Genomic DNA, 100091 nt, shown 5'->3' on the forward strand with positions numbered 1-100091 from the left:
GCCGATGGTACTGCAGGGGGGACCCTGTGGGAGAGTAGGACGCCGCCGAACAATTATTGTGAGAGTGCCCCGTACCGGGATAACCGGTACGGGGCATTTTTGCGTTCAGGGGTCGTTTTATTTGTGTTGCCCCACGGGGTGGTGTCTGGCCAGGATTGGGCCATGGAACACCTCGTACGCCGGGTACGCGCCGATGAAGGGCCGCAGGTCAAGGAGCTTCGGCTGGCCGCGGTCCAGGATCCGGTCGCCGACATCGCCTTCCTGCACTCATACCAGCAGGAGGCCGCCCGTCCCGACTCCTTCTGGCAGGAGCGTGCCGCGGGTGCCGCGGCCGGCAACGACGTCGCGCAGTTCGTCGCCGTGGCGCAGGACGGAAGGTGGGACGGGACCGTCAGCGTGCTCGTGGAGCCAGCCGGCCGCGAGACCCGTTTCGGGGACATGGCCGAGGTCTCCCAGACACATGTGGTCGGGGTTTTCGTACGGGCCGAGGCGCGGGGCGCCGGGCTGGCGGAGGCCCTGTTCCGGACTGCTCTGGAGTGGTCGTGGGAACTTCGGGAACCCGTCGTCCGGCGGGTGCGGCTGTTCGTGCACGAGCGGAACACACGCGCCCAGGGGCTGTACACGAAGGTCGGTTTCGAGCGGACCGGGCTCACCGTGCCGATGGACGGTGCGCGCGCCGACGAGCTGGAGATCGAGATGGCCGTGGGCCGCTGAGCGGTGCTAACGGGCCTCGGGCCAGCGGGAGTTGAACTGCTCCTGGGAACGGAGCAGGGCCAGGGTCGGGAGACCTTGGCCCTGACCGGCCATGAGCAGCTCCGGGAGCTGGGGAAGTGGAGCCACGGCCGCGACATCGTCCAGGACGAGCGTCATTGGTGGGTCGAGCCGACCGTCGGATGACCGTGCGGCCATGCGGCGGCCGTGCTCGACCACGTGCGAGGTGAGGGCGGTGAGCAACGGCATCGCGCCCGGCCCCGAGGGACGGGTGCGGGGGTCTTCGATGGCCTCCCCGACCACATAAAGCGTTCCCCCCTCGTCCGCGAATGATTCCAGGGTGAGCGAATCGGTTCGGTTGGGGGTGCAAGCCTCGCGGATGTGGACCGAGGACAGGGCGGAGAATGCCCGGATCGTCAACTGCTGGGCCTGCTCGCGGCGTTCGGGGTACGCGGTGAGGGCGGACTCCAGGAGGCCGGCCGCGCCGGAGCGGGCCTTGGGGTGCGTACGGAGGATACGGACGGCCTCGTGCGAGCCGGCCCCGGGGGCGGGGCCTGAGCCCTGGGCCCAGCGGACGAGTTGCTTGAAGGGGCGGCCGTCTATGGCGGCGGCGTGCAGCCAGCTGCGGAGAAGGGTCTCGGCGGTCTCCGCGACGGCCGCGTCGATACGGGCCTGGGGGCGGACAGGGGCGAGGAGCGCGGCGGCGCGGGCGGCGGCGGTGGCGTGGTCCTCGCAGCCGGAGGTCGGGGACCAGTGGAGGCGGCTGGGGGTGTCGCAGCGGTGCTCAGGGTCGTACAGGAGGACCGGTCCGAGCTTGGCCCGGGAGTCCTTCGTCTCTTCCCAGAGGGCGGGGTCCGAGGTGAGGACGAGGGCGGGGCCGGGGGCTTCGAGGATGGTCTGGAGGGCGGTGGGGCGGTGGGAGGGGCGGTTGTAGAGGGGGGTGGTGGGTGGTGGGGTGCTGAGTAGGGGGGTGGGGGCGGTTGGGGCGGGCCGATTGATTGCCGCGGTTGGCACGGGCGGAGTGGTCGGAGCGGTCGGAGCGGTCGGAGCGGTCGGAGCGGTCGGAGCGGGCGGTCCGGGGGGCTCGGGCGGTCCGGGCGTGGGCGGTCGGGAGGGGGGCGGCTCCGCCGGGGGCCGCCCTGTGCCCACCCGTTCCGCCCCCTGGGCGGCCCAGCTGCCCACAGGGCTGGAGGTGGCGGTGAGGGGTGTCTGGTGGGTGGGCAGGCGGTTTTTGCGGGTGCGTTGGCGGATCAGGCGCCAGCGGGTGAGGACGCCCAGGAGGAAGATGGTCAGGACGATGAGCACCATGAGCTGGCCGATGAGCAGGCCCCAGAAGAGGCCGTAGCCCGAGAGCTGGGCCGGGGGTGTGGCCGGCCAGGCGCCGGGCAGGTCGTGGGGGGCGGTGACCAGGTGCCGTAGTGCGACAGGTGTGTTCGGGAACGTGACGCCGGTGGGCCACGCGCCGTGCGAGAACAGCCCCGCCAGGCCCGTGCCCGTCCAGGTGAGGACGGACAGGCCGAGGATCAGGCCCAGGAGGCCGAGCAGCAGCCCGTCGGGTACCCCGCCGGCCGGGCGGCCCTCGCCGCGGCCGGCGCCGTGGACTGTGCCCCCGTACTCCCTCCCGGGCATGTCAGGCCACCGTCGCGTCGGACGACTCGACCTCGTTCATCTGTTGCTCGATGAGGGCCGCGCGCTGTTCCGCCTCCCAGTCCGCGGCTCGGGCCTCCTCGTTGAGGAAGGTCTCCTCGGCGGAGGCGGGGGCCGCGGAGGACTCGGTCATGGCGCGGTCGGTGAAGACCAGCGGACGTTCGGCCTCGGTGATCAGGTGTTTGACCACCTGGACGTTGCCGTTGACGTCCCAGACGGCAATGCCCGGGGTGAGGGTGGGGATGATCTCGACGGCCCAGCGGGGCAGGCCGAGGACCTTGCCCGTCGCTCTGGCCTCGTCGGCCTTCTGGGCGTAGATGGTGCGGGTGGAGGCCATCTTGAGGATGGCGGCTGCCTCCCGCGCGGCGGCGCCGTCGACGACGTCGGAGAGGTGGTGGACGACGGCGACGAAGGACAGCCCGAGCCGTCGGCCGAACTTCAGCAGGCGCTGGAAGAGCTGGGCGACGAACGGGGAGTTGATGATGTGCCAGGCTTCCTCGACCAGGAAGATGCGCTTGACGCGGTCCGGGCGGATCCAGGTGTGTTCGAGCCAGACACCGACGATCGCCATCAGGATCGGCATGGCGATCGAGTTGCGGTCGATGTGCGAGAGGTCGAAGACGATCAGCGGGGCGTCGAGGTCGATGCCGATCGTGGTCGGGCCGTCGAACATGCCGCGCAGGTCGCCGTCGACCAGCCGGTCGAGGACCAGCGCGACGTCCAGGCCCCAGGCGCGTACGTCGTCTATGTCGACGTTCATCGCCTCCGCCGACTCCGGCTTCGGGTGGCGGAGCTGCTCGACGATGTCCATCAGGACGGGCTGACGGGTGGTGATGGTGGTGTTGACGTAGGCGTGCGCGACCTTGAGGGCGAAGCCGGAGCGCTCGTCCAGGCCGTGTCCCATCGCGACCTCGATGATGGTGCGCAGGAGTGCCAGCTGCCCGGTGCTGGTGATGGCAGGGTCGAGCGGGTTGAGCCGGATGCCGTCGTTGAGGGCGGCCATCGGGTCGAGGCGGATGGGGGTTATGCCCAGCTGCTGGGCGATCAGGTTCCACTCGCCGACGCCGTCCTCGCCCTGTGCGTCCAGGACGACGACCTGGCGGTCCCTGAAGCGCAGCTGGCGCAGCACGTAGGTCTTCTCCAGCGCGGACTTGCCGTTTCCTGACTCGCCGAGGACCAGCCAGTGCGGGGCCGGGAGCTGCTGCCCGTACAGCTGGAAGGGGTCGTAGATGTAGCCCTTGCCGCTGTAGACCTCGCGGCCGATGATCACGCCCGAGTCGCCGAGGCCCGGCGCCGCCGTGGGGAGGTAGACGGCCTGTGCCTGGCCCGTGGAGGTACGGACGGGCAGACGGGTCGTCTCGACCTTGCCGAACAGGAAGCTGGTGAAGGCATCCGTGGCTGCGGACAGCGGGTCTCGCATGGTCTGTCCTTTCCGAGGGAGCGTCAGCGACGGATGCCGGTGGCGAAGGGGAGGGTGTTCACGAAGGCGCGGTGGTGCTCCCGGTCGCACCACTCCAGCTTCAGGTACGACTTGCCGGCGGAGGCGCGGATGGTGCGCTTGTCGCGGGCCAGGGCCTCCGGGCTGCGCGAGGAGACCGTGATGTAGCCGACGATGTTCACCCCGGCGGCCCCGCTGGCCAGGTCCTCGCCGCGCTGGTCGAGGCGGCCGTGGGCGGCGATGTCGCGGGGGTCGACGGTCCGGTTCATCTTCGCGGCGCGTGACGCGTCGGCCTCGTCGTTGGTCTTCTCGGTGAGCATCCGCTCGATGGCGACCTCGGTGGGCTCCAGGTCCATGCAGACCGCGACGGTACGGATCACGTCGGGGGTGTGTACGAGGAGGGGGGCGAGGAAGTTGACGCCGACCGGGGTCATCGGCCACTCCTTCACCCACGCGGTGGCGTGGCACCAGGGTTCGCGGGTCAGCGACTCCCGGGTCTTGGCCTGGAGGTAGGTGGCCTCCATCGCGTCCAGCTCGGCGGGCCAGGCGTTGCGCTTGGTCATCGCCTGGATGTGGTCGATGGGGTGGTCGGGGTCGTACATCGAGTGGACGAGCGAGGACAGCCGGCCCTGGCCGAGCGGCTGGCGGACCCGGATGTCGGCCTCCGCGAGGCGGGCGCAGATGTCGGTCAGCTCGCGGGCCATCACGATGGCGAGACCGGCGTCCTTGTCCAGCTTGCGGGCGCCCTTCGGGCGGGTGGCGCGGGCCATCGCGGCGCCCTCGGAGGCCAGTTCGCGCGTGTAGTGCATACAGGCGACGAGGTAGGCGCGGTGCTGCTCGCTGGAGGTGGACACCATCGACTGGAGCTGGTCGTAGGAGTCCTGGAGCCACTCCGGCGAGGTCCGGTCGCCGCGCTGGGAGACGTCCTTGGCGTGCGCGTCGGGGTCGGCGGGCAGCGTACGGGCCAGCATCTGGAGACGGGTGACGAAGCCGTCGCCGTTCGCGACGTGCTTGAGCAGCGTGCCGAAACGGTCCACCAGGGCTTCCTGGTCCTCGCTGTCCCGCAGTCCGACACCGGGGCCCTCGATCTCGATGGCGGCGGTGACGGTGCGCCGGTCGGCGTGCAGCAGGACGGCGATCTCGTCGGGGCCGAAGGGGGCGGCCAGCCAGTTGATGCGGCCGATGCCGGGCGGCGGGCCGATCTCGACCTCGCGACCGTCCCCCTTGGTACCGGCGTCCATCGCGTGCGAGCGGTACGTGGTGCCCTTGCGGAGGTTCCGCTTGTAACTCCGGTTGATCTCGAACCACTTGTAGAAGGTGCGGTGCTTGTACGGCACGTACACCACCATCAGGGCGAGCAGCGGGAAGCCGACGAGCAGCATGATGCGCAGGGAGAGGGTGGGGACGAGGAGCCCGCACATCATGCCGAGGAAGCCACCGGCGATGATGAGGCCGATCTCGCCGGTCTCGCGGTTCTTGCCGACGATCGCGTTCGGCCTGGCCCGGCCGATGAGATACGTGCGACGGGGCGCGAGCGGCTGGGACTGGGTGGTCAACGCCCTCCCCCTCCTGTGTTCTTGCGGTGGCTGTGCGGGCTGCCGGAGGCTCCGGTGCTGCCGTTGCCGCGGTTGCTGTGGGTGCTGTTGCTACGGGCGGAGGGCGCGGCGGACGGGACTGCGCCGCCTCCGCCCCCGCCACCTCCGCCTCCGGATCCGGTTCCGCTTGCGGAGTCGCCGGGGCGGGAGCTGTGGGCGGCGATGCCTCCGCTGGCGTTGGCGGCCTGGCGGGGGGCCGGTGCACTGCCCCCGCCTCCGCCGCCGCCACCCCGGCTGCTGTGGGTCTTGATGCCCTGGGAGACCAGGTTGGCCGGGGAGGAGAGGATCGCGGAGGCGCGGGCGCCGTCGGTGACCTGCTTGCGGCTGGCGCTGGCGGCGGAGATGTCGTCGCCGAAGCCGGGCACGAAGCGGTAGATCATCGCCGAGGCGAAGATGGCGAGCAGGATGATCGCGAGGCCGGAGACGACGGCGGAGAAGGCGTTGGGCCCGTCACCGGTGGAGAGGGCCCCGGCGAGGCCGAGGACGATCACGATGACCGGTTTGACGAGGATGACCGCGATCATGATGCCCGCCCAGCGACGGACGTGGCCCCACAGGTTCTTGTCGACGAGGCCCGCGTAGACGACGGTGCCGAGCAGGGCGCCGACGTAGAGCAGGGCGGCCCTGATGACGAGCTCCAGCCAGAGGACGCCGGCGGCGCAGATCGTCACGAGGGCGACGACGATCAGCATGATCGGCCCGCCCCCGATGGAGTCGCGTTTCTTGAGCGCCTCGGCGAACGAGCCGAAGAACACGTCGGTCTGCCCGCCGGATGCCGCGGAGATGACCTGGGTGACGCCGTCGGTGGCCGAGACGATCGTGTAGAGGATCAGCGGCGTGAAGGCGGAGGCGAGCACCGTCAGCCACAGGAACCCGATGGCCTCGGAGATGGCGGTCGGCAACGGCACCCCGCGCATGGCCCGCTTGGCGACAGCGAGGAGCCACAGGACGAGGGTCAGGATGGTGGAGGCGGCGAAGACGACCGCGTACTGCTGGAGGAATTTGGGGTTGGTGAAGTCCACGTTGGCGGTCGACTTCACCGCCTCACTGAGCTTCCCGACGATCCACGCGGCGGCGTCGGCACAGCCTTTGGCGAGGGAGGTGAGGGGGTCGAGGGAGGAGTCGGCGGGGGTGGGGGCGAGGGTGGAGGGGGCGGAGCCGGGGGAGGCGTTGCCTTTTTCGCAGTACTCCTTGGCCAGCCCGACGATGAGGTCGCAGGGGTTGTCGCTCTTGCTGGGGGCAGGGGTCGGTGGCGGAGTAGGCGCGGCGACTGCGCGCGACGCCAGCAGGATCGCAGTGACCTGGACGCCGGCCAGGAGCGCAGCGACCGAGCGTGCACGGGGGAACTGGTCAGCGGGCATATACGAAGCCTCCGTATCCCTCAACGGCTCCAGCGATCTCGTCAGATGTCGAGGCGCGGTTGTCCCCGTTGACCGGTGTCGGGCCTTCCTTCTGGCTCGACGTTTCGACCTTCCAGTCGTCGTTGGTCCACCTCAACTTCTGGGTGATGGTGAACCAGGTCTCGGTGACCGGCTTGGTGGAGTCCTTGCCCGCGAGGCCGACGAGTCCGGTGCACCAGACCTCGACAGTCGCCGCGTTGGCGTCCTGCTGGACGACCTTGGTGCCGACAGGCACCGTGCGAGAGACGAAGGTCTGCCCGGCCGGCGGCTGGCCGTTGCCGTCCAGGCCGACGTTCTTGAAGAAGTCGGGGGAGTACGCCTTGTCCAGCGAGCTCAGGAGGTTGTCGACGGCCTCGGGCACGTGGATGGACCGTACGATCTCGCTCCGGGCCGCGGTGGTGAACATGCCCTCGGACCCCAAGGTCACCGCGTAGTTGGCCGCCGCGCTCTGCGCCCCCTGCCCCGTCCGGGCGAAGCCCGAAGGGATTCCCGTCGCGCCCTTGCCCCCCACCGGCCTCTCCCCCGTAGGCGCCGTCGAGTTGGCCGCCGGTGGGGCGCCCTGCCGGCCGTCCTGGGACGGGCCGCTGCCCGGTCCGCGGTTGGCGAAGGCGATGGCCGCGACGAGCAGCACCACCACGCCCACCACCGTGACCATCGACCGCGAGGTCCGCATCCGTGGGGCCCGTGGGCGCCCGGCGCCCGGGTCGTCCGGCATCCGGGTACGGGTCTGGCGGGTGCCGCCCATCGTCGTGTAGGGGTCGTCCGTGCCCCTCCGGCCGTCGTCGTCTCCGAGACTCATGCCGCGTACGCCCCTTCAGCCTCTCGCGGTCCCGCGTGGTGGTCGCCGTATCCGTACTCGCATTCGTATGCGTCCTGCTTAGACGGTAGCGGTGCGGCTTCCCGCGTGGGCGCGGTGTGGTGACTCGTCACATGAGTCGGCATCAGAGAACGCAACCTCGGGGGGAGTTCCGGGCACGCCCGGTGAGGGTGGGAGGAGGGGGTCAGACGGCCATTCCGTACACGATGGTGAACAGCGTCCCGAGGGAACCGATGATGAAGACACCGGTCAGTCCCGCGACGATGAGGCCCTTGCCCTGTTCCGCGCTGAACGTGTCCCGGAGCGCCGTCGCACCGATCCGCTGCTTTGCCGCACCCCAGATGGCGATGCCGAGGCAGAGCAGGATGGCCACCGCCATCACGACCTCGATCATGATTTTGGCTTCGGTGCCGAGGTTTCCGAACGGGCCCCAGTTCGGCGCGATACCGCCGATGATGGTGGTGATGTCGCCCTTGTCGGCTGCCAGGATCATTAAGTCACCGCCCCTGTCGGTTAGTTCGTACTCCTGCCGGACGGCAGGGAGCATCGCCCTATCTTCCCTGATGAAACCGCCCCGGTATGTCGACTTGGCGGCCTTCTTTGCCCGGCGCCCGCACCGGAGGCCGCCCCGACCGCTCTGACCTGCGATGCGGAGCGATGCGGACCGGTTGTCTGCGAGAAGCCGTATGGTCACTCTGTGTATCACGGAGGGTGACTCCGGGCAATGACTGGCGTTGTACACCCTTGCTCTGTTGCGTCCGGTCGAGGCGTGCGACCCCGTGCGCGGGCGGGTGCGTCGGCACGCGCGGGCTCGGCCTCCGTGCCAGGGTACGGATCGGCGGCCGGGTGTCGCCGTGCAGCGGCCTGGACCTCCACGGCCCCTCCACCCGTACCGCCTCCGCCCCAACTGCCCCTGTCAGCAAGGGAGTACGCCTGGGTAAGGTCAGTGGGTGGAATCACTCAGGCCTCGGCAGGACCCCGCGACCATCGGTGCGTACGTTCTCCTGGCGCGGCTGGGGGCCGGAGGGATGGGGCAGGTTTATCTGGGGCGGTCGCCGGGGGGCCGGCTGGTCGCGATCAAGGTGATCCGGGACGAGATCACCGAGCATCCCGAGGCGCTGGCCCGGTTCCGGCGCGAGGCGAACACCGTGCGGGCCGTGCGCAGCGCGTACACCGCGAACCTGATCGATGCCGCACTGGACGCCCCGCCGTACTGGCTCGCCACCGAGTACGTGCGCGGACCGACCCTCGCGCACGCGGTACGGGAGCGGGGGGCCTTCCCCGCGCACACCGGGCGCGGGCTGTTCGCCGCGCTGGCGGAGGGGCTCGCGAGCGTTCACGCGTACGACGTGACGCACCGCGACCTCAAGCCGATGAACGTGATCCTGGGCGGGCAGGGGCCCCAGCTGATCGACTTCGGCATTGCGAAGGGGGCCGGGGACACCGCGCTGACGATGACCGGGATGACGCCGGGAACGCCGGGCTTCACCGCCCCCGAGGTGCTGATACGCAATCAGGTGGGGCCGGAGGCCGACGTATTCGCGCTGGGCGCGACGGTGGCCTACGCGGTGACGGGCCGGCCGCCGTTCGGCAGCGGGCCGACGGACGCGGTGTCGTACCGGGCAGTGCACGAGCCGATCGACCTGGTGGGCCTGGCCGACGCGGGACTCGCAGGCCTGTTACGGGCCTGCGTGGAGAAGGACCCCGTCGACCGGCCCACCCCCGAGGAGGTCATCCGGCGGTGCGAGGTGCGTGGCGCGCTCGTGGACGACCCGTTCTACGGGGGTGTGGTGCGGGGGCTTGAGGAGAACGTCCCCGAGGCGCCGGACGTGCTGCAACTGCACGAGAGGGCTACGGAGGGGCCGGGGGCGCCGGGAGCCGGGTACGTACCGACGCTGGGGCCCGTGGGCGGCACCACCGCCACGACGGGCGGGCGCCGCAGGGCGCGGCCCTGGGTCGTCGCGGGCGCGGTGGCGGCCGTGGTCGGGGTGTCGGTGGCCACGACGCTGTGGTTGCAGCGGGATCCGGGGGGCGGGGACGGCGGTACGGGCGGCAGCGCGGGTGGGGGTGGCGGGAAGCAGACCGTCGGCGCGCCGACGCCCGGTGCGGGGAACAAGCAGACACAGGGTGCGGGCGAGCAGCCGAAGGGGGAGGCGCCGGCGGGGCCGCCGCAGCACATCGAGCAGACCGCGCCGGCGGTCAACTGGTGGAACGCCGTGACCGGTGAGTGCGAGCTGCCGACGCCGGAGGAGGGGCCCACCCAGTTCCAGCACTCGGTCACGATCCACGAGGACGACAGCTACCCGCCGGTCCCCGAGGGGAAGGCGCGGATCGCCTACCGCCTCAAGTACGCGGTGGAAGGCGCGGAGCCCTACTACGTCGCCGTGACGGTCAAGCCGGTCAAGGTGTCAGGGACGACGAACACCGACATCGGGGCCGTCAGCAAGGTCCTGGACCTGCACGCCGGGGGTGCCGAGACGTTCAAGGAGTTCGTCTACCCCGACGACTTCACCCGACGGGCGGACGGCAAGGAGCTTGCGGCCCCGCCGCTCTCCTCCTACAGGGGCGAGTGGACGGTCGAGTTCCAGCACGTGCGGGCGGCGAAGAGCTTCAAGAGCTTCGTCTGTGCCGGCTTCCTCTCCCTGTAGGGCGGGCAACATGGCCGGGACGACGCGGACGGCGCCGCCGGACGCGAAAGGGCCGTGAACCCGGCTTCGATGGGGGAGGGTTGAGGGGTGCGAAAAGTCTGGGTGGTGGGCGGGGCCGGGGCCGGGTTGTTCCTGGCCTTCGTCGCGCTGCTCGTCGTCGGTACGTTCTCGGCCGCCGCGGGCCTCGGTGGACAGGGTGGCGCCGGGGGGCGGGCCGTGGGTCTGGCCAAGGGCGCCGTACCGGCGATGTACCAGCCGCTCGTGCAGAAGTGGGGCAATCTCTGTCCGGCCATCAACCCGGCGCTGCTGGCCGCCCAGCTGTACCAGGAGAGCGGCTGGAACCCGACGGCCAAGAGCCCGGCCGACGCGCGCGGGATCGCCCAGTTCATCCCCGGCACGTGGGCCTCGCACGGGGTGGACGGGGACAGGGACGGGGACAAGGACATCTGGGACCCCGCCGATGCCATCCCCTCTGCGGCCTCGTACGACTGCGAGCTGGCCGGTTATGTGAAGAAGGCGCCAGGGGACCCGACCGACAACATGCTCGCCGCGTACAACGCGGGCGCGTACGCGGTCATCAAGTACGGGGGCGTGCCGCCGTATCCGGAGACCAAGAACTACGTCAAGATCATCCGCTCCCTGGAGCAGAGCTTCGCCCGGCCCGTCGGGCGGGTCGCGCCGTCGCAGCAGGCGGCGGCTGCCATTTACTACGCGCAGAAGAAGCTCGGGACGCCGTACCTGTGGGGCGGCAACGGGACCGCCGACCAGCAGGGGCGGTTCGACTGTTCGGGGCTGACGCAGGCCGCGTACCGGACCGTGAAGATCGAGCTGCCGCGGGTGGCCAACGACCAGTACAACGCCGGCCCGCACCCGGCCCGCGAGGAGCTGCTCCCCGGCGACCTGGTCTTCTTCTCGGACGACCTCACCAACTCGCGCACGATCCGGCACGTGGGGATCTACGTTGGCGGCGGGTACATGATCAACGCGCCCTTCACCGGAGCCGTCATCCGGTTCGACAAGATCGACACCCCTGACTACTTCGGCGCGACGCGAGTGACGGAGGATGGCGCAAAAGCGTTGCCGACGGCCGGGCCGGCGGTGTGAGGGGGGCCTGGTGACGGCCCGGCCGGGCGCGTACGGAAGCTGACGCGGAGTCGGATACGGCCGGAACTCTCCGTGACGATCCCGCCCTGAGCTGGGACGATGAGTCACTCTTCGATAACGTCATGGTGATCGTTCGGTAGAGAGTGGAACCCAGACCGGCTGCAGGGCGTTCCCTGGACGGGGACAGCGGCACTGACCACGCACTGACCACTCCACCAGGGACCTCACGGGGGTGATGGACCCGCCCGCGCACACCGGCGTGCGCACGGCGGGTGAAGTGCGACTGCGACTGCGACACAGCAAGGCAAGGGGCCGTGCAGATGGCTGGACTCTCAACGGACGGGTCGAACCCCGATGTCAGCCTGCTCTACGACATCAACGGGATCGCCGCCGACGCACCGGGCTGGGTCGACCGGATCATGGAGTACGTCGGCGAGTACGGCATCATGCTCGGGCTTGTCCTGGTGGCGCTGTGGTGCTGGTGGCGCGGGCGCAGTCGTGGGACGGCGGACGACTCGGTGGCCTCCGCCGCCGCGATCGTCTGGGCGCCGCTGGCGGCCGGGATCGCCCTGCTGGTCAACATCCCGATCCGGGGTTTCGTGGAACGGCCGCGTCCGTTCCTGGAGCACAAGGGACTTGAGGTCCTGGTGGCCGGGAAGACCGACTTCTCGTTCGTGAGTGACCACTCGACCATCGCCATGGCGATCGCGGTCGGTGTCTTCATGGCCCATCGCAGGTGGGGTCTGGCCGCGATCGGCCTGGCCTTCGCGGAGGGCTTCTGCCGGGTGTACATGGGCGTCCACTACCCGACCGACGTGGTGGGCGGTTTCGCGCTCGGCACCGCGGTGACACTGCTGCTCGCGCCGCTCGCGATGATGGTCCTCACCCCTGCCGCCACGGCCGTCTCCCGTCTGCGGGCGACGAGTTCGCTCGTACGGGCGCGGGCCGCGCGGGACACCGACACCGAGCGGCGGGCCACCGCGTCGGCCGAGCAGGCACGGGCGGCGGCGGCCTCGCGGCGGCGGGACGGGAGCGACGGGGATCCTACGGCGAGGGACCTGGCCGCCTAGCGTTCCGGCCGGGCCGGGGGTTCACAGGGCCGGGGGTTCACAGGGCCTGGGGTTCACAGGGCCTGGGGGAAGTCGAAGAGGCGGGTCGGGTCGTAGCGGGCCTTGAGTTCGGTGAGGCGGCGTGCGGCCGTCCCGTAGTAGGCGCGGCGCCAGTCGGGGAGCGTCGCGTCCGGGTAGTTCTGGTAGGCCGAACCCGACGCGTGGCGGCGCATGGAGCCATGGACGGCCGTGAGCCACTCCTGCTGGGCCGTGCCCTCGGTGCCGGCGCGCCAGGAGGTCGTGTACTGGGCGAGGACGCGCATGTTCCGGTGGACGAAGGACGTGGCCTCCGGTGCGACCCGGTTGATCGCGCCGCCGAGCGCGGTCAGTGCGACCGTGCCCGCGCCGCCGCCCTCGGCTGCCGTGACCCGGGTGAAGTTCTCGACCCCCGTGAGCAGGGAGCGGACCCCCGCGGGGCTCAGCCGCCGGGCGAAGAAGTCCGAACGGGCCGCGTACGTCGATCGATTGAGCCTCCCGCCCGGGGTGCGCCCCGGGGTACGGCCCGGCAGGTGGCACTGGTCGGCCGAGAGGTCCGCGCACCCCGCGAACAGCAGCATCGAGTCCTGGTAGCCGCGCGGGCGGAGCGTGGCGGCGCGAGGAGCGCCCGCCTTGGCGGTCAGCCGGTCCACGGCGTTCGCCAGCTCCGACCTGGTGCCGAGTGAGAAGGCCGAGAGGCTGACGCCGGGATCGCCGCCGGCCGCTCCCGCGGAGAGGTGCAGGGTGGACCAGATCTCGTCCGGCTGGTCCGGGCCCCAGTCCTGCCAGGCGGTGAGCACGGCGGCGGCCTTGGACCAGGGCCAGCTGAGGTCGCCGGTGACCGCCTGCGGGGCCGGGTGGGTACGGAAGCGCAGTTCCGTGACGACGCCGAACTGTCCGTTGCCCGCGCCGCGCAGGGCCCAGAAGAGGTCGGGGTTGGTGGCCGCGTCGCAACGGAGCGTCTTGCCGTCGGCGGTCACGAGGGTGGCGGCGGTGAGGTTGTCGCAGGTCAGCCCGTACGCACGGGAGACGACGCCGTGGCCGCCGCCCAGGGTGAGGCCGGAGATCCCCACGGTGGGGCAGGAACCGGCGGGGATCGTACGGCCCCGGGTGGCGGCGAGCGTGCGGTACACGCCCAGCAGCTTGGCGCCCGCGCCGATGGTGGCGGTCTCCGCCGAGGGGGTGCGGACGGTGTCGAGCTTCGACACGTCGACGACCAGGTGCCCGGTACCGCTGGACCAGCCGGTGTACGAGTGACCGCCGTTGCGGATCGAGACGGGGGTGCGGGTCGCGCGGGCGTACGCGAGGGCCTCCCGGATGTCCGCCTCGTGCGCGACGTAGGCGACGGCGGCGGGCTTCTGGTGGTCGAAACGGGGGCTGTAGAGCTGGCGGGCGGTCGGGTAGTCGGCCTCCCCGGGGCGGACGAGGGGGCCCGCGAGGGACCGGGCGAGGGCGGGCCAGTCGTGGGACTTGGTCCTGGGCGGCGGGGGAGTCGGGGTGCGGGCCGGGGTCGGTGCACGGGTGGGGGGCGGGGCGGGCTTGCCGTCGGTGGACGGGGGTGGGGTGCTGCTCTCACCCTGACAGCCGGAGGCCAGGGCCGCGGTCGCCGCGGTCGCCGCGGTCGCGGCGGTCGCGGTGAGGAGGGTGCGGCGGGGCAGCGGGAGTTGAGGGGGGAGGGGGGAGGGTGGGGGTGTGGGTGAGGGGGGTTGTGTCATGGGGGCCTCCCGGGGAGAGGGCGGACGTGGGTGGGGGGCCGCTGCGTGGGGCTGCTGCGCGGGGGCTGTTGCCCCTCCCCGCCCCTTCCCGACCGCGGGCGGGTCCTGGCTGACACGCGTACCCGGTGGGTGGGGCGCGTAATAGCTGTGGGTCTACGTGGGGGCGTGGGCTGTCGCGTCCTGGCGGGCCCTGTCCCGGCTGCGGCGGGCCGGGCCGCGCCAGCCGCAGACGCACTCGGCGAAGCAGAAAGAGCCCTGTTCGGATGTGGTGGTGCGGTGGGGGGACGGTGCGGTGGGCGGACGGTTCTCAGGCACGGGTCCACGGTACGGCGTGACGAAGTTGCGAGAGGGCTCGTTGAACCGGGCGAGCAGGAGGCTCGTACTCCGGAGGCGGACGGATGGACAGGGTTAGCGGTGGGGCGGTCGCGCTGGTCGCGGTCGTGGGGCTGGTGGGGACGACGGCCGGGTGCGGTGGCGGCGGCGCGGTCGCCGAGGACCGGCGGGGCGGTGATCCAGTCGGTGCCGTGCGCAGAGCCGCCGACGTGGTGGTGCGGGCCGGTAGTTCGGGTGACGTGCGTACGGCGATGGAGATGGCGGCCGGCGGCACCCGGGTCACCATCCACGGGACGGGGGGTTACGACTTCCGTGGCAAGACCGGGAAGTTGAAGGTCATGCTGCCGACCGGGCCGCCCGGTCAGCAGGAACACCGGCCCATGGTCGAGGTGTTCGTACCGGGAGCGCTGTTCATGAAGAACCGTGGCGCGGGCGTGCCCGCCGACAAGTGGGTGCGGATCGAGACCGGTTCACTCGCGGACGGGAACCTGGTGACGGGCGGCGCCACCGATCCGATGGCCGCGGTGGAGCTGCTGCGCGGCGCGCGGGACGTCTCGTACGTCGGGGAAGAGGGCGGGGAGCTGCTGCACTACCGCGGGGTCACCGACCTCGCGACTGCCGTACGGGCCGCGAGCGCGGAGTTGCGCGGTCCTCTTCGAGCAGCGGAGAAAGGGTTCTCCCGGAAGAGCGTGGCTTTCGACGCGTACCTGGACGACCTCGGGCGGATGCGGAAGGTGCGCTACCAGTTCAACTTCCAGAACGCGGGCAAGGCGGTCGCCGTGACGTCCACCACGGCGCTGGGCGGGTTCGGACGACCGGTACGCGTCGTGCTGCCGCCGGCCAAGGACATCTACGCGGGGAAGATCGGCCAGTAGGCGGGCGGGCGTCGGGTGGGGCGGGGTGTGACGCGGTCGGCCCCCGCCGGCGGGTCCGGGAGGGACCGGAAGCGCACTTTCGGGGACCCGGTGGCGCAGTGGGTGGTCACCCCGGCGTGCCCCGGCGCATGGCGAGGGCGGGTGGCGGCGAAATGGTCCGTCCGTGCCATGCGCGGCATGTGCAGTGCTCCCTACGCTAGGAAGGTCGGCCCACGGCGGAAGAGGTCGGGAAGAGGTGATGCAGGTGGCTCCGATGCGTGGTGCGGCCGTACAGGACCGCGTTGCCCTCGCCGAGATCGAGCTGTGCGGTGAGCTGATGATCGCGGCGTCCTCGGCGGACGGTGACCGGCTCAGTCCGGACCGGATCGACGAGGTGCTGATGCTGGCGGCGAAGGAGTTCGAGTAGCCGAGGGCATGAGGTGAGTGGAAGGGGGAGGCGGCCACGGCCGCTTCCCCCTTCTCACGTCGCGGCCGTGCTTCTCGCGTCGCAGGCGTGCTTCTCGTCGCAGCCGTGCTTCTCGCGTCGCAGGCGTGCGGAGCTCCCGACCGACACGCGCGAGGCGCTCCCGTACCGCCGCTCGCAGTTCCGTACCGCCGGCGCCCAGCCCCCCCTTCCCCCCACTCAGGTCCGCAGCAGTCTCGCGATCGCCTTCGTGGCTTCCTCGACCTTCTCGTCGATCTCCGTGCCGCCCTTGACCGCGGCGTCCGCCACGCAGTGGCGCAGGTGTTCCTCCAGCAGCTGGAGGGCGAAGGACTGGAGGGCCTTGGTGGACGCCGAGACCTGGGTGAGTATGTCGATGCAGTAGACGTCCTCGTCGACGAGCCGCTGGAGGCCGCGGATCTGGCCCTCGATGCGGCGCAGGCGCTTGAGGTGTTCGTCCTTCTGCTTGTGGTAGCCGTGGGTCGTGGCGGGGGCCGGCGATGCCGCGTCCGCCGTGGCCGTGCCGGCCGTCTCTTCGGTGGTCGTCATCGCGTCCTCCTGGGGAAGATCAGCGGGGTGCAATACCCCTCGTGGGTATATTCTACGGGCCTTCTGTGCGGGCCGCGGGGGCCCCTGCCCGCCACTCTGCCCGATGGGCGACACTGAGGAACGCCGGTTAGCCGTGGCCGGATGATGCGCCTAGCATCAGCCTGACCGAATCCAATGCACCCCGAGGACCCCACGTGCGCTTTCGTCTGACCCCCCGGGAGACGAGCTTCTACGACATGTTCTCCGCATCAGCGGACAACATCGTCACGGGCTCCAAGCTCCTCATGGAACTGCTCGGTGCGGATTCCGCCGCACGGGCCGAGATCGCGGAGCGGATGCGGGCGGCCGAGCACGCGGGTGACGACGCCACGCACGCGATCTTCCACCAGTTGAACTCCTCCTTCATCACGCCGTTCGACCGCGAGGACATCTACAACCTCGCGTCGCAGCTCGACGACATCATGGACTTCATGGAGGAGGCCGTCGACCTGGTCGTCCTCTACCAGGTGGAAGACCTGCCCAAGGGCGTGGAGCAGCAGATCGAGGTGCTGGCGCGGGCCGCGGAACTGACCGCGGAGGCCATGCCGGGGCTGCGCACGATGAGCAACCTCACCGAGTACTGGATCGAGGTCAACCGGCTGGAGAACCAGGCCGACCAGATCCACCGCAAGCTGCTCGCCCACCTCTTCAACGGCAAGTACGACGCCATGGAGGTGCTGAAGCTCAAGCAGATCGTGGACGTGCTGGAAGAAGCCGCTGACGCCTTCGAGCACGTGGCGAACACGGTGGAGACCATCGCGGTCAAGGAGTCCTGAGCTTCGTGGACACCTTTGCGCTGATCGTGACGGTTGCCGTCGCGCTCGGCTTCACGTACACCAACGGCTTCCACGACTCGGCGAACGCGATCGCCACGTCGGTCTCCACCCGTGCGCTGACACCACGTGCCGCGCTCGCCATGGCCGCGGTCATGAACCTCGCCGGTGCATTCCTCGGCCAGGGCGTCGCCAAGACGGTGAGTGAGGGGCTGATCGCCACTCCGCACGGGCAGAAGGGGATGGGAATCCTCTTCGCCGCGCTCGTGGGCGCGATCGTGTGGAACCTTGTGACCTGGTACTTCGGGTTGCCCTCGTCGTCCTCGCACGCGCTGTTCGGCGGGATGGTGGGTGCCGCGCTGGCCGGCGGCACCGAGGTGATCTGGGGCGGCGTGCTGTCCAAGGTCGTCATCCCGATGTTCCTCTCGCCCTTCATCGGCCTGATCATCGGCTACCTGGTGATGGTCGCGATCATGTGGATGTTCCGCAGGTCGAACCCGCACAAGGCGAAGCGGGGATTCCGGATCGCCCAGACCGTGTCGGCCGCCGGCATGGCGCTGGGACACGGTCTCCAGGACGCGCAGAAGACCATGGGCATCGTGGTCATGGCGCTGGTGATCGCCGACGTCGAGGACCAGAGCGACGCGATTCCGGTCTGGGTCAAGATCGCCTGTGCGCTGACGCTCTCGCTCGGTACGTACGCGGGCGGCTGGCGGATCATGCGGACCCTCGGCCGCCGGATCATCGAGCTGGACCCGCCGCAGGGGTTCGCGGCGGAGACCACGGCGGCCTCGGTGATGTACACGGCCTCGTTCATGTTCCACGCGCCGATCTCGACGACGCACGTCATCACCTCGGCGATCATGGGCGTCGGCTCGACCAAGGGCCCGCGGGCCGTGCGGTGGGGCGTCGCCAAGAACATCGTGATGGGCTGGTTCATCACGATGCCGGCCGCGGCGATCGTGGCCGCGGTCAGCTTCTGGGGCGTACAGCTCGCCTTCGGATAGCCAGGGTCCGCGAGCTGCGGATCACATGACGGAGAAGGGCCCGCCCCCGGTGTACGCACCGGGGGCGGGCCCTTTGCCTTGCGGTGGCACCGCCATGCAGCACCGCAAGTGTGTGGGGGGGCCGGCCCGCGGCCCCGGGGTCCGGCTAGCCGAAGCGGCCCGAGATGTAGTCCTCGGTGGCCTGGACGGACGGGTTGGAGAAGATGCGCTCGGTCTCGTCCAGCTCGATCAGCTTGCCGGGCTGGCCGACAGCCGCCAGGTTGAAGAAGGCCGTGCGGTCGGAGACGCGGGCGGCCTGCTGCATGTTGTGCGTCACGATGACGATCGTGAAGCGCTCCTTCAGCTCGCCGATCAGGTCCTCGATGGCGAGGGTGGAGATCGGGTCCAGGGCCGAGCAGGGCTCGTCCATGAGCAGGACCTGCGGTTCGACCGCGATGGCGCGGGCGATGCACAGCCGCTGCTGCTGACCGCCGGAGAGGCCGGAGCCCGGCTTGTTCAGGCGGTCCTTGACCTCGTTCCAGAGGTTGGCGCCCTTGAGGGACTTCTCGACGACGTCGGCCAGTTCGTTCTTCTTGTACGAGCCGTTGAGGCGCAGGCCCGCCGCCACGTTGTCGAATATCGACATGGTGGGGAAGGGGTTGGGGCGCTGGAAGACCATGCCGACGGTGCGCCGTACGGAGACCGGGTCGACGGTGGACGCGTAGAGGTTCTCGTCGTCCAGCAGGACCTTGCCCTCGACCCGGCCGCCTGGGGTGACCTCGTGCATGCGGTTGAGGGTGCGCAGGAAGGTGGACTTGCCGCAGCCGGACGGGCCGATGAAGGCCGTCACCGAGCGGGGCTCGACGGTCATCGAGATGTCGTCGATGGCCTTGTGGGTGCCGTAGAAGGCGGACAGTCCGGAGACGTCGATTCGCTTTGCCATGATTCGGTCACTTCGCTTTCAGGTTGTCGCGTCAGCGACCGGTCTTGGGGGCCTTCCAGCGGGCGATGCCGCGTGCCACCAGGTTGAGGATCATGACGAAGGCGATCAGGACCAGGGCCGCTGCCCATGCGCGGTCGTACGACGCCTCGCTGCCCACCCGGTACTGCTCCCAGATGTAGAACGGGAGCGAGGACTGGGCGCCGTCGAAGGGGTTCGGGTTGATCAGCTGGCTGCCGAAGACGAGGAGCATGATCGGGGCGGTCTCACCGGCGATGCGGGCGATGGCCAGCATGACTCCGGTGGTGATGCCGCCGACGGCGGTCGGCAGGACCACCTTGAGGATCGTGCGCCACTTCGGTACGCCGAGGGCGAGGGAGGCCTCGCGCAGTTCGTTGGGTACCAGCTTCAGCATTTCCTCGGTGGACCGTACGACCACCGGGACCATCAGGATCGCGAGCGCCAGGGCGCCCATCAGGCCGGACGGCTGGAGCTCGAACATCAGCATGATCGAGAGCAGGAAGAGGCCCGCGACGATGGACGGGATGCCGGTCATGACGTCCACGAAGAACGTCACCGCCTTGGCGAGCGCGCCCTTGCCGTACTCGACCAGGTAGACGGCGGTCAGCAGGCCGAGGGGGGCGGCGATCAGGGTGGCGATGCCGACCTGCTCCACCGTGCCGATCAGCGCGTGGTAGACGCCGCCGCCCGCCTCGAAGCCGGGCACACCGGCCATCGAGTGGGTCAGGAAGTACCCGTCGAGTGCCTTGATGCCGCGGCTGACCGTCACCCACAGGAGGGAGGCGAGCGGGATGATCGCGAGCAGGAAGCAGACCCAGACGACGCTGGTGGCGACGCGGTCCTTGGCCTGGCGCTTGCCCTCGACGAGTGCGCTCGCCGTGAAGGTCAGCGCGACGAAGAAGAGGGCGGCGAGCAGGCCCCACTGGACCTTGCTCTGCCAGCCGGCGAGCGTGCCGAGCCCGATCGCCAGCACGAGTGCGGCGGCGCCGAATCCGACCGGGGACCAGCGCGGGAGGCTCTTGCCGGAGAGGGAGTTCGTACGGGGCGCGGGGGCGGGGGCCGTGTCCTGGGTCATCGTTGCCTGGCTCATGCGTTGGCCCCCGAGTACTCCTTGCGGCGGGCGATGATCAGCCGCGCGGCACCGTTGACGAGGAGGGTGAGGACGAACAGGACGAGACCCGAGGCGATGAGCGCGTCGCGCCCGTACTCGTTGGCCTCGTCGAACTTCGCCGCGATGTTCTGTGCGAAGGTGCCGCCGCCCGCGTCGAGCAGGTGGCCGGAGAACAGGAAGCTGGGGGAGAGGACGGTGGCCACGGCCATCGTCTCGCCGAGCGCACGGCCCAGGCCCAGCATCGAGGCGCTGATCACGCCGGAGCGGCCGAAGGGCAGCACCGAGAGGCGGATGACCTCCCAGCGGGTGGCGCCGAGGGCGAGGGCCGCCTCCTCGTTCATCTTCGGGACCTGGAGGAAGACCTCGCGGCTCACGCTGGTCACGATCGGCAGGATCATGATCGCCAGCAGGATGCCGACGGTGAACAGGTTGCGCGCGGGGCCGATCTCGGTCTTCTCGAAGATGAGCGTCCAGCCGAGGTAGCTGTCCAGCCAGGAGTTCAGCCCGCCGAGGTACGGGACGAGGAAGAGGGCGCCCCAGATGCCGTAGATGATCGACGGCACGGCGGCCAGCAGGTCGACCACGTAGGCGAGGGGCGCGGCCAGCTTGCGCGGCGCGTAGTGCGAGATGAAGAGCGCGATGCCGACGGCGATCGGGACGGCGATCACCATCGCGATGATCGAGCTGACCACGGTGCCGTAGAGGAGTACGGCAATACCGAAGACCGGCGGGTCACCGGCGGGGTTCCAGTCGAACGTGGTGAGGAAGTTGCCCTCGTTGCCGGAGATGGCCACTACCGAGCGGGCCGTCAGGAAGGTGGCGATGGACGCCATGACGACGAGCAGGAGGATGCCGGAGCCGCGGGAGAGGCCGCGGAAGATCTTGTCGCCGGGGCGGGTCGTGCCCTGCGCCTTGGCGGCGGGCGGTGGGGGTGAGGGTGGAGATTCGGGGGGTATGACGGTGGAGGTCATGGCGGGTCTTTCCGGTCTGGGAAGGGAGGGCCCCGGGTGGGGGGGCGGCTCCCGGGCGGCGGTGCACCGGATGGTGGGGCGGGGGAGCGGTCGTCGGGTGGGGCGGTCGTCGGGTGGGGCGGGGGGTGAGGGTGAGCGGTCGGGGGTCGGGCGGTCGCGGCCTGGACGCTCCGCGTGGGGGCCGCCCCCTTGCCCACCCGTTCCGCCCCCGGGGGGCGGCCCCGCTGCCCAAGGGGGCTGGGGAGGGCGGGAGCAGGCATTTAGGGGCGCGGGGAACTGCGCGATCAGCCACGACGTGCTCGCACGTTCCCCGCCGCCCCAGGCGGACTACTTCAGGCCTGCGACCGTTTCGCGGACCTTGGTGTTGATCTCGGTCGGGATCGGGGCGTAGCCGTTCTCGGAGAGGATCTTCTGGCCCTCGTCGGACGCGGTGTAGCCGAGGAAGGACTTCACGTTGCCCAGCGACTCCGCCTTGTTGCCCGAGTCGCAGACGATCTCGTACGTCACCAGGACCAGCGGGTAGGCGCCCTCGGCCTTGGTCGTGTAGTCCAGGTCGAGCGCCAGGTCCTTGCCGGTGCCCTTGATCTTGGCGGCGGCGATGGCCTTGGAGGCGTTCTCCGAGTTGGCGGCGACCGGGGCCGCGGCGCCCGTGTTGACCTTGACGGTCGGGATGGACTGCGAGGTCGCGTAGCTCAGCTCGAAGTAGCCGATGGAGCCCTCCACCTGCTTCACCTGGGCCGCGACGCCGGCCGAGCCGTTCGCGCCCTGGCCGCCGGGGGCCGGCCACTTCTTCTCGGCCTCGTACTTCCAGTCGGCGGGGGCGGCCTTGCCCAGGTACTTGCCGAGGTTCTGGGTGGTGCCCGAGTCGCCGGAGCGGTGGACCGACTGGATCGCCGAGTCGGGAAGCTTGGCGCCCGGGTTCAGCTTGGCGATCGCCGGGTCGTTCCACTTCTTGATCTGGCTGTTGAAGATCTTGGCGGTGGCGGAGGCGTCCAGCACCAGGTTGTCGACGCCCGGCAGGTTGTAGCCGATCGCGATCGGGCCGCCGACCATCGGCAGGTTGATGCCCTGGCCGGACTTGCAGATCTTCTTCGACTCCTCGACCTCCTCGGGCTTGAGCGCCGAGTCGGAACCGGCGAAGCCGACGGTGCCGGTGGTGAAGTTGGAGATGCCGTCGCCCGAGGACGAGGACTTGTAGTTGATCTCCACGCCCGTGCAGGCGGCCATGTAGTTCTTGACCCAGAGGTCCATGGCGTTCTTCTGCGCCGAGGAACCGGAGGCGAGCAGCTTGCCCTTGGCGCCGTCGCACTTGACGTTCTTGGCGGCGGTGCTGTTGGCGTTGCCCCCGGTGCTGCCACCGGTGTTGTTGTCCGAGCCGCACGCCGTGAGGAGCAGGGCGCCGGAGACGGCGAGGGCGCCGACTGCGGTGGCGCGGAGCCGGTTCTTGCGCTGGAGCTTCATCACTCTCTGGTTTCCTTCCGGGTGCCGCCTGTCCCTTGGGCGGGCGGCGTGCGTGGAGTCGTGAGATGTACGGGAGGTTCTCGGCCGCCGGGCCGGTCACCCTGTACGTACGAAATTAGGCAGATCAGGTGAAGCGGCCTACGGGGGAGGGTGAACGAGAGGTGAACCGTGGCGGGCGACGGGGTGCCGGGCCCGCCGACGGGACCTCGGGCCCGGTCGGCGGCGGGTCGTACGGCCCTGGTGAGGCGGTGTCCGGGCGCCGGCGATGCGCTGTCCGGGCGCCGGCAGGCGTCAGCCGGCGCGCAGGACGTCCAGCAGTGCGGTTATCAGTTCGCGGTCGCGCGTCTCGGTGAGGCGGTTTCCGGCCGCGACGGGGGGCAGCCAGAGCACCCGGTCCACCTCGTCGTTCGGGACGAAGGTGCCGCCGGCGGACTCGGCCGCCCAGTAGTCGACCTTCTTGGGCCGGCCGGCCGCGACGTAGCGCACGGTGGGCAGCCGGGCGCCGGGCAGGCAGCGGTGTCCGGTCTCCTCCAGCACCTCGCGCAGCGCCCCTGCCAGCGGGTCCTCGCCGCGCTTGAGCTTGCCCTTGGGGTGGGACCAGTCGTCGTAGCGGGGCCGGTGGACCAGGCAGACCTCGATCCCGCCGTCGTAGGGGGCGCGACGCCACAGGACGCAGCCGGCCGCGAGGACAGTCCCCGGGGCCGTCGTCTCGTTCATCGCACCGCCTCCGTCGCACGCCGCCACTGCCGCTGGAAGGCGAAGCGGGCCGCCTCGACCTGGTGGCGCTGCTCGGAGTGCAGCACCCCGAGTGCGTACGCCGTGGCGGGAGCGATGCGGGCGGTACGGGCGGCAGCAGCCGCTGCCGCCGCTGCCTCCGCCGCGTCACGGTGGCGGTCCAGGGTGCGGCTCGCCTCGGCGAGGGTGCCGAGGCCGGCCGGGTCGCCGCCGGTGACCTCCTGGGCGTACCGGTGCAGCCGCAGCAGCAGGCGGACCTGGTGCCAGGGGGTGTCCTGCCCCTCGTGGACTGCTTCCGAGTTGTACGGGCGGGCCGCGCGGCCCAGCGGAAGGGCAGCCACCGCCTCGCCCAGCCGGCGTTCGGCGAGGGCGGCGTGCGGGACGGGGTCGCCCGGTGCGACCGGTGCGTCGGAGGCGAGCAGCGCGACCGCGTCGGCGACCGCGTGGAACCGGGAGGAGCCGAGGGCCTGGAGGGCTGCGGAGTGGGCGCGGGTACGGGCGAGGGTGAGCTGGCGCTCCAGCAGGGCCCCGGCGCGGGCGATGCCGAGGGCGCTCTCGCGCGGCGGGGCGGTGGCGGGGGCGTCGGGGCCGGCCGGGGCCCGGCCGGAAGGCCCGTCCCCCCGGGCGGCGGGCAGCGCCGTCGACGAGCCCATTCGCTGGAGTGCTTCCAGCAGCCGTTCCAGCCGGTCCGCGTAGGCGTGCTCGCGGGCCAGCATCCCGGAGAGCCAGGCGAGTTCGGTGCGCAGCGGGTCCGCCCAGGCGTGGTCGGTCAGGGGGCGGAAGGTGTGCAGCGCCCCGCCGATCCGGCGCGCCGCGCACCGCATGTCCAGTGCGGAGCGCACCGACCGGTCCTGGTCGGTGGCGTCCGAGCTCTCCCGGTGGCGGCGCAGGGCGCGCAGGAAGTCGGCGGACCGGCAGTGCAGGTAGGTGGCGAGGAGCTCACCCTCCCCGCTCACGAGGGGCCTGTCCGTCGCGGACGTGCCCGCCCCGGGCCTGTCCGTCGAGGTCTCGCCCGCCCCGGGCCTGCCTGTCGCGGACGTGTCCGCGCGGGCCGTGCCGGGGCGGGGTGCGTCCGGGCGGGGCGCGTGCGTGAGCGGCGTAAGGGAGTCGTGGGGGGAGGTGAGTGGCTCATGGCGTGGCACGTCGGCGCCTCCGGGCGTCGATCAGCATTTCCTGTACGTGGCGCAAGGGGTGTCCGTCCGCGTCCGTGGAGTGTCGGGTCCAGTTGCCGTCCGGGCCGAGGTGCCAGGAGGCCGTGTTGTCCGACATCCCGGTTTCGAGGAGGCGGCTCAGCGCCGCCCGGTGGGCCGGGTCGGTGACCCGTACCAGTGCCTCTATGCGGCGGTCGAGGTTGCGGTGCATCATGTCCGCGCTGCCGAACCAGACCTCGGGCTCGCCGCCGTTGCCGAAGGAGAAGACCCGGGAGTGTTCAAGGAAGCGGCCGAGTACGGAGCGGACCCGGATGTTCTCGGAGAGCCCGGTGACGCCAGGCCGTACGGCACAGATCCCGCGCACCCACACGTCCACCGGCACCCCCGCCTGGGACGCCCGGTACAGCGCGTCGACGACCGCCTCGTCGACCATCGAGTTGACCTTGATGCGGACATAGGCGGGGCGGCCCGCCTGATGGTGCGTCACCTCCTGGTTGATACGCGAGATGAGGCCGTCCCGAAGGGACTTGGGGGCGACCAGGAGCCGCCGGTAGGTCTCGCGGCGGGAGTATCCGGAGAGCCGGTTGAAGAGGTCGGAGAGATCGGCGCCGACCTGCGGGTCGGTGGTGAGCAGGCCCAGGTCCTCGTACAGCCTGGCCGTCTTGGGGTGGTAGTTACCGGTCCCCACGTGGCTGTAGCGGCGCAGGGTCTCGCCCTCCTGCCGGACGACGAGCGACAGCTTGCAGTGCGTCTTCAGCCCGACGAGGCCGTAGACGACGTGGCAGCCCGCCTCCTCCAGCTTCCGCGCCCACTTGATGTTGGCCTGCTCGTCGAAGCGGGCCTTGATCTCCACCAGTACGAGCACCTGCTTGCCGGACTCGGCGGCGTCGATCAGCGCGTCCACTATCGGCGAGTCGCCCGAAGTCCGGTACAGCGTCTGCTTGATGGCGAGCACGTCGGGATCCGCGGCGGCCTGTTCCAGGAAGAGCTGGACGGAGGTCGAGAACGAGTCGTACGGGTGGTGCAGCAGGACGTCACGCTCGCGCAGCGCCGCGAAGATGTCCGGCGCCGAGGCCGACTCGACCTCCGCGAGGTCGCGGTGGGTGCCCGCGATGAAGCGCGGGAACTTCAGCTCGGGCCGGTCGAGTCCCGCTATGCCGAAGAGGCCGGTGAGGTCGAGCGGGCCCGGCAGCGGGTACACCTCCGCGTCGGATACCTTCAACTCCCGTACCAGCAGGTCGAGTACGTAGGGGTCGATGGACTCCTCGACCTCCAGGCGCACCGGCGGTCCGAAGCGCCGCCGCATCAGCTCCTTCTCCAGTGCCTTGAGGAGGTTCTCGGCGTCGTCCTCCTCGACCTCCAGGTCCTCGTTGCGGGTCACCCGGAACATGTGGTGCGCCAGCACCTCCATGCCGGGGAACAGCTCCTCCAGGTGGGCCGCGATGACGTCTTCGAGCGGTACGTAACGCTCGGGCGAGGCCTCCAGGAAACGGGTCAGCAGCGGCGGCACCTTCACCCGGGCGAAGTGCCGGTGGCCGCTGACCGGATTGCGTACGACGACGGCCAGGTTCAGGGACAGCCCCGAGATGTACGGGAAGGGGTGCGCCGGGTCCACGGCGAGCGGGGTCAGCACCGGGAAGATCTGCTGCCGGAACAGCGTGAACAGCCGTGCCTGCTCCTTCTCGGTGAGGTCCGGCCAGCGGATCAGGTGCACGCCCTCGTCGGCGAGAGCGGGCGCGACGTCCTGCTGGAAGCAGGCGGCGTGCCGGGCCATGAGCTCGCGGGAACGGGTCCAGATCAGGTCGAGCACCTCGCGGGGCTGCAGCCCGGAGGCGGAGCGCGTCGCCACCCCGGTCGCGATCCGCCGCTTCAGCCCGGCCACCCGCACCATGAAGAACTCGTCGAGGTTGCTGGCGAAGATGGCGAGGAAATTAGCCCGTTCGAGGAGCGGGGTGGCCGGGTCCTCGGCCAGCTCCAGCACCCGCTCGTTGAACGCGAGCCAGCTGCGCTCCCGGTCCAGGAAGCGGCCGTGGGGCAGTGGCGCGCTGCCGTCGCCGAGCGAGGCCTCGCTCTCCACGTACATGTCCAGATCCGAGTCGAGATCGGGATCCAGTCCGTGCGCGGGCGCGGCAGCGAGGGTGTGCGGGCGGTGCGCGGCGATGGAGCCGACGGAGGGCTGGGCAGGCTGCGAGTGCTGCACGGGGACGTCCGTACCGGCGCCGGCGCTGCTGCTGGACTGCGACTGCTGGCTCATCCCCCCATTCTTCCGCGCGGGACCCTCGGCGGGCGCGCCGAAATAGAGGGCAGCGGGCGGAGAGTGCACGGGGGGTCGCATTGAGCGAGGATCGCAAGGGTGTCTTAATCCCGGGTTACGGGGAGGTGGCGCCGGGGGGAGGGGGTCCTTGCGGGGGCGGGGCCGCCTGCGTGCGACGGGCGTCGGGAGTCCCGCACGCACCACTCCCTGGGTTTCGAAGGCCTCGGCGCCCTGCTTCCCTTACATCGGGCATACGGGAATCTGCCGTCCTTCTTAACCAGCCCTCAGACGGTTCTCATGCACCGGGCCCAAGCTCATGAGCATGACGACCGAGACCCCGCGCCCCAGCGGCGAGCAGCCCGAGCAGCAGCCCTCGTACCTGACCTCGAACTCGTACTCGTACGCCGGTTTCCCGCCGCCCCCGGAACACGCGCCGACCGCGCACCGGACCCGGCGCCGGGCTCGTGGGCCCGTCGCGCTGCTGGCCGCCGTGGCGATCGTCGCCGCGACCGTCGGTGGTGGCGCCGCCTACGTCACGCAGCGGATCACCGCCGGTGACGGCGGGGACGTCAGCGGATCGGCCGCCCCCGGCAGCAACGTCTCGCAGTCCAGCATGGGCACGGTCTCCGGCGTCGCGCAGGCCGTCGGCCCCGCCATCGTCGAGATCAGCGCGACGTCGAGCGCCGGTGCCTCCACCGGTTCCGGCGTGATCATCACCGCCGACGGCGAGATCGTCACGAACAACCACGTCGTGGCCGGGGCCGACAGCGTCAAGGTGACCCTGTCCACCGGCAAGAGCTACACCGCGAAGGTCGTCGGGACCGACCCGGACAAGGACCTGGCCCTCATCAAGCTCCAGGACGCGAGCAAGCTGCCCACCGCGAAGCTGGGCAGCAGCTCCGGGGTCAAGGTCGGGGACGAGGTCGTCGCCATCGGCTCGCCCGAGGGGCTGTCCGGGACGGTGACCAGCGGCATCGTCTCCGCCCTCGACCGGGACGTGACCGTCTCCAAGGACGAGCCGCAGCAGCAGGGGCAGGGGCAGGGACAGCGCGGCGGGGGCGAGTGGCCGTTCGAGTTCGGCGGTGAGCAGTTCAACGGCGAGACGGGCCAGTCCAAGACCACGTACAAGGCCATCCAGACCGACGCGTCCCTCAACCCGGGCAACTCCGGCGGTGCGCTGATCAACATGCGCGGCGAGATCATCGGCATCAACTCGGCGATGTACGCCCCGAGTTCGGGCAGTGCGAGCGGCAGTGGCGGGGCGTCCGGCAGCGTCGGCCTCGGCTTCGCCATCCCGGTCGACACCGTGAAGTCCGACCTCGACAGCCTCCGCAAGGGCGGCTCGGGCGACCAGGACCAGCAGCAGAACCAGCAGCAGAACCAGCAGCAGGAGCAGCGCGGCGGCTTCGGCAGCGGTTTCGGCGTGTAGCGCGACACCCGGCCCGGCCCGGCGCCCGAACGCGAGCGCACGCAGCCTCCCGCCGGGCACGCGGGTCACCGCACACCACTGCCCACCGTGTAAAGCTGGACGTGCCCCACCCCGTACCGGAGAAGAGCAGGACGGATCGATGACCCCCGCAGCCACTCCCCCCGAGGACCGGCCCGCCACCGAGCGCATCCTCGTCGTCGACGACGAGCCCGCCGTGCGCGAGGCGCTCCAGCGCAGTCTGGCCTTCGAGGGGTACGGGACGGAGGTCGCGGTCGACGGCGTCGAGGCGCTCACCAAGACGGCGACGTACGCACCGGACCTGATCGTGCTCGACATCCAGATGCCCCGGATGGACGGCCTGACCGCCGCCCGCCGGCTGCGGCACGCGGGCGACACCACCCCCATCCTGATGCTGACCGCGCGCGACACCGTCGGCGACCGGGTCTCGGGGCTCGACGCGGGCGCCGACGACTACCTCGTCAAGCCCTTCGAGCTGGACGAACTCTTCGCCCGCGTACGGGCGTTGCTGCGCCGCAGCTCGTACGCCCAGCAGGCCGGCCTGCCCGCGACCCCCGGTGACGTCCTCACCTTCGACGACCTGCGGATGGACATGGTGACCAGGGAGGTGACGCGCGGTGAGCGGCAGGTCGAGCTGACCAGGACCGAGTTCACCCTGCTTGAGATGTTCCTCTCGCACCCCCGCCAGGTCCTCACCCGCGAACAGATCCTGAAGTCCGTCTGGGGCTTCGACTTCGAGCCCTCGTCCAACTCCTTGGACGTGTACGTGATGTACCTGCGCCGCAAGACCGAGGCGGGCGGCGAGCCGCGCCTGGTGCACACGGTGCGGGGGGTCGGGTACGTCCTGCGCGCCGACACCGGCGCTCACGCGGGCGGTTCCGCGTGACCTCGCTCGTCCACCGGCTGCGCACCCTGCGGATCAGGACCCGGCTCGCCCTGCTGGTCGCCACCACGGTGGCCGTCGCGGTGGCCCTGTGTGCCGTCGCCTGCTGGCTGGTGACGCGCAGTCAGCTCCAGGCCGAGATGGACAACACCCTCGGCAAGACCAAGGCGGGTGCGGGTTACCTCAGCCAGACCTACCGCGACTGCCGCCCGGACGAGCCCCTGCACAACACCCAGAACCTCTCGCCCGGCACGGTCTCCGTGCAGGTGGTGATGGCGGACGGGACGCGCTGTGTCGGCCCCGGCTCGACCCCGGTCGTCGTCCAGCGGGCCGACCAGGCGGTGGCCCTCGGCCTGGCGACCGAGGCGCTGCACGACGGCGTGGACAGCAAGGGTGAGGGCGTGCGCGTCCTGACCACGCGGGACGAGGACACCGGGCTCACCGTCTCCCTCTCGCGGCGGCTCGCCGAGGTCGACGACCCGCTGAACCGGCTCGCCCTGTTCCTGCTCGCCGTCACCGGCATCGGCATCGTCGGCGCGGGCGCGGCCGGGCTGTGGGTGGCCCGTACGGGACTGCGCCCGGTGGACCGGCTCACCGAGACCGTCGAGCACGTCGCCCGTACCGAGGACCTGACCGTCCGCATCCCGCCGTCCGGAGCCGCGGACGACGAGATCGCCCGCCTCTCCGCCTCCTTCAACGCGATGACGGCCGCGCTCGCCTCCTCCCGCGACCTCCAGTCCCAGCTCATCGCGGACGCGGGCCACGAGCTCCGCACCCCGCTCACCTCCCTGCGTACCAACATCGAGCTGCTCTCCCGCAGCGAGGACACCGGCCGCCCGCTGCCTCCCGCCGACCGCAAGGCGCTGCTCTCGTCGGTCAAGGCGCAGATGACCGAACTTGCGGCCCTCATCACGGACTTGCAGGAGCTGGCCCGTCCGGAGACTGCCCCGGGGCAGTCCCCCGTGCAGGTCGTCCCCCTCCACGACCTCACCAGGACCGCGCTCGACCGCGCCCGGCTGCGCGGGCCGGAGCTGACGTTCGTCCCCTCGCTGGCCCCTTGGTACGTACGAGCCGAACCGGCCGCGCTCGAAAGGGCATTGATCAACGTCCTCGACAACGCGGTGAAGTTCAGCCCGCCCGGCGGCACGGTCTCGGTCCGCCTCCACCTGGGCGTGCTCACGGTCCGCGACCACGGCCCCGGCATCCCGGCGGCCGACCTCCCGCACGTCTTCGAACGCTTCTGGCGCTCCCCGTCGGCCCGCGCCCTGCCCGGCTCGGGCCTGGGCCTGTCCATCGTGGCCCGTACGGTCCGGGAGGCGGGCGGCGAGGTGTCCCTGCGCGCCCCGGAGGACGGCGGCCCGGGTACGGAGGCGGTACTGCGACTGCCGGGGGCGCCGACGCCGCCGCCGAGTGAGGTGCCGTGACGTAGCGCCGCAGGGGGCTGATGAGGCGTGCGGGCGCGCTATCTGCTCCTGCGGCCTCCGCGGCCCCCGCCGCCCCCGCGGCCCCTGCGCGACCGTCGCGCCGGAGCGGGGCCGCCGCCGTCCCGCTCCCGGCGGATCCGCATTTCCCTGCGGATGCGTGCCGCCTTCCCGCGTACTGCCTTCGGCGAGGGTCCGCACGCCGGGTCCGTGCAGCCGGGGCGCCCGCAGCCGCCCCGGTCACCCTTGCACCGCACCGGCTCCGTGCTCCGGCACGGCCGGCACAGTCCGCCGGGCAGTTCCTCGGGCCGCCCGGCCGCCCCGCAGCCGACGCACTCCGTCATCGCTACCCCCGGAGGGGCCGGGGGGAGGTCCGGCGGCAGCTTGGACAGCAGCCGCGACTGTACGAAGCCGAAGGGGTGCGTGATGCGGCCGGGGAGCAACAGGGTGAGTGCGTACGTCAATTGGGTCTCGCTCGCCCCGCGCCGGAACCACTCGCCCGCCGTCTCCGCGAGGGCGTCGCACTCGCTCTCCGACAGCGCGAGCTGTGGTTCCCGTCGCCCGAGGCGGGCGAGCGCGCGGTATCCGCGCAGCTCATGGCCGCCGGCCGGGGCTTGGTCGGCGTGCGCCGAGTCGTACCCGGAGGAGGGCACGGTGTCGGTGAAGACGTCGTGCCACCAGGCGGCGGGCCGCGGCGTGCGGCTGAAGTAGGACTCGGTGACGTGCCGGACGTTGCCCAGGTCGTCCATCAGCCCGGTGCGGCGGCGGCGCAGGTGCCCGGCGGCGGTGAGGTGGTTGAGCGCGGTGCCGAGGGCGCACTGGCCGTAGTCGGCCATCTCCCTGGCGAGGGTCTTGATGCTGATGTCCGCGCCCTCGGGCAGCCGGTCGATGTACTGGGCGATTGCCGCTTCACGCTTGGGCAGGTGTGCGAAATCGCCATGGCAGCGGGGCTGTTGGTCGGGTGCCTCGCGCTTTCCGAAGCCGGGATTGGCCATGGGGTGTGCGGGCGCGTGCGGGGCACGACTAAGCTGCTGAACAGCCATTGCTGATCGCCTTACGATCGACGGTGGTCAGGCCCTTGTGCGGTGCGCCAAACACCCACAGGGGCCGTCCTGTTGTGACGGACCGTACACGCTCCGCACGCGCCGCCGCCACCTGATCACAAAACGTCACCCTGCCTGCTGGGCGCGGGAGTTGATGCGTCGTGCACGCGTGTGCGTGGCTGCGTGCGTGCGAGGGGCGGGTGGGTGGGTAAGTCCCCACCGGCCTCTTCCGAGTAAATACGTCTCGCTTCTCGCGTCCCGAATCTCAAGCGCGAAATGGCTGGTCGCGTGTGGGTTGCGGGAGCGGGTAGAGCACCGGCAGCGGAGTGCGGCAGGCCGGGCAGCGGCTCGTACTGTCCATCCACAGGACGATCTTCTTGCACGCGGGGCACAGCACCGCCGAACCCCCGTCCTCGGCACTCAACTCCCCTTCGCCTCCCGCCAATGTCGCAGGAGCACGCTCGGTGACTTCTGGATCTCGGTCTCAAGAGCCAGCAGGAAGTTGAGCCGCCTTGCCAGGTTCAGGCAGTCCGCGGCGCTCAGCCGGCCGAGGTCGAGCGGAACCCCGGGCTCGTCGAGACACAGGCTCAGGTACGGGAGGGTGGTGCCGGCCTTCACGGTGGCGGCAAAGAGCTCGTTGAACGCGACGGTCGCCACCTCGTTCTGCCGCTCCTGGCCGGCGTCACGCCGGTGCGCGGGGTGTGGTCTGTCCGTGGGGTGCATGGGGGGCTTCTTCCTGTCGAACTCCGTTGTTCTCCTTCCAGGTTGACCACTCACGGTTACGATCGGTAGGAGTTTGCTACCGGAGCGCGATCGAGGTACTCGACATATGCCAACGGCGCGAGAGCCAGACCCCAGCGAGAACATCGAGCAGTACATCGGCAACGCGGTGCAGGAGGCGCGGCTGGCTCGGATGCGGGCCAAGGTTCCGGGCGAGGACTGGTCGCAGACGTTCCTCGCGAAGCGGGTGTTCGTGAGTCAGTCCCGGATCTCGGAGGTGGAGACGGGGGACGCGCCGCCGGACACAGGGCTGGCCAGGAAGCTCGAATCGGTGCTGGGGTTGCGATCCGATCAGCTGGTAGACCTGGTCAGGATTCTGGAGCAGGCCACCGTTAAGGACTACGCCAAGCCCTTTCTGCGCAGGCAGGCACAGGCAGAACTGCTGCACGTCTGCGACCGAGTCGTCCCTGGCCTCCTCCAAACTCCGGATTACGCACGTGAGTTACTGCTGTCCGGTCAGGCTGGCGATCCCCGGAGGATCGAGTCGTTCATCGAGCAGCGCATGGCATGGCAAGCCATTTGGCAACGGGAAGATCCGCCCTGGATGTCCGTTGTGCTGGCTGAACCAGTCCTGTACGGGGCTACTGAGCCGCAGCTGAAGCGGCTCCTCGATGCGCAGGAAACAGCCAACATCACTCTGCGCGTCCTCCCGTACCGCGCCGGGCACATCCTGGGCCACACAACGATCCTCACGCTGCCCGGAGGGCTTCGCGGTGCCTATACAGAGGGCTTCAGTACCGGTCACTACAGCGAGGAAACGGCCCGCATCACGCGATTTCAAAAGGTCTATGATCGGCTCGCTGCCGATGCGTTGACGGCCGAGGCGTCCACGGCGTCCATTCACGAGGCACTAAGGAGATTCTCTTGATCAACGAGACCCTGAACTGGCACAAGTCCTCGTACAGCGGCGGCGGCGACCACGACTGCGTCGAGATCGCCGACAACACCCCCGGCCTCACCCACGTCCGCGACACGAAGCTCGCCGACGCCAGTCCCGTCCTCACGGTCGCCGACCACGCCTGGAACTCGTTCCTCACCCTGGTCAGGTGACCTCCGGCGCACCGGAAGGGCCCAAGGAGCCCCTTGAGCGCACAGCCGCCCGAGCCGCACGGGCCGACGTCAACGGTCTCGTACCGCCAGCTCTGCGACCTCGCCGAAGCGTTCGAGAGCGAGGCGGACCGGCGCGGCATTCCTGTGTGGGCAGAAGTCGGCGGCCAGGAGATCACCGTCCAACTGACGTCCCGCACCAGCGCGCACGCGCGCGTAGTAAGCGTTCTTGGTCGCCAGATCGAGAACCAGGATGAGGCGGCGGTCACCCTCTCAGGAGCTCGCGTCCACCATCCCGCGATCGGTCTGTGCCGCACGTCCGACCTTGTCATCATGGCGGCCGAGACGTACGAACGCAGGACGGAAGAGTTCGCTTCCTTCGCCCCGGACGTCCTGGCCGTCGTCGAAGTGGTGTCTCCGTCCAACCCCGGCAACGACTACGTCAGCAAGCTGCGCGACTACCCGCGCATGGGCGTTCCCGAGTACGTGATCGTCGACCCACGGAACGGCACCGTCACCGTGCACTCGGGCCCCGACGCGGCTGGCGGAGAGCCCCGATACGCGGACGCCCGGCGCCACTACAAGTTCGGAGACGTCGTACCGGTAGGCCCGTGGGCGATCGACACCGCGAAGTTTCCCCGCTACCTGCGTCAGCCGTGAACCGCGCTTCCGACGGCTGTCAGGGCACAAGGCTGTCGAGATCGATGTCCAGTGGAAACGGCACCGACGTCCTCAGCCGCTCGCGGTGGATGCCGGTAAGTACGTACAGCTTCGTCATCGCGTCGAGCTCGTAGGTGTGGACAGTAGGGGCGCCTGCCTCGTCCTCGATGCGCCAGAAGTGGCGAATCCCGGACTGTGCGTACTTGAAGGGCTTCAGGGAGCGGTCGCGGTCAGCCGATTCCTCGGAAACCACCTCGACGACCAGAGCGACGTCACCCGGCGCGTACCAGGTGCGCTGAGGATCGTACGAGGCCGTGGTGAGCAGGATGTCCGGCTCGGGGCGGCTCTTGTTGTCGAGCCGGACGGTCATTTCCCGTTCCGCCTCGAAGCTGGCCGGGGCGGCGTGCCGGAGAGCGAAGGTCATGTTCTCCACGAGGCGGGAGTGCCAGGACCGTTGGGGGGACCTCCGGAAGATCAGGGCTCCGTCGACGAGTTCGGTGTGCCGTGGCGCCTGGGGCATGTGGTCGAGGTCGTCCGCCTCCCAGTCGCTGGGTCTGGGCGGGATCATCCACTCGGGGAGTTCGGCGGCCACAGTTCCCCCGGTCAGTTCCAGATGCGGACGCGGGTCGTACGACTGCCGTCAGCGTAAGTGACGGCGCCGCGCCGCGGACGGTGCCCGGCCAGGACCGGGTGAGCCGCCCAACGAGACAAAACGTCTTGTGGAAGGGAGCGGGGGGCGATACGTTCTTTCAACGAGACGATACGTCTCGCGTGAGTGAAGTATCCCCCGCTCCCGACGAAAGGTCCCACTTGTTCCCACGAGTGACCCCGACCGCCGACGCCCGCGCCTCCACCTCCCCTTCCTCCTCCCAGCTCGCCCTCGCCGAAGTCTCGAAGCGCTACGGCGACCGCACCGTCCTCGACCGGGTGTCGTTCACCGTCCGCCCCGGCGAGAAGGTCGGTGTCGTGGGCGACAACGGAGCCGGGAAGTCGACCCTGCTCCGGCTCCTCGCGGGCGTCGAGCTGCCGGACAACGGAACCCTCACCGTGACCGCCCCCGGTGGCATCGGGTATCTCGCGCAGACCCTGGACCTGCCCGGTACCGCCCTCGTCGGCGACGCGGTCGACCTCGCGCTGCGGGACGTACGGGAGCTGGAAGCGGCCCTTCGCGCCACCGACGACATGGAGGTGTACGCGGCGCTGCTCGCAGAGTTCGAGGCACGCGGCGGGTACGAGGCCGACCGGCTCGTCGACACCGCGCTGCACCACCTCGGTGAGCGCGAGACCCTGGACAGGGCCCGCCCGCTCGGCACCCTGTCCGGCGGCCAGCGCTCCCGGCTCGCCCTCGCGGCCACCCTCGCCTCCGCCCCCGAGCTGCTGCTCCTCGACGAGCCGACGAACGACCTCGACGACGCGGCGATCGACTGGCTGGAGGACCGGCTGCGCAAGCACCGCGGCACGGTCGTCGCCGTCACGCACGACCGCGCGTTCTTGGAGCGGGTGACCTCCACCGTCCTTGAGGTGGACGGCGAGCTGCGCACGGTGCGCCGGTACGGCAACGGATACGCCGGCTTCCTCACCGCCAAGGCCGCGGCTCGGGCCCGCTGGGCGCAGGCGTACGAGGAGTGGCGTGCGGAGATCGACCGCCAGACCACCCTCGCGGAGAGCGGCAGCGGAGCCCTCGCCGCCATCCCTCGCAAGGGCCCGCGCGGTTTCAGCGGCGCGGGCGCGTTCCGGGCCAGGTCGCGGACGCACGGGGCGATGGGCCGGATCAGGAACGCGCGCGAGCGGTTGCAGAGACTGACCGAGAATCCTGTACCGCCGCCACCGGAGCCACTCCGGTTCACCGGGTGGGTGGACGGTGAACTGCCGCAGCAGGACGTCATGTTGGCCGACGTGCGCGTCGAGGGGCGCCTCGACGTCGAGTCGCTGTCGGTCCCGCCCGGCGCCCGGCTGCTCGTCACCGGGCCGAACGGCGCAGGCAAGTCGACCCTCCTGGAGGTGCTGGCAGGCTCCCTCGTGCCCGACTGCGGGACCGTCGTACGGCCGCCCCGGGTCGGCTTCCTGCGCCAGAACACCCCGTATGCGGCCACCCTGGACACCCGGAGCGTGCGCGACGCGTGCGGGGAGGACAGGGCCCAACTCCTCCTAGGACACGGCCTGTTCCGGGTGGCCGAGCTGTCCGTGCCGGTCGCCTCGCTCTCGACGGGACAGCGCCGCAAGCTGGAGCTCGGGGCCCTGCTCGCCGCCGGGCCGCTCGACCTGCTGCTGCTCGACGAGCCGACGAACCACCTCTCCCCCTCCCTCGTGGAGGAGTTGGAGGCGGCGCTCGCCACCTACCCCGGCACCCTCGTCATCGCCACCCACGACCGGCGGCTTCGGGAGCGGTTCGCAGGCAGCGAGCGACTGGAGCTGGAGAGGTAGGCGCGACACCTAGAAGTGGGCGACCGGTAACGGCCACCTCTCCGACGCGGGCGTCATACCCTGGTGGCAACGGAAGGAGGCGTCGATGAGTGCCGACGCGGTGATGTCCACCGAGTTCCCCGAAGGGCATGTGGTCTTCTTCGGTGCCGACGGGAAGGTGATCATGACACCGCAGAGCGAAGAGCACTCCAGCACCATCAGGTCGCTGCAGATCGACTCCCTCGCTCTCGGCCGTCATGCGAAGGTCATCTCCGACGTCTACCTGGATTTTCCGGCCGACGAGAACAGCGCTCCTGACCTTGCGGTCATGCGCCAGGACGCGCAGAAGCAGGGCAAGCGCTACAGCTACGAGGACGTGCTCCTCGTCGCCGAGGTGGTGTCGGTTTCCTCCGCCCGCAAGGACTACGACGACTGCACCGCAAAGTACGGCCGCTACGGCATCCCGATCTACCTGGTCGTGGACCCGTACGCCCAGGAGGTCGTCATCCACACCCAACCGACGGGAGACGGCTACATCGCGGCCCACACGCACAAGTACGGCACCGGCAAGCTCCCGGTGGAGCTGGCCGACGGACGCACCTTCACCCTCGACCTGGACGAACTACCCCGGGGCGGGTGACCTGCGCACACGCCCTCCGTGCGGCGAGGGCGCAGCGAAGAAGGGGCGGCGAAGAAGGGGCGGCGCCACCCGAAGGTTGCCGCCCCCACTGCCGAGCGGCTGCCGCCCACTGGACGCCGTGATCCGGTGCGCTGACGGCGGGGCGAGCGACTGGAGCTGGCCCGAAGATGTCGCGGCTGCGTCACGGGTAGATCCCCGAGGCCCGGGACACACCGGCCTAGACTTGGCGACGTCGAGGAGGTGTGGGGTGTCGGCCACGGAAGATCGTCCGCAGATGTTGTCCGAGGAGTTCGAACGCATCGCCGCTGCCGCCGAGCGCGAAGGCGTCCAAATGGAGTTCATCCACGGCAAAGTGGTGGTCAAGGCAGTGCCCGACGGCGATCACGACGAGATTGTCCGGTGGCTGACGAAACGCTGCATGCAGCACCGTCCGGACCTGTGGCTCTACCCCGAGCGCGGTCTGAAGATCGAGACCTACCGCAAGGGCAACGCGAAACCGGACGGAACCCTGGCCGCGGACGGCGCCTTCGCCGGCCAGGGCGAGTGGGCCCACCCCGACCAGGTGCTGATGGTCGTTGAAGTCACCTCGTACGACACCGACACCGACACCGATACGCGCGATCGACGGGAAAAGCCTCGCGCGTACGCCCAGACCGGCATCCCGGTGTATCTCCTCATCGACCGGGACGCCTGCGAGACACTGGTCTACAGCGAGCCTGACCCTGACAGCAACACCTACGCATCCCTCCTCCGACGTCCCTTCGGCAAGACGGTCGAACTGCCCGAACCCGTGGGGTTCTCCCTGGACACGGAGCCGCTGAAGAACTGGGTGCGCTGAGCGGCTGAGCAGGGGAGAGGAGAGGGGCGACACCCGGGAGACCCCGGGTGCCGCCCCTTCACGTATCAGCCCGAAGGGCTACTGCACGACGGTGATCCGGTCCGTCGCCGGCGGGGCGATCGGCTTGTCGGCGCTGGAGTTCGCGGCCAGGTAGGCGTTGAAGACGTCCAGGTCGGAGGCCGCGTTGAGCTTGTTCTTGCCGAGGGCGAGGGCTGGGAAGTTGTCGCCGCCGCCTGCCAGGAACTCGTTCATCGCGACGCGGTAGGTCTTCGCCGGGTCGATCGCGACACCGTTCAGCTTGACCGAGGCCGCGTCCACGCGGTCCGCGCCCTTCTTGGTCAGGTCGAGCGTGTAGGTGAGCCCCTTGGAGATCTGGAGGATCTTCGGGGAGGCCTCGTTGCCCCCGCTGACCTGCTGCTTCAGGGCGGCAATGAGGTCGGCGCCGGTCAGGTCGACGACGTTCATCAGGTTGGTGAAGGGCTGGACGGTGAAGGCCTCGCCGTAGGTGACGACGCCGTCGCCCTCGGCGCCGGAGGCTTTGTAGACCAGGTCGGAGCGGATGCCGCCGGGGTTCATCAGGGCGAGCTGGGCGCCGCCCTTGTCGGCGGTAGCCAGGCCGGTCAGCTGGGCGTCGGCGATCAGATTGCCGAGCGGCTTCTCGTACGCCGTGGAGCCGCGGCCGTTGATGTCGGCGGTGATGTAGCCCTGCGGCTTGTTGGCGATCGGCGCCGCGAGGGTGTTCCAGCGGCTGATCAGCGACGTCATGTCGGCTGCCTTGGGCTGCTCGCGCGACACGACGTAGTTCTTCGACTTCGCCGAGCTGGCCGTCGTACGGACGATGTCCTTGGTGCGGCGGTCGTAGGTGAGCGTGGTGTCCGTGTACGCCTTGCCGAAGGAGGACGCCGAGGTGACCAGGCGGGGGTTGCCCGACGGGTCCGGGATGGTGCAGACGTACGCCTGGTGGGTGTGGCCGGTGACCAGCGCGTCGACCTTGGGGCTGATGCCCTTGGCGATGTCGGTGATCGGGCCCGAGATGCCGTCGCCCGCGCCGGGGCTGTCGCAGTTGTAGTTGTACGAGGAGGAGGCGGGCATGCCGCCCTCGTGGATGAGCGCGACGATGGACTTCACGCCCTGCCGGTCGAGTTCCTTCGCGTACTTGTTGACGGTCTCGATCTCGTCGTGGAACTTCAGGCCCTTGACGCCGGCCGCGGTGACGATGCCCGGGGTGTTCTCCAGGGTGACGCCGATGAAGCCGATCTTGACGCCGTCCTTCTTCCAGACGGTGTACGGCTTGAGCAGCGGCTTCCCGGTCTTCTCCTTGGTGACGTTGGCCGCCAGGTAGGGGAAGTCGGCGCCCTTGAACTTCTTGGGCTTGCCCTTGCTGTCCTTCTCGTAACAGCCCTCGGTGGGGTGACAGCCGCCGTTCTGGATGCGCAGGAGTTCCGCCGAGCCCTCGTCGAACTCGTGGTTGCCGACGGAGGTCACGTCGAGCTTCATCTTGTTCAGCGCCTCGACGGTGGGCTCGTCGTGGAACAGCCCGGAGACCATCGGGGACGCGCCGATCATGTCGCCCGCGGCGGCGGTCACGGAGTACTTGTTGCCCTTGCGGGCCTCGCGCAGGCTCGTCGCGAGGTACTCGACGCCACCGGCCGGGATCGCCTTGACCGTGCCGTCGGGCTGTGTCTCGTTGACGTTGCCCGCGGAACCGGCCGGGGGCTCCAGGTTGCCGTGCAGGTCGTTTATGGAGAGGAGCTGCACGTCGACGGTGCGGGCCGGGGGCTTCGGGTGGCCGTGGCCGCCGTGACCGTTGCCGCCGTGGCCGTTCGCCGCGGCGGGCATCGCGGCGACGAGCGCGCCGACGGTGGTGAGACCTGCTGCGGCGACGAGGAACCGCCGGGCGCCGCGGTTCGGACGAGGGTTCGCTGACATCTGTCCCCTTGTGAGTTCAGCGTGAGGGTGAGGCTGCGTTCGGCAGCCTAAAGTCAACGCGCGTAGCGCAACAGGGGGTGACGGGTTACGAGGTGATTTCCGTTGGCGGTACGTCAGGGTGGGCGCGTGGGTCACCCGTTCGGCTGACGGTGCTCAGTTTCCACGCCGGGGGCATATGCGGGAAGCAACTCTGGGCGCGTGAACGAGAAGATCGCGGCTGAGACCGCTGTTGTTGCCGTGCCCGCCCAGGCTTCGGGTCTGCCGCCGGACTTCTACGAGATGGTCGACGATCTGAAGTCGATCGTGCGGGGCGCGCACGTACGGGCGCAGCTCAAGGTGAACACCGAGATGATCCGGATGTACTGGGAGATCGGCCGGACGATCCTGGCCAAGCAGGGGGAGGAGCGGTGGGGGACGAAGGTCATCGACCGGATCGCGACTGAGCTGCGGACGGAGTTTCCGGGGCAGCGGGGGTTCAGTCGGACCAACCTCAAGTACATGCAGCAGTTCGCTCGAACGCTGCCCGAACAGATTGGCCAGCAGGTTGCTGGCCAATTGCCCTGGGGGCACATCCAAGTGCTCCTGGACAAATGCAAGACCCGCGCTGAGCTGGACTTCTACGCCGCACACGCAGTCCGCAACGGCTGGTCCCGCGACCAGCTCACCACCCACATCCGCAGTGGCCTCCACCAGGCCCACGGAGCAGCGGCCCACAACTTCGATGCCACCATCCCGCTCGACTCCGAAGCCACGAAGCAGATCCTCAAGGACCCGTACCGCTTCGAGTTCACCCAGCTGGCGGGCACGCCCAGTGAGCGGGAGCTGGAGGACGCTCTCGAAGATCGGATGACCCGGTTCCTCACCGAACTCGGCTGCGGGTTCGCCTTCGTCGGCCGCCAGTACCCCTTGCGCGTCGGCCAGTCCGACTTCAGGGTCGACCTGCTCTTCTACCACTTCAAGCTGCACTGCTTCGTGGTCGTCGAGCTGAAGACGACCAAGGCTCAGCCGGCGCATCTGGGGCAGCTCAGCTTCTACACCGCCGCTGTGGACAAGTTCGTGCGGGACCCGGAGGTCGACGGTCCGACTCTCGGCATCCTCATCGCCGAGAGCAAGGACGACACCGTCGTCGAGTTCGGGCTTCCACTTCAGAACCAGCCGCTGGCCGTCAGTACCTACGCCGCTCTTCCGGCGGAGGTGCAGCGGGTGATGCCCAGCCCCGAGGAGCTGTCCCGGGTCGCCAACGAGGTCCTTCACCGCGGCTCGCGCGAGATTACCCAGGAGTAGGGACCGGGACGGCGGTCCACCGCGCAATTGGCCAGCAAGCTGTTGCCCAATTGCGCGACAGCTCGTTGCGCAATTGCTCCGCCCCCGTCACCCACCCCCCTCCCCGTACCCTCGACCCCATGACCAGCGACGCATCCCTCCCCACTCCCGGCCGTCGGCTCGACGCCCTTGACGTCCTCACCGAGGACCAGGCCGCGAACGTCCTCGCCCTCCTCTCCGACGCCGCCGCGTCCGACGGCGTGCAGGCCGTCTCCGAGCAGGGGCGGCTCCAGCTGCGGGGTGGCAGGCGGGAGGGTGTGCGGCACCTCCTGCTGAGTGACCCCGATACGGGCGCCCTCCTCGGGTACGCGCAGCTCGAAGGTGGCGATCCCGTCGAGGCGCCCGCCGCAGAGCTGGTCGTCGATCCCGAGCAGCGCGGCAAGGGGCACGGGCGGGCGCTCGGGGAGGCGCTGCTGAAGGAGTCCGGGCGGCGGCTGCGGGTCTGGGCGCACGGCGGGAAGCCGGCGGCGCGCCACCTCGCGCAGGTGCTGGGGATGACGATGTTCCGCGAACTGCGGCAGCTGCGACGGCCGTTGAGCCCGCTGGACATTCCGGAGCCGGCCTACCCGGCGGGCGTCAGGGTGCGGACCTTCGTACCCGGGCAGGACGACGCAGCGTGGCTGGCCGTGAACGCCGCCGCCTTCGCGCACCACCCCGAGCAGGGGTCCATGACCCAGCGGGACCTGGACGACCGGATGGCGGAGGACTGGTTCGACCCGAAGGGGTTCTTCCTCGCGGAGCGGGAGGACGGGGGCGAGCTGGTGGGCTTCCACTGGACCAAGGTGCACCGCGCCGAGCAGCTCGGTGAGGTGTACGTCGTCGGGATCGCGCCCGGCGCCCAGGGCGGCGGCCTCGGCAAGGCGCTCACCGCGACCGGCCTGCGTCACCTCGCCGCCGAGGGGCTGCCCACCGCCTCGCTGTACGTCGACGCGGACAACATCGCCGCCGTGACCGTCTACGAGCGGCTCGGCTTCACGACGTACGAAACGGACCTGATGTACCGAACCGAGTCGTAAGCCTCCCTCGCAGTCTCCGGGGACAGGGCCGGTGTGGTTGACACCGGCCCTTTTCTGGATCACCCTTTCACTACTTGATTAGTGAAAGGGGGCTGGTGTGATGGTCGAGTACCGCATCGACCGGCGCAGTGGCGTCTCCACCTACCTCCAGATCGTGCAGCAGACCAAGCACGCGCTGAGGCTCGGACTGCTGCGCCCGGGGGATCAACTGCCCACCGCCCGTGCGGTGGTGGAGGCCACCGCGATCAACCCGAACACCGTCCTCAAGGCGTACCGGGAGCTGGAGCGGGAGGGCCTGGTGGAGGGCAGGCGGGGGATGGGGACCTTCGTGACCCGGACCTTGGGGGCCGCGCAGCCCGCCGACTCACCACTGCGCGACGAACTGCGGGAGTGGGGCAAGCGCGCCCGCGCCTCCGGGATGGACCGGGAGGACGCCACCGCGCTCATCACCTCCGTACTGGACGACATCTACCGCACCGCGGGCGAGAACGAGCAGCACCGCAACGCAAGCGAAGGGGAGCAGGCATGACCACTGCCGCGATCGAGGCCGTCGGCCTGGGCAAGAAGTACGGCCGGCTGGGGAAAGCGGCGGTGCGGGACTGCTCGTTCCGGGTTCCGCAGGGGCGGATCTGCGCGCTCGTCGGGCCCAACGGGGCCGGTAAGTCGACGCTGTTGGGGCAGCTCGCCGGGCTGGTCAGGCCGAGTGAGGGCGAGGTCAAGGTGATGGGGAAGGCGCCGGGTGACGCCCGGGAGCACATCGCCTTCCTCGCCCAGGAGAAGCCGCTGTACCCGCAGTTCACCATCGGCGAGACCCTGCGCATGGGGCACGAGCTGAACCCGGGACGCTGGGACGCCGGGCGCGCGGCCCGGATCGTGGGGGAGGGGAACCTCGACCTCACCACCAAGGTCCGCGCGCTCTCCGGCGGCCAGCGCACCCGCGTCGCCCTCGCCCTCTGCCTCGGCAAGCAGCCCGACCTGCTGCTCCTCGACGAGCCGATGGCCGACCTGGACCCGCTCGCCCGCCACCAGCTGATGGGCAACCTCCTCGCCGAGGCCGGCGAGAGCGGCACCACCGTGGTCATCTCGTCCCACATCCTGGCCGAACTCGAAGGCGCCTGCGACTACTTGCTGCTGATGGAGAACGGCCGGGTGCGGCTCGGCGGTGAGACGGACGAGTTGCTGTCCGCGCACGCGCTGCTGTCGGGCCCGGTCGCCGAGATCGACGCCGGTACGACCGTGATCGAGTCGCGGGTGACCGGACGTCAGATGACCGCGTTGGTGAGGCGGGACGGCCCGGTCGGAGGTGCCTGGGAGGTCGACGAGCCGACGCTTGAGGAGCTGCTGCTGGCCCATATGCGCTCACCCGACGCCCCCTCGCTGCTCACCCCGAGCGCCGAGCCGCGCACCCTCACGCCCGTCCGCACCACCACGGGAGCCGCCGCATGAGCGCCCTGGCCGTCCTGCCCCCGCTGCGCGGCCCGCACTGGGTCGCCGCCCGTCAGCACCGCACCACCGCGAGGGCGTTCGCGCTGGTGGTGCTGGTGTCCGCACTGCTGGTGACCGGCCTGCTGGTCGCACTGGGCACCGACCCGGAGGGCTCCCTCGCGCAGGGCGCAGACTCCGGCATCTCCGTCCTGCTGAACAGCGCCATCACCCCGCTGGCGCTGCTGCCCGCCCTGGTGGGCGCGTTCGTCGCGGGCCCGCTGGTGGCCCGCGAGCTGGAGAGCGGAACGTACACCTGGCTGTGGACCCAGTCCTTCTCCCCGGCCCGCTGGCTGACCGCCAGGCTGAGCCTCGTGGCGGCGGTGGCGCTGAGCGGCTCGACCGTCCTGGTGCTGGCGTTCCGTACGGCCAGGAACAGCCTGGAGCGCGGCGCCATGATCTTCAGCTGGCACGACAGCGCGTACGAGATGCTCGGCCCGGTCGCCGTCGCACAGTGCGCCCTGGGCATCGGCGTCGGCACGCTCGTGGGACTGCTGGTGCGCAGGACCGTACCGGCGATGGTGGTGACGGGGCTGGTGGTCATCGTGGTCCAGTCGTCCTTCGTGCTCGGGCTGCGGGAGCTGCTGTGGCCGGTGCGGACCCTCGTGGGCAAGGCGCCGATCGAGTCGGCGAACACCGTCGGCATGTGGAACTTCGCGGAGGGGATGCTCACCGCGGACGGCACCCGCGTCCTCAGCGACACCTGCTGGGGCCCCGAGGGCGTCGGCATGACGTTCGAGCAGTGCATGGCGGCCAAGGGCGGCGTGACGTACTTCGTGGACGTCCACCCGCCGTCCCACTTCTGGCCGACGCAGCTCGTCGAGACCGGCATCCTGCTGGCCCTCGCGGTCCTCGCGGTCGCGGTGGCCTACCGGGTGCTCGGCAGGCGGCACGCGGGCGGCACGGCGTGAGAACGGCGGCCGGAGCGCCGGCGCGGCCCACCGTCGAACAGGGCGCACCGCACCGACTCGTCCCGTACCGGCACGTGCTGCACCAGCACCGGGCCGCGCTGCGGACCGCACTGGTCCTGGTGGGCGTCGCGGCGGCTTCGGCGGCCGGGTCGCTGCTGTGGTCGGCGCCCGGCCGGGCCGACCGGGGGTGGGGCTTCGCCTTCGCCGAGGCGGTGCGTCTGGCGCTGCCGCTGCTCGGCGGGGCGCTGGTGGCCGGCCCGATGGTCGCCGACGAGCTGGCCTCGGGCACGTACAAGACGGCCTGGACGCAGTCGGTGACCCCGGCCCGCTGGCTGCTCGCGAAGACCGCTGTGGCCGCAGGGGTGCTGCTCGCCCTGCTGGTTCCGCTGTCCGTGCTGCTGTGGCGGGTACGGGTGGCGGGGGCGGGGGCCGATGAGCCGGTCGTCGCCGTGTCGTCGCTCGCCCACGCCCTGTTCACCGTCGCCTCGGGAGCGCTCGCCGGACTGCTGGTGCGGCGGGCGGTCCCGGCGATGGGGCTCACGCTCGTGGTCGCGGTGTGCGCGCTGCTGGGCGGCGGCGTGTGGCCGAGCAGCACGTGGCACGACCAGCTCTACCGCACCTTGTTCCTGCTGGCGGGTGCCGCGGTCGCCGCCGGCGTCGCCTTCCTGCTTCTTCGTCGCGTGCCCCAGGGGGTTGGCTCATGAGTGGATCGACGAGTGTGCTGCGGTTGCCGGGGCCCGACCGGCTGGTGCTGCGGCAGAGCCGGTGGGCCGGGTGGGCGGCAGGAGGCCTGGTCGTGTCGGCCGTCGTGGGGACGGCAGTGCTGCGCGGGGTGGCGGGTTCGGACCCGTACTCGCCGGTGCGGGGGACCCTGCGGGCGCTCAACGAGGACGTCGCGTACGCCGCGCTGCTGCTGCCGGTCCTGATCGGTGCCTTCGTGGCGGGGCCGATGCTGGCCCGGGAGCTGGAGTCGGGAACGTACCGGCTGGCCTGGACGCAGGGCATGTCGCCGACCCGCTGGCTGGCCTCGAAGCTCGCGGTGGCGGCGGTGGGTTCGGCCGCGGTGGCTGCCGTGCTGATGGGGGCGTTCCGGCTGGGGCAGGGCGCGTTCGGTCCCCCCGGCGCCTTCCTGCACTGGCACCAGGCGCACGCCTACGCGGCGCTCGGCGTCACCGGTGTCGCGTACGCGCTCCTCGGGGTGGCCTTCGGCGCGCTCACCGCGTTGCTGGTGCGGCGCACCGTGCTCGCGATGGTGGTGGCCGGGGCGGTGACCGGCGCGCTGATGATGGCCATGGGGTCGCTGCGGGCCCACCTGTGGCCGACGACGACGGTGACGCGTCAGGGAGAGCCGGGCTCGGTGGTGGAGACCGACGGCTCCCGGTGGGACGTCGACTTCGGGATGCTCACCGGCTCGGGGCAGCGGCTGAGCTGGGAGAGCTGCTGGGCGGGGGTGCGGGAGGGGGCGTACCCGGACTCCCAGGCGTGCATGACGGCCCGGGGCGCGGTGTCGCACTTCTCGGACGTGCACACGCGGTCGCACTTCTGGCCGCTCCAGCTGGTGGAGACGGGGATCGTGCTGGCGCTGGTGGCCGGGGCGGTGTGGCTGGCGTTCCGGGCGCTGCGCAGGCTGCACGGGTAGCGGGCGGCCGGGCTGCGACGGGCTGAGGCGCTACCCGCAGCCGCACGACCTGCGCACGATCAGCGCTGACGGGAACTGCTTGACGCGTTCGCGGCGGGAGCCCACCACGCGCAGGCCGTCGTCCAGGACCAGGTCGACGGCCGCGCGTGCCATCGCGGGCCGGTCGGAGGAGACGGTGGTCAGTGGCGGGTCCGTCAGGGCCGCCTCCTTGACGTCGTCGAAGCCGGCGACCGCCAGCTCGCCGGGTACGTCGATACGCAACTCACGCGCCGCCCGCAGCACCCCGATCGCCTGGTCGTCCGTCGAGCAGAAGACGGCCGGCGGGCGGTTCGGGCCCGCCAGGAGCTCCAGGGCCACCTCGTACGCCGCGTACCTGTCGTAGGGCGCCTGGACGAGCCGGCCCTCGGTCGACCGCCCCGACTCCCGCATCGCGCGCCGCCAGCCCTCGATGTGGTCCGCCACCGGGTCGCCGACCGAAGGGGTGGACTCCATGCCGCCGAAGCACACCACGTACTCGTGGCCGTGTTCGAGGAGGTGCCGGGTGGCGAGCTGGGCGCCGCCCACGTCGTCCGTGACGACCGCGACGTCGTCGATCGCCTCGGGCCGCTCGTGCAGCAGCACCACCCGCGCGTCCCACGCGTCGATCTCCGCGGCGGCGCTCTCGCTCATGCCCTGGCTGACCAGGATGAGACCGGAGACCCGCATGCCGAGGAAGGCACGCAGGTAGTGGATCTCGCGTTCGTTGCGGTAGTCGGAGTTGCCGACCAGCACCATCTTTCCGCGCTCGGCGGCGGCCTGTTCGACCGCGTGCGTCATCTCCGCGAAGAACGGCTGCCTGGCGTCCGGCACGATCATGCCTATGAGGTCGGTGCGCCGGGACGCCATCGCCTGCGCGACCCGGTCGGGCCGGTAGCCCAGCTCCTTGATCGCGGCGAGGACACGCTCGCGCGTGGCCGGGGCGACCGGCCGGGGTCCGTTGTTGATGACGTAACTGACGACCGCGGTCGAAGTCCCCGCCAGTCGTGCCACATCGTCCCGCGTCACCTTGGCCACGCGCGGCAGTCTACGCGGATGGAGTCGGTGACAGGCCGGTCGTCCCATGCCCCGTGCGGATCACTCCGGTACGGGTGACTCCGCCGACCGGGCCACGGAGGCGGACGCCCGCGCCCGCGCCTTCTCCGCATCCCGCCCGGCGACCTTCTCCTGCCCCGGCTTCGGCTCCGCCTTCTCGGGCTTCTCCGGTACGACGAAGCGGTAGCCGACGTTGCGGACGGTCCCGATCAGCGACTCGTTCTCCACGCCGAGCTTGGCGCGCAGCCGCCTGACGTGCACGTCCACCGTCCGCGTACCGCCGAAGTAGTCGTAGCCCCAGACCTCCTGGAGGAGCTGCGCCCGGGTGAAGACCCGGCCGGGGTGCTGCGCCAGGTACTTGAGCAGCTCGAACTCCTTGAAGGTCAGGTCAAGCACCCGGCCCTTGAGCTTCGCGCTGTAGGTCGCCTCGTCGACGACGAGGTCGCCGTTGCGGATCTCGCTGGGGATGTCGTCGACGGCCAGGTGCTGGCGGCCCGTCGCGAGCCGCAGCCGCGCCTCGACCTCGGCGGGCCCCGCGGTGTCCAGGAGCACGTCGTCGATGCCCCAGTCCGCGGTCACGGCGGCCAGGCCGCCCTCGGTCACCACGAGTATCAGCGGACAGCCGGGCCCGGTGGAGCGCAGCAACTGGCACAGCGACCGCACCTGCGGAAGGTCGCGCCTGCCGTCGATCAGGATGGTGTCGGCACCCGGGGTGTCGACGAGTGCGGGGCCTTCGGCGGGGGCCACCCGCACGCTGTGCAGCAGCAGGCCGAGCGCGGGGAGCACCTCCGTCGACGGCTGGAGTGCATTGGTGAGGAGCAGCAGAGAGCTCATCGCGCCCCACCTGCCCACGATTTCATTTCCGGTTCGTGCACGGTTCGCTCGCCCATAACGTCGGTTCCTCCTCGGTCCCTGCGAGGACGTTTACGGCACTGCTGCGTGTATACGGTTGTTTCTGCGGTTCTAGGCGGTCCGCCCCCGCGCCCAGGGGTCCGACGTGCCCTTTTCCTGCTCTCTTGCCCTGTTCTTTCCGAGCTTTTTAGGTCGCCCGGAAAGCACAAAAGGACCCGGGGGCAACGATGCCCGAGTCCTCTGCCGAGCAGAATAGCCCAACTGGCGCCCGCCCTCCCTGTTCGCTTGATCACTCCGACGGTCCGGCGCGGCACGCTGCGTACCCACCACGAGGGCTGTCGGAGCGGTCCGGCCACCGGCCGGGCGGTTCCGTGGCGCCGCGGCACGGGGCACTGTTCGGATCTTCGTGCGAAGTGGTGCAGCGGGGGCGCACAGAAGCGCACGCGGGCGCGGAGGACGGGAATCGAGCGGGCAGCCGGGTACGCGCAGGACGCGGCGGGCGGGCCACCGCTCGGGCGCATTGCGGTGCGGGGAGGGGCGCGATCGCGGGAGGGCGGGCCCGGATGGCCCATCATGGACAGCTGACGGGCCCGAGGGCTGTGGGAGTTGCGCGAGAGGAGTGCCGCTGTGGCAGCGGGAACCATCCGCTATTGGGCGGCGGCCAAGGCCGCCGCAGGAACCGGCGAGGAGCCGTACGCGGCCGAAACACTCGCCGAGGCACTGGACGCGGTGCGCGCACAGCACCCGGGAGAGCTGGTGCGGGTGCTCCAGCGGTGCTCGTTCCTGATCGACGGCGACCCCGTCGGGACACGTGACCACGGGACGGTACGGCTGGCCGACGGCGGCACGGTCGAGGTCCTCCCGCCGTTCGCAGGAGGGTGACCGGAGACCATGAGCAACGGCAACGATCAGCAGTGCCCGCCGTCGTACGGCCAGGACCGGTACGGGCACGACCAGTACGGGCAGCCCTTGTACGGGGACCAGGGCGCGTACGGCGAGCAGGCGCAGCAGGCGCAGCAGGCCTCCTACGGTGACCAGCCGTACCAGGAGCCGCAGCAGTACCCGGGAGTGCCCGCGGCGCAGGACCCGTACTCGACCCAGACCTGGCAGGGCCAGACCTGGGACACCCAGTACCAGCCGGTGCAGCAGGCCCAGCAGGCTCAGGACCAGCAGTTCCAGGCACAGCAGGCTCAGCCGTTCCAGGCCCCGGCTCCCGCTGCCGCCGACACGGCGTACCTGCCGCAGCAGAGCGGCCAGTACGGTCTGAACAGTCAGAACGGCCCAACGGGTCAGACCGGTCCCACCGGCTCGCTCCCGTTGCCGCCCGAGGTTCCCGTACGGCAGGACCCGGCGCAGGCCCCGGCCGTGGAGCCGTCCTACGGCGGGGCGACCGGTGGCGGTGCGCTCGCCGGCGCCGGGGTCGGTCCGCAGGACGCCGTGCAGGCCCCGGCCGCCCGGGTCGCCGACCCGTACGACCTGCCTTCGGCGCCCGCCTACAGCTCCCCGGCGACCCGCGGCAACCCCCGGGTCACCGACGCCCAGCGCGCCCGTGCCGAAGGGCGCTCGCCGGTGATAGAGCCGGGGATGCGGCCCGCCCTGCTGACCGCCGTGCTCGCGGCGCTGCTCGCGGGGGCGGCGGCCGTCGGACCGTTCGCGCTGGTGGTGCCGGTGGTGCTGTTGCAGGCGGTGACGGCGGCGGGCTGGTTCCGGCTCAACGGGATGTGGCCGGCCAGGCAGGGCATCGCGCTCGCGTTCCTCGGCGGTCTGGTCGCGGACGTCGCGATCCTCGCCGTCGACGACGTACAGGCACCGGCCGCGATCCTGGGCACGCTCGGCGTGTGGGTCCTGCTGACCGTCGTGCTGCACCTGCGCAACCGGATGCCGGCCGACGAGCGGATGTACGCGCTGACGGCGGGGGTCACCACGGCCGCGCTGACGGTCGTCGCCGCCGGGCACCTGGCGGCGGACCCCAAAGCCATGACGGTCGGCGGGCTCGCCGTCGCCGTGGCCGTCGTCGCCCGCGCGCTGCCGCTGCCCACGGCTGCCTCGGTCGGCGTCGCGCTGCTCGCGGCGGCGGGTGCGGGGGTCGCCGCGGGCGGGGCCACGGGCCTCGGCGCGGACGGCGCGCTGATCGGTCTGGGCGCGGGGGTGTGCGCGCTGGTCGGGCACCGGGTGGCGAGCTACGACTACCCGTCGAAGTTCGTGCACATGACGGCCGGCGTCGCTCTGCCGCTCGCCCTGGCCGCCCCCGCCGTCTACCTGCTGGGCCGCGCCTTCGTCTGAGGGCCGCCCAGTGCCCCGAGGAATGGTCTGGACCCCACCCGGTTAGGCTCACCGTCACTACGGGGGCCAACGATCGCGGGTGGGGGACACACCGGTAATGCGAGCACTTCGAATACTTCTCATCCTGGTGGTGATCTTCGGCGGCATCTTCGTCGCCGCGGACCGCCTCGCGGTCAACTACGCCGAGGGCGAGGTCGCGTCCAGGGTGCGCACCAGCCAGGGGCTCTCGGCCGAGCCGCAGATCGACATCAAGGGCTTTCCCTTCCTCACCCAGCTCCTCGGCAAGAAGCTCGACCAGGTCGACGTCACCATGGACGGGGTCGAGGCGAGCGCGGACGGCAAGAAGCTGACGGTCGGGCAGATGACTGCGGAACTGCACGACGTGGCCCTGGAGAACAACTTCTCCTCCGCGACCGCCGCCCGCGCCACCGGCACGGCCGTCATCTCGTACGACGACCTCACCCGCGCGGCGGGTGACGAGGACGTGAAGCTCGCCTACGGCGGCAACGGCAAGGTCAAGGTGACCGGCAGCGTCTCGGTGCTCGGCCGCGAGTTCACCCGCAGCGTCCTCTCCAGCGTCAGCCTCAAGAACAACGGGAAGTCGATCGCGGTCCGCGCCGACGAGGTGCCGGGCCAGGGCATCCCCGGCCTCGAAGGCATGATCCGCAAGAAGATCGACTTCGAGCGCCCGATCGGCGGACTGCCGAACGGCCTGGTGCTCCAGAAGATCACCCCGGTCGAGACCGGCATGGAGATCGGCGTCACGGGCACGGACGTGCACCTGGCCGGATAACCCGCCGGGCCCCCGGAGGACGGGGGTCTTCGGAACGGGCGGCTCCGGGTCGGGCCGGATGGCGAGACGGATGGGTCCACTGCGCAGGACGGAACGGCGCAGGGGCCGGGCGAGGGGCCGGGACGGCTGTCCCGGCCCCTCGTGCTGTCCCACTGGATGGACGATCTCGTCTCATTATTCGACACGCCGGTGACATGTGTGCCTGTACGTCCCTACGATCGGACCCATGCAGCAGCGACAGGCGGATCTCACGAAGCGGCGGGCAGTAGACCTGTGCCGCGTCGCCGCCATGCTCTGTCGCCGCACCGTCTGAGCGGGAACCGCTGGGCGAGACGCCCCGGACCCCGCTTTCCGCAGGGCGATCCGTGCTGCCCGCCCCCGCCGCCCGGCACCGCCGTTCGCACGGCCCGGCCGCCGTACCCGCGCGCATCCCGCATCGCACTCTGTACCGCCGCTCCACCGCACGCACCGCGGAGCACCACCCCGCGGCGCACCGCACCCGCACCGGTATCCCCCCGAAACTGCCCCGGAGGAGAAACACATGAGCCGCACCGACGTACTGGTCGACGCCGACTGGGTCGAGGCCCACCTGGACGACCCGAAGGTCGCGCTCGTCGAGGTCGACGAGGACACCTCCGCGTACGAGAAGAACCACATCCGGGGCGCGATCCGGATCGACTGGACCAAGGACCTCCAGGACCCGGTCCGCCGTGACTTCATCGACCAGGCCGGCTTCGAGAAGCTGCTCTCGGAGAAGGGCATCGGCAACGACACCACGGTCGTCCTCTACGGCGGCAACAACAACTGGTTCGCGTCGTACGCCTTCTGGTACTTCAAGCTCTACGGCCACGGTGACGTCCGCCTGCTCGACGGCGGCCGCAAGAAGTGGGAGCTGGACTCCCGCGACCTGGTCGACGGCGCGCAGGTCCCGCAGCGCGAGGCCACCTCGTACAAGGCCCAGCCGCAGGACGAGTCGATCCGCGCCTACCGCGACGACGTCGTGAAGGCCATCAACACCGAGAACCTGGTCGACGTCCGCTCGCCCGACGAGTTCTCCGGCAAGCTGCTCGCCCCCGCGCACCTCCCGCAGGAGCAGTCCCAGCGCCCCGGCCACGTCCCCTCGGCCCGCAACATCCCGTGGTCGAAGAACGCCAACGACGACGGCACCTTCAAGTCCGACGAGGAGCTCAAGGCCCTCTACGAGACCGAGCAGGTCGACCTGGCGAAGGACACCATCGCCTACTGCCGCATCGGTGAGCGCTCGGCCCTGACCTGGTTCGTGCTGCACGAGCTGCTCGGCGTCGAGAACGTCAAGAACTACGACGGCTCGTGGACCGAGTACGGCTCGCTGGTCGGCGTGCCGATCGAGCTCGGCGCCAACAAGTAACCCCACCCCTTCGGACTTCTGGAGTACGCACATGTGTGGAGCGAAGGCAGGCGGCCCGGACGCCTCGACCGTCAAGCCCGGTGAGACGACCATCCAGGGCAGCATCACCAAGGACGGCGAGCCGGTGACCGGCTACGTCCGCCTCCTCGACTCGACCGGCGAGTTCACGGCCGAGGTGCCCACCTCCGCCACCGGTCAGTTCCGCTTCTACGCGGCCGAGGGCACCTGGACGCTGCGCGCCCTGGTCCCCGGCGGCACGGCGGACCGCACGGTCGTCGCCCGCACGGGCGGCCTCGCGGAGGTCGCGATCGCCGTCTGATCCGTGGTGCCGTCCGATCCGTCGTACGGCACAGTGCCGGATCGGTCCGTACCGGACACCAGGACCGGCCGGAGGGCCGCACCCGCAGGGGGTTGGACGCTTACCTGTGACGAAGGGTGCGGCCCTTCGGCCCCGCCGCGCCCGGGCGCCTGCGGTCGTACGGTGGAGACATGTACGCGCGTCGCCGCCGCGGCTACTTCGTGATGATGGGGACCTGTCTGGTCCTCTTCGTCTCCGCGTGCGCGCTGGTGCGGCTGTGGTCCGTCCCGGTGGCGGTCGCGATGTGCGTGGTGGCCGCCGTCATCCCGCCCTTCGCGGCGATGATCGCCAACCGGAAGGGTCCGGACGACCGCTGGTGGGACGAGCCCGGGGGTGACGGGACGGGCCCCGCGGGCCCGCGGCACGGGACGACCGGCGACGCGGGCTCCGACGAGTGGTGGGACGAGCTGGACGGCCGCGAGAAGCGTCAGTAGACGAGGGCCTGCACGCCGTCGGCCATGATCTCGCTCACGAAGACCTGCGCCCCCGCGATCCGCACGCCCTCCAGCACGTCGGCCTCGCCGATGTCCCGCCGTACCGCGCACTGCGTGCACAGGGTGATCCGGCCGGCCGCCATGATCGACTCGATCAGGTCGGGCAGCGGCGCCGAGTGCGGCAGCTCGAACTCCGCCGCCCTTCCCGGCAGGGCGAACCACGCCGACTCCCCGGTCAGCCAGAGCGACACCTCCACCCCGCTGGCCACGGCCACCGCCGCCACGGTGAACGCCTGCGAGCACCGCTCGGGTGCGTCGGCACCTGCGGTCACCTTGATCACGAGCTTCTTCGCCATGCCGGGAAGCCTAGGGCCTCCCGAAAGTCCCGGGGCCAGGTGCGCGGCGGACCTGGGGTCAGGTGCGCGGCGGACCTGGGGTCAGGCGCGCGACGGACCTGGGGACAGGCGCGCGACGCACCTCACCGAGAGCGCCCGGCCCCGGCCGACTAAGCTGGGGCGCGGCCCGTGTCCCACCCTCGATCGTCCCAAGGAGCACCCCGTGCTTGAGGCAGTCTTCTCCGCCCTGCTGGTCCTGGTCTGCGTCGGCGTCCTCGCCTTCGCCGCTCTGACCGTGAAGAAGCTCTACCAGGGCCAGCGCTAGCCGACCCGGCAGCGAGCCGCCACCCCTCACACAGATCGCCTGAGCCACTCATGATCGAGATTCCGTCCGACCTCCACCCGGACCTCGTCCCCCTCGTCTTCCTCCTCGGGAAGTGGACGGGAGCGGGAGTCACCGACTTCCCCGGCGAGGAGAAGGCCAACTTCGGCCAGGAAGTCACCTTCAGCCACGACGGCCGCGACTTCCTGGAGTACGTGTCGCACTCCTGGATCCTCGACGCCGAGGGCAACAAGGTGAAGCCGCTGGAGACCGAGTCCGGCTTCTGGCGCATCGACAAGGACCGCAAGGTCGAGGTCGTCATGACGCGGGACACCGGCGTCGTCGAGATCTGGTACGGCGAGCTGGCCCAGCAGAAGCCGCAGATCGACCTGGTGACCGACGCCGTGGCGCGCACCGCCGCCTCCGGGCCGTACACGGGCGGCAAGCGTCTCTACGGGTACGTCAAGAGCGACCTCATGTGGGTCGGCGAGAAGGCCACCCCCGAGGTCGAGCTGCGCCCGTACATGTCGGCGCACCTGAAGAAGACGGTCACGCCCGAGGAGGTCGAGGCCATGGCCAAGAACCTCGGCGACCTGCCGGACGACGGGATCGCGTTCTTCCGCTGAGCACCACCTTGAGCTGAGCAGTTGGACCGAGCAGCACCGTGAACCCGACCAGCACCGTGCACACAGCCGGTTGCCCGCCGCGCTGCCTACACTGGGCGGCGTGGTGAGCACCGACTGGAAAAGTGACCTGCGCCGGCGCGGCTACCGGCTGACGCCGCAGCGGGAGTTCGTGCTGCAAGCGGTGGACGTGCTGGGGCACGCGACGCCGGACGACATCCTGGTGGAGGTCCGCAAAACCGCGTCCGGGATCAACATCTCCACCGTCTACCGGACCCTGGAGCTGCTGGAGGAGCTCGGCCTGGTGAGCCACGCGCACCTGGGGCACGGGGCGCCGACCTATCACCTCGCCGACCGGCACCACCACCTCCATCTGGTCTGCCGGGACTGCTCGAACGTCATCGAGGCGGACGTGGGCGTCGCCGGTGACTTCATCGCCAAGCTGCGGGGCGATTTCGGGTTCGAGACCGACATGAAGCACTTCGCCATCTTCGGCCGGTGCGCGGACTGCGTGGCGGGCAAGGGCGCCGGGGAAGGTGCCGGGGAGGACCCGGCCGCCGAGGCGTAGGCGCGTCACCGGCGAGTCGTACGCTGGGGAGCATGACGAGCCCCCTCCTTTCCCTGCCAGGCGCCGTTCCCGCCGAGGGGCGTGACGAAGGCGTCGCCGCGCACTACGGCGATCTGTTCCGTGAGCAGCGCGCGCTCGCCGACGGCTCCGGTTTCGTCGACCTCTCGCACCGCGGGGTCGTCGCTGTCACCGGCGCGGACCGGCTGAGCTGGCTGCACCTGCTGATCACGCAGCACGTCACCGAGCTGCCGGCCGGCCGGGCCACCGAGGCGCTGGTCCTGACCGCCAACGGGCACGTGGAGCACGCGCTCTACCTCGTCGACGACGGCGAGCGCACCTGGCTGCACGTCGAGCCCGGTACCCAGGCGGAGCTCATCGCCTACCTGGAGAGCATGAAGTTCTTCTACCGGGTGGAGGTCGAGGACCGCACCGAGGAGTTCGCGGTGGTCTGGCTGCCCGCCGGGTCGATCGCGCAGGTGCCCGACGGCGTCGTCGTACGGGAGACGGCGCACGGGCGGGACCTGTTCCTGCCGCGCAAGGAGCTGGAGGCGTTCGCCGTCTCGCACGGACCGGCCGTCGGGGTGCTCGCGTACGAGGCGCTGCGTGTCGAGGGGCACCGGCCGCGGCTCGGCTTCGAGACCGACCACCGTACGATCCCGCACGAGCTGGGGTGGATCGGCAGCGCGGTGCACCTGCAGAAGGGGTGCTACCGGGGGCAGGAGACGGTCGCCCGGGTGCAGAACCTGGGGAAGCCGCCGCGCCGGCTGGTCTTCCTGCACCTGGACGGGAGCGAGGTGCACCTGCCGCCGTCAGGAACGCCGGTGCGGCTGGCCGCGGACGGGCCCGAGGGACGGCAGATCGGCTTCGTGACCACGTCCGCGAGGCACCACGAGCTGGGCCCCATCGCGCTGGCGCTGGTGAAGCGGAACGTGGCCTTGGACGCCGAGCTGATGGCCGGGGACACGGCCGCGGCCCAGGAGGTCGTCGTCGAGCCGTAGCCGTAGCCGTAGCCGTAGCCGGGCGGTGGCCGGCCCGCGGGGAGCCGCGCGGACCGTCGGAGGGTGGGCGCCCGCCCTCCGACGGTCCGCCTCGGGCGCCCGCCCTCCGGCGCCCTGCCTCAGACCTCGATGACCACCGTGAACGGCCCGTGGTTCGTCAGGGAGACCCGCATGTCCGCGCCGAACCTGCCGGTCTGTACGGTCGCTCCCAGCGCCCGCAGCCGCGCCACCACCTCGTCGACGAGCGGTTCGGCGACGTCGCCGGGCGCCGCGGCGTTCCAGGTGGGGCGGCGGCCCTTGCGGGCGTCCCCGTACAGGGTGAATTGCGAGATGACGAGAAGGGGCGCGTTCACGTCGGAGCAGGACTTCTCCGCTTCCAGGATCCGTACCGACCACAGCTTGCGCGCGAGTTGCGCCGCCTTGTCCGGAGTGTCCTCGTGGGTCACTCCCACCAGGACACACAGGCCCTCGCCCACGATCTCGCCGACCGTCTCACCCTCGACGACGACGCTCGCGCCGTCCACCCTCTGCACCACAGCTCGCATGACGCCCATGATGCCTGCCCGTGGCGCCATTCTTTTCTGCAAGGGCCATACGGGTGCAGTGTGCCTGCGTCGGTACGCGAAGGAGTGGCACGATGCGGGTCAAGGCGGTGCGCCGCACCGTTCGAGGGGACGGAATTCCATGAGCACTTCTGGCACCGGGCAGCCGTCCGGTCCCGTACCGATGCGGCTGGCGGGCACAGCAGGAACCGTGGGGGCGGTCCGGGCACCCGCGCCACGTACCGAACAGGGCGGGCGTAGCCCCCTGCCCGCCGTCCCGCAACCCGACTTCGGCGCCCTTGGTCTGCCCGAGCTGCGGGCGCTGCGCCAGAGCGCGCAGCGCGACGAGGCCGATCTGAGTTACGTACGGCGGCTGCTGCACGGCCGGATCGACATCCTGCGGGCCGAGCTCGGCCGCCGCGGCGGGCCGCAGTCGCCCGTGGTGGAGCGGCTGTCGGAGATCCTCGCCGACACCCCGTCCACCCACCGCTCCTCCGCCCGGCACGTCACCCTGTCCACGCCGCGCAGCGAGGAGTACCGGCGGCTCGCCGCCGACATGCTCGCCGAGGTCGAGCTCTCCGACCTCGACGCCCGAACGGACCAGGAGCTGCACGCGGGAATGGGCCGCCTCGCCGGGTACGAGCAGCAGGTCTCCCGGCAGCGACAGCGCCTCCAGCGGACCGCCGACGATTGCAGTGCGGAGATCGCCCGCAGGTACCGTGAGGGCGAAGCACAAGTAGACGACCTGCTCCACTGAGCCCACCGCCGGCGATCCCGGGCGGCCGGTCCGGGGGCGGGTCCCCGTCCGGAAGGCCGCGCCGACGATGACTCCCACCGCCACCACCCCCGCCATACCCCCGGTTCTCGCCGAAGTCGTCCGATCCGGCTTCGTCGAGGGCCATCACAGGGGCTCGCTGGTGGTCCTGGCGGCCGACGGCAGTGTGGAGCACGCCCTCGGCGACGTCTCGGCCCCCGTCTTCCCGCGCTCCAGCAACAAGCCGATGCAGGCCGCCGCCGTGCTGCGGGCCGGGCTCGACCTCTCGGGGGAGCGGCTGGCCCTGGCCGCCGCGAGCCACTCGGGCGAGGGTTTCCAGCTGGACCTCGTTGCCAGGATGCTGAGCGAGTTCGATCTGACCGAGGACGACCTGCAGACCCCGCCCGACCTGCCGCTGGACCCCGTCGAGGCCGAGGCGTACCTCGCGGCGGGCAAGGTCCGCGCACGGATCACCATGAACTGCTCGGGAAAGCACGCCGCGATGATCGCCGCGTGCGCTCTCAACGGCTGGGACAAGGCGACCTACCTGGAGCAGGACCACCCGTTGCAGCGGCTGGTCCTCGAATGCGTGGAGCGGGCGAGCGGCGAGAAGGTCTCCGCGGTGGGTACGGACGGCTGCGGGGCGCCGCTGATGGCACTCAGCCTCACCGGCCTCGCCCGTGCCTTCCGGTACTTCGTGCTCGCCCCCGAGGGCACCCCGGAGCGCCGGGTGGCGGACGCGATGCGGGCGCATCCGGAGTACGTGGCGGGCACCCGGCGGCCGGACACCTGGCTGATGCGGGAGGTGCCCGGCGTGCTGTCGAAGATGGGCGCTGAGGCCGTGCAGGCGGTGGCACTGCCGGACGGCCGGGCCCTCGCCTTCAAGATCGACGACGGGGCCGGCCGGGCGCTCGGGCCGGTGCTGGCCAGGGCGCTGGAGCACTGGGGCGTACAGGGCGAGGTGGTCTCCAGGATGGCGGACGCACCACTGCTCGGTGGCCCGGTGCGGGTGGGCGAAATCCGGGCGACATTCTGAGCCGCTGATGCATAGCGTGGACGGATGACAGGTCACGCCGAGCACTCGCACCCGCTTCCCGACCCCACCGGCCCGACAGAGATCCGTTTCGTCGCGGAGGCGGAGTTCGCGGAGTGGGCGCGGGCCAACAACACCGGGTTCCTGCGGGCCCAGCCGTACACCGCCGACGACCTCGCGAAGCGCAGGCCGCGCATCGACCTGTCCCGTACGCGGGGCGCCTTCGAGTCGGGCCGGTGCGTGGCGACGTTCCGCTCGTTCGCGCAGGAACTCACCGTGCCCGGCGGAAGGTCCGTGGCGTCGAGCGCCGTCTCCAGCGTTACCGTGTCGCCCACCCACCGGCGGCGCGGGCTGCTCGGCCGGATGATGCGCGCGGACCTCGCCGAGGCGAAGGAGCGCGGCGAGGTGGTCTCGACACTGATCGCCGCCGAGTACCCGATCTACGGGCGGTACGGCTTCGGGCCCGCGACGAGCACCGCCGAGTGGGAGGTCGACGTGCACCGCACCGGCCTGGACCCGAGGTGGTCAGGCCCGGAGTGCGGCGGGCGGATCGACCTGGTGGACGCGGCTGACCTCCGCAAGAGCGGCCCCGAGCTGTACGAGCGGTTCCGCGCGCACCGGCCGGGGGCGATCGACCGGGGCGCGCTCTGGTGGGAGGCGGAGACGGGGGCCACGCAGTACTCCTTCGACCCGTACCGGCCGGCCTTCTTCGCCGTGTACCGGGCGCCCGCCGGGCGGGGCGGTCAGGTCGAGGGGCTGGTCGGCTACCGCGTGGACGACAACTGGGGCGACGCCAAGCAGCCGCTGAACACGGTGCAGGTGAGCGATCTGATCGCCACCACCCCGGCCGCCGAGCGGGCGCTCTGGCACTTCCTGTGCTCGATCGACTGGGTGTCCAAGGTGCGGAGCGGCTACCGGGCGCCGGACGACCTGCTGCCCGACCTGCTGCCCGACGCGCGGGCGGCGCGGGCGGTGACGGTGGCGGACTGGCTGTGGGTGCGGGTGCTGGATGTCGTACGGGCGCTGGAGGCGCGCACGTACGCCGCCCCCGGTGCGGGCGGCGGGACGGTGGTGCTGGACGTGCGGGACCCGCTGGGGCTGGCCGGGGGCCGGTTCAGGCTGGAGGTGGCCGCGGACGGCGGCGGGTCCTGTGTGCCCACTGCCGAGGAGGCCGATCTCTCCTTGGACGTGAGGGAGTTGGGGGCGCTGTACCTCGGCGGCAGGTCGGCGGTGCGGATGGCGGCGCTGGACCTGGTGACGGAGGGGTGGGCGGGGGCGGCGGCCCGGGTGGACGCACTGTTCAGGACGGCGCGCGAACCGTGGTGCCCGGACGTCTTCTGAGACACCGACCGGCGCGGCGGGTGCGGGTGCGGCCGGCTCCCGCCGCGGGTGCGGGTGTGCGGCCGGACGCCGCGGGGGGCGGGCCCGTCAGCCGACGGCCGACTGGCCGAGGATGACGAGGGCAACGGTTCCGATGCTGAGGCAGGCGGTGTTCTTCGTCTTGACGCCGACGGTGAGGAAGCCCACGGCGGCGACGCCGAGCAGGCCGAACTTGTCCTGGATCATCTCGCCGACGAAGTAGACGGCGAGAGCGAGGAGTGCGACGAGCGGCATGGTGGTCACTCCCTGGTGTCCGAGTGCCCGGTGACGGCCGGGCCGGGGTGAGGTTGGCGAGTCTCGCGCCAACACCCCTGCCGTAGCTCCTGGTTGAGCCATCTGGAGGGAGTTGGTGACCAACTCTGCTGAAGTTGTCCCCATGGCTCAAGAACCTTTAACCAGGTTCGCCAACAACTCCCGTTAGATGGCGTGAAGTTGTAGTGTTCTGGTTGTGAGCACAGCTGGCGCTGCCGTGAACGGTCGGAAAAGGTCGCACCGAGAAGTGGCCGACGCGCTGCGGGCCCGGATCAGGGCCGGGCAGCTGCGGCCGGGCGACCGGATGCCGACGCAGGCCGAGCTCTCCAGGGAGTTCGAGGTGGAGCGGGGCGCGGTCCGTCAGGCGCTCCGCATCCTCCAGGAGGAGCACCTGCTGGTCAATGTGACCAAGGGCTCTCCCGCGACGGTCGCGGACGACGCACCCGCCGCGCTCGCCCCGCACGCGGCGCCGCCGCAGCCGACGATGGTCGCGCTGGCCCCGCGGATCACGGAGGCCTTCCAGGCGGACCACGTGGAGATCGACGCGCTGTGCCTGACGGCCGTCTCGCTCACCCTGGCGTTCGGCGAACCGCTGCGGCTGATCCACGAGGGCCGCATCAAACCGGCCAGGGTGACCGTGCGGGTGCTGCTGCCGAGCCGGGACATCGACCTCGCGTTCCCGACCCCGGTGGCGGACGGCAGCGACGAGAGGCTGCACCGGCGTTGGCTCTCGCAGCGCAACGCCCAGGGCCAGGTGCTGCGGCACAACCTCCGCAATCTGCGCCGTACGCACGGCATCGACGTGGACGTCACCTTCCGCGCGCTGCCGTTCACGCCGCCGGTCAAGCTGTACCTGCTGAACGGCTCGGAGGCGCTGTTCGCGTACTACATGATCACCAGGCAGGAGGAGCAGTTCGACGACCACGAGCTCCTGGAGATGTACGACACGGTGGGCACCCGGTCGATGCTGTTCCCCTTCGACCGGGACGCGGGCGGTGAGCGTGACTCGACGTTCGTGGAGCAGTCGCAGCTGTGGTTCGACGCGATCTGGAACACGATCTCCACGGACCTGACGCTGGCCGCCGAGGCTTAGCCGGTACTGCGGCCGGTACTGCGGCCGGTACGAGGTGGCCCGTACGAGCCGTGACCGGTACGAGCCGTGGCCCGTACCGGCCGGGATTACGCGGCGGTGGGGCCCACGACCTGGAGGACCAGGACGGTGGCGCCCACCCCCGCGCAGGCGGGGCTCTTGGCCTTGGCGCCGATGCCGAGCAGCAGCAGGCCGATGGCGCCGGGGGCCCCGTAGCGCCACTCGACGAACTTCTCGAATCCGATGACGACGGCGGCGGAGAGCAGCAGCAGAGCAGGCATGGGTCCCTCCCTCGGGAGCACTGTCGAAGTGGGCGGCGGGGAGGCGACGCTGCCTCGGCCAGATGTGCCAAGTGGCGACCAACTACAAGGAAGTTGTCCCCACTTGGTCGCGATCCATAAACAACATCCCAACAACTCCCCATAGATGGCTGCTAGTTGTAGCGTTGTGACGTGAGCGACGTGAGCAGTTCAGGGAATGACCGAAAGCGCTCGCACAGGGAGGTGGCCGACACCCTGCGCGACCGCATCCGAAGAGGAGAGATCAAGGCCGGCGAACACATGCCGACGCAGTCCCGGCTGGCCGAGGAGTTCTGTGTGGAGCGCGGCACGGTCCGCCAGGCGCTGCGCATCCTGCACGAGGAGGGCCTGCTGACGGGCGCCACGAGGGGTGCCCCGGCCAGAGTGGCGGCGACGGGCCCGCTGGTGGCGGGCGGGGACCCGGCGGCGGGCCGGCCCCAGCCGACGCTGAGCGCGCTCGGGCCACGGCTGGTGGAGGCGTTCGCCGCGGAGGACATCAGGGTCGACGCCCTCAGCCTGACCGCCGAGTCGCTGATGCTGGCGATGGCGGAGCCGCTGCGGCTGATCCACGAGAACCGCATCGGGCCCAGGAGCGTGACGGTGCGCGTGCTGCTGCCCGCCCGTGACATCGCGCTGGCCTTTCCCAAGGGCGTCGACCCGGGGGAGAGCTCCCTGGTCCACCAGCGCTGGCTCCAGCAGCGCAACGCCCAGGGGCAGGTGCTGCGCCACAACCTGCGCAACCTCCACCGCTCGCACGGCATCGACGTCCAGGTGGCCTTCCGGGCCCTGCCCTTCACCCCGCCGCTGAAGCTGTACGTGCTCAACGCCACCGAGGCCCTCTTCGCCTACTACCGGGTCGCCAAGCGGCAGGAGGAGATCGAGGAGATCAACCTGGAGATGTACGACGCGCTGGGCACGGAGTCGGTCCTGTTCGGCTTCGCCGCGCGGTCGGGCCCGCGCGACAAGGCCTTCGTCGAACAATCAGCACACTGGTTCGACGCGCTATGGAACACCATCTCCTCGGACCTGACACTCTCCTAGTGACTTCCGAAACGACTGACCCCGGGCAGGCGGCCTCCGCGATCGGGCAGACGGTGGGCTCGATCACGGAGGCAACCTGCGTCCTCTTCGACTTCGACGGCCCGGTCTGCGGCCTCTTCGCGGGGCACAGGGCGCATCACATAGCGGACCGGCTGATCGCCCGGCTGGACGGGTGGGGCGTCCAGTTGCCGCTGACCGCCGCCGACCGGCAGGACCCGCAGGCGGTACTGCGCGCGGTGGACGCCGCGCACCCGGACAGCGGCATCGTCCGGGAACTCGAACAGGCGCTCACGGAGGAGGAGCTGCGTGCCACCCGGTCCGCGGCCCCGAGTCCGTACGTCGACGACCTGATACGGGAGTGGTCGGCGCGCGGCGTCCGGCTGGCCATCACCACCAACAACTCGCCCAGGGCCGCCTCGCGTTACCTCGGCGGGCGCGGCCTGACCCCCTGCTTCGGCCACCACATATACGGCCGCACCGAACGGCTGGACCTGCTCAAGCCGCACCCGGACTGCCTCGACCGCGCCCTGCGCGCGCTGGGCGCCGACCCCGCCAGGTCGCTGATGATCGGCGACACCCCGTCCGACCTGTACGCGGCCCAGCGGGCGGGCGTGGCCTTCCTCGGGTACGCGAAGGACGCCCGCAGGGTGACACGGCTGCGGGACGCGGGGGCGCGGGCGGTGGTGGACTCGCTGGCGGACGTGCTGACGCTGGTGACGGCGGGCGGCGCACGGCCCTGAGAGGACCGGTCGAGATCCGGCGGAGAAGCCGTGCGGAAGCGGTCGGGGTGCGGCGGACCGCCGGATGCGGACGAGGCCCGGACCCCGGCCGACCGTCGTCCGTTCCGCCCCCGGCGGGACCTGGCCGTCACCAGGCGTGGAAGTTCCGTACGCGTGTCAGGCGCTCGGCCACCCGTGCCCCTTCCCGTACCTCCGTTTCAGCTCAACGGCCTACACCGTCGGCGGCGGGGGGACAACGTGCCCTCCTCCACCCCTCGCGGACCACTAGCCTGGCCTTCCCCCATGTCAACACCCGATCCGGCGGGAGCGGTCAGTGCACGGTTCGTCAGCGGTCCCGGCGCGGGCCCCGAAACCGGGCCCGCCGAGGCCCGCCTCGGCGGACGTGTACGCGGCTTTCGTCGACGCCGCGACGCGTACGGGCGAGCCGGCCGGCGGGCTGCACCACCGCAACTACGTCGTGCCGCTGAACGAGGCCATGGGACGGCTGGTGGGCCGTCCCGCCGGGACCACCGTCACCGTGCGGCTGGGGGTCGAGGACGCGCTCCCGGTGGTCGTCAGGACCTGGGCGGACGAGACGCAGATCCTCGACGCGTTACGGGGGGTGCTGCCCGACGTGCCGCGCTGCCTGGCCAGGAGCAGCCACGCGACGGTGCTCAGCCACGTGGAGGGGGTGCCGCTCTCCAGCATCTGCCCGAACGGCGAGCCGGTCGGCCCTCCTCTGGTCGAGGCGCTGGTCCGGCAGCTGGCCGAGCTGGCCAAGGTGGGCCGGGAGAAGCTGCCCAGGCTGCCGGCCGACTGGCCGCGCGACGGCCGGAGCCGGCAGTTCCTGCAACACCTCGCGGCCCGCACCGACCGGGACGTACGGCAGCCCAACTGGGCCGTGTTCAGCGGCCTGTTCGCCGCCCTCGGTGTCCCGCGGGACGCGATGGCGGCGTTCGCGGAGCGGGTGCCACCGATGGCGCGGCGCCCGTTCGGCCTGCTGCACACGGATCTGCACCGCGACAACGTGATCGTCTCGCCCGCCACCGCCACCGCACCGCTGCTGACCTTCGTCGACTGGGAACTGGCCTCCTACGGCGACCCGTTGCACGACCTGGCGGTTCACCTGGTGCGGATGAGGTACCCGGCGCAGCAGCTGGACGAGGTCGAGGGAGCCTGGGTGCGGGCGATGCGCGAGGCGGGCGTGGAGGCCGCCGCACACGGCGTGGAGAGCGACCTGCGGCACTACCTCGACTTCGAGCACGCCCAGTCGGTGTACCCGGACGTGATGCGCGCGGCCAGGTCCCTCGGTGGCGGCCGTGAGCCGGTGGGGCTGCGGGAGGCTGCCGGGTCGGTGTGTGCGGCGCTGGCCGCCGCGCGGCGTCCGCTGCGGCTCGGCGCGGTGCCGGACGTCGTCGAGGTCCGGCAGATCCTCAGCCGGTGGCACGCGGCCAGGGCGGGCCGCGGGGGCAGGGCGGTGCACAGGAGCGCCGGCACGGACTGGGTGAGCCCCCGGTTCTCGGCGCAAGAAGTGTCCGAGGCGCTCGACGCGGAGGGCGCCGCCCCCTCGGAGCAGGTCTTCAAGGGCACGGGCCACCTGAGCACCGTCGTGGTGGTGCGGGGGCGGACCGTCGTCGTACGGCGCAGACTGCGCTCGGCCACCCGTCGGGAGCGGTGCCACAACGACGAGTCCGCCGTACTGGCGGTCCTCGGCGGAGCGGGCGGGGTCAGGGCGCCCCGGGTGCTGGCCCTGGGCGAGAGCAGCCCGTCCGACACGTTCGCCGTGCACTCCTTCGCGGGCCCGCCCGGCCGCCCGCCTGAGCATCCGGTCGACGGCCTCTCGCCGCACGAGGCGGACGACCTGGTCGACCAACTGGTCGCGCTGGCGGACGTCGGAGTGGACGGCCGGGGACGGGGCGCGGCGCCGCACGCCGAGCCGGCGCGCGGGACGTTCGCCGAGGTGCCCCCCGGGCGGGCCGGGGAGCCGGTGCTCGCTCCCGTGCTGCCGCCCGGCGGCTTCTACCGCTGGCTCAGCGACCAACTGGTGGACCTGGTCGTCTCACTCCCGCCGGAGTCGCTGCGGGCGGCGAGGGAACTGGGCCTGCCCGGCGCCACCCGGCTCCGGGAGATCCTCAGCCGGCGGACGGTCACACCGCGTCCGCCGGTGCTGCTGCACGGCGACCTCAACCCGTGGAACCTGGTCCGCGGCGAGGCCCCGGGCCAACTCGCCATCATCGACTGGGAGATGGCCGTGGTCGGCGACCCGCTCCACGACCTGGTGCGCCACCTGCACCTGACCCCGCACCGCGGCGAGATCCGCCGGCGGATGCTGGCCCGCTGGTCGCAGGCGCTCGGCAGGCGGGACCCGCGCCTCGTCGAGGGCTGGGCGGGCGACGTCCACACCTACCGCTGGATCGAGCTGGTGCGCTCCGCCTACGTGGACCTGGACCGGCTGGTGACGGGGGCGAGCCTGGACGCGCCGAACGTGCGGCGCGCGGTGGACTCGTACGCGATGACGCTGCGGGCGGCCACGGAGTCGCTGGGACTGGGCCGGGCGCAGGTGCGGAACCCCCAGCTCGCCCTGGTGCTCACCAGGGGCGACGCGCGCCCCGCCGCCCTCACGCGGTCCGGCTCGCCGGTGTGAGCGTGCCGCGTCACTAGGATGGCCGCCCGGGAGAACAGCGGGCAGGCGGAGCGGGGCGTTGGTGCACAAGGGCGCGGGTGCGGACGTGGCGAGGTGTGCGGGATGACCGGGCTGCGGGAGCTGAAGAAGCGGCGGACGTACGAGACGATCTCCGAATCGGCGATCGCGCTCTTCCTGGAGCGCGGTTTCGACGCCGTGTCCGTGGCGGAGGTGGCGGCGGCGGCCGAGGTGTCGAAGCCGACGCTGTTCCGGTACTTCCCGGCCAAGGAGGACCTGGCGCTGCACCGGTTCGCCGACCACGAGGACGAGTGGGCGCGGGTCGTACGCGCGGGGCGGGAGGCCGGGCTCGCGCCGCTCGACGCGCTGGAGCGGCACTTCCTGGCGGGCCTCGCGGCCCGGGACCCGATCACCGGGCTGTGCGACGACGCCCGGGTGCTCGCCTACCAGCGGCTGTTGTACGGGACGCCGAGCCTGGAGGCCCGGCTGTACACCTATCTGCGGCGCTCGGAGGCCGCGCTCGCCCGCGCGCTGGCGGAGGTGTTCGGGGAGGGCATGACCGCCCGGCTCGCCGCGGGGCAGATTGTGGTGGTGCTCCAGACGCTCGCGCTGGAGAACTGGCGCCGGATCGAGGAGGAGGGCGAGGGCGCGGACGAGGTGCACGAGGCGGCGGTGGAGGCGGGGCGGCTCGCCTTCCGGCTGCTCCGCGACGGGCTCGGGGACGCCGACGACGGAGAACACCCCGGGCGGTGAGCCCCGCACGGCTTGCCGGTCCGCGGCGGTGAGTCCCGCACGCTTGCCGGTCCGGGGCGGTGAGCCCCGCACGGCTTGCCGGTCCGCGGATCGCGGCCGCGCCGCACCTCGTCTCCTGACGCGGCGGCAGGTGGAGAGGCTGCCCCTCGACCGCCCGCCGTATCAGAGGCTGCCCCTCAGCCGCCCGCCCTACGGGCCGCCCGAACCTCCCGCTGCACGTGCTCCGTGAACCGTCGCGCCGCCGTGCTCACGGCCTGGCCCCGGGGGAGCAGCAGATCGACCCGGCGCTCCAGGCGCACCGACGTCGTGTTGTCCGTCAACGGCAGCAGCCGCAGCGGAAGATCCGGCAGCGGGAGCAGATCCCGGCCGAGCGACTCGGGGACGAATGCCACCCCCAGGCCGGCCGCGACCAGGTCGCTCACCATCATCCACTCGCTCACCTCGCACACGATCCGCCGTGTCATGCCCGCCTCGGCGAAGAAGGCGTCCGCCAGCAGACGCCCCGTCCACCGGTTGTGGGTCTCCACGAAGCGCTCGCCGTCCAGGAGCGGCAGCGGCACCTCGTCGCGGGCGGCGAGCGGATGGTCCAGGGCGCAGGCCAGTACGTAGGGTTCGGCGGCGAGCGGGACCACGTCGAGCAGGGCGGCCGTCGCGGCCTGGTCCGGGGCGGCGGCCAGTGCGCAGTCCAGCTCGCCCGCCGCGACCATACGGATCATCTCGGACGCGGGCTGCTGCCGTACCTCGATGTCCAGCCCGGGGTGCGCCCGTACGAATCCGGAAAGCCAGGAGGCGAGCGGGACGAGGTGTCTGCTGGCCTGGTAGGCCCCGACGCGGAGCCGGCCGGAGAGGCCGCCGTGCACGTCCCGTACCGCCTGCAACGCGCCGTCGGCGGCGTCCAGGGTGCGTCGCGCGGCGGGCAGCAGAGCCTCGCCCTCGGCGGTGAGGCGGACCGGGCGCGTGCCCCGCACGAACAGCGGCGCGCCGACCCCCTTCTCCAGCGCCCGCACGGACGAGGAGAGACCGGACTGCACGATCAGCTCGCGGGCGGCGGCACGGGTGAAGCTGCGCTCCTCGGCGAGGGCGAGGAAGTGGCGCAGGTGGCGGAGTTCCATGCGGCCATTGTCCCTACTATCTCCAGCAGAGATGGTAGGCATCTCCATCTGGTCCACCGGAGCTGGTAAGGATCGTCTCGGCCGGTCCGTTGGACCAGGCATGAACGCGACACCGCTGACCCAGGAGACCGCCCGCGAGGACGCCTTTCGCCCCGACACCGCACGTGCCTCGGGCGCCAACAGTGACTCCCGGGTCCGTCCGTACGGTGGTCCGCGCCTCCGCCCCGACGCCCGGCCGCGTTCCCGTCCGCGCCTTGTCGTCCCGCCCCGCGTCGGGTTCTGGTTCGTGGCTCTCGCCTTCGCGTCGCTGATGGCGTTCGGCACCGCGCCCACCCCGCTGTGGCCGCTCTACCAGGACCGGGACGGCTTCGGCGCCACCACCGTCACCCTCGCCTTCGCGATCATGGTGGTCGGCGCGGCAGCCGGCTTCCTCGGTCTCGGCCACCTCTCGGACCGTTTCGGCCGCCGCCGGGTCATCGTTCCGGCGCTCCTCGTGGACGTCGTCGCCGCCTCGGTGCTCGCGCTCTCCCCGGCCCTGCCGGTGCTGCTCGCCGCCCGGCTGCTCACCGGTCTCGCCGTCGGCATGATGGCGTCCACGGCGACCGCGTACCTCATGGACCTCTGGCACCAGGCGCACCCCGGACGTCCGCTGTCACCCACCCCGGGGCTGGTCGCCGCCGTCGCCAACCTCGGTGGGCTGGCGGTCGGCCCGCTGCTGGTGGGCGTGCTCGCGCAGTGGTTCGGCGCGCCGCTGGTCACTCCGTACGTCCTGTTCGGCGGCGGCATGCTCGTACTGCTGGCGCTGATCCTGCTCACGCCGGAGACGGTCGACAGGGCGCGGGCGAAGGAGGCCAGGCCCGCCAGGTTCGCGCTGCGGCCCGGGGCGCGGCCGGTGTTCGTGGCCGCGGCGGCCGGGGGATTCTTCGCGTTCGCGGCGAGCGGCATCTTCTCCGCGCTGGGCGCGATCATCGTCCGGCTCGACCTGGGCATCACGTCACCGCTGGTTGCGGGGTTGGCGGCGTTCGCGGTGTTCGGCGCGTCGGCGGGCGCGCAACTGCTGCTCGGGCGGCTGCCGGTGGACCGGCTGCTGAAGCTGGGGGCGGTGCTCTTTCCCGTGGGCCTCGGGCTGACCGCACTGACCCTGTACGTGCCGACGCTCGCGCTCTTCCTGGCGGCGGCGGTGCTGACCGGGTCCGGCTCCGGGCTGCTGTTCAAGGCGAGCGTCGGACAGACGGCGGCAGCCGCGGAGCCGTCGTCCCGGGCGGGCGTGCTGGCCGTCTTCTTCACGACCGCCTATGTCGGGATGGGCGCCCCTTCGGTGCTGTTCGCCGTCGTGGCGGCGCAGTTCGGCAGGCAGCCGGTGATGATCGCGTTCGCGGTGCTGCTGTCGGTGGGTTCGGCCGTGGCGGCGTGGGTCGGGGTACGGGCCGCGAGGAGCACGCGGACCGGGGACGTGACGAGCACGCGGAACGGGGACGCGACGGGCACGCGGAACGGGGACGCGACGGCGGGGCACCTGGAAGTGGAGTATCTGGAGGCCGAGTACCTGGAAGCGGTGCGGCCGGCGGTGTCGGCCGCCGGTGGACCCGTCGAGCCGGCCGGGGCGCGTGAGCCCTCCGCCACTCTCAACGTATAGCTCACCGGGGGGCTTGCGGCAAGGCCCCCGCGGTGCCGCATCATCGTGCCCGTACACAGGCCGGGGCCTGCGGAAACGACATCGAACGGGCTACTTGGATGACTGATGTGATCGTGGTGGGCGGCGGGCCGACCGGCCTGATGCTGACGGCCGAGCTGAGACTGCACGGCGTGCGGGTGGTGGTGCTGGAGAAGCTGACCGAACCCACCAAGGAGGGCCGCGGCCAGGGGCTGCACGCGCGCAGCGTCGAGGTGATGGACCAGCGGGGGCTGCTGGACCGGTTCCTCGCGCAGAGCGAGAAGTTCCAGGCGGGCGGTCTGTTCGGCGGCATCGTGAAGCCGTGGCCCGAACGGCTCGACACCGCGCACCCGTTCGGCGTCGCGAGCCCGCAGCCGGTCACCGAGCGGATCCTCCAGGAGCGCGCGCTGGAGCTGGGGGCGGAGATCCGGCGGGGCTGCGAGGTGGCCACGGTGAGCCAGGACGCCGAAGGGGTGGACGTCGTGCTGACGGACGGCACCCGGCTGCGCTCGCGCTACCTCGTGGGGTGCGACGGAGGCCGCAGCCTGGTGCGCAAGCAGCTCGGCATCGGCTTCCCCGGCCTGCCCGCCACGGTCGAGACGCTGCTCGGTGAGATGGCGCTGACCGAGGACCCGGACACGATCGCCGCCGTGGGCGAGGAGGTCCGCCAGACCCAACTGCGTTTCGGCGCACAGCCGTTGGGGGACGGCGTGTACCGCGTGGTGGTGCCCGCCGACGGAGTCCGCGAGGACCGGGGGACTCCGCCGACCCTCGATGACTTCCAGCAGCAGCTGCGGGCGCTCGCGGGCACCGACTTCGGCGCGCACTCGCCGCGCTGGCTCTCCCGGTTCGGCGACGCCACCCGCCAGGCCGAGCGGTACCGGGAAGGCCGGGTGCTGCTGGCGGGCGACGCGGCCCACATCCACCCGCCGACCGGCGGCCAGGGGCTCAACCTCGGCGTGCAGGACGCGTTCAACCTCGGCTGGAAGCTGGCGGGCGAGGTCAACGGTTGGGCGCCGACAGGTCTGTTGGACACCTACCACGCCGAACGCCACCCGGTGGGCGCGCGGGTGCTGGACAACACCCGGGCCCAGATCACCCTGCTCGGCGCCGACCCGGGCGCGACCGCGCTGCGGGAGCTGTTCTCGAAGCTGATGGACTTCGACGAGGTGAACCGGTACGTGACCGGCATGATCACCGCGGTCGACGTCCGCTACGACATCACCCCGGTTGGCTCCGGCACGGAACCGGGCCACCCACTCCTCGGCGCCCGGCTGCGGGACCTGCAACTCAAGCAGGAGGGGCGCCTGTACGGACTGCTGCACGCCGGCCGCGGCCTCCTCCTCGACCAGGGCGGCCGGCTCTCGGCGGAGGGCTGGGCGGACCGCGTCGACCATGTCGTGGACGTCAGTGAGGAACTGGACGTACCGGCGGTACTGCTGCGCCCGGACGGCCACGTGGCCTGGACCGGCGACGACCAGCGGGAACTCCGGGCCCAGCTGGCCCGGTGGTTCGGCGCGGCATCCGGCGGTCCGGCGAACGGGGCCCGCGACGAGGACGGCCCGGCCGACGTGGCGTAGCGCACTTTTGCAAGCAGGCGCTTGCAAAAGTTAGCAAGGAGGGTGCACCATCGGGGCATGGCAACACTGAACGTCGGCAATCTCGGGGAGTACCTGCGCGAGCAGCGGCGCAACGCGCAGCTGTCGTTGCGTCAGCTCGCCGACGCCGCCGGGGTGTCCAACCCGTACCTCAGCCAGATCGAACGCGGTCTGCGCAAGCCGAGCGCGGACATCCTCCAGCAACTCGCCAAGGCGCTGCGGATCTCCGCGGAAACGCTGTACGTCCAGGCCGGAATCCTCGACGAGAAGGACCGGGACGAACTGGAGACGCGCGCCGTCATCCTGGCCGACCCCTCGATCAGCGAGCGGCAGAAGCAGGTACTGCTCCAGATCTACGAGTCCTTCCGCAAGGAGAACGCGGCGGAGCACACGGCGGAGAACGCCGACGCCGCGGCGGCCGGGAGTGACACGGACAGCGATGCCGGCAGTGATGCCGCCCCACCCTCACACTGATGCGATCCGGGAGGACCACAGTTATGGCCATCAGCGATGACCTGCGCAAGAACCTCGCCGACCCGACCCCCCTCTACTTCGTCGCCGGTACGGCGGACCTCGCCGTGCAGCAGGCCAAGAAGTTCGCCGACGAGGCGCCGGAGCGCTTCGAGAAGGTGCGGCAGACCGACCCCAAGGTCGTACAGGAGAAGGTGACTTCGCAGGCCAAGGAGGCGCAGGCCACCCTGCAGGCGAAGTTCTCCGAGGTGATCGGCTCCTTCGACACCGACCTGAAGAAGCTGGGCGAGACCGCCCAGGACCTCGCGCTGCGGGGCGTGGGCGTGGCCGCCGAGTACGCGGTCAAGGCCCGTGAGACGTACGAGAGGGTCGCCGAGCACGGCGAGCAGGCCGTGAAGCAGTGGCGCGGTGAGGCCGCCGAGGAGATCAACGAGATCGCCGTCGCGGTCGAGCCGGACCCGGAGCCGGTGGCCACGGAGCCCGCGGCCGCGAAGGCCGACGAGCCGGTGGTGGCCGCCGCGGCGACGAAGAAGGCCCCGGCGCGCACCAAGGGCGCGGCCAGGAAGACGGCCCCGGCGGACGGGAGCACGACGGCGGCCGCCGACGAGAAGTAGTGGCGCGGTAGGCACGGTCACGACGAGGCGTGTGCGCGGGACACGACGGGCCGGATCGCCACAAAGGCGTCCGGCCCGTCGTTTCGGTACCTTGGCCAAGGCGGTCACCAGGCGGTCAACCCGGATGAGGCGGTGCTCAGTATGTTGCGTGACGGTTTCGATGTCGGGCTGATGTTCGTGGTCGGGCTGGTCTTCCTTGTCACGGCGGTGGCCGCGCTGATCATGGCCGCGACCGCGCGTGCCGACGCGTACCAGGCCGCGGACAAGCAGTCCAAGAACTTCTGGCTGGTCATCCTCGGGATCACGGTCGTCGTGAACCTGGTGGTGCCGGTCCTGTTCCTGCAGATCGCGGGCCTGGTCGCGTCGATCGTGTTCCTGGTGGACGTACGGCCGGCCCTGCGCCAGGTCTCCGGCGGCGGTGGTGGCCGCCGCGGCGGCGGCAGTAGCAGCGACGGCCCGTACGGGCCCTACAACGGCGGCCGTTGAGCAAAGGGCCGTGCGGCCCGCTGCGGAGGGCGTCCAGCGACGGGCCGAACGGCCGACGGGCCGAACGGCCGACGGGCCGAACGGCCGACGGGCCGAACGGCCGACGGGCCGAACGGCCCTGTTGGTGCGGCAGCCGTTGAGCGAGGGGCCGCGGGGGCCTGCTGTGGCGGGTGTGTAGCGGGAGCCGCGGGGCCTACTGCTGCGGGCGGTGTGCGGCAGGTCTCGGCCTGCCGCGTTCCTTGTTCTTGCCGCTGTTGCCGTCCCGGTCCAGGAGCAGGAGGGCGACGTCGTCCGTCAGTTCGCCGCCGTTCAGTTCGCGGACGCGGGTGACGGCGGCCTCCAGAAGCTCCTCGCCGCGCAGCCCCTCGGACAGCTGGCGGTTGATCATCGCCACCATGCCGTCCTGGCCGAGCCTGCCGGGGCGCCCGGTGCCGTCCGCGCCGGCGAGCCGGCCCTCGATCAGACCGTCCGTGTACATCAACAGGCTCCAGGCCCCGCCCAGTTCGACCTGTTGCCGCGGCCAGCGGGCACGCGGCAGCAGACCCAGCGCGGGACCCCCGTCGTCGAACGGCATGAGCTGGGCGAGCTGGCCGTGGCGGGCGATCAGCGGCGCCGGGTGGCCGGCCAGGCAGAGCCCGGCGCGACGGCCGTCCGGTGCGATGTCGACCGTGCAGAGCGTCGCGAAGATCTCCTCGCTCTCCCGCTCGTGCTCCAGCACACGCTGGAGCGTGGAAAGCAGCTCGTCCCCGCACAGCCCGGCGAAGGTCAGCGCCCGCCAGGCGATACGCAGCTCGACCCCGAGTGCGGCCTCGTCCGGGCCGTGCCCGCAGACGTCGCCGATCATCGCGTGCACGGTGCCGTCCGGGGTGCGGACGGTGTCGTAGAAGTCGCCGCCGAGCAGCGCCCGGGAGCGGCCGGGACGGTAGCGGGACGCGAACTTCAGGTCCGAACCCTCCAGCAGCGGCGTCGGCAGCAGGCCGCGCTCCAGCCGGGCGTTCTCCTGGGCGTGCAGCCGGGACTCGGCCAGTTTGTACGAGGCGGTGTCGGCGCGCTTGCGTTCCACCGCGTACCGGATCGCACGGCTCAGCAGCCGGCCGTCCAGCTCGTCGCGGAACAGGAAGTCCTGGGCGCCCGCGCGGACCGCCTCGGCGGCGTGCTCGGCCCGGTCCGGCGGGGTCAGCGCCAGTACGGCGTGGTGGGGCGCCATCCGCAGGACGTCGCGGAGCGCGCCCAGGGGGCTGCCGGCGTCGCCGTTCGCCTCGTCCGCGCGGCACTCCGCGCAGCTGCCGCAGCCGGGCAGTGCCAGGTCGAGCAGGATGCAGTGCACGTCGTCCGTGAGCAGCCGGCCGGCCTCGGTGAGGTTGCGGGCCGTGCGGACACGGACCCGAGGACCGCCTGCGGATTCGAGCAGATCGGGCACGGCGAAGGCGTCCGCCGGGTCGTTCTCGATCACCAGCAGGGTGAGGTCGGTCGGCTGCTGGGGTGCGGTGTGCTGAGGGCCGGCCTGACCGCTTTCCACGGCGGGCACTACTCTCTGCCGCGGTATGGGTACGGGCATCGGTTCGGTTCCTTCCCTCCCCCCGAGGGCGCGGTGGGACGCCGATCGACGCCCCGCCAAACGGGGACCTTAGCGTTACCCGGCGCCGCAACGGAATGCCGTTCACGAATCCGCCCCGGTCATATGCTGAGCCTCTTCACCGCTCCCGGCCAGGCATAAGCCGCGTCCCGGCACGGATCGACCGCACGGTCCGGGGCGGACCCGCCATGACAAAGATCACCCCTGACGGGGGCGCGCGGAGGTGCCCGGGGGCGGGGGTGTACGGGGGCGTACGGCGGCGTGCGCGGGACCCCCTCGGAGGCCCCCGTGCGCCGCGGGGCCCCTCGGAGGCCCCGTACGTCGCGGACCCCCCGGACCGGGCGGCCGGTCCACCCACCGAGCCCGGGCGGACCCCCCCCGGGCAGGGCGGTCGGTCCGCCCCTCGAGCCCGAGCGGACCCCCCGGACCGGGCGGTCGGTCCGCCCGCCGAGCCCGTCAGCCCGGCCGCACCACGCCCAGTATCGGCATCGAGCCCGCTCCCGCGATCGTCACCGTCCGGCCAGGCCTCGGGGCGTGCACCATGGCGCCGTCGCCCACGTACATCGCCACATGGCTCGCGTCGGGGAAGTAGATGATCAGGTCGCCGGGCCGCATGTCCGCCACGGCCACCTTCGGCAGCAGCCGCCACTGCTCCTGCGAGGTGCGTGGGACCGCCCGGCCCGCCGCCCGCCAGGCCTGCTGGGTCAGGCCCGAGCAGTCGAAGGCGGCTGGTCCCTCGGCTCCCCATACGTACGGGTCGCCGATCTGGGCCGTCGCGAAGGACACCGCCTGCTTGCCCTGGGCCGTCGACGCCGCGCCGCCCTTGCCGCCGTTCTTCAGCGCCCCCGAGTTCAGCCAGGCCGTCTGGGCGCGGTACTGCTCCTCCCGCTCCAGCTCAAGGAGCCGGCTGCGCTCCTTCTCCTCCAGGCGGGCCTCCAGCTTCTCGGCCGCGGCGATCTGCTTCTTGACCTCCTTCTGCGCCTTCTCCTTGCGCTTGCGGTTGGCCTCCAGCTTCTGCCACTCGCTGCTGGCGTCCTGGGAGTAGGTCCGCAGGTCCTCCTGGGTCCTGGTCAGCTCGTCCAGCATCCCCTTCACCGCGGCCTGGCCCTGCTGCATCCGCCCGGCGCCCCGCAGGAAGAGGTCGGGGTCGCCGCTGAGCATCAGCCGCGCGCTCTGCGGCACGCCGCCCGTGCGGTACTGGGCGCGGGCCTGCGCGCCGAGCCGGTCCTTGAGCTCGTTGATCCGCTCCTCGCCCGCCACGATCGACCTGGCCAGCTTCACGATCTCGCCGGACTGGCCCTGCGCCTGGTCCTCCGCGAGGTTGTAGGCGTCGGTGGCGGCCCCCGCCTTGCGGTAGAGGGCGTCTATGTCTCTTCGGACCTCGTCCAGGCTCTTGTCCCCCTCGCCCCCGGCCGCGGGCGGTGGCGCCGGGTCGGCGGACGCCTGCCCCGGCAGCACCAGCACGCTCAGCGCGCAGACCAGCGCTATGGCGGTCGTGATGCTGCTGCCACGGCTACGGCACTTGCGGCCACTACGGCTTCGGTTCACGAGCTCCCCCCGGAACGAGTCTGAATCTGATTTACCGTCAGTAACTTGGCGGTGCTGCCGAGATGCTGCCACGCCTGCCGCAAAAGCGACAGAGGCGGAAACAGCGTCCCCTCACAACCCCCCGGGACCTTCCGGCCCTTCCCTGCACACCCGTCCGACGAACGAGATCGATTTCCCGTTCCCCGAATTCCACCCGCCCCCGGAACAACCGTTGTTGTTCACCGGTACGTGGTCCTCCGTCGCCGGAACGTGGTCTTCCGTCACCGGTACGAGGCGTTCCGGGGGGCCAGTGCCTCCCAGCGCACGGTGACCTCTCCCTGCCGCCACCTGCGCTCCCCGTCCGCCGCCGCGTGCCCGGCGGGGGAGTGCGGCCCGGTCAGCGGCCAGTCCGCCGACAGGTCCCGGGCCGCCCTGATCCACCGCTGCCGCGCGCCCAGCGACGCGTACGGCGCGGCGGCCGCCCACGCCCGGTCGAAGTCCCGCAGGAACGCGTGCACCGGCTCACCCGGCACGTTCCGGTGGATCAGCGCCTTCGGCAGCCGCTCCGCCAGGTCGGAGGGCCGCTCAAGGGAGCCCAGCCGGGTCGCGAAGGTGACCGTCCTCGGCCCCTCGGGGCCCAGCGCCACCCACACGTGCCGCCGCCCGATCTCGTCGCAGGTGCCCTCCACCAGGAGGCCGCCGGGGGCCAGCCGTCCGCGCAGCCGCTCCCAGACGGCGGCCACCTGCTCCTCGTCGTACTGTCGGAGTACGTTCGCCGCGCGGATCAGCATCGGCCGCCGGTCGCCGTCGAGCGGTACCTCGAAGCCGCCGTGCCGGAAGACCAGCCCCTCCCGTTCGTAAGGTTTCGCCCCCGCCACCCGGGCGGGCTCGATCTCAATACCGGTCACCTGGACGGCCGGCGCGGCCGTCCGCAGCCGCCCCAGCAGTTCCACGGCGGTCCACGGCGCGGCCCCGTACCCCAGGTCGACGGCCACCGCCCCCGCCGCGCGGCGCAGCGCACCGCCGTGCACGGCGGCGATCCAGCGGTCCATCCGCCGCAGCCGGTTCGGGTTCGTGGTCCCGCGGGTGACGGCGCCGACGGGGCGCGGGGAGGAGGTGCGGGAGGCCATGGCACGACCTTAAGCGGGCGGGAAACCCGCGAGGGAAAAAGCAATGATTTGGCAAAATGGAAATGGACCGCGGAATTCCGCTGTTCTCCCCCTTCGGAAGGGCCGCGCCTGCGCCCAGCCCTGCCCAGAAACTGCCCGGAAGCAGATCTCCGCATCAGTCGAGGAGGACCGTCGACGTGAGCCAGTACGTCTCCCGACTCACCGGCACCCTGGCCGCGGCGGCCCCGCCCCGCCTGCGCCTCCCCGGCGCCGCGCCCCGCAAGCCCCGCCGCATCGCCATGCTCAGCGTGCACACCTCACCGCTGCACCAGCCGGGCACCGGCGACGCGGGCGGCATGAACGTCTACATCGTCGAGCTCGCCAAGCGACTGGCCGCGATCAACATCGAGGTGGAGATCTTCACCAGGGCCACCACCGGCGGCCTGCCGCCGAGCGTGGAGCTGGCCCCGGGTGTCCTGGTGCGTCACATAGACGCCGGGCCGTACGAGGGCCTCGCCAAGGAGGAGCTGCCCGCCCAGCTCTGCGCCTTCACCCACGGTGTGATGCAGGCCTGGGCCGGACACCGCCCCGGTTACTACGACCTGGTGCACTCCCACTACTGGCTCTCCGGCCACGTCGGCTGGCTCGCCGCCGAACGCTGGGGCGTCCCCCTCGTCCACGCCATGCACACCATGGCCAAGGTCAAGAACGCCTCGCTGGCCGAAGGCGACACCCCCGAGCCCGCCGCCCGCGTCATCGGCGAGACCCAGATCGTGCGCGCCGCCGACCGCCTCATCGCGAACACCGCGGAGGAGGCCGACGAACTGGTCCGCTTCTACGACGCCGACCCCGGCCATGTTGCCGTGGTGCACCCCGGCGTGAACCTGGACCGTTTCCGGCCCGCGGACGGCCGCGCCGCCGCCCGCGAGCGGCTGGGACTGCCCCAGGAGGCGTTCGTACCGCTCTTCGCCGGCCGCATCCAGCCCCTCAAGGCCCCCGACATCCTGCTGCGCGCCGTCGCCGTCCTGCTCGCCGAGGACCCTTCGCTCCGCTCCCGGATGGTCGTGCCGATCGTCGGCGGGCCCAGCGGCTCCGGCATGGCCAAGCCGGAGGAGCTCCAGAAGCTCGCGGCCCGCCTCGGCATCGCCGACGTCGTCCGGTTCCGGCCGCCGGTCGGCCAGGACCGCCTCGCGGACTGGTTCCGCGCCGCGTCCGTCCTCGTGATGCCGTCCTACAGCGAGTCGTTCGGCCTCGTCGCCATCGAGGCGGAGGCCACCGGAACACCGGTCGTCGCCGCGTCCGTCGGCGGTCTGCCGGTCGCCGTGCGGGACGGCTCGACCGGCTTCCTGATAGCGGGCCACGACCCGGCCGCGTACGCCCGGGCCCTGCGCCGCTTCATCGACCACCCCGGGCTCGTCGACACCATGGGTACGGCCGCCGCCCGGCACGCCCAGGCGTTCGGCTGGGACACCGCGGCCTCGGCCACCGCCGACGTCTACACCGCGGCGATGCACGAACACCGCCGTCACGTACGCTCGCACCATGGCTGAGACAGCTCGAACGGCTGACGCACGAGGCATCCTCGAAGCGACCCTCAAGGAAGCCGACCTGGAGTGGGAGAGCCCGCGCCAGGGCTCGTACGTCGTCAAACTCCCCGGCACGCGCAAGCTGTACACCACGGTCTCGCTGATCATCGGACAGCACTCGCTCTCGCTGAACGCCTTCGTGATCCGCCACCCCGACGAGAACCACGAGGCCGTCCACCGCTGGCTCCTGGAGCGCAACCTGCGCCTGTACGGGGTGAGTTACGCGATCGACCCGCTCGGCGACGTCTACCTCGCCGGAAAGCTTCCGCTGGCGGCCGTCACCCCCGACGAGATCGACCGGCTGCTGGGCTCGGTCCTGGAAGCCGCCGACGGCTCCTTCAACACCCTCCTGGAGCTGGGCTTCGCGTCCGCCATCCGCAAGGAGTACGCGTGGCGCGTCTCGCGCGGCGAGTCCACCCGCAACCTGGACGCCTTCGCGCACCTGACGAAGCCGCGGGACTGACGAAGCCGCGGGACTGACGAAGCCGCGGGACTGACGAAGCCGCGGGACTGACGAAGCCGCGGGACTGACGAAGCCGCGCACCTGACGAAGCCGCGGGACTGACGAGGCAGGGGCTGGGCGGACGGCCCGATCCGCCCGCCACCGCCCCCACCTGCACGGCCTACGCCGCCGGCGTGACCTCCGCGGTCTTCGCCACCGGTTCCTCCGGCACCCGGACCCGCTCGACCGGCGCCGGCTCCGGCGGCAGCTTGCGCATCAGCAGCCAGTACCCGGCCGCCGCCACCATCCCGACCACCGCGCAGCCGGCCCACAGCCAGGCGCTGCCGAACCTGTCGATGACGAATCCGCCGAGCAGCGGGGCCGCCAGCGCCGCCACCGCCCACGACATCGTGTACATGCCCTGGTAGCGGCCCCGCCCGTGCACCGGCGAGAGCCGGACCACGAGCCCCGTCTGGACCGGCGAGTTGATGATCTCGGCCAGCGTCCACACGCAGACGGTCAGCACGTACACCCCGAGCGACCCCGCGAACGCGGTCAGCCCGAACCCGTATCCCGCGAGCAGCGAGGAGACCACCAGCAGCCTGCGCGGGTCGCGGTGCTCGATGAACCGGGTCACCGGGATCTGGAGCGCCACGATGAGCACGCCGTTGACCGCGATCGCCGTGCCGAAGTCGGAGCTGCTGAAGCCGTCGGTGCCCATCGCCACCGGCAGTGCCACGTACCCCTGCTGGAAGATCAGTGCCACCAGGAACGAGAGCCCCACCACGCTCATGAAGCGCCCGTCGCGCAGCACGGTCCCCATCCCGACCGCCGGATCGGCCGCCTGCTCGGCCGCCGTCCGCTCGGGCCGCGACTCCGGCAGCTTCAGGAACACCACCAGGGCGCAGGCCAGCGTCATCCCGGCCTCGATGAGGAAACCGGCCCGGTAGCTGTACTCGGCGAGGAACCCGGCACCGGCCGAGGAGACCGCGAAGCCGAGGTTGATCGCCCAGTAGTTCAGCGAGAACGCCCGCACCCGGTCCTCGGGCCGCACGATGTCCGCCATCATCGCCTGCACGGCCGGCCGCGAGGCGTTGCTCGCCATGCCCACCAGGAACGCCACGGCGGCGATCGCGAACGGGTGCTGCATGAAACCGAGCAGCGCGACCGCGCCGGCCGTCGAGGTCTGCGCGATCAGCAGGGTGGGCCGCCGGCCCAGCCGGTCCGCCAGCACGCCCGCGCCGAGCGAGGAGACGACACCGCCGAGCCCGTGCAGCGCCGCCACCAGACCCGCGTACGTCGCCGAGTAACCCCGGTCGATCGTCAGGTACAGCGCCATGAACGTCGCGACGAACGCACCCAGCCGGTTCACCAGGGTGCTCGTCCAGAGCCACCAGAACTCCCGGGGGAGCCCCGACACGCTCTCGCGAACGGCACGTCTCAGACCTGCTGCGGACATCGTCATCCCCCGGAAGTAAGCGGCTCACTGAACAGCCGCAACTTACTTTCGCGGCCGTCACCGCCGCCACCGGATTGACGCGGACCGTCAATCCGTCCACCTGGGAACGCGCGCGGCGCCCGCAAGGACACGAGCCCTCAGCCGGTCGCGCGCACGACCGAGCGGCACACCCAGAATGTCCATTAGGCTCGTACGCATGGCCGACGCACCGTACAAGCTGATCCTCCTCCGCCACGGCGAGAGCGAATGGAACGCGAAGAACCTGTTCACCGGCTGGGTGGACGTCAACCTCACCGAGAAGGGCGAGAAGGAGGCCGTACGGGGCGGTGAGCTGCTCACCGCGGCCGGTCTGCTCCCGGACGTGCTGCACACCTCGCTCCAGAAGCGCGCCATCCGCACCGCCCAGCTCGCGCTGGAGTCCGCGGACCGCCACTGGATCCCGGTCCACCGCAGCTGGCGCCTGAACGAGCGCCACTACGGCGCCCTTCAGGGCAAGGACAAGGCGCAGACCCTCGCCGAGTTCGGCGAGGAGCAGTTCATGCTGTGGCGCCGCTCGTACGACACCCCGCCGCCGGTCCTTGAGGACGGCACGGAGTTCTCGCAGTCCGACGACCCGCGCTACGCCACGATCCCCTCGGAGCTGCGCCCGCGCACCGAGTGCCTCAAGGACGTCGTCGAGCGGATGCTCCCGTACTGGTACGACGGCATCGTCCCGGACCTCCTCGACGGCAAGACCGTGCTGGTCGCCGCGCACGGCAACAGCCTGCGCGGCCTGGTCAAGCACCTCGACGGCATCTCAGACGAGGACATCTCCGGCCTGAACATCCCGACCGGCATCCCGCTCTACTACGAGCTCGACGCCGACTTCCACCCCCTCACCAAGGGCGGCAAGTACCTTGACCCGGACGCGGCAGCCGCGGCCATCGAGGCGGTCAAGAACCAGGGCAAGAAGAAGTAAGCAGAGCTGAAGAGGCCCCCCACCTGCGAGTTTTTCGTGTGGTGGGGGGCTTTTTGGGGTGCTGGGCCGTCTGTGGGCCGTCAGGCCTGACCGCGCCAGAAGCGCACGCGGATGTCGAGCATGATCAGTAGAGCTGCCGGGGCGGCGACCTCAGGGGGTGCGTCCGCCCACAGAGCGAGTACCCCGCCACCCGTGCCGATCAGAATGATCGGTAGATCACGGGGGCGGACGTCGACGCTCATGCCTGTACGTGGGACCATGAAGTTCTCCTGCTGTGCTTCGGTTACGCCGGATCAAGGCCATGACTGAAAAGCGGCACGGAGGTGAATGCCGCCCCTGGCCGGGCGGCATTCTTATGCCGTAGAAACCTTCCCATGAGTGCGCTTCTGCGGACAAACGCGCAGCTTAAGCAGTGTGTTGTCGCAGTTTTCTACTTCGACAGTAGAAAAGTAGCAACCTAGGAACGGTCCGGCTGAGTGTCTACGTGAGCACACATATTGTTCACGATCTGGCACGCGGAGCGGTTCGGTAGGTGCTGCTTGGGTGTCGTTGGGCGTCTGACCTGGAGAGAGGCGCTGACGAACGGAAGGCGCAAAATTGATGCTGGATGGGCTGAAGAATTCAGCTTCTTGCTTGCGAGCTAGCAAGCGTGCTAGCTCGCAAGCAAGCCTTTCCTAGCCCGCAAGGAGCTTGCCTACTCGATTGGCTAATGGTCTTCTGCGAAAGCGAATCCCGGATCTCCGTAACCGGTATAGGTTTCGGAGATTGCTTTCCGCGTCCGCTCCTGGCTCGACGGCATCAGATGCGCGTACACCCGCAGCGTCAGCCCCGGGTCCGAGTGACCGAGGTACTCGGCCAGCGCCTTGATGTTCTCCCCGGCGTCCAGCAGCACCGACGCGTAGAAGTGCCGCATCGCGTGCATCCCGTTCTCGCGAGACTCGGCATGCGGAGCGCCGGCCGCAGGCACGGGGATGACTCCGGCCGAAGCGAGAGCCGGTTTCCACGCCTCCTCGTTGAGCGAGGTTCGCCAGACGTGACCGCCGCGCGGTGCCGTGAAGATGAGTCGCTTGTTCACCGGGGGTCCGTCCGCGACCTTCCACGGCAGCGTGATCTCGACCGGCGGGAACCGCTTCATGTGCGCCCTTAGCGCGTCGGCGACAGGTCCGGGGAGTGGCACGTCCCGCAGCTTGCCACCCTTCGGCGGGGCGAAGACGGGCTTGCTGCGGCTCAGCTTGAGCTGCTGGACGACGTGCAGTGTGTCCGAGCGGAAGTCGATCGCGTCCACCGCAACGCCCAGGATCTCGCCTTGCCGGAGACCGCAGCCGCCGCCGAGGTCGATCATCGCCTGATACCGGTCGGGCATGCCCGCGCGCACGGCGAAGAGCCGTTCCGGCGTCCAAGGCGTGATGCGCTTCGCGTCCACCGTCGGCGGCCGGACCGAGCGGGCAGCGCAAGGGTTCCGAGGAAGGTTCCCGTCGTCCACGGCCGCGCTCAGCGCCGCCCGCACGTTGGAGTAGATCGTCCGGGCGTACGAGCCACGGACACCGTTCGCCTGGAGCTGCTGCACCCAGTCGCGGATGTGCGCCGGCTGGAACGAACCGAGTGGGCGCGTGCCGAGGTACGGGAACGCGTGCAGCCGGAGTTGCGACTCCATCGAGGCTTGCGTGTTGGGGTCGGCCCCCTGCGTGTTCACCCAGCCCTCCGCGTACTGCTGGAAGGTGGTCCGGGCCGCGCGAGGATCGATGTACTGGCCCCGCGCCATGTCCGCCTCGATGTGGGCCAGCCACTGCTCGGCGAGCCGCTTCTGCCGATCCTGGAAGCTCTTGGACTTCTCCCTGCCGTCCGGGCCGATGTAACGGGCGCGGTAGCGCAGCCCGGATCCGTAGCGTTCCGACTTCACCTTGCGCGGCTTGCCGTCCGGTCCGACCTCGGTCGTGAACCAGCGGTCCTGGATGTGTCCGGCCATCAGGCAGCCACCTCGCCCCGGCGGGAGTCGACCCAGGCCCGTACGTCGTCCGGATCGAAGCGGAGGTGCCGGCCGACACGGAAGCCGCGGGGACCGGTCCGCTTCCGGCGCCACTGGTAGACCGTCTCGACGCTGGGCAGCTCGAACATCTCGACCAGGTCGTCAGGCGTCAGATAACGGCTCGGCAGGGGGAGCGCCATGGTCACCACTCCCTCTCGTCGACCAGCTCCGCCATGGCTTCACGGGCTGTCTCGCGGTTGAGCTGGAGGTCCCGGGCGATGGTCGCGGCGAGGACGGATTCGCCGGGGGAGTGACCGTGCCCGGCGTACTGCCAGTCGGTGAGGACGAGCACGGTGTCCGGGGCGCGGTCCTCCAAGCCGAGGGATTGCTGTTCCTGCGCGGCGCGGAAGTCGGCCCGGGCCTGGCGGAGTTCGCCGAGCGTGGTCGAGTAGCGGCGGGACTTCGAGGAGAAGTGGCCGCGGAACCCAAGCATGTGCGCCCAGGCCCACAACCGGCGCTCGGGGTAGAGCGGATCGAGGAGGCGGCACGCGGCGGTGAGGCGGCGGGCGTGGTCGGGGACGCCGTGGCGGTCGAGTTCGGAGAGCTCGCCGATGCGCCGGTCCAGGGTGCCGGTGTTCTCCGCGGCTTTGGTGGCGTACTTCGCGACGTAGGACGCCACGGCATGTTCGGTGAGGTCTGAGCCGTCGCCGAAGGCGGTGACCGGGCGGACGTCGAGCTGTGTGCCCCAGCGGAAGGTACGGGCGGGCTGGTCGTCGACTGCCGGAGCGGACACCGAGGTGTAGTTGTGACGGGCGGCGGCGCGTATCGCGTCGGTGAGCAGGTCAACGGTGGCCCAGGACGGGGAAGGGGTGTCCGGTCCGTCCGGCCCGTCGATCCGCATCACGGCGTGGAAGTGGATCGCCCCGCGCTTCTGGAACTCCGCGACCTTGCCGTACGAGAGCCGGGCGGATTCCTTCAGTTCGGCCTGTGTGAGTCCGGCGCGGGCGGCGATCTCCCGGCGGAGACGGGTCGTGAACCGCATCCAGAGGTCGCCCGCGTGGTTGTTGAACAGGACGGATCCGGCGTAGTCGTACGTCTTTGGGTCCAGGGCGGTGCCGAGTTCGGGTGCGTCGGCGGGGTGCCGGGTGCCGCAGCGGCAGGTGCCGTGGTCGGGTCGGTTGTGGACGGGGCCGAAGGACGGGGCGGTGAGGGTGGCGAAGACGCGGGGGTGGTCGCGGACGGTGGCGGGGACGTCGCGGCGGTCGTCTCCGGCCAGGCCCGCGCGGATCAGGTGGTAGGTGTCTCCGGCGTACGTCCAGGCGCAGGAGGGGCAGCGGGAGGCGCGGCGGTTTCCGCAGGCGAGGCGGAGGCGTCCGCCGGGTTCGGTTTCGGTCGAGTAGTGGTGCAGGGTCTCGCCGGTGGTCCTGTCCTTGGTGAAGGTCCAGCCGGTGAGGTGGATCGGGTCGGAGCAGCCGCCGGTACGGCGGACCTGGTCCTCCCAGCGGTGGAAGTCGGGGGCCGAAGCCACCCGCAGCAGGTCGCCGAGGGTGATCCGATCAAACGGCGCCTCAGGCATGTGCACTCTCCCGGCGGCGGGCGGTGCGGTCGGTCATGATGGTGCTTCCTTCCGGATCTGTGGTTCGGGCAGGAGCACGGCTTCCGGGCGGCGGATGCTTGGCGGTATCGAGGCCGCCCGGAAGCCGGTCAGCGGTGGTTCTGCGACGCCACGAGCGAGCGCACGACCAGGGTGCTGACGGCGAGCGACGCGGCGGTGACGGCGACCGCGAGGAGCATGGAGACAAGGACCGCTCCGACGACCAGGACCACGGCCGTGCCGCCACCGATGACGGCTACGACGGCACCGGGCGTGAGCTGGACCGTGGGCCGGGCGGGAGCCGCGCCGGTCGGCACGGGGGCCGGGGCCTGGTGGAGTACGGCGGGAACGTCGGTCCGGGCGGGGCCCGTGACGATTCCGGTCGGCATCGGGTTGGTGGGGATCTTCGGGCGGAGCATGGTGGTTCTCCCTTCGATCGGGTCGTGTGGAGTCACTTGACGGCGGTGTCGATCACGGGGGACAGGAGGCTGTCGGCGAGGAGGTAACCGCCGAGCAGCAGCACGAGCACGAGCCACCAGGGCGGGCGGATGAGCTTCACGCCGAGGCAGCCGACGACGATCAGGGCGAGCCAGAGCGGGGCGTCCATGGCGTTCTTGCCTCCTTCAGCGGACCTTGCAGCGGTGGGTGCGGGCGGCGAGCTGGGCGGCGGAACGGCTGCTGAAGTCGGACGACCAGCCGCAGCGGTCGGCGGTGCACACGGCGGCGTGCCTGGTGCGGCCGTGCCGGTCGCGGTGGGTGCCGATCTGCACCGGTCCGATGCGCATCACGGAGTGGAAGTGGTCGCGGGCGGGCATGGTGGATCTCCTCTCGGTTCAGGCGAGCTGGGCGGCGATGGCGGCGGCGAGTTGGGGCGGGACGCCGAGGCGGGCGCGGAGGGTGTCGGTGTCGATCGGTGAGCCGGTACGGGTTCGGTGGTCGGCGGCGACCTTCCGGGCATGGTCGACGAGCGCGGCCGGGACGGGCGGAGTCGTGTCGGCGGGAGGCCGGACCGGAGACTTCTCAGCCGCAGGAACCGGTACGGGTTCCAGCTCCGGGACCTGTTCGTCAGTGATCAGCTCCGGCGCCGGAGGAGCAGCCACGGGTGCCGGCGGAATGGGCATCGGGTCCTCGGCCGGGGGCGATGTGTGGGCGAGGAGCGTCCCGCCGAGGAAGGCGAGGGCGGGCCATCCGGCGACGCCGAAGCGCAGCCAGGCCGGAGGATTCTGGAGATCGAGGAACCCGGCGGTGGCGACGTTGGCGCCGAGGGAGGCGACGAGCGCGATCAGGAACCAGCACCAGGCGAGCCGGGACGGGCCGTCCTTCCGCAGCCGACGCCAGGCGGCGACGAGGAGCAGATCGACGCTGATCGGGTAGGCCCATGCCTTCCAGCCGTCCTGCCCGACAGCGGCGGCGAGGTCGTGGAGGTGTGCGAAGGACAGCGCTCCGGCGATCACGGCTTGGACGAGTACGGCATCCACGCGGACTTTGGGACGGACCATCGCGGACCTCTCCTTTTCGGCATGGGACGGGTAGGGACCTGGCGCGGGGACGGTCGCGCCGACTGGTGTGCGGAGAGGTCAGGCGGTGGTGGGCGCGGCCTTGGTGAGCGGCGTGGTGGCCGAGGGCAGCGGGGCGACGGCGGGCCGGAAGGCCGCGAGGGCGGGTACGTCCGGGGTGCGGTCGGCGTGCCGGTTGCAGATGTTCACGGCTTGGCGCAGGGAGGTGTGCGGTGCGCGGATGCGGGCCCATCCACCGGTCGAGTCGCCCGAGACGGCGATGCCGGGGACATCGGTGGGAATCTGGATCGCGGCGAGTACGGCGTCCGGGGCGATGTCTCCGAAGGCCATGTTGGCGCTGGACTCGTCGTTGACGCGGTGGGCGGTGCGGCCGGTGAGCTGGGCCCGGAGCATCGTGATGCCCTTGCCGAGTTCGGAGCCGAAGCGCTGGCCGCAGATTTCCAGGTAGATGCCCGCGGCGCGGCCGAGTTGGGCGAGGCGGACCAGGGCGGTGACGATTCGGTCCCGGCGCTTCTCCTCGTCCTTGGTGGCGAAGAGCGCTAGTTCGGCGACCTCGTCGACCAGGACCACGACGGGAGTAGGGCGCATGTCGGCGGGCAGGTCCCAGATGTCGGCGGCTATATCGGCGTCCGGAACGTCGACGGTGATGCGCTGGGCGGCACGGATGAGCTGGTAGACGTCCTCCATGTGCTGCACAAGTGTTTCGAGGAGGTCGAGGGCGGTGTCCGGGTTGTCGGCGAGGGCGGAGAAGCGCCGGACCAGCGGGAAGAGCTCGACGCCCTGTTTGCAGTCGATCCCGATGAGAGCGACGTCGTGTGATGCGAGGCCGGCGACCAGGTTGCGCTGGTAGACGGACTTGCCCGACTCGGTCGCACCGAGCGTCAGCCCGTGGGGCACGGCCCGGTAGTCGCGGTAGTGGACGGACCCGTCCTCGCGCAGCGCGACGGGGATGCGCATGGGTGCGCGGTCGGTCTTGGCGGGCATCTGCACCCGCCGGAGGACGTCGTACCCGGTCATCCGTAACTCGACCACCCCCGAGTGGAGTTCGCGGGAGGTGACTCCGTACAACCCGAAGGAGTGCCGGAGGCGGTCGGTGGCCGAAGCGACATCGAAGGCATCCTGACCGGGGCGGAGCTTGAGACGCAGCACCAGCCCCGTACGGGTCGGCCGGAGACGGAGGATGCGCGGGGCCCGCGACGCGGGAACGGGTCGGTTCGCCATCCGGGCGAGGGAGAGACGCCAGCGGGCGGGCGGAACGGTCAGCCCGCAAGCGTCCATGACCGAGGTGTACCGGAGGGCGACCCTCAGCGCGGCGAAGGTGACACCGAAGGTCATCCAGTACCAGGCGGAACGCTGCCACCGCAGGATCACTGCGGTGACGGCGACCAGCAGCAGCGTGACCAGGAAGCCGGTCATGATCAAGCCGCCTTGGGCTTCTCGGCACTGGCGGCGAGCGAGGTGACCGCCACCGCGCGGAAGGCGATGCCGTGCCGCTTCTGTCCGTTGAACTCGTTCTCCCACGGGCGGGCGATCAGGCCGGTGACGGCGACGGGCGTGCCCATCATCAGCTCACCGGAGATGCCCGGCTCGGGGACGGTGACCGAAAGGATCTCCACTTCGTCGTTCGCTGCGAACATCACGTCCACGGTCATGAGCTTCGCGCCGCTCTCGGTGTCCATGGCGATCTCGCCGGTACGGCGGTCCTTGACCTTGATCTGCGGGGGCTTGGCGACCATCACGGACGCGGCGGAGGTGTCGACGGGGATCGTACGCACAGCGGATCACTCCTCTAGAGGTGCTCGACTCTGTCACTCATATATATGAGTGACACGAAGAAGAGTGCATCGCTCCTGTACATGAGTCAACCCGCCGAGACGAAGAAGTCACGGCGGGCTGCGGGGAGTTGAGTGGGCGTCAGTCGGTGGCGGGGATGCGGTAGCTGAAAACGAACTGGTCAGCCGCCATAAGGGTGTCGCAGACCTCCACGACGCGATCCTCGGTCGTCCGCGCCTCACGGATCAGGTGAACCACTGAAGCACCGGGGCTCAGGGCCAGTTCGGACGCTTCCGCCTTGGTCGCCAACCGAGCTTGCAGCGTCTCGACGAACTCCGCGAACTCATGCCCACGGTCTTCGAGCCGGGCGTAGATGCCACCACCGCCGGGGTTCTTCGCGAACAGCTCGGGAATGTCCTTCGCGACGTCCCACGGGAGGTATGAGGTGGCCGTCTCCACGGGAGTCTCGTTCCGGAAATAGAGGCGGCGCCGAGCGAGAACCTGGGTGCCGGCCGGGACGCCGAGCCGCTCCGCGATGTCCTTCGGAGCCTCCATCGGGCCGATGTAGAGAACGCTGACGCCCGCTTTCGCCCCGGACTGTTCCGACTCGGCGAGGTACGCGGCCTTGCCACCTTGCCGGTGCGAGCGCTTGAAGCGGTCCGAGGACCGGTGTCGTACTGGTGGCCGGGCCTTCACGATGGACCCCTTGCCCTGGCGGGTCTCCACGAGGTCACTCGCGCGGACCTCCACCATGGCCTTTCGGATGGTGCCGCCCGAGACGCCGTAGCGCTCCACGAGCTCCGATTCGCTGGGCACCATGTCGCCGGGCTTAAGGATGCCGACGCGGATCTGCTGGACGATCTCCTCGGCGATCTGCACGTACCGGGGTACGGACTTCCCACCTCCTACTGCTGTTTCCATAGTCCTTCTCTTCCTCCTATGCTCCTGTACATGAGTAACAGTGCGCAGGAGAGCACGTCAACGCCGCTCCACTCCGTGTCCGTAGCCGGAGTGGTCGTGCGCGATGACGGGCGACTGCTGGCGATCCGCCGTGCCGACAACGGCACTTGGGAGCTCCCCGGCGGCGTACTCGAACTCGACGAGGCCCCGGAGACGGGCGTACGGCGTGAGGTCCTGGAGGAGACGGGCATCCACGTCGAAGTGGACGAGCTCACCGGGGTCTACAAGAACACCACCCGCGGCATCGTGGCCCTGGTCTTCCGCTGCAAGCCCGCCGGCGGAAGCGAGCGGACGTCCAGCGAATCGACCGCGGTCGGCTGGCTCACGCCCGAAGAGGTTGCGGAGTGGATGGCCGAGGTCTACGCGGTCCGGCTGCTGGACGCACTCGACGGGAACGGCCCCCATGTGCGAAGCCATGACGGCAAGCACCTGACACCGATCCGATAGAACTTTCCCTACTTCATCAAGGCCCGCGCACGGCGCGGGCGCGCGCCGCCTCTGCGGCGCGGCCTGCCTCCTGTCTCCGCCCCGGCTGGCCGCGCCCGGCGGCGCGCTCGGCGGCTGCGGGCGTGAAGTGAGGAGACACCCTCTGTGGCTGGGGCGGTCGGCTCCACGGCTTTAGCCACCTCCCCGGTTCGGGTCCCGTGTCGAGCAAGACCAGGGGGCCACTCGTTCAAATTCCGGGCAGGATCACAGCCTGCCCGAGTTGCCGGCCAGCGTACGGCCCCCTGATCATGCTCGACCCCAAACCGGGCAGGACACCGGCCAAACCCGCTCCGCCTCAGCCGGGGCACTGGTCAGTCAAATTTGCTAGATCGCTACCGGAGTTGGCGAACCAAATGAGAACATCATCACCATGGAGCAGATTGACTTCGCGGTCACGGACCTGAGCCTCGACAGGCAGAACCCTCGGCACGACGTACCTACACCAACGACGCGCGAGGCGATCACAGCCCTCGTGTCCGCGGACTCTGAAAAGTGGGTGAACCTGGCTCAAGACATCGCTACAGAAGGACTCAACCCGACCGAGCTGACCATCGTCGTAGAGGAAGAAGGCGACATGGTGGTCATCGAAGGGAATCGAAGAGTTTCAGCTCTCAAAGCGTTACTGGATCCAAGCCTCGTCGAAGATCCTGGGATTCGACAGCAGATAGGAATTGTCGCGCGCAGACACCGAAATAAGATCCCGCGAACAGTACGCTGTGTAGTTTCACCCAGTAGAGAAGCAGCACGTCATTGGATCGTTCTGCGACACACAGGTGAAAACCATGGCGTAGGCGTTGTCCGGTGGAATCATGAACAAGTAACTCGCTACGCCAAGAAAAAGAATCCATCCGAGCGAGCACTCCGCTTCATTCACCAAGTAACTGCCTGGTATGGGGATGATCAGGAATTCCTTGCGAACGTCGAGAAGGTACGCTCAACTCGCCTTACCACGTTGGCCCGAGTACTCAGTGATCCGAAAATTCGCCACTCCCTCGGGATCGAATTCACCGAGGATGGCATCCTTGCAGACTATACACCAGAGGTAATGCGGAGCTCAATTCGTAAGATCTTTTCCGATCTTGCATCTCACCTTTCGGTGTCCCTAATTAAGAGCAAAGAACAGCGGCGCGATTACATTGGCGCCATAAAAGAGCATCTGCCTCAGAACTCCGATCGCCTCGCACAGCCCCACTTGGCAGCAGCGGCCGAGGAAAACAAAACCACTCCGCAGCGTCCTACCAAAACAATCACATCGGCGGAATCTAAGCCGCCGAAACAGCCTGCTGCTGAACGGCCGAGCGAGGACAAGCGGGTATTTCAGAACGTCGTGCTGCGAAATGTCAGCTCACGAACCGCAAAGGTTCTCAACGAGGCTAAAAGGGTTACCATAGCGGAATCCCCAAACGTAGCGGCAATCATGATTCGTGCGGTGATTGACATTACCGTTACGGAAGCGGCTGAGAGGCAGGGGTGGCGACGAAGGCAAGACAAATTGCGCGACCGAATCCGTGTGGCGCTATCACACATTGACCCCGAGAGTAGTGATCGCGAACTGGATGAGGCCCGTCGTATGTCCCAGAATGATGGAGCACTCTCGGTTAAAAACCTTCACGCTTTCATGCATCAGTGGGCTGTAGAGCCCATGATTATCGACGTGACTAGATTGAGCGCCGTCTATACGCCAATGTTGGTGAAAATTGACGCTTTCCTGGGAGAGAACCAGAAGTGACGAGATACATCAGTCCGCTTCGCTACCCTGGCGGAAAGGCTCGATTGGCTGGTTACATTGACCGACTCATCGGCGCCCAGAAGCCGCGACCAAGGCACTATGCGGAGCCATTCTGCGGCGGGGCTGGTGCCGCGTTAAAACTCCTTGTGGACGGCGCAGTAGATCGAATTCATTTGAATGACGCAGATCCTGGCATCGCCGCCTTCTGGCGCTGCGTATTTGAGATGAGCAACGAGTTCGCCTCTATGATTCGCGACGCCGATGTCACCATCGAAGCTTGGCGACGGGAATCCGCCATATATTCAACCCCACTAGGGAAAAATGACCTGGAGCTCGGATTCGCAACCTTTTTCCTCAACAGATGTAACCGGTCTGGCATCTTGCGCGCTCGGCCAATTGGGGGATTTGAGCAGGCGGGGAAATGGAAGATCGATGCCCGTTTTAATCGTGAGGCCCTTGCGCAGCGCATAGAGTTTCTGGGAAAGTACAGAGACAAGGTTTCATTGACACAACAGGATGGGCGAGATCACATTCGCAGCCTCGCCGAGCTTGGGCATGACGTAATTGCCTACGTAGACCCTCCCTATCTTGTACAAGGGGATCGCTTGTATATGGATTCCCTGAGCTCTTCAGATCATCAAGAACTTTCCTCAGTATTGAGCGAGACTCCGATCAAGTGGTTTCTTACCTACGATGCCGAAGCCCGCATTACGGAGGATCTTTACTCTAGGCATCGCTGCATGCAATTCGAAATTTCTCACAGCGCCCAGGTGCGCCACCTGGGCGTGGAGTATGCGGTCTTCAGTGACTCCCTCAGCGTCCCACAGTTCGACGGAGTTATCGGGACAGGGGACTACCTGTGGCTGAATGAATCCCGGGAGGCGATTTGAGCGTCGTTCACTTTCCTGAATACCGCGCATATGAAAACGACAGAATTCATGCCAGTGACGCAATAATGGCACTATTGGCGGGATCTCGCCTAGCGGAAAATATGCTGCGCCTAACCGCGGGCAGCACGCGCCTCTTGCCGGAGATTTTTCCAGCAGTGCCCCACATCAAGCGCATGAACCTTTCCACGGCCAGCGCTCAGTCGCTGCTGGCCGAGGCTGAGAAGCACCTCAGTGCAATGGCGGTTCCATATGCATTGGCGATTCACGAAGACTTCGTGCAGACCTGTTTCGGTCTTCTCATTCGCTCAGGGCAGATGACTCAGAGCGAGGCCGACGGAGCAAAGGCATATTCGATGCACGGCGTTTTCGAGAAGAAAATGGGGAAGAAACTTCCTCAGGACTCTATGGAGCAGTTTCATCTGATCCGAAAAATGAGAAACGCAGTCATCCACGCTGGTGGAATGCCTCAGCCAAGCCTGATTAAGTCTGCCACGAAACTCGGGTCGAGCGCTCTTAGTCAATGGATCAAAGTCACCGGGAAGCACCCACAGCTTCGCATTAGCGCCGGCGTTCCAGTGACCTTTTCACACGGCGAGTTGATTCTTGCCCTTGCCGTCACCAAACGCATTTCGCAAGAAATGAACTGCCTACTCAGAGATACGGTCGCTCGCGCAACATGGGCAGACATAGCCTTGGAAGATTTTGATGTCGAGCATGCGGCGCTCAAACACATTTCCCAGAGGAAGAGAAAACTTCCTGGATTTCTGAACACGAACTACCGCCCACTCAATCTGTCCCAAGCTGAGTTGAACTCGGCAATGCAGAGAGCAGGCTGGTGAAGTGGAAAAGAGGACGCTCTACCGGTTAAGCTACCAGCCGGGACTCGAACCCGGACCTTCCTCTTCTGTGGATGCCTACGGTCATGAGCCGAAACGGGCCTCTTCGGCCTCGCATCCCTACCTACCATTGAGGCTATCAGGCTCTTGAAGGTAGTCGCGCGACGATCTGGCGGATGTGATGTACGCCACTTATGACGAGTCGCGCCAAAGGGTGATTCCGAAGCTGACTGGGAGATCTCTGGACTGGCTCCAATCAGGTGGCGACAGCAGCCAAGGGTGGTCCGGCAACACGACTGCGCCGTGTCCTTAGGCAGCCCATCGAAGTCGGCAGTCGACGCCAGGAGTCCACGGCTCGGATCTGGTCAGAGCCGCGGACTTCTTGGTGTTGTACAGATCAGCAAGGGCGTCGATCATTAAGCGGGCTCACGCTGTTCGCTCACCGCCAAGAGATGTCCGCGGCTGGTTGCGACGCGGAGAACATTCCGCAGAGCCTCCGTCAGCTCCTTGGCCAGGCTCTGCATATCCTCGAGGGTCGCATCCTGATCGTCGAGGATTCCGTGAGCCTGCTCCAGCAGCTCGGCCGCCGAGCCGAGCTGGACCGCTTCGATGTTGTCCGCTAGACGGGACATGTAGCCGCCCCGGCCGTCGGTACTCAGGTAGCAGGACTTGCCGTCCGGCCCCGACCACGGGAGAAGCCGCAGTTCGTTCGATGCTGTCATCCTGGATCCTGCCTCTTGTCGGGCCCATGGTGGGTGGTGAAGACGGCGTCTACGCGATCTCCGGGAAACGCCAGGAGCGTGGCTTCGACGACGCGGTCGGTGGAGTCGGTGGCGATGCGGGTGATGGAGAGGACGACCGACGCGTAGCCGATCCGGAGGGCCGACGCTTCGTCCGGCGTCGGAGGGCGAGCGCACACCGTCTCCCGGAGAGTGACCGGCGGCGGGCCGAGGACTGCGAATCTTTTGAATGCATCTCGGCACGTGGAGTCGTCGTCGAGCACTCCGGCCGGGAGCAGATCGCGCGGCATGTAGATGCGAGCCAGGCCGTGCGGCGACTCACCCTCGTGGCTGACGCAGGTGGTCTCCACGATGGGGCTGCCCGTGGGAACCTTCAGCAGGGTCATGAGGTGCGCTTGGGCTCGAATGGTGGTGCTGCGGATGGTGACGCGCAGTTCCGGTTCGGCGGCGGTCAACGGGTCCAGGGTGCCCCAGCCGCCGACGTACAAGATCTTGCGGTGAGGGCGACGAACGAAGTTGCCCTTGCCGTGGATCTTCTCGACAAGGCCTTCCCCCTGCAGAATGGCGAGAGCTCTCCGCAGGGTCACTGTGCTGACCCTGTACCGGGTGGCAAGGTCCGCTTCGGACGGTAGGCGTTCACTGGGCTGGATCCCGCCCAAGGCAATCTGCTGCCGGAGGTCGTCGGCGATGTCGTGGTGACGTGAGCGCATCCGGTTAGTCACCGCCTTCTCAGCATGCGCACGGCGACGAACCGGGTACGCGCGTGCATGGTCAGCAACTCGCCCGATTCAAAGACCAATTGCTTCGCTCCCTGAGGAAGCTGGAAGAGGTCTCCCACCCGGCAGGCATGGCCGCCGAGGTGGATGACATCGCCGCGTTGGACGGTGGCCGCGGTGATCTCAACGCTAGAAGCCAGCGCGCCGCCGGCGATCCAGGCGCTCACTGCGTCACCTCCGTGGATAGAGCCGGGCCGGCAAACGAGTGGCACAGGCAGTCACACGCTTCGCGGATCACCGGAAGGTCAGCTGGTATCGGGGCCGGGGAAGATTCCGTGCAGGAGGAGTGTGTACCGATCCTGCAAGCGGTCGAGCGGTAAGGGACGGCCGGGGTATCCGACATGGGCAGTTGTCGACGAGCCAGCATCAGTGGCCTCCAGCCAGGAACGGCCAGGCCACCGACGGCAGGTGAGGGGTGATGATGATGACCATCGAGCGTGCGCGGATACGTCGTTCTGACGCCAACACGTACGGTCGGACGAGTGCGACATCTTCCCCCGGGAGCCGGTGTCGGTGGCTCGGCGCACCGGAGGCTGCTCGGCCCAAAAAGAGAGTCGGCCCGCCAACGGATCCGTGGGAGGCGGGAGGGGACGCCGGAGGGCAGCAAGGCGTGAGCACACGCCGATGTCTGCCGCTTGAGGAGTTCCGCGCCCTGGTGAGGGTGAAGGCACGGCGGATACGGTTGAGCACGCTGTTCAGCTCCTATCGCTGATAGCTCGGTCCCCCGACATCGCCCGTCGTGGGGACCGCTTTGCGTACGACCGCCCATAAGGTGCGGCCGTTCAAGCTGGTGGCGAGGAGCCCGAATCGGTCGGCCTCAGCCACCACGTCCAGGACCTCCCGCCACGACTCGGCGGAGAGCCCGTCGGGCACCTCCGTTTCCACCGACGTGTGCCGGGGGTGTTCCTCCGTTCGCGTAGGTAGCCCGAGGGCCGACAGCCGGGCGGCGATGGCCGCCGCACTAACTCCCGAAGCGGGCACAGGGCAGCCTCCGTCACCAGCGATCACATTCAGTGAAGCTAGTTAACTAGGTTAGAGCTAGTGGACTAGATTTTCCATATGCCTGAGCAGTCGCCTTATCTCCGCGTCGCCGATGTCCTCCGGCAGCGGATCGCGGAGCACGTGTGGGAGCCGGGAGATCGCCTGCCCTCCCGCGCCCAAATCGGCGAGGAATGCGGCGTAGGCGAGAACGTGGTCCGCCGGGCGCAGGAGTTGCTGATCTCCCAAGGCGTGCTGGAGGGCCGTGCCGGGTCGGGCACCTACGTCGCCGAGCCCCGACCGCGCGTACGGGTGGTGCGATCGTCGGCACGCGAGCAGCCGACAGGGTCACCCTTCCGGGCCGACATGAAAGCCGTGGGCAGGCAAAGCGATTGGGAGAGTCGGACGGATGCCAAGGTGCCGGCCCCCGCAGACATTGCGTCGCGCCTTGGTGTCGCCGAAGGCGACCTCTGCGTCCGCACCATGTACGAGTTCCTCGCCGACGGCAGGCCCGTGCAATTGTCGACGAGCTGGGAGCCGTACGACCTCACCGCCGGAACCCTTGTCGTCCTCCCGGAGGGCGGGCCGCATGCCGGGCAAGGAGTGGTCAACCGCATGGCGGAAATCGGCGTCACGGTCAGCCACGCCGTCGAGCAGCCGGAGCCGCGGTTGGCGACCGCCGAGGAAGCTTCGCTCCTGGGGATTCAGAAATCCGCTCTCGTGACGCACATCAAGCGGACCTACTACAGCGATCAGGGGCGCCCCGTAGAGACGGCGGACATCGTCCTTCCCGCAGCGCTGTGCGAGATCGTTTACGAGGTTCCCATCGGTCGTCAGTGACCGTCCCGGCGAGCGGGGGACGGGCCGCTCCTGGGCCGTCTCTGGGCCGTCCGAGGTTGCTCAACGGCACCCGATGACGACCAGTGGCGACTACCCACCCGCAGGCGATCAGCTTCCCCCCTGCAAAAACCCTGGTCGGCGAGATATCCCGCAAGACCCAGGGCAAGAAGAAGTAACCCTCCCCGCCCGTACGACGAGGGGCCCGGTCCGCGGTCGGACCGGGCCCCTGCTCGTCGTGGTGCGGGTGGTCAGCCGCAGCCGCCGCCGCACTGGCAGGAGCCGCCGGACTGGCAGCCGCAGCTGCAGCCTGAGCCGCAGCCGCAGGAGAGCGTCCCGCCGGTGGGGGACGTCACCGCGGGGGCGGTGGGGGTGGGCAGAGCCATGGGTCCTCCTCGAAGGCACGGCAGGGGCGCAGCCGAACGGCGGCCCCTCACCCATTGCATGCCCATCCGGCGGGCGCATCAACAGCGCGCGGAAGCACGGGAGTTGCTGCGCCCTGCACGGGCTTGCGCGGTTACGCCTGGGCGGCCGTCTCCTGCGCCGCCTGGATCTCGTCGGCGTGCTCGCCCGTCACCAGGTAGACGACCCGCTTGGCGACGGAGACCGCGTGGTCCGCGAAGCGCTCGTAGTAGCGGCCGAGCAGGGTGACGTCGACGGCGGTCTCGATGCCGTGCCGCCAGCGGTCGTCCATCAGGTGCTGGAAGAGCGTGCGGTGCAGCAGGTCCATCTCGTCGTCGTCCTGCTCCAGCTGGAGGGCCAGGTCGACGTCCTTGGTGATGATGACCTCCGCCGCCTTCGCCATCAGGCGCTGCGCGAGCTGGCCCATCTCCAGGATCGTGGCGTGCAGGTCGTGCGGCACCGCGGTGGCCGGGAAGCGCAGCCGGGCCAGCTTCGCCACGTGCTGGGCGAGGTCGCCCGAGCGCTCCAGGTCCGCGCTCATCCGCAGCGAGGTGACGACGATGCGCAGGTCGGTTGCGACCGGCTGCTGGCGGGCGAGAAGGGCTATCGCGCGCGCCTCCAGGTCGTGCTGGAGGTCGTCGACCTTCTGGTCGGCGGCGATCACGCTCTCGGCGAGCTTGAGGTCGGCATCGAGCATGGCCGTCGTGGCGCGCCCGATGGCCGAGCCGACGAGGCGGGCCATCTCGACCAGGTCCTCGCCTATCGAGTCCAGTTCCTCGTGGTACGCGTCCCGCATGGGGTTCCTACTTCCTGAGAGCGGCACTTTCCGGTGAGGGGTGCAGCGGTGTTTTCCGGGGTCTGGCGGGGCTCCGGTCCCCACGCTCCCACCATCCGTCGGGTACGCGTCCGGTTCCGGCCGACCAAGTGAACCAATCCCGTCCCCTCGGTGAACTCTGGGCGACGAACGTTCGAGGCGGCACCCATTCGCTTGGGGCTGTGTCGGTGACCAGGCATAACCTTGTGCACATGGACGTGAACGCGGCGGTCGCCGCAGCAGCAGCGATGGCCGGTCTCTGCACCGGCATCATCGCCATGCTGGCGTTCCGCTGGAGCGAGCGCGACCAGAAGCGCCCCACCAGGTCCGCCCTGCGGACCGAGGTGAGCGCGACGCTGCCGCCCGGGGTGGACACCGTCCTCTCCGTGCTCCGCTCGTCCGCGGTCGTTCTCGACGAGAGCGACAACGTGGTGAAGGCCAGCTCCGCCGCGTACGCGCTGGGACTGGTCCGAGGCGGAAAGCTGGCCGTCGAGCCGATGATGCACATGGCCCGGGACACCAGGCGGGACGGCGAGATACGGCAGGTGGAGCTGGACCTGCCACGCCGCGGGACCGGCAGGGGGGAGGCCCTCGCGGTGTCCGCCCGGGTCGCGCCGCTGGGCTCGCGCCTCGTACTCCTCCTGGTGGAGGACCTGACCGAGGCACGTCGTATCGAAGCGGTACGACGCGACTTCGTCGCCAATGTGAGCCATGAGCTGAAGACCCCGGTGGGCGCGCTCTCGCTGCTCTCCGAGGCCGTCATGGACGCCTCCGACGACCCGGAGGCGGTCACCCGGTTCGCCGGCCGGATGCAGATCGAGGCCACCCGGCTGACCTCGCTTGTCCAGGAGCTCATCGACCTCTCCCGGGTGCAGAACGACGACCCCCTGGAGGACTCGGAGCCGGTGCGGGTGGACGAGCTGGTGGCGGAGGCCATCGACCGCAGCCGGCACACCGCGTCGACGAAACAGATCACCATGCAGTCCGGCGGCACCTCGGGCCTGCACGTCTGGGGCAACCGTGGCCAGCTCGCCGCCGCCCTCGGCAACCTGGTCGAGAACGCCGTGAACTACAGCCCGGCCCGCACCCGGGTGGGTATCGCCGCCCGCCGGGTCCCCGCACCCGGCGGCGACCTCATAGAGATAGCCGTCACCGACCAGGGCATCGGCATCTCCGAGCGGGACCGCGACCGTGTCTTCGAGCGGTTCTACCGCGTCGACCCGGCCCGTTCGCGTGCCACCGGAGGTACGGGCCTGGGCCTGGCCATCGTCAAGCACGTGGCCGCCTCGCACGGCGGGGAGGTCACGGTGTGGAGCTCCGAGGGACAGGGCTCCACCTTCACCCTGCGGCTGCCCGAGGCGGGCTCGGTCCGGGAGGCCCGGGTGGAGCACACCCCCGGCCGCCCCCTCGTCGGCCCCGGTGACGTGGACGCGGTCGGCGAGTTCGACGACGAGGACGCCCGCGACAACGCCGTCGCACCGTCCGCGGACCGGCGCACGCACGAGACGGACCGCCGCACGCACGAGACGGACCGCCGCACGCACGAGACGGACCCGCGCACGCACCAAACGTACGAGGCCAAGACCCCCATCCGTGAGAACACCCCTGCCCCGGAGGTCCTTCCGTGACCCGAGTGCTCGTCGTCGAGGACGAGGAATCCTTCAGCGACGCCCTTTCCTACATGCTCCGCAAGGAGGGCTTCGAGGTGGCGATCGCGGCCACCGGCCCCGACGGCCTCGACGAGTTCGAGCGCAACGGCGCCGACCTCGTCCTGCTCGACCTGATGCTGCCCGGCCTGCCCGGTACGGAGGTCTGCCGCCAGCTGCGGGTCCGCTCCAACGTTCCCGTGATCATGGTGACCGCCAAGGACAGTGAGATCGACAAGGTGGTGGGCCTGGAGATAGGGGCCGACGACTACGTCACCAAGCCCTTCTCCTCCCGCGAGCTCATCGCCCGTATCCGCGCCGTACTGCGCCGCAGAGGTGAGCCGGAGGAGGTCACTCCGGCAGCCCTTGAGGCGGGCCCGGTCCGGATGGACGTGGACCGTCACGTCGTCACGGTCTCCGGGGCCAAGATCGACCTCCCGCTCAAGGAGTTCGACCTGCTGGAGATGCTGCTGCGCAACGCGGGCCGCGTGCTGACCCGTATGCAGCTCATCGACCGGGTCTGGGGTGCGGACTACGTCGGCGACACCAAGACCCTCGACGTCCACGTCAAGCGCCTGCGCGCCAAGATCGAGCCGGACCCGGGCGCCCCGCGCTACCTGGTCACGGTGCGCGGCCTGGGCTACAAGTTCGAGCCGTAAACGACCCGCCCCGACGCACGAGTGGGGCCCCCCCGGGGTGCGGCGGGGGCGGCCGGCTGGGTCCGGGGGCTCAGGGGCCCCGGAGCGCGGGGGTGGCCGGCGGCCCGGCGCCCCGCGGGGTAGCGG

At 70.3% G+C, this 100091-nt stretch carries 105 protein-coding genes; 57 read left to right on the forward strand and 48 right to left on the reverse strand.

All coding sequences use genetic code 11. The annotated features are described in order from the left end of the window. Positions 1-162 precede the first annotated feature (162 nt). Positions 163-714, forward strand: coding sequence for a GNAT family N-acetyltransferase (locus ACIQM4_RS13045; protein ID WP_401590192.1), 552 nt, complete (start codon positions 163-165; stop codon positions 712-714). Between the two features lie 6 nt (positions 715-720). Here ACIQM4_RS13045 and ACIQM4_RS13050 read toward each other — a convergent pair whose 3' ends face one another. From ACIQM4_RS13050 to ACIQM4_RS13075, 6 genes are all read right to left on the reverse strand, one after another. Continuing rightward, positions 721-2340: a type VI secretion protein gene (locus ACIQM4_RS13050; protein WP_401590194.1), complete on the reverse strand. Its 1620-nt coding sequence runs from the start codon at positions 2338-2340 to the stop codon at positions 721-723. Position 2341: 1 nt separating this feature from the next. After that, positions 2342-3778: an ATP-binding protein gene (locus ACIQM4_RS13055; RefSeq protein WP_401590197.1), complete on the reverse strand. Its 1437-nt coding sequence runs from the start codon at positions 3776-3778 to the stop codon at positions 2342-2344. Between the two features lie 23 nt (positions 3779-3801). Then, on the reverse strand, positions 3802-5352 hold the full coding sequence (locus ACIQM4_RS13060; protein WP_401590199.1) for an SCO6880 family protein: 1551 nt from the start codon (positions 5350-5352) through the stop codon (positions 3802-3804). Next, positions 5349-6752, reverse strand: coding sequence for a hypothetical protein (locus tag ACIQM4_RS13065; RefSeq protein WP_401590203.1), 1404 nt, complete (start codon positions 6750-6752; stop codon positions 5349-5351). Before ACIQM4_RS13065 ends, ACIQM4_RS13060 begins: the two co-directional genes overlap by 4 nt. Further along, complete coding sequence (locus tag ACIQM4_RS13070) at positions 6742-7590, reverse strand: hypothetical protein (protein ID WP_401590206.1); 849 nt, start codon at positions 7588-7590, stop codon at positions 6742-6744. The genes ACIQM4_RS13065 and ACIQM4_RS13070 overlap by 11 nt, the downstream gene beginning before the upstream one ends. A gap of 202 nt (positions 7591-7792) precedes the next feature. Then, positions 7793-8101 (reverse strand): hypothetical protein, encoded by a 309-nt coding sequence (locus tag ACIQM4_RS13075; RefSeq protein WP_362423079.1) that lies wholly within the window; start codon positions 8099-8101, stop codon positions 7793-7795. 457 nt (positions 8102-8558) lie between these two features. Between ACIQM4_RS13075 and ACIQM4_RS13080 the strand changes: the two genes are divergently transcribed. The 3 genes from ACIQM4_RS13080 to ACIQM4_RS13090 all read left to right on the forward strand — a co-directional run bounded on the left by ACIQM4_RS13080 (position 8559) and on the right by ACIQM4_RS13090 (position 12430). Next, on the forward strand, positions 8559-10256 hold the full coding sequence (locus ACIQM4_RS13080; protein ID WP_401590209.1) for a serine/threonine-protein kinase: 1698 nt from the start codon (positions 8559-8561) through the stop codon (positions 10254-10256). A gap of 87 nt (positions 10257-10343) precedes the next feature. Beyond that, entirely contained in the window at positions 10344-11360 is a 1017-nt protein-coding gene (locus ACIQM4_RS13085; RefSeq protein ID WP_401590212.1) for an NlpC/P60 family protein, read from the forward strand. Positions 11361-11680: 320 nt separating this feature from the next. After that, positions 11681-12430: a phosphatase PAP2 family protein gene (locus ACIQM4_RS13090; protein WP_401590215.1), complete on the forward strand. Its 750-nt coding sequence runs from the start codon at positions 11681-11683 to the stop codon at positions 12428-12430. A gap of 53 nt (positions 12431-12483) precedes the next feature. On the opposite strand, the gene ACIQM4_RS13095 is transcribed toward ACIQM4_RS13090, so the two are convergent. Together ACIQM4_RS13095 and ACIQM4_RS13100 are read right to left on the reverse strand one after the other, a co-directional pair. Continuing rightward, the gene (locus ACIQM4_RS13095) at positions 12484-14160 is read right to left on the reverse strand and encodes an FAD-binding oxidoreductase (RefSeq protein ID WP_401590218.1); all 1677 of its coding nucleotides are present in this window, start codon (positions 14158-14160) and stop codon (positions 12484-12486) included. Between the two features lie 153 nt (positions 14161-14313). Then, positions 14314-14475 (reverse strand): hypothetical protein, encoded by a 162-nt coding sequence (locus ACIQM4_RS13100; RefSeq protein ID WP_401590219.1) that lies wholly within the window; start codon positions 14473-14475, stop codon positions 14314-14316. A gap of 83 nt (positions 14476-14558) precedes the next feature. Here ACIQM4_RS13100 and ACIQM4_RS13105 point away from each other — a divergent pair, with 83 nt between their 5' ends. Continuing rightward, the gene (locus tag ACIQM4_RS13105) at positions 14559-15368 is read left to right on the forward strand and encodes a hypothetical protein (RefSeq protein WP_401590221.1); all 810 of its coding nucleotides are present in this window, start codon (positions 14559-14561) and stop codon (positions 15366-15368) included. Between the two features lie 244 nt (positions 15369-15612). After that, a complete protein-coding gene (locus tag ACIQM4_RS13110; protein WP_401591460.1) occupies positions 15613-15774 on the forward strand; it encodes a hypothetical protein in 162 nt (53 codons plus the stop codon). A 216-nt stretch (positions 15775-15990) separates the two neighbouring features. Here the strand turns inward: ACIQM4_RS13110 and ACIQM4_RS13115 are convergent, their stop codons facing one another. Then, a complete protein-coding gene (locus ACIQM4_RS13115) occupies positions 15991-16338 on the reverse strand; it encodes a metal-sensitive transcriptional regulator (RefSeq protein ID WP_401590223.1) in 348 nt (115 codons plus the stop codon). A 194-nt stretch (positions 16339-16532) separates the two neighbouring features. Between ACIQM4_RS13115 and ACIQM4_RS13120 the strand changes: the two genes are divergently transcribed. Together ACIQM4_RS13120 and ACIQM4_RS13125 are read left to right on the forward strand one after the other, a co-directional pair. After that, positions 16533-17153, forward strand: coding sequence for a DUF47 domain-containing protein (locus tag ACIQM4_RS13120; protein ID WP_401590225.1), 621 nt, complete (start codon positions 16533-16535; stop codon positions 17151-17153). Positions 17154-17158: 5 nt separating this feature from the next. Then, a complete protein-coding gene (locus ACIQM4_RS13125; protein WP_401590228.1) occupies positions 17159-18157 on the forward strand; it encodes an anion permease in 999 nt (332 codons plus the stop codon). 145 nt (positions 18158-18302) lie between these two features. Here ACIQM4_RS13125 and pstB read toward each other — a convergent pair whose 3' ends face one another. The 7 genes from pstB to ACIQM4_RS13160 all read right to left on the reverse strand — a co-directional run bounded on the left by pstB (position 18303) and on the right by ACIQM4_RS13160 (position 26780). Continuing rightward, positions 18303-19079 (reverse strand): phosphate ABC transporter ATP-binding protein PstB, encoded by a 777-nt coding sequence (gene pstB, locus ACIQM4_RS13130; protein WP_401590231.1) that lies wholly within the window; start codon positions 19077-19079, stop codon positions 18303-18305. A gap of 31 nt (positions 19080-19110) precedes the next feature. Next, positions 19111-20187: a phosphate ABC transporter permease PstA gene (pstA, locus tag ACIQM4_RS13135; protein WP_401590234.1), complete on the reverse strand. Its 1077-nt coding sequence runs from the start codon at positions 20185-20187 to the stop codon at positions 19111-19113. Next, the gene (gene pstC / locus ACIQM4_RS13140) at positions 20184-21179 is read right to left on the reverse strand and encodes a phosphate ABC transporter permease subunit PstC (protein ID WP_401590236.1); all 996 of its coding nucleotides are present in this window, start codon (positions 21177-21179) and stop codon (positions 20184-20186) included. Before pstC ends, pstA begins: the two co-directional genes overlap by 4 nt. A 327-nt stretch (positions 21180-21506) precedes the next feature. Continuing rightward, entirely contained in the window at positions 21507-22640 is a 1134-nt protein-coding gene (gene pstS / locus ACIQM4_RS13145; RefSeq protein WP_401590238.1) for a phosphate ABC transporter substrate-binding protein PstS, read from the reverse strand. 291 nt (positions 22641-22931) lie between these two features. Next, positions 22932-23357 (reverse strand): NUDIX hydrolase, encoded by a 426-nt coding sequence (locus ACIQM4_RS13150; protein WP_401590241.1) that lies wholly within the window; start codon positions 23355-23357, stop codon positions 22932-22934. Further along, positions 23354-24331, reverse strand: a complete 978-nt coding sequence (locus ACIQM4_RS13155) for a CHAD domain-containing protein (RefSeq protein ID WP_401590242.1) — start codon at positions 24329-24331, stop codon at positions 23354-23356. Before ACIQM4_RS13155 ends, ACIQM4_RS13150 begins: the two co-directional genes overlap by 4 nt. 172 nt (positions 24332-24503) lie before the next feature. Then, a complete protein-coding gene (locus tag ACIQM4_RS13160) occupies positions 24504-26780 on the reverse strand; it encodes an RNA degradosome polyphosphate kinase (protein WP_401590245.1) in 2277 nt (758 codons plus the stop codon). A 316-nt stretch (positions 26781-27096) separates the two neighbouring features. Here ACIQM4_RS13160 and ACIQM4_RS13165 point away from each other — a divergent pair, with 316 nt between their 5' ends. The 3 genes from ACIQM4_RS13165 (at position 27097) to ACIQM4_RS13175 (ending at position 30534) form a co-directional block, all read left to right on the forward strand. Continuing rightward, entirely contained in the window at positions 27097-28209 is a 1113-nt protein-coding gene (locus ACIQM4_RS13165; protein ID WP_401590248.1) for a S1C family serine protease, read from the forward strand. Between the two features lie 139 nt (positions 28210-28348). Beyond that, entirely contained in the window at positions 28349-29113 is a 765-nt protein-coding gene (locus ACIQM4_RS13170; protein ID WP_401590251.1) for a response regulator transcription factor, read from the forward strand. After that, a complete protein-coding gene (locus ACIQM4_RS13175; protein WP_401590253.1) occupies positions 29110-30534 on the forward strand; it encodes a sensor histidine kinase in 1425 nt (474 codons plus the stop codon). The genes ACIQM4_RS13170 and ACIQM4_RS13175 overlap by 4 nt, the downstream gene beginning before the upstream one ends. Before the next feature lie 38 nt (positions 30535-30572). On the opposite strand, the gene ACIQM4_RS13180 is transcribed toward ACIQM4_RS13175, so the two are convergent. Both ACIQM4_RS13180 and ACIQM4_RS13185 read right to left on the reverse strand, forming a co-directional pair. Then, entirely contained in the window at positions 30573-31574 is a 1002-nt protein-coding gene (locus ACIQM4_RS13180) for a hypothetical protein (RefSeq protein ID WP_401590256.1), read from the reverse strand. A 420-nt stretch (positions 31575-31994) separates the two neighbouring features. Then, positions 31995-32297 carry a hypothetical protein gene (locus ACIQM4_RS13185; protein ID WP_401590259.1) on the reverse strand — a complete coding sequence of 101 codons (303 nt, stop codon included), beginning with the start codon at positions 32295-32297 and terminating at the stop codon, positions 31995-31997. Between the two features lie 106 nt (positions 32298-32403). On the opposite strand from ACIQM4_RS13185, the gene ACIQM4_RS13190 reads away from it, so the two are divergent. Genes ACIQM4_RS13190 through ACIQM4_RS13200 form a run of 3 tightly spaced genes read left to right on the forward strand, consistent with a single transcriptional unit; the run spans position 32404 to position 34061 of the window. After that, positions 32404-33222: a Scr1 family TA system antitoxin-like transcriptional regulator gene (locus ACIQM4_RS13190; protein ID WP_401590262.1), complete on the forward strand. Its 819-nt coding sequence runs from the start codon at positions 32404-32406 to the stop codon at positions 33220-33222. After that, complete coding sequence (locus ACIQM4_RS13195; RefSeq protein ID WP_401590264.1) at positions 33219-33404, forward strand: DUF397 domain-containing protein; 186 nt, start codon at positions 33219-33221, stop codon at positions 33402-33404. The genes ACIQM4_RS13190 and ACIQM4_RS13195 overlap by 4 nt, the downstream gene beginning before the upstream one ends. A 33-nt stretch (positions 33405-33437) precedes the next feature. Beyond that, positions 33438-34061 carry a Uma2 family endonuclease gene (locus tag ACIQM4_RS13200; protein WP_401590266.1) on the forward strand — a complete coding sequence of 208 codons (624 nt, stop codon included), beginning with the start codon at positions 33438-33440 and terminating at the stop codon, positions 34059-34061. A gap of 19 nt (positions 34062-34080) precedes the next feature. Here the strand turns inward: ACIQM4_RS13200 and ACIQM4_RS13205 are convergent, their stop codons facing one another. Then, a complete protein-coding gene (locus ACIQM4_RS13205; RefSeq protein WP_401591384.1) occupies positions 34081-34629 on the reverse strand; it encodes a Uma2 family endonuclease in 549 nt (182 codons plus the stop codon). 254 nt (positions 34630-34883) lie between these two features. Here ACIQM4_RS13205 and abc-f point away from each other — a divergent pair, with 254 nt between their 5' ends. From abc-f to ACIQM4_RS13220, 3 genes are all read left to right on the forward strand, one after another. Further along, positions 34884-36485 (forward strand): ribosomal protection-like ABC-F family protein, encoded by a 1602-nt coding sequence (gene abc-f / locus ACIQM4_RS13210; RefSeq protein ID WP_401590269.1) that lies wholly within the window; start codon positions 34884-34886, stop codon positions 36483-36485. An 85-nt stretch (positions 36486-36570) separates the two neighbouring features. Further along, complete coding sequence (locus ACIQM4_RS13215; RefSeq protein ID WP_401590272.1) at positions 36571-37104, forward strand: Uma2 family endonuclease; 534 nt, start codon at positions 36571-36573, stop codon at positions 37102-37104. 274 nt (positions 37105-37378) lie between these two features. Further along, entirely contained in the window at positions 37379-37942 is a 564-nt protein-coding gene (locus ACIQM4_RS13220; RefSeq protein WP_401590274.1) for a Uma2 family endonuclease, read from the forward strand. 78 nt (positions 37943-38020) lie between these two features. Here ACIQM4_RS13220 and ACIQM4_RS13225 read toward each other — a convergent pair whose 3' ends face one another. Beyond that, on the reverse strand, positions 38021-39871 hold the full coding sequence (locus tag ACIQM4_RS13225) for a bifunctional metallophosphatase/5'-nucleotidase (protein WP_401590277.1): 1851 nt from the start codon (positions 39869-39871) through the stop codon (positions 38021-38023). A 198-nt stretch (positions 39872-40069) separates the two neighbouring features. Here ACIQM4_RS13225 and ACIQM4_RS13230 point away from each other — a divergent pair, with 198 nt between their 5' ends. From ACIQM4_RS13230 to ACIQM4_RS13260, 7 genes are all read left to right on the forward strand, one after another. Continuing rightward, on the forward strand, positions 40070-41155 hold the full coding sequence (locus ACIQM4_RS13230; RefSeq protein WP_401590280.1) for a YhcG family protein: 1086 nt from the start codon (positions 40070-40072) through the stop codon (positions 41153-41155). A 119-nt stretch (positions 41156-41274) separates the two neighbouring features. After that, positions 41275-42210: a mycothiol synthase gene (gene mshD / locus ACIQM4_RS13235; protein ID WP_401590282.1), complete on the forward strand. Its 936-nt coding sequence runs from the start codon at positions 41275-41277 to the stop codon at positions 42208-42210. A 100-nt stretch (positions 42211-42310) separates the two neighbouring features. Beyond that, positions 42311-42739, forward strand: a complete 429-nt coding sequence (locus ACIQM4_RS13240) for a GntR family transcriptional regulator (RefSeq protein WP_401591386.1) — start codon at positions 42311-42313, stop codon at positions 42737-42739. Next, positions 42736-43656: an ABC transporter ATP-binding protein gene (locus ACIQM4_RS13245; RefSeq protein WP_401590285.1), complete on the forward strand. Its 921-nt coding sequence runs from the start codon at positions 42736-42738 to the stop codon at positions 43654-43656. Before ACIQM4_RS13240 ends, ACIQM4_RS13245 begins: the two co-directional genes overlap by 4 nt. Then, a complete protein-coding gene (locus ACIQM4_RS13250) occupies positions 43653-44603 on the forward strand; it encodes an ABC transporter permease (protein WP_401590288.1) in 951 nt (316 codons plus the stop codon). The genes ACIQM4_RS13245 and ACIQM4_RS13250 overlap by 4 nt, the downstream gene beginning before the upstream one ends. Then, positions 44600-45307, forward strand: coding sequence for a hypothetical protein (locus tag ACIQM4_RS13255; RefSeq protein ID WP_401590291.1), 708 nt, complete (start codon positions 44600-44602; stop codon positions 45305-45307). The genes ACIQM4_RS13250 and ACIQM4_RS13255 overlap by 4 nt, the downstream gene beginning before the upstream one ends. Continuing rightward, a complete protein-coding gene (locus ACIQM4_RS13260; RefSeq protein ID WP_401590294.1) occupies positions 45304-46242 on the forward strand; it encodes an ABC transporter permease in 939 nt (312 codons plus the stop codon). The genes ACIQM4_RS13255 and ACIQM4_RS13260 overlap by 4 nt, the downstream gene beginning before the upstream one ends. A gap of 30 nt (positions 46243-46272) precedes the next feature. On the opposite strand, the gene ACIQM4_RS13265 is transcribed toward ACIQM4_RS13260, so the two are convergent. Then, entirely contained in the window at positions 46273-47295 is a 1023-nt protein-coding gene (locus tag ACIQM4_RS13265) for a LacI family DNA-binding transcriptional regulator (RefSeq protein ID WP_401590297.1), read from the reverse strand. A gap of 60 nt (positions 47296-47355) precedes the next feature. Beyond that, positions 47356-48147 carry a winged-helix domain-containing protein gene (locus tag ACIQM4_RS13270; RefSeq protein ID WP_401590300.1) on the reverse strand — a complete coding sequence of 264 codons (792 nt, stop codon included), beginning with the start codon at positions 48145-48147 and terminating at the stop codon, positions 47356-47358. A 645-nt stretch (positions 48148-48792) separates the two neighbouring features. On the opposite strand from ACIQM4_RS13270, the gene ACIQM4_RS13275 reads away from it, so the two are divergent. The 7 genes from ACIQM4_RS13275 (at position 48793) to ACIQM4_RS13305 (ending at position 53420) form a co-directional block, all read left to right on the forward strand. Continuing rightward, positions 48793-49047, forward strand: coding sequence for a MoaD/ThiS family protein (locus ACIQM4_RS13275; protein ID WP_401590302.1), 255 nt, complete (start codon positions 48793-48795; stop codon positions 49045-49047). A 9-nt stretch (positions 49048-49056) separates the two neighbouring features. Next, on the forward strand, positions 49057-50448 hold the full coding sequence (locus tag ACIQM4_RS13280; RefSeq protein WP_401590305.1) for a hypothetical protein: 1392 nt from the start codon (positions 49057-49059) through the stop codon (positions 50446-50448). Between the two features lie 97 nt (positions 50449-50545). After that, positions 50546-51241, forward strand: coding sequence for a DUF2993 domain-containing protein (locus tag ACIQM4_RS13285; RefSeq protein ID WP_401590308.1), 696 nt, complete (start codon positions 50546-50548; stop codon positions 51239-51241). A 226-nt stretch (positions 51242-51467) separates the two neighbouring features. Continuing rightward, positions 51468-51554 carry a putative leader peptide gene (locus tag ACIQM4_RS13290; protein ID WP_401591388.1) on the forward strand — a complete coding sequence of 29 codons (87 nt, stop codon included), beginning with the start codon at positions 51468-51470 and terminating at the stop codon, positions 51552-51554. Positions 51555-51782: 228 nt separating this feature from the next. Then, entirely contained in the window at positions 51783-52628 is an 846-nt protein-coding gene (locus ACIQM4_RS13295; RefSeq protein WP_401590311.1) for a sulfurtransferase, read from the forward strand. A gap of 31 nt (positions 52629-52659) precedes the next feature. Next, positions 52660-52947, forward strand: a complete 288-nt coding sequence (locus ACIQM4_RS13300; protein ID WP_401590313.1) for a DUF1416 domain-containing protein — start codon at positions 52660-52662, stop codon at positions 52945-52947. A gap of 170 nt (positions 52948-53117) precedes the next feature. After that, positions 53118-53420, forward strand: a complete 303-nt coding sequence (locus ACIQM4_RS13305; RefSeq protein WP_401590316.1) for a DUF3099 domain-containing protein — start codon at positions 53118-53120, stop codon at positions 53418-53420. Here the strand turns inward: ACIQM4_RS13305 and ACIQM4_RS13310 are convergent. Beyond that, a complete protein-coding gene (locus ACIQM4_RS13310) occupies positions 53414-53776 on the reverse strand; it encodes a DsrE family protein (protein WP_401590319.1) in 363 nt (120 codons plus the stop codon). The genes ACIQM4_RS13305 and ACIQM4_RS13310 overlap by 7 nt on opposite strands. Positions 53777-54130: 354 nt before the next feature. Between ACIQM4_RS13310 and ACIQM4_RS13315 the strand changes: the two genes are divergently transcribed. The 3 genes from ACIQM4_RS13315 (at position 54131) to ACIQM4_RS13325 (ending at position 56266) form a co-directional block, all read left to right on the forward strand. Beyond that, a complete protein-coding gene (locus ACIQM4_RS13315) occupies positions 54131-54703 on the forward strand; it encodes an FABP family protein (RefSeq protein ID WP_401590322.1) in 573 nt (190 codons plus the stop codon). Between the two features lie 100 nt (positions 54704-54803). Beyond that, a complete protein-coding gene (locus tag ACIQM4_RS13320; protein WP_401590324.1) occupies positions 54804-55268 on the forward strand; it encodes a Fur family transcriptional regulator in 465 nt (154 codons plus the stop codon). 32 nt (positions 55269-55300) lie between these two features. Then, the gene (locus tag ACIQM4_RS13325) at positions 55301-56266 is read left to right on the forward strand and encodes a YgfZ/GcvT domain-containing protein (protein ID WP_401590326.1); all 966 of its coding nucleotides are present in this window, start codon (positions 55301-55303) and stop codon (positions 56264-56266) included. Positions 56267-56385: 119 nt separating this feature from the next. Here ACIQM4_RS13325 and dtd read toward each other — a convergent pair whose 3' ends face one another. Beyond that, positions 56386-56811: a D-aminoacyl-tRNA deacylase gene (gene dtd, locus ACIQM4_RS13330; RefSeq protein WP_401590329.1), complete on the reverse strand. Its 426-nt coding sequence runs from the start codon at positions 56809-56811 to the stop codon at positions 56386-56388. A gap of 139 nt (positions 56812-56950) precedes the next feature. Here dtd and ACIQM4_RS13335 point away from each other — a divergent pair, with 139 nt between their 5' ends. The 3 genes from ACIQM4_RS13335 to ACIQM4_RS13345 all read left to right on the forward strand — a co-directional run bounded on the left by ACIQM4_RS13335 (position 56951) and on the right by ACIQM4_RS13345 (position 59936). After that, positions 56951-57565 (forward strand): ABC transporter substrate-binding protein, encoded by a 615-nt coding sequence (locus ACIQM4_RS13335; RefSeq protein ID WP_401590332.1) that lies wholly within the window; start codon positions 56951-56953, stop codon positions 57563-57565. A gap of 67 nt (positions 57566-57632) precedes the next feature. Further along, a complete protein-coding gene (locus ACIQM4_RS13340) occupies positions 57633-58598 on the forward strand; it encodes an asparaginase (RefSeq protein ID WP_401590334.1) in 966 nt (321 codons plus the stop codon). 24 nt (positions 58599-58622) lie between these two features. Then, entirely contained in the window at positions 58623-59936 is a 1314-nt protein-coding gene (locus ACIQM4_RS13345) for a GNAT family N-acetyltransferase (RefSeq protein ID WP_401590337.1), read from the forward strand. An 87-nt stretch (positions 59937-60023) separates the two neighbouring features. Here ACIQM4_RS13345 and ACIQM4_RS13350 read toward each other — a convergent pair whose 3' ends face one another. Next, positions 60024-60209, reverse strand: coding sequence for a hypothetical protein (locus tag ACIQM4_RS13350; protein WP_401590340.1), 186 nt, complete (start codon positions 60207-60209; stop codon positions 60024-60026). Between the two features lie 265 nt (positions 60210-60474). On the opposite strand from ACIQM4_RS13350, the gene ACIQM4_RS13355 reads away from it, so the two are divergent. Beyond that, the gene (locus ACIQM4_RS13355; RefSeq protein ID WP_401590343.1) at positions 60475-61320 is read left to right on the forward strand and encodes a winged helix-turn-helix domain-containing protein; all 846 of its coding nucleotides are present in this window, start codon (positions 60475-60477) and stop codon (positions 61318-61320) included. 86 nt (positions 61321-61406) lie between these two features. Here ACIQM4_RS13355 and ACIQM4_RS13360 read toward each other — a convergent pair whose 3' ends face one another. Beyond that, positions 61407-61598 carry a hypothetical protein gene (locus tag ACIQM4_RS13360; protein WP_401590346.1) on the reverse strand — a complete coding sequence of 64 codons (192 nt, stop codon included), beginning with the start codon at positions 61596-61598 and terminating at the stop codon, positions 61407-61409. Positions 61599-61769: 171 nt separating this feature from the next. Here ACIQM4_RS13360 and ACIQM4_RS13365 point away from each other — a divergent pair, with 171 nt between their 5' ends. The 4 genes from ACIQM4_RS13365 to ACIQM4_RS13380 all read left to right on the forward strand — a co-directional run bounded on the left by ACIQM4_RS13365 (position 61770) and on the right by ACIQM4_RS13380 (position 66770). Beyond that, a complete protein-coding gene (locus ACIQM4_RS13365; protein WP_401590348.1) occupies positions 61770-62657 on the forward strand; it encodes a winged helix-turn-helix domain-containing protein in 888 nt (295 codons plus the stop codon). After that, entirely contained in the window at positions 62657-63397 is a 741-nt protein-coding gene (locus ACIQM4_RS13370) for an HAD family hydrolase (RefSeq protein WP_401590350.1), read from the forward strand. The genes ACIQM4_RS13365 and ACIQM4_RS13370 overlap by 1 nt, the downstream gene beginning before the upstream one ends. A 313-nt stretch (positions 63398-63710) precedes the next feature. Next, the gene (locus ACIQM4_RS13375) at positions 63711-66020 is read left to right on the forward strand and encodes a phosphotransferase (protein ID WP_401590353.1); all 2310 of its coding nucleotides are present in this window, start codon (positions 63711-63713) and stop codon (positions 66018-66020) included. Between the two features lie 102 nt (positions 66021-66122). After that, positions 66123-66770, forward strand: a complete 648-nt coding sequence (locus tag ACIQM4_RS13380; protein ID WP_401590356.1) for a TetR family transcriptional regulator — start codon at positions 66123-66125, stop codon at positions 66768-66770. 176 nt (positions 66771-66946) lie between these two features. On the opposite strand, the gene ACIQM4_RS13385 is transcribed toward ACIQM4_RS13380, so the two are convergent. Continuing rightward, positions 66947-67882 (reverse strand): LysR family transcriptional regulator, encoded by a 936-nt coding sequence (locus ACIQM4_RS13385; RefSeq protein WP_401590358.1) that lies wholly within the window; start codon positions 67880-67882, stop codon positions 66947-66949. 100 nt (positions 67883-67982) lie between these two features. Here ACIQM4_RS13385 and ACIQM4_RS13390 point away from each other — a divergent pair, with 100 nt between their 5' ends. The 5 genes from ACIQM4_RS13390 to ACIQM4_RS13410 all read left to right on the forward strand — a co-directional run bounded on the left by ACIQM4_RS13390 (position 67983) and on the right by ACIQM4_RS13410 (position 72705). Continuing rightward, positions 67983-69518, forward strand: a complete 1536-nt coding sequence (locus ACIQM4_RS13390) for an MFS transporter (protein WP_401590361.1) — start codon at positions 67983-67985, stop codon at positions 69516-69518. A gap of 98 nt (positions 69519-69616) precedes the next feature. Continuing rightward, on the forward strand, positions 69617-71116 hold the full coding sequence (rox, locus tag ACIQM4_RS13395; protein WP_401590364.1) for a rifampin monooxygenase: 1500 nt from the start codon (positions 69617-69619) through the stop codon (positions 71114-71116). 57 nt (positions 71117-71173) lie between these two features. Next, the gene (locus ACIQM4_RS13400) at positions 71174-71608 is read left to right on the forward strand and encodes a helix-turn-helix domain-containing protein (RefSeq protein ID WP_401590366.1); all 435 of its coding nucleotides are present in this window, start codon (positions 71174-71176) and stop codon (positions 71606-71608) included. A 23-nt stretch (positions 71609-71631) separates the two neighbouring features. After that, positions 71632-72219: a hypothetical protein gene (locus ACIQM4_RS13405; RefSeq protein WP_401590368.1), complete on the forward strand. Its 588-nt coding sequence runs from the start codon at positions 71632-71634 to the stop codon at positions 72217-72219. Between the two features lie 141 nt (positions 72220-72360). Beyond that, entirely contained in the window at positions 72361-72705 is a 345-nt protein-coding gene (locus tag ACIQM4_RS13410) for a DUF2516 family protein (protein ID WP_401590371.1), read from the forward strand. A 193-nt stretch (positions 72706-72898) separates the two neighbouring features. Here the strand turns inward: ACIQM4_RS13410 and ACIQM4_RS13415 are convergent, their stop codons facing one another. The 3 genes from ACIQM4_RS13415 to ACIQM4_RS13425 all read right to left on the reverse strand — a co-directional run bounded on the left by ACIQM4_RS13415 (position 72899) and on the right by ACIQM4_RS13425 (position 76938). Beyond that, positions 72899-74263, reverse strand: coding sequence for a PP2C family protein-serine/threonine phosphatase (locus ACIQM4_RS13415; RefSeq protein ID WP_401590374.1), 1365 nt, complete (start codon positions 74261-74263; stop codon positions 72899-72901). 474 nt (positions 74264-74737) lie between these two features. Next, positions 74738-75829 (reverse strand): NlpC/P60 family protein, encoded by a 1092-nt coding sequence (locus ACIQM4_RS13420; RefSeq protein ID WP_401590377.1) that lies wholly within the window; start codon positions 75827-75829, stop codon positions 74738-74740. Between the two features lie 260 nt (positions 75830-76089). Further along, complete coding sequence (locus ACIQM4_RS13425; protein WP_401590380.1) at positions 76090-76938, reverse strand: class I SAM-dependent methyltransferase; 849 nt, start codon at positions 76936-76938, stop codon at positions 76090-76092. Between the two features lie 176 nt (positions 76939-77114). Here ACIQM4_RS13425 and mshA point away from each other — a divergent pair, with 176 nt between their 5' ends. Together mshA and ACIQM4_RS13435 are read left to right on the forward strand one after the other, a co-directional pair. Further along, entirely contained in the window at positions 77115-78467 is a 1353-nt protein-coding gene (gene mshA, locus ACIQM4_RS13430) for a D-inositol-3-phosphate glycosyltransferase (RefSeq protein ID WP_401590382.1), read from the forward strand. Beyond that, complete coding sequence (locus ACIQM4_RS13435) at positions 78460-78966, forward strand: YbjN domain-containing protein (RefSeq protein WP_401590384.1); 507 nt, start codon at positions 78460-78462, stop codon at positions 78964-78966. The genes mshA and ACIQM4_RS13435 overlap by 8 nt, the downstream gene beginning before the upstream one ends. 160 nt (positions 78967-79126) lie before the next feature. Here ACIQM4_RS13435 and ACIQM4_RS13440 read toward each other — a convergent pair whose 3' ends face one another. Then, positions 79127-80404, reverse strand: a complete 1278-nt coding sequence (locus tag ACIQM4_RS13440; protein WP_401591390.1) for an MDR family MFS transporter — start codon at positions 80402-80404, stop codon at positions 79127-79129. A 196-nt stretch (positions 80405-80600) separates the two neighbouring features. On the opposite strand from ACIQM4_RS13440, the gene ACIQM4_RS13445 reads away from it, so the two are divergent. Then, the gene (locus ACIQM4_RS13445) at positions 80601-81362 is read left to right on the forward strand and encodes a phosphoglyceromutase (RefSeq protein WP_401590387.1); all 762 of its coding nucleotides are present in this window, start codon (positions 80601-80603) and stop codon (positions 81360-81362) included. 80 nt (positions 81363-81442) lie between these two features. Here ACIQM4_RS13445 and ACIQM4_RS13450 read toward each other — a convergent pair whose 3' ends face one another. The 11 genes from ACIQM4_RS13450 to ACIQM4_RS13500 all read right to left on the reverse strand — a co-directional run bounded on the left by ACIQM4_RS13450 (position 81443) and on the right by ACIQM4_RS13500 (position 89133). Next, positions 81443-81622 carry a hypothetical protein gene (locus ACIQM4_RS13450; RefSeq protein WP_401590390.1) on the reverse strand — a complete coding sequence of 60 codons (180 nt, stop codon included), beginning with the start codon at positions 81620-81622 and terminating at the stop codon, positions 81443-81445. A gap of 446 nt (positions 81623-82068) precedes the next feature. Then, positions 82069-83328: a tyrosine-type recombinase/integrase gene (locus ACIQM4_RS13455; protein ID WP_401590392.1), complete on the reverse strand. Its 1260-nt coding sequence runs from the start codon at positions 83326-83328 to the stop codon at positions 82069-82071. Beyond that, positions 83328-83528 (reverse strand): AlpA family transcriptional regulator, encoded by a 201-nt coding sequence (locus tag ACIQM4_RS13460; protein ID WP_014047492.1) that lies wholly within the window; start codon positions 83526-83528, stop codon positions 83328-83330. Before ACIQM4_RS13460 ends, ACIQM4_RS13455 begins: the two co-directional genes overlap by 1 nt. A 2-nt stretch (positions 83529-83530) precedes the next feature. After that, a complete protein-coding gene (repSA, locus tag ACIQM4_RS13465; protein ID WP_401590396.1) occupies positions 83531-84904 on the reverse strand; it encodes a replication initiator protein RepSA in 1374 nt (457 codons plus the stop codon). Positions 84905-85032: 128 nt separating this feature from the next. Beyond that, positions 85033-85341, reverse strand: a complete 309-nt coding sequence (locus tag ACIQM4_RS13470; protein WP_401590399.1) for a SpdD-like protein — start codon at positions 85339-85341, stop codon at positions 85033-85035. Positions 85342-85373: 32 nt separating this feature from the next. Continuing rightward, positions 85374-85529, reverse strand: coding sequence for a hypothetical protein (locus ACIQM4_RS13475; RefSeq protein WP_401590401.1), 156 nt, complete (start codon positions 85527-85529; stop codon positions 85374-85376). A gap of 16 nt (positions 85530-85545) precedes the next feature. After that, entirely contained in the window at positions 85546-85737 is a 192-nt protein-coding gene (locus ACIQM4_RS13480) for a mobile element transfer protein (protein ID WP_401590404.1), read from the reverse strand. Between the two features lie 18 nt (positions 85738-85755). Continuing rightward, a complete protein-coding gene (locus ACIQM4_RS13485) occupies positions 85756-86421 on the reverse strand; it encodes a DUF2637 domain-containing protein (RefSeq protein ID WP_401590407.1) in 666 nt (221 codons plus the stop codon). Between the two features lie 78 nt (positions 86422-86499). Next, entirely contained in the window at positions 86500-87855 is a 1356-nt protein-coding gene (locus tag ACIQM4_RS13490) for an FtsK/SpoIIIE domain-containing protein (RefSeq protein ID WP_401590410.1), read from the reverse strand. A 2-nt stretch (positions 87856-87857) separates the two neighbouring features. Beyond that, positions 87858-88214, reverse strand: coding sequence for a hypothetical protein (locus tag ACIQM4_RS13495; protein ID WP_185029411.1), 357 nt, complete (start codon positions 88212-88214; stop codon positions 87858-87860). 139 nt (positions 88215-88353) lie between these two features. Beyond that, on the reverse strand, positions 88354-89133 hold the full coding sequence (locus tag ACIQM4_RS13500; protein WP_401590413.1) for a GntR family transcriptional regulator: 780 nt from the start codon (positions 89131-89133) through the stop codon (positions 88354-88356). Positions 89134-89151: 18 nt separating this feature from the next. On the opposite strand from ACIQM4_RS13500, the gene ACIQM4_RS13505 reads away from it, so the two are divergent. From ACIQM4_RS13505 to ACIQM4_RS13520, 4 genes are all read left to right on the forward strand, one after another. Then, positions 89152-89619 carry an NUDIX hydrolase gene (locus tag ACIQM4_RS13505; RefSeq protein WP_401590416.1) on the forward strand — a complete coding sequence of 156 codons (468 nt, stop codon included), beginning with the start codon at positions 89152-89154 and terminating at the stop codon, positions 89617-89619. A 409-nt stretch (positions 89620-90028) separates the two neighbouring features. After that, positions 90029-91387 (forward strand): hypothetical protein, encoded by a 1359-nt coding sequence (locus tag ACIQM4_RS13510; protein WP_401590419.1) that lies wholly within the window; start codon positions 90029-90031, stop codon positions 91385-91387. Further along, entirely contained in the window at positions 91384-92277 is an 894-nt protein-coding gene (locus tag ACIQM4_RS13515) for a DNA adenine methylase (protein WP_401590421.1), read from the forward strand. Before ACIQM4_RS13510 ends, ACIQM4_RS13515 begins: the two co-directional genes overlap by 4 nt. Continuing rightward, positions 92274-93116 carry a hypothetical protein gene (locus ACIQM4_RS13520; protein WP_401590424.1) on the forward strand — a complete coding sequence of 281 codons (843 nt, stop codon included), beginning with the start codon at positions 92274-92276 and terminating at the stop codon, positions 93114-93116. Before ACIQM4_RS13515 ends, ACIQM4_RS13520 begins: the two co-directional genes overlap by 4 nt. Before the next feature lie 413 nt (positions 93117-93529). On the opposite strand, the gene ACIQM4_RS13525 is transcribed toward ACIQM4_RS13520, so the two are convergent. The 4 genes from ACIQM4_RS13525 to ACIQM4_RS13540 all read right to left on the reverse strand — a co-directional run bounded on the left by ACIQM4_RS13525 (position 93530) and on the right by ACIQM4_RS13540 (position 95610). Further along, on the reverse strand, positions 93530-93835 hold the full coding sequence (locus tag ACIQM4_RS13525) for a hypothetical protein (protein ID WP_401590426.1): 306 nt from the start codon (positions 93833-93835) through the stop codon (positions 93530-93532). Continuing rightward, on the reverse strand, positions 93832-94563 hold the full coding sequence (locus ACIQM4_RS13530; RefSeq protein ID WP_401591392.1) for a GntR family transcriptional regulator: 732 nt from the start codon (positions 94561-94563) through the stop codon (positions 93832-93834). Before ACIQM4_RS13530 ends, ACIQM4_RS13525 begins: the two co-directional genes overlap by 4 nt. An 8-nt stretch (positions 94564-94571) precedes the next feature. Continuing rightward, on the reverse strand, positions 94572-94796 hold the full coding sequence (locus ACIQM4_RS13535) for a hypothetical protein (protein WP_401590429.1): 225 nt from the start codon (positions 94794-94796) through the stop codon (positions 94572-94574). 535 nt (positions 94797-95331) lie between these two features. Further along, positions 95332-95610 (reverse strand): hypothetical protein, encoded by a 279-nt coding sequence (locus ACIQM4_RS13540; RefSeq protein ID WP_401590431.1) that lies wholly within the window; start codon positions 95608-95610, stop codon positions 95332-95334. A 78-nt stretch (positions 95611-95688) separates the two neighbouring features. Here ACIQM4_RS13540 and ACIQM4_RS13545 point away from each other — a divergent pair, with 78 nt between their 5' ends. After that, a complete protein-coding gene (locus tag ACIQM4_RS13545; protein ID WP_401590434.1) occupies positions 95689-96447 on the forward strand; it encodes a GntR family transcriptional regulator in 759 nt (252 codons plus the stop codon). 248 nt (positions 96448-96695) lie between these two features. Here ACIQM4_RS13545 and ACIQM4_RS13550 read toward each other — a convergent pair whose 3' ends face one another. Both ACIQM4_RS13550 and phoU read right to left on the reverse strand, forming a co-directional pair. Continuing rightward, positions 96696-96830, reverse strand: a complete 135-nt coding sequence (locus ACIQM4_RS13550) for a hypothetical protein (RefSeq protein WP_401590436.1) — start codon at positions 96828-96830, stop codon at positions 96696-96698. 131 nt (positions 96831-96961) lie between these two features. Beyond that, complete coding sequence (phoU, locus tag ACIQM4_RS13555) at positions 96962-97642, reverse strand: phosphate signaling complex protein PhoU (RefSeq protein WP_401590439.1); 681 nt, start codon at positions 97640-97642, stop codon at positions 96962-96964. 230 nt (positions 97643-97872) lie between these two features. On the opposite strand from phoU, the gene ACIQM4_RS13560 reads away from it, so the two are divergent. Further along, positions 97873-99288, forward strand: coding sequence for a sensor histidine kinase (locus ACIQM4_RS13560; protein WP_401590441.1), 1416 nt, complete (start codon positions 97873-97875; stop codon positions 99286-99288). Continuing rightward, on the forward strand, positions 99285-99965 hold the full coding sequence (locus ACIQM4_RS13565) for a response regulator transcription factor (RefSeq protein WP_362423372.1): 681 nt from the start codon (positions 99285-99287) through the stop codon (positions 99963-99965). Before ACIQM4_RS13560 ends, ACIQM4_RS13565 begins: the two co-directional genes overlap by 4 nt. The last annotated feature ends 126 nt before the right edge of the window (positions 99966-100091 follow it).

Source organism: Streptomyces sp. NPDC091272 (assembly GCF_044757485.1).
Classification (GTDB): domain Bacteria; phylum Actinomycetota; class Actinomycetes; order Streptomycetales; family Streptomycetaceae; genus Streptomyces.

What these genes read in the sequence shown, in the direction of transcription:
- ACIQM4_RS13550 (WP_401590436.1), bottom strand. Translation starts at nt 96,830, where the DNA reads ATGGCTCTGCCCACCCCCACCGCCCCCGCGGTGACGTCCCCCACCGGC.
- ACIQM4_RS13070 (WP_401590206.1), bottom strand. Translation starts at nt 7,590, where the DNA reads ATGAGTCTCGGAGACGACGACGGCCGGAGGGGCACGGACGACCCCTAC.
- rox (WP_401590364.1), top strand. Translation starts at nt 69,617, where the DNA reads ATGACTGATGTGATCGTGGTGGGCGGCGGGCCGACCGGCCTGATGCTG.
- ACIQM4_RS13460 (WP_014047492.1), bottom strand. Translation starts at nt 83,528, where the DNA reads ATGGCGCTCCCCCTGCCGAGCCGTTATCTGACGCCTGACGACCTGGTC.
- ACIQM4_RS13455 (WP_401590392.1), bottom strand. Translation starts at nt 83,328, where the DNA reads ATGGCCGGACACATCCAGGACCGCTGGTTCACGACCGAGGTCGGACCG.
- ACIQM4_RS13335 (WP_401590332.1), top strand. Translation starts at nt 56,951, where the DNA reads ATGAGCACTTCTGGCACCGGGCAGCCGTCCGGTCCCGTACCGATGCGG.
- ACIQM4_RS13360 (WP_401590346.1), bottom strand. Translation starts at nt 61,598, where the DNA reads ATGCCTGCTCTGCTGCTGCTCTCCGCCGCCGTCGTCATCGGATTCGAG.
- ACIQM4_RS13415 (WP_401590374.1), bottom strand. Translation starts at nt 74,263, where the DNA reads ATGCCCGTACCCATACCGCGGCAGAGAGTAGTGCCCGCCGTGGAAAGC.
- ACIQM4_RS13475 (WP_401590401.1), bottom strand. Translation starts at nt 85,529, where the DNA reads ATGGACGCCCCGCTCTGGCTCGCCCTGATCGTCGTCGGCTGCCTCGGC.
- ACIQM4_RS13075 (WP_362423079.1), bottom strand. Translation starts at nt 8,101, where the DNA reads ATGATCCTGGCAGCCGACAAGGGCGACATCACCACCATCATCGGCGGT.
- ACIQM4_RS13350 (WP_401590340.1), bottom strand. Translation starts at nt 60,209, where the DNA reads ATGCCGCTCGTCGCACTCCTCGCTCTCGCCGTCTACTTCGTCGGCGAG.
- ACIQM4_RS13445 (WP_401590387.1), top strand. Translation starts at nt 80,601, where the DNA reads ATGGCCGACGCACCGTACAAGCTGATCCTCCTCCGCCACGGCGAGAGC.
- ACIQM4_RS13115 (WP_401590223.1), bottom strand. Translation starts at nt 16,338, where the DNA reads ATGACGACCACCGAAGAGACGGCCGGCACGGCCACGGCGGACGCGGCA.
- ACIQM4_RS13095 (WP_401590218.1), bottom strand. Translation starts at nt 14,160, where the DNA reads ATGACACAACCCCCCTCACCCACACCCCCACCCTCCCCCCTCCCCCCT.
- ACIQM4_RS13190 (WP_401590262.1), top strand. Translation starts at nt 32,404, where the DNA reads ATGCCAACGGCGCGAGAGCCAGACCCCAGCGAGAACATCGAGCAGTAC.
- ACIQM4_RS13390 (WP_401590361.1), top strand. Translation starts at nt 67,983, where the DNA reads ATGAACGCGACACCGCTGACCCAGGAGACCGCCCGCGAGGACGCCTTT.
- ACIQM4_RS13090 (WP_401590215.1), top strand. Translation starts at nt 11,681, where the DNA reads ATGGCTGGACTCTCAACGGACGGGTCGAACCCCGATGTCAGCCTGCTC.
- ACIQM4_RS13245 (WP_401590285.1), top strand. Translation starts at nt 42,736, where the DNA reads ATGACCACTGCCGCGATCGAGGCCGTCGGCCTGGGCAAGAAGTACGGC.
- ACIQM4_RS13490 (WP_401590410.1), bottom strand. Translation starts at nt 87,855, where the DNA reads ATGACCGGCTTCCTGGTCACGCTGCTGCTGGTCGCCGTCACCGCAGTG.
- ACIQM4_RS13480 (WP_401590404.1), bottom strand. Translation starts at nt 85,737, where the DNA reads ATGCCCGCCCGCGACCACTTCCACTCCGTGATGCGCATCGGACCGGTG.
- ACIQM4_RS13170 (WP_401590251.1), top strand. Translation starts at nt 28,349, where the DNA reads ATGACCCCCGCAGCCACTCCCCCCGAGGACCGGCCCGCCACCGAGCGC.
- ACIQM4_RS13165 (WP_401590248.1), top strand. Translation starts at nt 27,097, where the DNA reads ATGAGCATGACGACCGAGACCCCGCGCCCCAGCGGCGAGCAGCCCGAG.
- ACIQM4_RS13225 (WP_401590277.1), bottom strand. Translation starts at nt 39,871, where the DNA reads ATGTCAGCGAACCCTCGTCCGAACCGCGGCGCCCGGCGGTTCCTCGTC.
- ACIQM4_RS13285 (WP_401590308.1), top strand. Translation starts at nt 50,546, where the DNA reads ATGCGAGCACTTCGAATACTTCTCATCCTGGTGGTGATCTTCGGCGGC.
- ACIQM4_RS13340 (WP_401590334.1), top strand. Translation starts at nt 57,633, where the DNA reads ATGACTCCCACCGCCACCACCCCCGCCATACCCCCGGTTCTCGCCGAA.
- ACIQM4_RS13400 (WP_401590366.1), top strand. Translation starts at nt 71,174, where the DNA reads ATGGCAACACTGAACGTCGGCAATCTCGGGGAGTACCTGCGCGAGCAG.
- ACIQM4_RS13105 (WP_401590221.1), top strand. Translation starts at nt 14,559, where the DNA reads ATGGACAGGGTTAGCGGTGGGGCGGTCGCGCTGGTCGCGGTCGTGGGG.
- ACIQM4_RS13160 (WP_401590245.1), bottom strand. Translation starts at nt 26,780, where the DNA reads ATGAGCCAGCAGTCGCAGTCCAGCAGCAGCGCCGGCGCCGGTACGGAC.
- ACIQM4_RS13560 (WP_401590441.1), top strand. Translation starts at nt 97,873, where the DNA reads ATGGACGTGAACGCGGCGGTCGCCGCAGCAGCAGCGATGGCCGGTCTC.
- ACIQM4_RS13345 (WP_401590337.1), top strand. Translation starts at nt 58,623, where the DNA reads ATGACAGGTCACGCCGAGCACTCGCACCCGCTTCCCGACCCCACCGGC.
- ACIQM4_RS13205 (WP_401591384.1), bottom strand. Translation starts at nt 34,629, where the DNA reads ATGATCCCGCCCAGACCCAGCGACTGGGAGGCGGACGACCTCGACCAC.
- ACIQM4_RS13150 (WP_401590241.1), bottom strand. Translation starts at nt 23,357, where the DNA reads ATGAACGAGACGACGGCCCCGGGGACTGTCCTCGCGGCCGGCTGCGTC.
- ACIQM4_RS13440 (WP_401591390.1), bottom strand. Translation starts at nt 80,404, where the DNA reads ATGTCCGCAGCAGGTCTGAGACGTGCCGTTCGCGAGAGCGTGTCGGGG.
- pstS (WP_401590238.1), bottom strand. Translation starts at nt 22,640, where the DNA reads ATGAAGCTCCAGCGCAAGAACCGGCTCCGCGCCACCGCAGTCGGCGCC.
- ACIQM4_RS13410 (WP_401590371.1), top strand. Translation starts at nt 72,361, where the DNA reads ATGTTGCGTGACGGTTTCGATGTCGGGCTGATGTTCGTGGTCGGGCTG.
- ACIQM4_RS13380 (WP_401590356.1), top strand. Translation starts at nt 66,123, where the DNA reads ATGACCGGGCTGCGGGAGCTGAAGAAGCGGCGGACGTACGAGACGATC.
- ACIQM4_RS13505 (WP_401590416.1), top strand. Translation starts at nt 89,152, where the DNA reads ATGCTCCTGTACATGAGTAACAGTGCGCAGGAGAGCACGTCAACGCCG.
- ACIQM4_RS13450 (WP_401590390.1), bottom strand. Translation starts at nt 81,622, where the DNA reads ATGGTCCCACGTACAGGCATGAGCGTCGACGTCCGCCCCCGTGATCTA.
- ACIQM4_RS13295 (WP_401590311.1), top strand. Translation starts at nt 51,783, where the DNA reads ATGAGCCGCACCGACGTACTGGTCGACGCCGACTGGGTCGAGGCCCAC.
- ACIQM4_RS13315 (WP_401590322.1), top strand. Translation starts at nt 54,131, where the DNA reads ATGATCGAGATTCCGTCCGACCTCCACCCGGACCTCGTCCCCCTCGTC.
- pstB (WP_401590231.1), bottom strand. Translation starts at nt 19,079, where the DNA reads ATGGCAAAGCGAATCGACGTCTCCGGACTGTCCGCCTTCTACGGCACC.
- ACIQM4_RS13215 (WP_401590272.1), top strand. Translation starts at nt 36,571, where the DNA reads ATGAGTGCCGACGCGGTGATGTCCACCGAGTTCCCCGAAGGGCATGTG.
- phoU (WP_401590439.1), bottom strand. Translation starts at nt 97,642, where the DNA reads ATGCGGGACGCGTACCACGAGGAACTGGACTCGATAGGCGAGGACCTG.
- ACIQM4_RS13220 (WP_401590274.1), top strand. Translation starts at nt 37,379, where the DNA reads ATGTTGTCCGAGGAGTTCGAACGCATCGCCGCTGCCGCCGAGCGCGAA.
- ACIQM4_RS13250 (WP_401590288.1), top strand. Translation starts at nt 43,653, where the DNA reads ATGAGCGCCCTGGCCGTCCTGCCCCCGCTGCGCGGCCCGCACTGGGTC.
- ACIQM4_RS13045 (WP_401590192.1), top strand. Translation starts at nt 163, where the DNA reads ATGGAACACCTCGTACGCCGGGTACGCGCCGATGAAGGGCCGCAGGTC.
- ACIQM4_RS13325 (WP_401590326.1), top strand. Translation starts at nt 55,301, where the DNA reads ATGACGAGCCCCCTCCTTTCCCTGCCAGGCGCCGTTCCCGCCGAGGGG.
- pstA (WP_401590234.1), bottom strand. Translation starts at nt 20,187, where the DNA reads ATGAGCCAGGCAACGATGACCCAGGACACGGCCCCCGCCCCCGCGCCC.
- ACIQM4_RS13545 (WP_401590434.1), top strand. Translation starts at nt 95,689, where the DNA reads ATGCCTGAGCAGTCGCCTTATCTCCGCGTCGCCGATGTCCTCCGGCAG.
- ACIQM4_RS13180 (WP_401590256.1), bottom strand. Translation starts at nt 31,574, where the DNA reads ATGGCTGTTCAGCAGCTTAGTCGTGCCCCGCACGCGCCCGCACACCCC.
- dtd (WP_401590329.1), bottom strand. Translation starts at nt 56,811, where the DNA reads ATGCGAGCTGTGGTGCAGAGGGTGGACGGCGCGAGCGTCGTCGTCGAG.
- ACIQM4_RS13240 (WP_401591386.1), top strand. Translation starts at nt 42,311, where the DNA reads ATGGTCGAGTACCGCATCGACCGGCGCAGTGGCGTCTCCACCTACCTC.
- ACIQM4_RS13065 (WP_401590203.1), bottom strand. Translation starts at nt 6,752, where the DNA reads ATGCCCGCTGACCAGTTCCCCCGTGCACGCTCGGTCGCTGCGCTCCTG.
- ACIQM4_RS13510 (WP_401590419.1), top strand. Translation starts at nt 90,029, where the DNA reads ATGGAGCAGATTGACTTCGCGGTCACGGACCTGAGCCTCGACAGGCAG.
- ACIQM4_RS13280 (WP_401590305.1), top strand. Translation starts at nt 49,057, where the DNA reads ATGAGCAACGGCAACGATCAGCAGTGCCCGCCGTCGTACGGCCAGGAC.
- ACIQM4_RS13270 (WP_401590300.1), bottom strand. Translation starts at nt 48,147, where the DNA reads ATGAGCTCTCTGCTGCTCCTCACCAATGCACTCCAGCCGTCGACGGAG.
- ACIQM4_RS13470 (WP_401590399.1), bottom strand. Translation starts at nt 85,341, where the DNA reads ATGCTCCGCCCGAAGATCCCCACCAACCCGATGCCGACCGGAATCGTC.
- ACIQM4_RS13310 (WP_401590319.1), bottom strand. Translation starts at nt 53,776, where the DNA reads ATGGCGAAGAAGCTCGTGATCAAGGTGACCGCAGGTGCCGACGCACCC.
- pstC (WP_401590236.1), bottom strand. Translation starts at nt 21,179, where the DNA reads ATGACCTCCACCGTCATACCCCCCGAATCTCCACCCTCACCCCCACCG.
- repSA (WP_401590396.1), bottom strand. Translation starts at nt 84,904, where the DNA reads ATGCCTGAGGCGCCGTTTGATCGGATCACCCTCGGCGACCTGCTGCGG.
- ACIQM4_RS13530 (WP_401591392.1), bottom strand. Translation starts at nt 94,563, where the DNA reads ATGCGCTCACGTCACCACGACATCGCCGACGACCTCCGGCAGCAGATT.
- ACIQM4_RS13050 (WP_401590194.1), bottom strand. Translation starts at nt 2,340, where the DNA reads ATGCCCGGGAGGGAGTACGGGGGCACAGTCCACGGCGCCGGCCGCGGC.
- ACIQM4_RS13500 (WP_401590413.1), bottom strand. Translation starts at nt 89,133, where the DNA reads ATGGAAACAGCAGTAGGAGGTGGGAAGTCCGTACCCCGGTACGTGCAG.
- ACIQM4_RS13260 (WP_401590294.1), top strand. Translation starts at nt 45,304, where the DNA reads ATGAGTGGATCGACGAGTGTGCTGCGGTTGCCGGGGCCCGACCGGCTG.
- ACIQM4_RS13525 (WP_401590426.1), bottom strand. Translation starts at nt 93,835, where the DNA reads ATGACAGCATCGAACGAACTGCGGCTTCTCCCGTGGTCGGGGCCGGAC.
- ACIQM4_RS13185 (WP_401590259.1), bottom strand. Translation starts at nt 32,297, where the DNA reads ATGCACCCCACGGACAGACCACACCCCGCGCACCGGCGTGACGCCGGC.
- ACIQM4_RS13435 (WP_401590384.1), top strand. Translation starts at nt 78,460, where the DNA reads ATGGCTGAGACAGCTCGAACGGCTGACGCACGAGGCATCCTCGAAGCG.
- ACIQM4_RS13425 (WP_401590380.1), bottom strand. Translation starts at nt 76,938, where the DNA reads ATGGCCTCCCGCACCTCCTCCCCGCGCCCCGTCGGCGCCGTCACCCGC.
- ACIQM4_RS13300 (WP_401590313.1), top strand. Translation starts at nt 52,660, where the DNA reads ATGTGTGGAGCGAAGGCAGGCGGCCCGGACGCCTCGACCGTCAAGCCC.
- mshD (WP_401590282.1), top strand. Translation starts at nt 41,275, where the DNA reads ATGACCAGCGACGCATCCCTCCCCACTCCCGGCCGTCGGCTCGACGCC.
- ACIQM4_RS13385 (WP_401590358.1), bottom strand. Translation starts at nt 67,882, where the DNA reads ATGGAACTCCGCCACCTGCGCCACTTCCTCGCCCTCGCCGAGGAGCGC.
- ACIQM4_RS13290 (WP_401591388.1), top strand. Translation starts at nt 51,468, where the DNA reads ATGCAGCAGCGACAGGCGGATCTCACGAAGCGGCGGGCAGTAGACCTG.
- ACIQM4_RS13055 (WP_401590197.1), bottom strand. Translation starts at nt 3,778, where the DNA reads ATGCGAGACCCGCTGTCCGCAGCCACGGATGCCTTCACCAGCTTCCTG.
- ACIQM4_RS13485 (WP_401590407.1), bottom strand. Translation starts at nt 86,421, where the DNA reads ATGGTCCGTCCCAAAGTCCGCGTGGATGCCGTACTCGTCCAAGCCGTG.
- ACIQM4_RS13305 (WP_401590316.1), top strand. Translation starts at nt 53,118, where the DNA reads ATGTACGCGCGTCGCCGCCGCGGCTACTTCGTGATGATGGGGACCTGT.
- ACIQM4_RS13405 (WP_401590368.1), top strand. Translation starts at nt 71,632, where the DNA reads ATGGCCATCAGCGATGACCTGCGCAAGAACCTCGCCGACCCGACCCCC.